Origin of the sequence: Alcanivorax sp. VBW004 (assembly GCF_009718865.1) — a bacterium.
Lineage (GTDB): Bacteria > Pseudomonadota > Gammaproteobacteria > Pseudomonadales > Alcanivoracaceae > Alcanivorax.
The window spans coordinates 2,147,192-2,262,534 of sequence record NZ_WNHC01000001.1 but is presented as its reverse complement, the minus strand read 5'-3'; the positions used below and the strand labels follow the sequence as shown (position 1 = coordinate 2,262,534).

Below are 115,343 nucleotides of genomic sequence, written 5' to 3'. Positions count from 1 at the left end.
CCCCCACCACATCCGACGGGGTGTGCGGATCCACATCCAGAATCACCAGGGTACCATTATCACTGGCCGGCAAATTGAACATCTGCACACATTCCGCCAGCAGCGTCGGCAGATCAAAGCGCTCTTCGACCAACTCCAGTTTGCCGGCTTCAATTTTGGCAAAATCCAGCACGTCGTTGATCAGCGCCGTCAGGGTTCGGCCGGCGCTATCAATCAGGCTGATATATTCCTGCTGCCGTGGCGACGGGTCGGTCTCGCGCAACAATTCCGCCAGACCGATCACACCGTTCAGTGGCGTCCGGATTTCGTGGCTCATGCGGGCCAGGAACAGACCCTTCGCCTGGCTCTCGGCACGGGCATTGATCGCCCGGGAATTGGCCCGGTAAACCCACAACGCCAGCCCCAGCACCAGCACATACAACAACACGATCCCCAGCATCATCCAGACCGTGGCCCTGGCCTTCTCCTGGCGAGCATTGCTGAGCAACTGGTCCGCCAGTGAAATCAACGTGGCAGACAGCCCGTCCAGTGATTTCATGGCATTGCGGCTGCGATCGTAGGCACCTTCCCAGGACACCTGAATCCGTGGTGCCAGAATCAACTCACGTTCGGACCACTCCAGAAACGACAGCAAGCCGCCCTGCACCAACCGCCACTGCTGCTGCAACTCAATGGCACCGGTACGGGCTACCAGCGCCTTGATTTCGCTGTCGATGATGCTCATCTGATGCTGCAATCGCTGCCAGGCATTCTCCAGACGCCGGGCATCATTGTCCCCCAGATAACCACCACGCAGGCTCACATACAGGGCCAGCGCCCGAATCAGGCCAATGTCTTCCTGGGCCTGACGAAATGAGCCCAGCGGCAGGGACAGCACCTCATTGGGTTCCAGCCCCTCTCCAATGGACAGATCCGACACAAACAGCACCGTGGACAAGGCATTGCTCAACCGCTGGGTAATCTGGTTGACGTTATCGAAGGGGCCGACCACATCCTCCAGGGGAATACCGGTTTTCACCGTCAGGTCGCGCCAGGCTTCGCTCAGCAAGCCGCCCTGATCATTCAGCCCCGGAATATCCCGTTGGCGGACAAGCTGCAGGAAGGCCAGCAAACGGCTACCGGCACGGGAGCGGCTGAGCTCAAAACGGGAGACAATTTCCGGCTCCTGGGTATGAATTGCCGCCGGGGCCAGATCGCGCATGTCATTTAGCGGCGGGAACGCGGCCAGCCCCTCATCGAACAGGCGCACGTCTTCACGCATGGTATCGTAGGTATCGAGCATACCCAGGCGGTGTTGAATCAGAAGCACCAATGCGATGGCGAACGGCACGGTGATTAGCGCAAACAGCAACAGCATGGCCGCACTGGTTCGCAGGCCCACAACCGGCAAACCCGGCGCTGACTGCGATCTGTCTGGCGACACATTATGTGATGGCTTTTCCATCCGCCTGCCCTGAAAACGGTTATGCTCGTAGTTTGCCATTACTTAGGCTTTGCCACATCTCTGAACACAACGGCATATCCTTACAACAAGATGTTTACCTTGCCCTATGCTGCGACCCATGAATGTAAAAGCTTGCTATCTCTTGCCTGCCTTCACACTGGTGCTTCTACTAGCGGGCTGTGCCGGCAAGCCCGTGGAGGAAACCCCGGATACACCGCTAAACGTGCAAAAGCTGGACAAGGCCAGCCTGAAAGCCACGGGTTCGGAAAATCAGGCCCGCGCACTGCCCGATCGCCAGGCGCAGCTTGGGCTCTATCAGGCGCCCAAGACCCTGGCCGGCCTGCAATTCGATGGAGAGATCAGTTCCGAACACGCGCGCACCCTGCGTTACCGGGATCCGGATGGCAAGGAGCAGCTTTCGCTCACCCTGTCCGGCTTGCCCACGGGCTGGGATACCATGAAACCCGAGCGCGCCGTGGCCGGTTACTACAGCGAGCTGCGCCAGCGCCGGGTCGACAAGGCGCTCAGTGACAGCGCCAACGCGCTCAGCATCATCAGCGAGCGACTGGTCGACCTGGAAGGCAACCCCAGCGCCCAGTCACAAATGCGCTGGATAGAACCCAACCGCCCGATTCAGAACCAGGCATTACTGGTCACCCTGATCAACGACGACTTCATTCGCATCAGCAACGCCAGTTATCGGCAGAAAACCGTCTGGCTGCTACAACAGGCAAAGCGTGTACTGGCAGAATTCAAGGCGGCCCAGAGCGTGCCGGCCCCGTAATCACAACGTGTTACCCTAGGCGCTCTGCGAAGCCGCCAACCACACAGGTTCCATGATCTCTGCCCTGCCCACTGCCCCGATCTCCACCCGATTAAAGGGGCCGTCTTTGCCATGACCGAAACCGCAGCCCCTGTCTGCCCGCATGCCATCGTCATCGGCGCCGGGCTGGCCGGATCCACCACAGCCCGCGCCCTGGCCGAACGGAACTGGCGAGTGACCGTTGTGGACCCCCGGGGCATTGCCGCCGGCGCGTCCGGCAATCTGGCCGGCGTGGTGTATAGCACCGCCAGCCCGCACCTGACACCACAGAACCGTTTCTACCAAGTGAGCTACCGTCATGCGTTACGCTGGCTGCACTATTACAGCTTTCCCGCCAGCGATCAGGACGGCCAGCTCAACGGGGTCATCCAGCACTTTGTAAACGACAAACAACGGGACAAATTCACCGCGGCCATGGACAGCGGCGCCTGGCCTGCCGACCTGCTGCGCCCGGCGCCGGCCAGCAATGGCGTGGAACTGGTGGGCGGCGGCTACCTGCGCCCGGATCGCTGGTGCCAGCACCTGCTTGATCACCCGGGCATCACCCTGCTTCGTGAATCCGTGACCTCACTACACGAAGGCACGCCCGCCAGCGTCATGCTGGACAATGGCAGCCAACTGTACGCCAACGCCGTGGTGGTCTGCGCCGCCGGGGCCAGCCAGCAGCTATCGGGCCTGGCCTGGCTACCGCTTAAACACATTCGCGGCCAGGTCAGTTATTGCCAGGCCACCGAGGCCTCCCGGCAATGGCAGCAGGCCCAATGCCATGGCGGCTACCTGACGCCGGCACTGGATGATCTGCATTGCGTAGGCGCCACCTTCAATCTGCACGACAACCAACCCGGCCCCACCGATGCAGACGACGCTGACAACCTGGCACAACTGAAACACTACCTGCCCGAACACTGGCAGGCGCTAGGCGGGGAAACCATTGTCATCCAGGACCGGCGCGTGGCCTTTCGTTGCCAGAGCCTCGACTTTGTTCCTCTGTGCGGCCCGTTGCCCGTGGCCACCGACAACCCGCATCGCGCGGCCACCGGCCTGTACCTGAACCTGGCCCACGGCAGCCGGGGTATTACTGGCACACCGCTATGTGCCGACCTGCTGGCCGATTTGATAACCGGGCAAGCACTGCCCGTAGACTCACAATTGGTTGACGCCCTGGACCCATCCCGGTTTATTGTTCGCAAACGCAAAAAACAACCTGAGTGGAAACCATGCAATTAATCAGCTTGCCCATTACCGCCCTGTACGCCGCCCTGTGCGGTTTTCTTGTCGTCGCCCTGGCCGCTAACGTGGTTCGCTACCGTCTGGGAAAAAAGGTGTCCCTGGGTGACGGTGGCCACAAAGACGTAAACCGCGCGATCCGTGCCCACGGCAACACGGTGGAATACATTCCGCTGGCGCTGATCCTGATGGCATTGCTGGAAATCAATGGCGGCGGCAATAGCGCCCTGCACGTTTACGGCATCCTGCTGCTGGCCGGGCGCGTGTCCTACGCCTATGGCATGCTGGTGCCCCGCAGCAGCGCCAACCTGCCCCGCCAGCTCGGCATCCTCACATCCTGGATTGTCATTGTCGGCACCGGCATCCAGTTGCTGTTGGTATAGGCTGGAAGCGTGACGCTCCACGCCAGATGCCTGGCGCTAAAGACGAAAGAGAAAACAGAAATTCAGGGTTTTGCACGTCATCGAATGCTTCCCTGACAATATTCACTTTTTTATAGAACTGGATATATGCCCATCATCGTTCCCTGGAAAGACCTGCCACCGGATACCCTTCACAACCTGATTGAAGAATTCGTGACGCGAGACGGCACCGACTACGGCGACACGGAAATTTCCACCGCCACCAAGGTGGAGCAGGTACGCGAACAGTTGAAAAAGGAACAGGTCTTTGTGGTCTTCGATGAGACCACCGAGAGTGTTTCCGTGCTGGGCAAGGAGCAACTCGCGGAAATAGAAAACGGCCTGTAACACCGGCCTCGTTTCCTTGACGAATGGTTGGGTTACGCCGCAACGCGGCGTAACCCAACTGGCAACGCGCTTCAGAAGGTGAAACCCACCCCCAGACTGAACGCATAGACATTCATGTCAGCGTTGAACTCCGCATCCCCCACTTCAGCATACTGGTACTGCGGCAAACCCGGCGCCCGGATGAAAGTTCTTTCCACCGTGGCCGAAACATCTTTCACGCTGATGTATTTAAAATCCGCCGCCAACCACCAGTAGTCCGTCATCCGCCAATCCACCCCCACCTGGCCAACCCAGCCAAACTTGTTCTCGATTTCCAATTCCGGCTCGCCCACTTCAGTAAGAATGGGGTTAGTCACGTGGCTGTCGTAGGTGAATAAATACACCACTCCCAACCCGGCATAAGGGCGGAAATTTCGCTCGTTACGAAAGCGTTTCACCAACGTCACCATGGGCGGCGCTACCTTGGTTTCCGCCACTTTTTCCCCCAAGGCTGGAACACCGGTGGGAATCCCGTTGGCTTCGGTCACCAGGGGCACATCGGCAATGCGCCCCTTGGCTTTTAGCTCAAGAGTCGGCGGCATGGCCGCCATCGTTTCTACTGACCAACCCCCCCCCCAGGCTCCCCATCGCAGTTTATAGCCAATCGTTGCCGCCGGAATCATCAGCGGGTCACTAAAGGCATCGCCTTCCTGTTCGCCTGATTCCACCGCCACTTCCGCAATTTCCGACAGGTTGCTCAAGGTGATCGAGTTGGTCTTCACATCCGGGCTCATATAGAGAGCCCCGAGACGAAAATAAAGCCGGTCCTCACCAAACAGTTTTTGCGTGAACTTCACCCCGGGATAGTCCGGTCCGTAAAGATCCTGAGCGGCGCTGGCGTTGCCTCCCAGCAGTGTTAATACGGCAGCAAGGTAAACCCGTTTTTTATTGGTCATTGTTATTTTCATGATTACCGATCTCCCGCGTTTTCCTGGCCAGCCGAGGTAAAGCGCGCGTGGGCCGGATTGTTGACCACCCGGATGCGGAAGTCGTCCTTGGCAATGCCCAGCTCCAGTGAGCCAACACCCTCTTCCGGCAGCACCCCGCCAATAATCAGATCAAGCAGGTCACCCAATACCGGGATAAGGGCCCCCAGGTCGATACTCAGATTCAGAGAGGCAGCAATGGCAGACGCATTACTCGATTCCAGCGTAATCTGGCCATTGCGCAGGAATTTCACCGGTCCGTTCAGATAGGCAGACACCGGCAGGCTTCTCACGTTGGCGTCAGCCACATTCGGAATGGCTGCCCCGCCGGGGATCAGCGCCGAGAAAAGTCGCACATCCGGTGCATCCAGCCAGGCATCCAGACGGGTAATAAAAACCGGGTCGTCAATTTCCTCACCGGTGTCCGGGTCGATGGCGTTGATGACAAAACCCCGCAACGGCTGCGGCGGCATGTCGTCATAGGGCCGGAAACGCAACACCAGCGCTCCCGTTTCCAATGGCAGAGGTATCAAATCGCCCAACACGGGAATGGCCAGGTTTGCGTTGGCAACCAGCGACGTCCCCATGACATGCTGGGCATTAATTTCCACCGGAATAGCCGTGTCCCCCACCGTCTGGATGCAATAAATATCTCCATCGGCATCTTCCTCGGTGGCACACCAGCGACCATTCCCTTCATCCACCAGACCGATGTAACTCAGGTCCAGCGGCACCTTGGGCAGAAACGCCATGGGCAGCGCCGCATTGGTAAAGATCTGGTCGCCCTCATCAAGATTGGCGCCGCCGATCAAACCGCCGGTGCTTTTGATAAAGCCCCGGGCATGGTTTTTTTCTGCGCCCGGCTCGTCAACATCCTGAACACCGTTACCGTTTACGTCCGTGTATTTGCGAGTCAGCACCGTGGCATAGGCCGCCCCCACATCCGGCGTCGCGGTAAAATCAATCAGAATGGGTGGGCCACCTTCGCAGGGCATGTTGGACAGAGGGCCACAGGTGCCCATGCCATTGAGCGGATCCGTATTGATACCCAGATTGTCGAATCGGTCATGACTACGGAATACGTCCTCCCCATTGTCACCACCGTTGATCACCAGCCTGTATGCCCTGCCCGGCACCAGGGTGTTGGGCGGCGGTACCGCACGCAGACGCAGGCTGTTACGGCGGGCTGACAGCGGAATAGATGCCCAACCGCTCTCCGTTGCTTCAGCCAGACACATGGCTCCGCCTTCACAGGACTCACCATCAGCCGCAATGGTGCCGAAGGTCATGGACGCCAGCTCCATGGGCATATTGAAGCTCACCTCAATGGGGCGGCTGACGTCGTAAAAGAAGGGATAGTAAAGTGAGTCGTCGGCCAGGCCGCCCACGCAGCGCCCCGCCATTTCCAGCGTATTACCCTGGGCATCCTGGCGCTCGACACCACGGTCTTCCAGCGCACAGCCGATACCCGGGTACAACCCCAGCACCACCGGCGGCAGCACCGGAGCATCGTTGTTGGCCGCGTAGCTGGCGGTATCAAAAACAATCTGCCCGCTACCGTCGGTGGCGTCACCGGGCACAAACTCCAGGTAAGAAGGATCGAAGATATCCATGTCTTTCAGGTTATCGCCCAGATCCAGGTTATAGCGTTCACCCGCCGCCAATTCATCGAGCGGCGTGATCACCAGATTGGAGCCACTGCTGCGCACCTGAATCGGCACCGGCTCGCTGCTGGCCTGGCGGAACAGCTGAACCCCTTCCATGCCCTCGTCACTCACCGGCTCGTTGAATACCACGATGATATTGTTGCTCGGCTCTACCTGGGTTTGGGTATGTTCGGGAAAGGAGCCGGTAACCTGCAGCGGATCACGGTTGAGCTGTTCAAATTCGAATGCCGAATCCGCACGCACCCCCAACGCAAAGTCCGCACTCACTTTGGCTGCACCACTAAGGATATCCAGCTCCAAAGTACGGAAGACTTCGAAAGTCAGGGCCCCATCCTTTACGTCCACCACCCCGACTGCCTGCACATGCATCAGGTTCTGGTTAACCGACGCGTTGCCTCGTGGCTCCACCGCATGCATGGCGAGATCGAAATTCATGTGGACATACATCGGCGCAAAATCGTCATCGGGCTGAAAGCCCTCGGGCCGATAGGGATTGGTGGTCAGATAACCGGTGACGTCAGTGACAAAGGTGCCGATCAGGTCACCGGTGAACATGGGCGTGCGCACTTCACCGCCCAGCAGGATTGGATCGATACCGGTAATACGCAGCTGCTGACCGGCGCGGGCCACCACCGGCACGGCTTGCACATGCTCATCCGGGCGCCCCATCCAGCCTTCCAGCACCAGCGGCTTGGCATCCACCTGGGTAAGGCCCAGGGCCTCGGTGACCAGGTTGAACTGGTTGAGCGGCAGCCCGTGCAGGCGTGACATTTCCGGGTACCCCGGATCACCCAGCGCAGGCTGGGCTTTCATCAACTGCTTGATCGGCGGATTGAGATCGGCCACATCATCCTTGGATAACCGGGGCGTCAGTTCATAAACCACCGTCTCCAGCACGTCCTCATCAAAATCCTGCAGCCCCTCCAGCGTCAGCGTGTAGGTATCACCGCCGATCAGATCGGTTTTCGGGTCGAGAGTAATGTAATGACGCTCGCTCAGAATGTGCGCATCCACCAGCTCCCCGGATTCCTGATGCACCAGTTGTACCGTGTCACCATAGCGTACGGTGGTTTGCACCAGCGGCTCGGTAAAGGTGATGCGTACCGGCGAAAAATCCATGAACGGAAAACGTTCAGCCCCTTCAGGCTCAGGCAGATAGACCCCGGGGCTTTCCTGATTGATAGCCAACACCTCGGGCACCTGATCAGGCACTGGGTGGTACTGGCGAGTGCGAAAGGTGATCAGCGGACCGTCCTGGCCCAGGTTTACCACTCCCGGGGCAATCTCGGGTGACACCCAAAGGCGGTATTGCTCACCGGCACGCAGGTTTTCCATGGAAAACGTCAAGGTCCGATTCCGGTTCGACACCTCGGCACTGGCCAGGTCAACCAGATTCCCTTTGCTGTCCGCCAGGCAAAGCGCACCAACAAAGTTGTCACCGTCGGGCTGGCAATCTTCCCTGGCCGCAGCCTCATCAATACCGTTGGAAAACGTCAGCAGCAGCTTGCTTCCCAGAGGCAAGTCCACCATGCCACTGGAGGGGTAAGCGTAAATGAGGGCATTGCCAGGGTCCGGCGGCACGAACACATCCGGTTCTTCTTCACAGGCTTGCAGCAATGGCAACAGCAGCAGGCAGGCGATGGCGGGGAGTTTTATTATACGCATCATGTCACCCTTTTCTTGTTTTCGGACTACATAGTCACGGATGCATGCGACAGCGCGCCAGTGCCTGCGCGTTAGCGTTTGTAATTTAAAAATCTACAAAAATCAGGCTTTTATCTACTTTTACGGTATACGGGGACATTTCCTGTGTATCCGTCTCAAGCACTCACCCCTTCTTTTACAGGCTCGTCCTCCGGCCGATCTTCATTGAGCGCTTTTGCGTTGATCAATTTATTGCTTAACAAAAAGGTGACAAAAAAAACCGCAACATGACGATAAGTATCATGTTGCGGCCTGATTGACATGATTCGCTTCAGTGGCAGATCGTCATGCCTGCCGGATGCGCAGCGTTACCAGCACAGTGCGCAGATGGGGAACGGGCACATTCAGGCGGTCCGCTATGGCGACCACGTTGCCAAGAATCGCATCCAGCTCGATGGGCCTGTCGTTCAGATAATCCAGCGCCATGGAGTTTTTATACGCGCCCATGGCCCGGGTTCCTGACAGGTTCTTCTCGATAATGCCGTCCGGCATGGGGTAGCCATCGGCCTGGGCCACCGCGATCACCTCTTCCATCAAGGTGCGAATCAACGCTTCACCGCCTGGCGCATCGAGCATGGTCAAGGTATCGGCCCCGTTGGCCAGCACGCTCAACGGATTGAACGGAGTATTCCAGACGCACTTGCGCCAGCGTTCACCCACCACCGCATCCGTCTCGTTGATATCGATGCCCCCCTCGCGGAACAAGCCCGCCAACTGCGCGCAATGATGATCAAAGCCCGTGGGGAAATTGCCCATGACCAGCTGCCCATAGGCCTGGTGATTAACGGTGCCCGGGCCAGTGCGACTCACCGCAATAAACGCCAGACAGCTCACCAGAGGATTGCGCGGGAAGGCATCCGCCAGCTCACGCTCGATATCCAGACCATTCTCAATCAACACCAGCCCGGTATGCTCGCCCAGCCAGGGGCGCACCAGTTCAGCCCGGTCCACGCCCGGCAGCACCTTGACGCACAACAACACATAATCCGGAAACCTCGATGGGGTATCGCCGGGTTGATAGACCTGATCCGGTGTCCACGACAGCTCTCCCAGAGGGCTGGTAAAGCGAAAGCCGTCGGCCTTGACTGCGTCATAATCCGACCGCAGCACCACGCTCACGGTACAACCCGCCCGCTTCAGAATCGCGCCATAAAAACTGCCGATAGCACCGGCGCCAATTACCAGAATGTCCGGCTTGTCATTCCCGGTCTTGTTCATGTTCGTTGTTCTCCCAAATGTCGCATGCCCTGCTGCATGCTGCGCAGCGGCAACAGTGCCGCCACAAAGATGGCCAGCAACAGCAGAAATGCCATATCAAAACCCGCCTCGAACGATTGCGCCGCCGACGCATCCGGCCGAGTCTGGGCAAAGGATTCACTGAAAAACTGAATACACAGGGCGCACAGGTTCACACCCAGTGCGCCACCAATCTGGCGACCAAAATTAAAAATGCCCGAGCCCTGGGGGATCAGCGCCGGCGGCAACAGCCCCAGAGCCCCGGTGGACGATGGCGGCATCATCAGCCCCAACCCCACCCGGCCCAGCAAGGTCCACCACACCAGCCACACCGCTGACGTGCCCAGGTTGGCACCGGCCATCAGCACCATGTTGAAGATAAACAACACCAGCCCCGCTGCCATGATCCGCGTTTCCGGGAAACGGTCGGTCAGGTGGCCCGCTACCGGAAAGGTAAAGGCCATGGCCAGGCCCGCCGGCATCAACATCAGCCCCGCGCTGGCCGCGCTCTCGCCCAGCACTTGCTGAAAATACAATGGAGTGATGTAGGTGGAAGCGAACACCCCGGCACCAATCACCATGGACATGAGGAAACTGCCAGTGAAGCCCCGGTAGCGAAACACCCGCAGATCCATTAACGGATGCTGCAGACGGGTTTGCCAATAAACAAAAAACGCGGACAGCCCCAGGCCACCGAAAAACGCCAGCAACAGCAGTGGGTCTATCCAGTCGCGGCGATGCCCATTGGCCAGTGCCCACAGCAAGGCTGTGATGCCCAGCGCCAGCGAGATCAGCCCCACCCTGTCCAGTGCAACCGGGTCCGCCTCGGCTTCACGCCGTGGCAGGTAGCGGGCTGCCATGACCATCCCCACGACACAGGCCGGCAACACCACCAGGAACACGGCTCTCCAGGACAACGTATCCACCAGCACCCCGCCAATGGCCGGAGCAATGGCCGGGCCCAGGACAACACCCAGCCCATAGATACCCATGGCCTGACCGCGACGATTGAGAGGGAACACCTGGAAGATGGTAATCATGGCCAGCGGCTGGATCAGCCCGGCCAGCAGGCCCTGCCCTACCCGGGCCGCCACCAGCAAGGGGAAATGTTCACTGGCAGCGCCAATAATGGACACCACCACGAACAGGCCCATGGCCAGCAAATAAGCACCACGGGCCCCAAATCGTTGGGTACACCAGGCATTGAGCAGCATGCCCACTGTCATTGCTGCCAGGAAACCGGTCGCCAGCCAGTGCACTTGATCCTGCGCCAGCTGGAACTCGATCATGATGGTGGGAATAGCCACATTGATAATGGTGGACGCCAGCACCACGGACATGGTGCCCAGCATCACCGTTATCGTTGCAAGCCAGCGGTAGCGCGGGCCATGCAGAGCAAAAAGCGCCTGGACCTGCGCCTCCACTGTTGCCATTACCGGGAGGTATCTTCGCTGACCCGTACCAGCAGCTTGCCCCGGTTACGCCCTTGCAGCAGCCCCTGGAAGGCATCCACGGTGTTTTCCAGCCCTTCAACCACATCTTCCTGGTACTGGATTTTGCCGGCCTGCATCCAGGTGCTCATGTCGCGGACGAAATCTTTCATCAGGTGAGCATAATCGAACTGGATAAAGCCCTTGATCAATACCCGTTTCACCAGCAGCTTGGTCAGAAACGCGGGCAACTGATCCGGCCCCTGGGGCGCTTCGGTATCGTTGTAATGAGCAATGCGACCACACAGGGGAATACGGGCGAAGTCGTTCACCAGCTTCATCACCGCATCAAACACCTTGCCACCCACGTTCTCGAAGTAAACATCAATGCCATTGGGGCAGGCGGCTTTCAGCTGAGCTTCGAAGTCGTCGTCCTTGTAGTTCACACAGGCATCAAAGCCATAGGTGTCCACCACGTGCTGGCACTTGTCCGGTGCACCGGCAACGCCGACCACGCGGCAGCCTTTGATCTTGGCGATCTGCCCAACAATCTGACCCACCGCGCCGCTGGCCGCAGACACCACCACGGTTTCGCCTTCTTTGGGCTGACCAATTTCCAGCAGCCCCGCATAGGCGGTAAAGCCCGGCATACCCAGCACGCCCAGCGCCGTGCTGATCGGCACCTGTTTCGGGTCCAGCTTGCGCAGCATTTCCTTGCCCTGCACGGAGTATTCCTGCCAGCCACCGAAGCCCAGCACGTAGTCACCGGCTTCATAGCCTTCCAGGCGCGATTCCACAATCTGGCCGACGGTGCCGCCCTGCATCACATCACCCAGCTCCACGCTGGCCGCATAGGACTTGGCCGGGCTCATGCGCCCACGCATGTACGGGTCCAGGGACAGGTAGATGGTCTTGATCAGGACCTGGCCCTCTTTTGGCGAAGGCATCGCGCCTTCTTTCAAAGGCAGATGTTCAGGCTGGGGCATCCCCTTGGGGTACTCGGATAAAATAATCTGGCGATTCACACTCATGCTTTCTCTCCCGTAAAACGCAAAACAGTAAAAGTCAGTCCACACACTGGGGGAAGGCAGGCCCGCTTCAAATAGCGCATTGCGTGGATTGTCGTTTCAGGCCGCCCCTGTGTCGTTAGCGACCGCCACCACAACCAAAAAGGGCGGCCGAAGCCGCCCTTTTTCGTCTACTTATGCTGCATCGTCATCCACATCCAGCAAGCTTTCCAGCTGCTGCATGTGGTAACCCAGATCACCCAGCTGGTGATCAATGAGCACAATCCGCTTGGCGTAATGGGCCACTGCGGTTTCTTCCATCATGCCCATGCCGCCATGCAACTGGATGGCTTCTTCCGCCACCTTGCGACCGGACTTGCCGATAATCGCCTTGGCGGCGGCCACACGCTTGGCGCAAACCTGGGCCGGAGCGTCCAGAGAACAGGCCGCAAAGATGGTCATGGAGCGAGCCTTTTCCAGCTCCATACGCATTTCCACCATGCGATGCTGCAGCGCCTGGAACTTGCCAATGGCCACACCAAACTGCTGGCGTTCCTTGATATAGGCCAACGTCTGATCACAGGCCACTTCCATGGCACCGGTGGCTTCTGCGCACAGGGCAACAATGCCCAGCGCCAGGGATGCTTCCAGCGCATCGATGGCCTTGCCTTCCTCGCCCAGCAATTCCGCCGCCGCATTATTAAAGGTGATTTCCGCCGCGCGCAGCCCGTCGATGGTTTCGTAACCGCGACGGCTGACACCGTCGGCGTTGGCATCCACGATAAACGCAGACAAACCATCACGGTCCGTGCCATTACCGCCGGTACGGGCAATCACCACCAGCTGGTCGGCGCTGTCACCGTGGAGCACCACGGCCTTGTTACCCGTCAGGCTGTAGCCATCACCGCTTTTCTCTGCGGTGGCTGCCACGTGGGTGTGGTCGTAACGGCCTTCCGGCTCGTAAGCCGCCAGTGCCAGACGCAACTCACCACCAACAATCGCACTGATCAGTTTTTCTTTCTGCGCATCACTGCCCAGTGAATTGATCAGGGTCCCGCTCAATACCACTGTGGCCAGATAGGGTTCCAGCACCAGGCCGCGGCCAAAGCCTTCGGCCACGACCATCAGTTCCGGGCCGCCGCCGTTGAAGCCACCAAAGTCTTCGGAGAACGGCACGCCCAACAGGCCAAGCTCGGCAAACTGCTGCCACATTTCAGCGGAATACCCCAGCTCACTGGTGCGGGCTTTTTCGCGTACGTCGAAGGGATAACCATCGCGAACCAAGCGGCCCACGGTTTCTTCGAGCATGCGCTGTTCGTCGCTCAGTTTAAAATCCATGCTCAATACTCCTTACAGACCGAGAATCATCTTGGCGATGATGTTCTTCTGAATTTCATTGGAACCGCCGAAGATCGACAGCTTGCGCATATTGAAGTACTTGGTGGATACCGTGTTGGCGAATGCCGGGCCAACCGGTTCACCGTCATAATCCGCCTCGAAACTTTCCGGCAGGAACGGCTGGGCGTAAGGGCCTGCGGCACGGCGGAACAGGTCGGTAATTTCCTGACGCAGTTCGGTACCCATGATTTTCAGGAAAGAACTTTCTGCACCGGGAACACCACCGGCCTGGGCCGCAGCCACAGTACGCAGGTTGGTCATTTCCAGCGCCATCAGCTCCATTTCCACATCGGCCAAACGGTTGCGGAACAGCGGATCGTCAATCAGCGGCTTACCGTTCTGCTGTACCTTGCGCGCCACCTCTTTCAGGTGCTTGAGGGCTGCCTTGGACTGGCCCACACCGGCGATACCGGTACGCTCGAAGGTCAGCAGGTACTTGGCACAGGTCCAGCCCTTGTTCTCTTCACCCACCAGGTTTTCTACCGGTACTTTCACTTCATCGAAGAACACTTCGTTGACTTCGTGCTCGCCGTCCAGGGTGATCAGCGGGCGCACCGTGATGCCCGGCGTTTTCATGTCGATCAGCAGGAAAGAAATGCCTTCCTGTTTTTTGGCGCTGGGGTCAGTGCGTACCAGACAGAAAATCCAGTCGGCATGCTGGCCCAGGGTAGTCCAGGTCTTCTGGCCGGTGACCACGTAATGATCGCCTTCGCGCACCGCCTTGGTTTTCAGGCCGGCCAGGTCAGAACCGGCGCCCGGCTCGGAGTAACCCTGGCACCACCACACATCACTGTTGAGGATGGGCGGCAGGTACTTCTGCTTTTGCTCTTCGGTACCGAACTTGATGATCACCGGCGCCACCATGTTCACACCGAACGGCAACACACTCGGGGCACCGTACTCTGCGCATTCTTCTTCAAAAATGTGCTTCTGAATCGGCGACCAGCCCGTGCCACCATGCTCTTTCGGCCAGTGCAGGGCCATCCAGCCCTGTTCATTGAGAATTTTCTGCCAGCGCACGGTGTCGTCTTTGCTCAGATGCTGGCCGTTCTTCACTTTGCTGGCGATTTCTTTCGGCAGCTTGGTATCCAGGAAGACGCGCACTTCATCACGAAACGCCAGTTCTTCCGGGGTAAAGTTAATATCCATGATTACCTCAGCTAATGCTTATTTGCTGTAGAAGCCCTTGCCCTGCTCTGCCAGATCGCTAAGCAGCTTGGCAGGCTTCCAGACATCCGAGCCGGTTTGTTGATAGATCTCGTTCACTTTTTCGAAGATGGCTTTTACACCCACCTGATCTGCCCAGAACAGCACGCCACCCCGGTACACCGGGAAGCCGTAGCCGTAGATCCAGATGACGTCCACATCCAGTGGACGGGCAGCGATACCTTCTTCCAGGATTTTGGCGCCTTCGTTCACCATCACGTACATGCAACGCTCCAGAATTTCCTGGTCGCTGATCTCACGCGGGGTGATGCCGTTATTGCTGCGGTATTGTTCAATAATGCCGTCCACAGCAGTTGAAGGTACAGGGGTACGATCGCCGTCTTTATAGTCAAATACGCCGGCCTGGGTTTTCTGGCCCAGACGCCCCGCTTCCACCAGCTCGTCAGTCCAGTTACGTGCCGGACCATTGGCCGGATCTTCCTTGCGCAGCTCTTCACGAATGCGGTAACCCACATCCATGCCCGCCAGGTCAGACATGGCGAACGGCCCCATGGGAAAGCCCAGGTCGAACAATACCTTGTCCACCTGCTGGGGGCTGGCGCCTTCATTGACCAACTGTACCGCTTCCGCCTGACGGCGATGCAACATACGGTTGCCCACAAAGCCGTGGCACACGCCGACCAGCACACCGACCTTACCAATCCGGCGGCTCAGGTCCATCACCGTGGCGATCACCTCATCAGAGGTTTTCTCACCGCGGACATTTTCCAGCAACTTCATGACATTGGCAGGGCTGAAGAAATGCATGCCCATGACATCTTCCGGACGCTGCGTGAAGCTGGCGATACGATCCACGTCCAGCGTGGATGTATTGGTGGCGAGAATGGCACCGGGCTTGCACACCCGATCCAGTTCGCTGAACACGGCTTCTTTCACATCCATGTTCTCGAACACGGCTTCAATCACCAGGTCCACATCACTCAAATCATCGTAGCTCAAGGTGGGCTGAATCAGCGCCATGCGCTGTTCCACCTGCTCATCGGTGATACGGCCTTTTTTGGCGGTGTTTTCGTAGTTCTTGCGAATCACCGCCACACCGCGCTCCAGCGCATCTTCCTTCACTTCCAGAAGGCGCACGGGAATGCCGGCATTGGCAAAGTTCATGGCGATACCGCCACCCATGGTTCCGGCACCGATCACCGCCACCTGATTGATCTCACGTTTGGGGGTGTTCTTGTCCAGGCCTGGTACCTTGGCCACTTCACGCTCGGCGAAGAACACGTGACGCTGGGCCGCCGATTCCGGGGACACCAGCAATTCGAAGAACAGCTCACGCTCGCGCTCCACGCCTTTGTCGAACGGCAACTCCACCGCCGCTTTCACCGCCTTGATGCAAGAGAATGGCGCCTTGAAACCGCGCTGTTTACGGGCGATGGATTGCTCGAACTGGTCGAACAAACCGTCCTGTGCATCCGGCACAGCCAGATCACGGAGTTTTCTCAAGGGGGCGTTATCGACCAGTAATTGACGGGTATACGCCAGCGCGCCGTCCAGCAGATCACCGCTGACCATCTCATCGACCAACCCCAGTGACAGGGCCTCTTTGGCTTTCACCGGGTTACCCCCGACGACCATTTCCAGCGCTTTTTGCGCGCCCACCAGGCGCGGTAAACGCTGGGTACCACCGGCACCGGGTAGCAACCCCAGCTTCACTTCCGGCAGGCCCAGCCGTGCGCTGTCCAGCGCCACCCGATAGTCACAGCCCAGCGCCACTTCAAGACCACCACCCAACGCAGTGCCGTGGATGGCCGCTACTACCAGCTTGTCGCTGGCTTCGTATTCGTCAATGACCGCCGGCAATGCCGGCTGCTGGGGGGGCTTGCCGAATTCACGGATATCGGCACCGGCCGGGAAGGTTTTGCCTTCACCGATCACCACCACCGCCCGAATCTGTTCATCTGCCAGCGCGTCACGCAGGCATTGCTGCAGGCCTTCACGTACGCCATGGCCCAGCGCATTGACCGGGGGATAATTGATGCGGATAACGCCAATGTCGCTATCGCGACTGAGGCTGACCGGGTTACTCATTACGACTCTCCTCAGGACGTCCTTTCCAGTCTGCATCGCCGGTACGGCGTAAAAGGCAGCGCCAGCCCTGTTAACGGGCCGCACTCGAAAGGATCAGATTCATACCAGTATAAGCAAAGACAAGCGGGTTTCAATTATTTCGGAATATAATTTCATTATTAGAAAAGGACCGAAAAACGGGGCGCCTGGCGCCCCGCTTTCGTGATAACGGCTTATTCAGCCAGCACTTCAGACATACGCTGCAATACCACTTCGCCATTTTTCACGGTCGCGATATTCGGATCAGCCATCATGCCGCCCTTGTCATCAATTGCCGTCACGCCGTAAGGGTTATTCTCCGGCTTCAGGCTCTTCAGCGCCGCGCTGAAAGCACCACGAATTGCCTCGGCATCTTCAACGGTACCGGCTTCCTGCATGGCCTGAACCACTGTGTGCAGAGCGAAGTAGTTATAGGCCACTTCAGTGGTAGGGTCCTTCTCCGCGTTCTGCTTGTGATACTTGGCCACAAACGCCTTGGCACCCGGCTCTTCATAAAGTGTCAGCGGCACCACGCCCACGGACCCTTCCAGCATTTTATAGCCACCGATGATCTTGGACATTTCACCCATCTTGGCCTGGTCCATAATCACGAAACCACCCTTGAAACCCAATTCACGGGCCTGTTTCGCCACCAGCGCAGTGGGCTCGGACGCACCACCAATGAACATCACATCCGGCTTCTCCGCCAGCACCTTGCTCACACCGGTGTAGAAATCAGCGGATTTGTTGTAGTCCATCGGGTTATCCGCCACCACTGTGCCGCCCATGGCTTCCCAGGTGGGAACAAAGGCTTTGGTCCAGTATTTGGCATAGTCGTGGGTGGCGTTGGCCACGGCCACTTTCTTGCCGTTTTCCTTCATGGCGATTTTGGTAAACGGCTTCATGTAACCGGTAAAGGTGGGCGGAATCCGTACGGTCAGCTCATTGCCTTTCTCCGTCACCGTGGGCACCGAGGTGTACGACATCACCACAAAACCATCGCGTTCGTTGAACGCTTGCAGCGCAAAGGTCCCGCCGGAGTGCGGAGTAAAAATCACCGGCGCATTGTACTGCTGCACCAACCGCTTGCCGTTCACCGCTGCCTGACTGGGCGAATACTTGTCATCCAGCGACACCAGGTTGATCTCGTAGGTCTCGCCACCCACGGTGAAACCACCCGCTTCGTTGATTTCCTTTGCAGCCATCTGCAAACCTTCCAGGGTGTTCTGGCCGTATAACGCCGCACCACCACTCAAAGGCCCGGTGAAACCGATATTGACCTCTTCTGCCGCCTGCGCGCCTGTGGCTGCCAGGGCGATTGCGCTGGCGCAGGCCAAGCGACGAAAGCGATTAACCAGAGTCTGTTTTCCGTTACCCATGAAACTCTCCCGTTGTTGTTTTGCTCAAACCGTGAGTCTTGTGTTGTAGCAATTGATTATGTTGTAGCGCACACGCTGCTACCGGATAACGATTACGCGCCGATATAGGCTTTGCGAATAGCTTCGTTACCCAGCATTGCGTCTTTATCACCCTCCATGACCAGGCGACCGTTTTCGATCACATAGGCACGGTGGGCAATCTTGAGTGCGGCGAACGCATTCTGCTCCGCCAGCAAAACCGTGGTGCCCTGCTCGTTGATGCCCTTGATGGTTTCAAACATCTGCTTGACCACCAGTGGCGCCAAACCCAACGAGGGCTCGTCCAGCAACAGCAGCTTGGGCCGGCCCATCATGGCGCGCCCGATGGCGACCATTTGCTGCTGGCCACCGCTGAGAGACCCAGCAGACTGATCCTTCTTTTCATCAAGAATCGGAAACAGTGCCAGCACGTCTTCCAGTGTCTTTTTAATGGCCGCCTTGTTGCGGCGATGTACATAGGCGCCCAGCATCAGGTTTTTCAATACCGACATTTCCGGGAACAGCTTGCGCCCTTCCGGGCACTGCACCACCCCATTCTGCACCAGCCCCGACGGCTTCAGGCCGGTGACATCGGTGCCATCCAGGGTGATGGTGCCCGCCGATGGCTTGATCAGGCCGCTGATGGTATTGAACAAGGTACTCTTGCCTGCGCCATTGGCGCCCAGCAGCACCACCAGTTCGCCCTGCGCCACCGACATGGAGACCTGCTCCAGCGCCTTGAAGCTGCCGTAACGGGCTTCCACGTTTTTAAGCTGCAGCATCTTCATCACTCCCCAGATAGGCTTCGATCACCAACGGATTGTTTTTGACTTCATCCGGCGTGCCTTCGGCAATTTTTTCGCCATGGTCGATCACCATGATCTTGTCCGCCAGGCTCATGATCATGTCCATCTTGTGTTCAATCAGGCAGACGGTGACACCGTGATCCACCATCTTGCGAATCAGGGCCGCCAGATTTTCAGTTTCTTCCGGGTTGATCCCGCCTGCAGGCTCATCCAGCAATACCAGCTCAGGATCTGTGGCCAGCGCTAGGGCAAACGCCACGCGCTTTTTTTCTTCCTGGCTGATATCCGCCGTAATGCGGTGACCGATGTGAGACAGGCCGACAAAATCCAGCACTTCCTGCGCCCGGGCACGACACTTTTTCTCTTCATCACGCAGGCGTTTGGAATTGATGATCACATCCCAAAGGCGGGACTGGGTGCGCAGACGGTGCCCCACAATCAGGTTGTCCAGCACCGTGGACTGATCGAACAGCATGGTGGTCTGGAAAGTGCGCGCAATGCCCAGCCGGGCAATGCGATCACAGGCCATGCCGGTAATGTCCATGCCCTGGTATTCGATACGCCCTTCGGTGGGCGCCATGGCACCGGCCACCAGATTGAAGAAGGTGCTCTTGCCTGCCCCATTGGGACCGATGATGGCGTTGATCTTGTTGGCTTCGAATTCGATGCTGACGTTATTGACCGCCGCCAGCCCACCGAAACGCTTGGTAAGGTTATGAATCTTAAGCATGGTTACCGGCCTCCTGCGTGGATGCTGCCGAGGACTTGTTGGACGACGTATTGCTGGCCGCCTTCTCTTTCGTTTGGCTGGCATCGTGCGCCGCCGCAAGGCGACGACCGCGCCAGGACAGGAAGGAACCCACTACCCCTTTCGGGAAGAAGATCACCAGCACCACCAGCATCGGCCCGAACACGATCATCCGGTACTCTTCCAGGAACTGCAGTGACTGGGTCAGCCAGGTAATTGCCAGGGTGCCCAGCAGCGGGCCCATCAGGGTGCCAATGCCACCGACCAACAGGTAGGTAATCATGTCGAAGGTGTGTGTCACCTCGGCTTCCGCCGGGCCGATGAAACGCACCATGCCGGCATACAGCGCACCCGCCACACTGGCGTAGGTTGTAGACAGCACAAACGCCAGCACCTTGTTACGCATCAGGTTGATCCCCAGCGACGCCGCCAGATCATCACTGATACGAATGGCCAGGAAGGTCCGCCCCAACAGGGAATGCGCGATCCGCGATGCCAGCCAGATGGACAGCACCATGAACGCCAACGCCAGGTAATAGAACGGGGTGGTCTCGGTGAAGTCCACCAGCCCGAAGCCACTCGGCGCAGGAATATTGATAATCCCCAGAGCACCGTGGGTCAGCTCTTCCCACTTATCCAGCAACAGATAAATGATAAAGCCCACGCACAGGGTGAAGATGGCGAAGTAGTGTTCTTTCAGGCGCAGGGAGATCACCCCCACCAGAAAACCGAGGATAGCGCCCACGGCCCCTGCCGCGATAAACGCCGGCCAGAAAGCCCAGCCATTATCCACAGTGAGAATCGCCAGGGTGTAGGCCCCGATGGCAAAGAAACCACCGTGGGCCAGATTCAACTGACCACACAGGCCGGTGATGATGTTCATGCCGTACACGGCAATGGCCCAGACAAACGCCAGTGCCATCACGTAGATCTGGTACTCGTTGCCCGCCACAAAGGGGAACAGCAACGCCGCCACGATCATTACGATCTTCATCGCCGGGGTCATGAAAAAATTGGAAATCTTGGTCAGGGCGTTCATCAGTGGACCCCCTTGCTGAACAGGCCAGTCGGCTTGATGGAGAGAATCACCACGAGCAGCGCAAACGCGATGATGTCCTTGTAATCGGTGGAGATATAAAAGCCACCGAACGCTTCGGCAAAGCCGATGATCAGGCCGCCAACAATGGCACCGGGAATGGAGCCCATGCCACCGAGGATGATGATCACAAACGCTTTCATGATCAGCAGATGCCCCATGGCCGGGTAGACCAGGTTGATCGGCGCAAACAGGGTCGCACCCACCGCGGCCAGCGCCCCGGAAATGGCAAAGGTCATCATCGCCACCCGGTTGGCATCAATGCCGACCAGAAAGGCGCCTTCACGATTCTGGGCCATGGCCACGATGGTGGAGCCAGTCATGGTTTTCCTCAGGAACAGATGCAGTACCGCCATCAGTGAAAACGCACCGGCAATAATCAGCACCCGCTGAGCCGGAATGGTCATGCCGGCAATATCCAGAATCTCGGTATAGGGGGTCGGCATGCGGCGGAACTCGGCGCCCCACTGCATCTGCACCAGCGCTTCCAGAAACAGCATGATGCCGATAGCCGCAATTTTGTCGTGAATCGGGGGCGCATCGCGTAACGGGTTGAACACCAGCCGTTCGCACAGAACCGCCAGCGCCGCCACCGCTACAGCAGCCAACAGCATGGCCACCCAGTAGTTCACACCGAAGTCGACCATGGTGATATACGAGACATAGGCGCCGACCATATACAGCGCCCCGTGAGCAAAATTCGGTACGTGCAGAATGCCATACACCAGCGTCAGCCCCAGGGCGACCAGCCCGTAGATGCTGCCCAGCGTCAGGCCATTGAGCACTTGTTGAAAGAACAGTTCCAAGGCAAAGCCTCCTGTTTGGGAGAAACCCGCCGGCGACATGCCGCCATTCCCTCGCGGTTACAGACCACGTAAGGCACCGGTTTCTCGTTTTGCGTTGTTATTCAGCTCCGCGGAGTAGCGCTTCCGCTTATTTGTTTATGCTGGAGCTGACTCGGCCTGCCCACCATTAGACAGGTCGCAAGGGAGCACCTGAATCCAGACGCTCCCGGGTGCAGTCATCTACGATGCCTGCTGTTCCTCATGGCCGGCCCACTCCTGCTCCTGCAGGGCCCGCCACATCACCTTGCCGGTGGGCGAACGGGGCAGTTCATCGCGGAACTCCACCACATGCGGCACCTTGTAGGCCGCCATTTCCTCTTTGCACCAATCGATGACGGCCTGCTCGGTGAGCGTGCCTTTCATGTCATCGCGCAGTACCACACAGGCTTTCACCGTTTCACCACGGCGTTCGTGCGGTGCGGAAATCACGCAGCTTTCCTGGATCGCCGGGTGGCGGTACATCAGGCTTTCCACCTCCGCCGGCCACACCTTGAAACCGGACGCATTGATCATGCGTTTGACCCGGTCGACGATGAAGAAGTAGCCCTCTTCGTCGATGTACCCCAGGTCTCCGGTGCGGAAGAAGCGTTTGCCATCCAGCTCCAGAAAAACCTTCTGTGTCTCCTGCGGACGTTTCCAGTAACCCTGAAACACCTGCGGGCCGTGGGTAATGATCTCACCCACTTCGCCCTGCGCCAGCTCTTTGCCGGTTTCCACATCAATGATGCGCGAATCGATATCAAACACCGGGATCCCCAGACACTGGGACTTGGGACGGTCGGTGGGATTGATGTGAGTGCCGGCAATGGTTTCGGACAGGCCGTAGCCTTCCATATAACGCAGGCCGGTAAGCTTGAAAAGTTTATCGGACACCGCCGCCGGCATGGCTGCCCCGCCGCCACCGATATTTTCCAGCGACGACAGCTCGTAGTTTTCCACTTCCGGATCGGACAGCAGATCGATGGCCATGGTGACAATGTTCACCCAGCGGCTCACCTTGTAGCGCTCGATCAGTTTGGCCGCCACCCGGCGGTCCCAACGGGTCATCAACACAATCAGCGAACCACCATAGATGGGCGAATTCATGGAGCCTTGCATGCCGGTCACATGGAAGTACGGCAGCGTGGCCAGGGTGACAGACTCGGTGGTGCCATGGCTCCACACCGCCCCCTGCACACAGGTAGCCATCACCGACGCATGGGTATGCATGCAACCCTTGGGTGCACCGGTGGTCCCCGAGCTATAGGGGAAGACCGCCAGATCATCCGGCCCGACCAGCAATTCGCTGGGTTGCCTGTCAGCGGCGATAACGTCCTTCCAGGCCAGGTGTGCCGGATCGGTCAGCGCAGCAGCAGGCGCTTCCACCTCCGGCGGCAGGGGCAGGTCCGTGTCACGGACGATGTAATCGCTGTAAGCCGCCACAATCAGGTGGCGCAGATTCACCTTGCCCACCACCGGCGCAATCGCCGCCAGCAACTCCTGACCGCAAATCGCCACCGAGGCTTCGGTATCCTCCAGATAGTGCTCCAGCTCCGCCGCCCGGTTCATGGGGTTCACCGGCACCACAATGGCGTTGGCCCGCAGGATCGCGTAGTAACTGATAATGAACTGGGGGGCGTTCTGCATGAACAGCAGCACCCGGTCGCCCTTTTCCACCCCCAGTGATTGCAGGTAGCCCGCCAGGGCATCCACCTGCTGCTTCAACTGGGCAAACGTGAGGGGGCTGTCGTAATAGTTGATCGCGTCCCGCTGTGGGTAACGCAGTGCAGACACCTCCAGATTGGTATAGAGGCTGGTCTGCGGCAGGCTCAGATGCTTGGGCATATTCTCTGGCCAGACCGCATGATGCCGATCAGACATGTCTTACTCTCCCGAACTGCAGCCCTTGCCGAGCTGCTTTTATTGTTGATGCCCGGAAAAAGCGGGCAAAACCGACAAGATCCGGCTAGCGCAGCCTGCTTATCGGTGAATACAAAGTGTTGACTCGCCGGTCAATCTGACACGGCCCACGGAGAGCGTCAATACTATTTTGGAACTACGTTTTGTTTTTTGAAAACAAATATAACAAAGGGGAAAAGCGGGAAGGCAGGGAGGAGGACCAAGAACATACCACCGGGTATGCCCAAGGCACACACCGGCTATCGGAAATTCGGACAAGTATTTTATTGGTGGGAAAGCGTGGCACCACGCCCCGTCAGGCCGGGGCTTCAGCCCCGCCGAGCAGGAAGGGGGAATGCTGCAGGCTGAACAGAAAGGTATCCACATAATCCGGCGCGGACTCCGCCAGATCAAAGCCCGACGGCTCCAGCAGCCAGTGCATAATCAGCCCGGTTAGCAGGCTGTGCAGCATGGTCACCGCACGACTAACGTCTAACCCGGCAGGCAACTGCCCTCTGGCCATGGCATTGCGGAACGTGGTGGCCAGCCCGTCAGACGCGTCATTGCACGCATCCTGCTGACGATGCAGCAGATCCAGGTTCTCACCACTGAATTCGCACTTCTGGAACATGATCTCGAATACCCGCCGCTGTGACGGATCCCGTGCCACTTGCTGCAACAAATAGACCATAAACTCGCGCAGACGGCCCAACGGATCCATTTCGTCATTCGCCTCCGCCCTTTGGGCCAGGGCCTCAAAGGGCAAGCGCCGACGGTCCGCCATGGCCACAAACACATCATGTTTGTTCTTGAAGTGCCAGTAAATTGCCCCTCGTGTCACGCCCGCCTCACTGGCAATATCATTCAATGAGGCGGACAACACACCCTTGCGGTGGAATACCTGCTCAGCCGCATCCAGAATCCGGGTACGGGTTTCCATCGCTTCTGCCTTGGTGCGCCTGACCATAGGAGGCTCCCAAATGGAATTAAGGTTTTTTTGTGCAAGTTGGCCTACAGGCCTATACATACATTGTCGAATGTATATACTGAACCTGATTCAATTTTCATGCAAGCGTCACTGGTCCGTCTGCACGGGACCGGCCTGTGGCGTGCTTTAGCGTGTTTCCAAGCACTGAGGTGATTATGCGCAGCGGTTTCATTCTCCCCCTGATGGCAGGCGCACTCGTCCTGCAACTTAGCGGCTGCGGCGATGCCGGCCAGCCCGGTCAACAACAACAGCAGGCCCCCAAAGCCGGTTTCGTCACGGTAAAAGCCGAAACCATCACCCTGAATCGGGAGTTACCCGGGCGAACCACTGCGCATCAGATTGCCGAAGTGCGGCCCCAGGTCAGCGGCGTCATCGAGAAGCGCTTGTTCGAGGAAGGCCAGGAAGTGGAAGCCGGCCAACCGCTGTACAAGATCGACTCGCGCACCTATCAGGCCGCCGTGGCCACAGCCAAGGCCGAGCTGGCACGCTCCCAGGCAACGTTGAAGTCCAACGACCTGCGCGCCAAGCGCTTCAAGAAATTGCTGGATTACAAAGCGGTGAGCCAGCAGGAGTACGACGAAGCGCAGGCCCAGCTGGATGAGAACAAGGCCGCTGTGGCAGCCGCTCGCGCCAACCTGCAAAGTGCCCAGATCAACCTGGACTACGCCACCATCGAAGCGCCCATCAGTGGCCGCATTGGTCGCTCCAGCGTCACCGCAGGTGCCCTGGTCACAGCGAATCAGGCCAACACGCTGGCCACCATTCGTCAGCTGGATCCGATCTACGTGGATCTGACCCAGTCCAGCAATGAGCTGCGCCAGCTTCGTCAGGCCATGCAAGCCGGCGAGCTGCAGCAAGTCAGCGAGGATGAAGCCCGCATCACCCTGATTCTGGAAGACGGTTCTCATTACCAGGAACCCGGCGTTCTGCAATTTTCCGAATTTGCCGTGGATGAGAGCACCGGTTCAGTGACATTGCGCGCCCTGTTCCCGAACCCGGAAAGCGATCTGCTGCCCGGTATGTTTGTGCGCGGTCGCCTGCCGGAAGGCCAGCGCGAGGACGCCATTCTGGTGCCCCAGAAAGGCATCACCCGCGATCCCACAGGCCAGGCCTATGCCATGCTGATCGACAGCAATGATCAAGTGAAAAGGGTGAAGGTCAGTACGGAGCGGGCGGTAGGCAGCCAATGGCTGATTGCCAGCGGCCTGAAACATGGTGACCGCCTGATTGTTGACGGCCTGCAGCGTATTCAGCCCGGCGCCCCGGTCACTCCGGTAGACACCGAGAATGGCGACAACACAGGCGAAGCCGCCCAGCAAGCACAGCCCCAGTCCCCCGCCGAGAGCACCGGCGAGGCACAAAGCGCAGCGCAATAACGCGCAACGACGAGAAACGGGATTCCCATGGCCAGATTTTTTATTGACCGTCCAATTTTCGCCTGGGTTATCGCCATCATCATGATGATGGCCGGTGCCCTGGCCATTTACACCCTGCCCATTGAGCAGTACCCCACCGTTGCGCCACCACAGGTGTCCATTGCCGGTAACTACCCCGGCGCCTCGGCGAAAACCGTGGAAGACTCGGTCACCCAGGTGATCGAGCAGCAAATGAACGGGATCGACAACCTGCTGTACATGAGCTCCAGCAGTGACTCCTTCGGTAACGCCGCGGTGAACCTGACCTTCGCCCCCGGCACCGACCCGGATATCGCCCAGGTACAGGTGCAGAACAAACTGCAACTGGCGACCCCGCTGCTGCCCCAGGAAGTACAGCAGCAGGGCATGCAGGTCACCAAATCCTCTGACTCCTTCCTCATGGTGGCGGCCTTCACCTCCGAGGATGGCAGCCTGTCACGGGCAGACCTGGCCGATTATATTGCCTCCAACGTCCAGGACCCGGTCAGCCGCGTACCGGGCGTGGGCCAGATCCAGTTGTTCGGCTCCCCCTACGCCATGCGTATCTGGCTGGACCCGAACAAACTGAACAAGTTTGATCTGACTCCCCAGGACATCACCCAGACCATCCAGGTGCAGAACAATCAGGTGGCCAGTGGCCAGCTGGGCGGCGCGCCGGCCGTGGAAGGCCAGCAACTGAACGCCACCATCATTGCCCAGACCCGTCTGGAGGATGTGGACCAGTTCAAGAACATCCTGCTGAAAGTGAACCCGGATGGCTCTCAAGTCTTCCTGAAAGACGTGGCCCGGGTGGAACTGGCGGCCCAGAACTACGATGTGCAGGGCCGCTATAACGGCCAGCCCGCCGCCGGCCTGGCCATCAACCTGGCCACCGGCGCCAATGCCCTGGACACCGCCGAGGCCCTGCGTGCCCGTCTGGCAGAGCTGGAACCCTACTTCCCCGACAAGATGGAAATGGTGTTCCCCTACGACACCACGCCCTTCGTGAGCATCTCCATCGAGGAAGTGGTGCACACCCTGTTCGAGGCCATCATCCTGGTCTTCCTGGTGATGTACCTGTTCCTGCAGAACTTCCGCGCCACCCTGATCCCCACCCTGGCGGTGCCGGTGGTATTGCTGGGCACCTTCGCCGTGCTGGCTGCCTTCGGCTTCTCCATCAACACCCTGACCATGTTCGGCATGGTGCTGGCCATTGGCCTGCTGGTGGATGACGCCATCGTGGTGGTGGAAAACGTGGAACGGGTGATGCACGAGGAAGGCCTCCCGCCCAAGGAGGCCACCCGCAAATCCATGGGCCAGATCACTGGCGCCCTGGTGGGTATTGCCCTGGTGCTGTCGGCGGTATTCATTCCCATGGCCTTCTTCCCCGGGTCCACCGGTGCCATTTACCGCCAGTTCTCCATCACCATCGTGTCGGCCATGGTGCTGTCCGTGCTGGTGGCCATGATCCTGACCCCGGCATTGTGTGCCACCATGCTCAAGGCCAAGGACAGCGAGCACCAGACCGATCACGGCTTCTTTGGCTGGTTCAACCGCACCTTCGACCGTGGCACTCGCCGTTACCAGGGCAGCGTGGAAAAGATCCTCGGCCGCCGGGGGCGTTACCTGTTCATCTATGTGGTCATCGTCGGCGTGCTCGGCTTCAGCTTTATGCGGTTGCCGTCCAGTTTCCTGCCGGAAGAAGATCAAGGGATCCTGTTCACCCTGGTGACCCTGCCCGCCGGTTCCACTCAGGAACAGACCGTAGACGTGCTGAAAAAGATGGAGGACTACTATCTCAACGAAGAGTCCTCTGCCGTGGATGGCCTGTTCACCGTGGCCGGTTTCAGTTTCACCGGCCAGGGCCAGAACGCCGGCATGGCGTTCGTGAACCTGAAAGACTGGTCGGAACGGGACCTGTCCGTGGACGGTGCCAATAATGTAGTTGGCCGCGCCATGGGCTACTTCTCGACCATCCGTGAAGCCATGATGTTTGCCCTGAATCCGCCTTCGATTCCCGAACTGGGCAATGCCAGCGGCTTCGATTTCCAGCTGCTGGACCAGTCCGGCCAGGGCCATGAGGCCTTGATTCAGGCGCGTAACCAGATGCTCGGCATGGCCGCCCAGGATCCGCGCCTGGCCGGTGTGCGCCCCAACGGCCTGGAAGACAGCCCGCAATACCAGATCGACATTGACCAGCAGAAAGCCAAGGCGCTGGGCCTGTCCATCAGTGACATCAACAACACCCTGCAGATTGCCTGGGGCTCCAGCTACGTGAACAACTTCGTGGACCGGGGCCGGGTGAAACGGGTGTATGTACAAGCCGATGCGCCCTACCGGATGCTGCCCGAAAACGTCAACGACTGGTTCGTGCGTAATAACCAGGGCGAAATGGTGCCCTTCTCGACCTTCGCCACCGGCCACTGGACCTATGGCTCGCCCAAGCTGGAGCGTTACAACGGCGTATCCTCGGTGAACATCCAGGGCAACGCGGCACCCGGCTACAGTACCGGTGACGCCATGGATGCCATGGAAGAACTGTCTGCCAAGCTGCCCGCCGGCTTCGGTTTCGAATGGACCGGCATGTCTTATCAGGAGCGTCAGTCCGGTGACCAGGCCCCGGCCTTGTACATCATCTCCCTGCTGGTGGTATTCCTCTGTCTGGCCGCCCTGTACGAAAGCTGGTCCATCCCGTTCGCGGTCATGCTGGTGGTGCCACTGGGTATTTTGGGTGCGGTACTGGCTGCCACCTTCCGTGACCTGAACAACGACGTCTTCTTCCAGGTGGGGCTGTTGACCACCATCGGGCTCTCGGCAAAAAACGCCATTCTGATTGCGGAATTCGCGCTGGAGCTGGAGCAGAAAGGCGAGCACTTGCTCAAGGCCACACTGGAAGCGGTACGCATGCGGCTACGCCCGATTTTGATGACCTCACTGGCCTTCATGCTCGGTGTAACCCCGCTGATGATCAGTACCGGCGCCGGCGCCGGCGCCCGAAACGCCATCGGCACCGGGGTATTCGGCGGCATGCTCACCGCCACCGTCCTCGCCATCTTCTTCATTCCGTTGTTCTACGTGGCGGTGCGCAAATTGTCCGGCGTGCCCCTCGACGGCAAGAAGAAAGGCAAAGAGTAAGTCCAAGCGGAGTAACCCTGATGACCCGTAACCCTCTGACGCTCGCCCTTCTGGGCGGGCTGATGCTGGGTGGCTGCACCCTGGCCCCCAGCTACGAACAACCGGCCTCCCCGGTACCCGCCCAGCTGGGCGAAACCACCGCTGACGGCACCGCCGAATTGACACTGCCGGGCTGGTCCACGCTGTACCAAAGCGCCGAGTTACAACAACTCATCCAGAGCGCACTGGATAACAACCGGGATTTGCGCCTGGCCGTTCTGGATGTGGCCGCCCTGCGCGCCCAGTACCAGATCCAGCGCGCCGACCTGTACCCGAACCTGTCCGTGGATGGCAGCGGCACTCGCCAGCGCCTGCCCGGCGACCTGTCATCCACCGGCAGCTCCACCCTTTCTGATCAATACGGTGTTCAGGTTGGCGTCACCGCCTGGGAACTGGACTTGTTCGGACGCGTACGCAGCCTCAAGGATGCGTCTCTGGAAACTTACCTGGCCAGTGAAGAGGCCCAGCGCAGCACCCAGCTGGCACTGGTGGCCCAGGTGGCGCAAAGCTACCTGACCCTGGTCAGCGACCGTCAGAATCTGGCGATCAGCCGTGAAACGGTCGCCGCACAAGAGGATTCTCTGGCACTGATCCAGCGGCGCTTCGAAAGCGGGCTGGGCACAGAACTGGATGTACGACAGGCACAGATTGCCCTGCAAGGCGCCCGCGCCAACCAGGCCAGCTTTGAGCGCCAGGTCAGCCAGGATTACAACGCCCTGGCCGTATTGGTTGGCGGGCCCCTGCCCGCACTGGAATCGGTGAACCTGAACAGCGACACCCTCTCCCTGGTGGCGCCGGTACCGGAAGGGCTATCATCCAGCCTCCTGACCCAGCGACCGGACGTGCAGCAGGCGGAGCATCAGCTACGCGCTGCCAATGCCAGCATCGGTGCCGCGCGAGCCGCCTTCTTCCCGAGCATTCAGCTCACCGGCGCCTATGGCAGCATGAGCAGCGAATTGTCTGGCCTGTTCGACAGCGGCTCCAAAGCCTGGTCGTTCAGCCCCAGTATTTCCCTGCCGATATTCTCTGGCGGCCGCAACAAGGCCAATCTGGATCTGGCTGAAGTGCGTCAGGATCAGGCCGTAGCCACGTATGAAAAAGCCATTCAGACCGCCTTCCAGGAAGTGGCCAACGCCCTGCAGGCCCGCGATACCCTGGCCCGCCAGCAGCAGGCCCAACAGGCACTGGTCACCGCCACCGAGCAGTCCCTGACGCTCTCGCAGCAACGCTACGAGCAAGGTGCAGATGACTACCTTGCGGTGCTGGACGCCCAGCGCACCCTGCTCTCCGCCCGCCAGCAACTGGTGACGCTGAAGCTGCAGCAGCTGACCAATGAAACAGAACTGTATCGCGCACTCGGCGGCGGCTGGGAGGCACAGCAGCCCACCCACATGGCCAGCCGTTAGTATGTTTTGAAAAATACAGACAAATGTCGGATTACGCCGCTACGCGGCTAATCCGACCTGCAAAACAAAAGGGACAGAGGCCTCTCAAGGCTGCAAACGGCAAGAGATAACGCGGAAGGACATTACTCGCTGCGTAAACGGAAGGTTGCCTCACCGAGCGCCAGCAGCGTGTCCTTTTCATCGAACACTTCCATGGTGCTGTTATAGATCCGGGTGCCTCCGGCACGGCGGATACCCACCGCGCGGATCAAGCCTTCACTGGCCTGCCCGGTAAACGTGGTGGTCATGGACAGGGTAACCGCCTTGCGAATGTGCGTAGGGTCCGGGCTCCAGGTCCCGGCACAGGCCCCGGCCACATCCATCAGGGTAGCCAGCACCCCACCATGAATGACGCCGCCCAGATTCAAATGCCGCGTTTCGATCTGCAACCCCAGCACGGCCCTGCCCTCTTCCCATTCCAGGAAATGAAACCCCACCAGGGAGGGAAAACCCATATCAAAACGGGTATTGGCATCAGCCAGGGAAAACCCTTTGGAGGGCGGAACTGCACTCATACTCTCGCACTCATTGTTAGGGAACCTCTGAATAACTCCTTGCATGCTCAGCGTGACCTGAAGCGTGCAGCTGTTGTGTCTTGTCTCGATGGTCAGGGTGGCTCCCTTTCCGAGAGACAAGGCGCAGCAGATGGGCGCTCCAGGCCGCGCCCTTCGGGTCTTTCAGGCTGGCCCGCACTCGTTGTTGCGCTTTTTTGATGGATGGACATATCTCGATCCCAGTTAGGGGACACCTTCAAAAGCGCGCCCTCTGTGCCCCCGAATGGGGTATAGATTGCGAACCAGCCTGAAAGACTGAGTACGCAAGGAGTTATTCAGAGGTTCCTTAGTTTTACCTGTGGCCCGGTACCACTGCTCAGCGGTTTAGGCGCGGCCCTGTACCATCTGCGCGACCTGCCCGACCACGTCTTTCAGCCGTGGCCCCAGATTCTCCAGCAGCGTTCTGCGGCTCAAGCGCAGTGATGACCCCCCGCAGTTGAACGGCACCACCTGGGCGCCACCATCCAGAATCAACGGCACCGCCACGCCGCTCACGTCGCGGTTCCATTCTCCGTCAGAGGTACAGAAGCCGTATTGTTCATATTCGTCATAGGCACTCTGCAGGCTGCGCTCCAGCGCCGGCCAGGCCGCCGGGTCCTGCTGGCGAATCTGCTCGTAGTACATTTCCCGCTCGACTTCCGGCGTGGCCGCCAGGAACGCCCGGCCCAATGCCGAGGTGGCCATGGGCACCCGCGAACCGATATCCAGCCGCAACACCAGTGGGCCATTGCCCTGGCAAACCTGGATATACGTCACCTGAGCGCCATCCGGCGCGCCAATGGCGACCATGCAATCGGTGGAATCCGCCAGCTCCTGCATGTAAGGCCGCGCCAGATCCCGCACCCCCTCACTGGCCAGATAGCGGTAGCCCAGGTCCAGTACGCCCGGCCCCAGCCGGTATTTTTCCAGCTGCGGCACATAACGCAGGTAGCCCAGCTGTGTCAGGGTCGCGGTCATCCGCGATACGGTGGGGCGGGGAATGCTGGTCCGCTTGGCCAGCTCCGCATTGCCAAGGTATTCATCCGAAGGCCCAAAGCAACGAAGAATATCCAGCCCCCTTGCCAGGGCCGTGACGAAATTACGGTCTTTATCATTGGCGCCGAGATCGGCAACAGCTCTACGCATTCTTCTCGTTCCTGTATCAGGCTTCGGGTTGGCTGAAACCGGTTGTTCCGGCTAACCGGACATCGATTCCATTTATAGTTATGTATTAGGCTCGCAAATATAACAAAAAGCGTTTCGCCTGCCTAAGACACCGCTTGCCCGCGGCTCAAACCGGCCATGGCCCGACGTCCCTCTCTCAAGCACAATGGGGGCGCGGGCACGGCAGGAACATTTACCATGTCACGCTTCAGCCATGGCGGTCAATATTTTAAAATTACGTTTCATTATTGTAATGTTGACCCACCACACACAATGGAAGACCGATAAAAGGACGATTCCATGGATACGCTGCAGCAGTTCTACATCAACGGCAGCTGGGTTTCTCCCGCGCCGGGAGCCACCACCCACGCCGTTATCAACCCCGCCAATGAAGAACAGATTGCCACCTTGCCGCTGGCACAGGCTGCCGATATTGATGCGGCAATCGACGCCGCCCACCAGGCCTTCCCCACCTGGTCCGCTCTGTCACTGGAAGAGCGACTGGGCTATATGGAAAAAATGCTCGAAGCCTATCAGGCCCACCTGCCGGAAATGGCCGAGGCCATCAGCCAGGAGATGGGGGCCCCCATCTCCCTGGCCAGCAAGGTGCAGGCCCCCATGGGCCTTGCCCATTTGAAAACTGCTCTGGGCATCGCCCGGGAGTTCCCGTTTGAAGAAACCGCGGGCCAATCACTGATCCGCCGGGAGGCGGCCGGTGTCTGCGCCCTGATCACGCCCTGGAACTGGCCCATGAACCAGGTCATGTGCAAGGTCGCGCCCGCCATGGCCGCCGGTTGCACAATGGTGCTCAAGCCCAGCGAATTCGCCCCGCTGTCTGCTAATTTGCTGGCACGGATTATCGACGAAGCGGGAGTCCCCGCCGGGGTCTTCAATATGGTGTATGGCGATGGCGCGGCCGTAGGCCCCTTGCTGTCCAGCGACCCGCGCATTGATGTGGTGTCTCTCACCGGCTCCACCCGCGCCGGGGAATCGGTAAGCCGGGAAGCGGCCAGCACCATTAAACGCGTGTCGCTGGAGCTGGGCGGCAAGTCCGCCAATATCCTGCTGCCAGGCTGCGATCTGGAGCAGGCTGTTACCCACGGAGTGCGCTCCATGATGACCAACACCGGACAGAGCTGTAATGCCCCGTCACGGATGCTGGTGCCGGCGGATCAACTGGCCGAGGCCGAACGCATTGCAACGCAGGTCTGCGACCAGGTCGTGGTCGGCGACCCCGCAGATAACGCCACCGTGATGGGCCCCATCGCCAATGGCCGCCAATACCAGCGCGTGCAGGCCATGATTGAGAAAGGCCAGGAAGAAGGCGCCAAACTGGTTGCCGGCGGCCCCGGCAAGCCCGACGGTATCACCAAGGGTTACTTCGCCCGCCCCACGGTATTCAGTGAGGTGAACAATCAGATGACCATCGCCCGGGAAGAAATTTTCGGTCCGGTGCTGGTGATGATCCCCTACGACACCGTGGACAATGCCGTCGCGATTGCCAACGACTCCGAATATGGCCTGTCCGGCTATGTCTTCGGGGATGATGCCCAGGCCCGCCAGGTGGCCACACGCCTGCGTACCGGCAACGTCCATATCAATGGGGCCGGCCCGGATGTACAGGCCGCCTTTGGGGGCTACAAACAATCCGGGATTGGCCGGGAATGGGGCCGCTTCGGCTTTGAAGAGTTCCTGGAAACCAAATCCCTGTTCCTGCCGGGGTAATGCCTTCCCTGTCATAACCCGACACAAAATCCCTCATTTTGTGTACTGGCACTAGCGCCCCGCCCGGGGCGCCAAAGTGCCATTTACCTGATCTGCTGTAACCCCGACCATCGTTACATCAGCAAATGTCACAGTGTGACATTCAGCGGCGCCCCTGCCGCCAGAGATCAGGAGGACACCATGACAACAACAGCATCCACCACCATTGCGTCCGGCCAGGCAAAGGCCCAGAAAGTCCCGTTGGGCGCCACCGTCAATATTCCGCCCCGTCGTCTCGACTTCCAGTTCGATGACAAGACCACGGCGCGTTACTTCTATGACAACGACCCCTTCCTGAGCGCATTCTGGCTGAGCCTGTCTGCCCTGTTTCCGGAAGGCGAAGCCTTTTTCGTGGATTCCGTGCGCCATTACCGTAAAGACATCACCGACGGCAAATTGAAAGCGCAAGTGGCCGGCTTTATTGGTCAGGAAGCCATGCACAGCAAAGAGCATGAAGCCTGGAACGAAATGGGCGTGAAATTCGGCTACCCCACTGACAAGCTGGACAAGTCATTGGGCAAACTGCTGGGCCTGGTGCAAAAACGCACCCCCAAGATCTTCCAGCTGGCCGCCACCGTGTGTCTCGAGCATTACACTGCGATCATTGCCGAACAACTGCTGCGCGAAAGTGAGCATCAGGAAAAAATCCTCGATGAAGCCACCGCAAAACTGTGGCTATGGCACGCTCTGGAAGAAAACGAACACAAAACCGTCGCCTATGATGTCTATGAAAAGGTCAGCGGTAGTTACGCTATTCGTGCGGGAGCCATGATCCCCACCACCGTGATTTTCTTTGCCGTACTGGCCGTGTTCCAGGCCCGCATGCTGGCCTCAGACGGCCGCCTGCTGCAGCTGAAAAACAACTGGCAGGGCATGAAATTCCTGTTCGGCCGCAAGGGATTGTTCACCAAGCTGGCGCCCCAGTATCTGGATTTCTTCAAGCGGGACTTCCATCCCTCGCAGCACGACACCGATGCCCTGTTGGACCAATGGCGCGAGAAACTGTTCGGCGCCGATGGCATGCTCACCGAGCAACATGCCCAGGCCAGCCAGCGCAAGGGCAAAAAAGCCCACTGATGTAGGCGTTGCCGCACTCTCTCAAAGGGCCGCTCAATGCGGCCCTTTTTTTGGTTTCAGAATACGTTGAGGAAAAAGAAGCGACAGAAAAGACAGGGATTTCTCAGCGGATCTATTGAGGACAAGCGCGTAAGCACATAGCGTAGCGCTAACCGCCAGCCATAAAGTCCGTAGATACCCTATGCTTTTTTTCCATCGACTCACACTGGGGCTCGTGACCGTTCAGTTACCGCTGGCGGCCCTGTCGGAACCCATCGAACTCGACAGCATCCGGGTTGAGGGAACCCGAATGGAACGCAGCCTGCTGAACACCCCCGCTGCCGTCAGCGTGGTAGATACCCGCAAGGCCCAACAGGGCCAGCAGCACCTCCAACTCGATGAAAGCCTTGCCCGGGTGCCCGGTCTTTATCTGCAAAACCGGTACAACTTTGCCCAGAACCAGCGCTTGTCCATCCGCGGGTTTGGTGCCCGCGCCCCTTTCGGTGTACGCGGGCTTCGCATCCGTGTTGACGGCTTCCCCGAGACACTGCCAGATGGCCAGTCACAAGTAGACAGCATTGACCTGGATTCTCTCTACCGGGCAACCGTATTACGCGGCCCATCATCGGTGCTTTACGGCAACGCAACCGGCGGCGTTATCGACCTCGAATCCCTGTCAGGAAAAACCATCACCGGCAACGGTGAGCTGAAGCTGTCTGGCGGTGAAGACGGTTACCGAAAAGCGCACCTGAAAAGCGGCGGCAGAAAAGACAACGCGCATTACTACCTCGGCGTTACCGGTCTCAATTACGAGGGCTACCGGGAACAAAGCGCCGTGGAAAAATATCTCGTTAACAGCCGCATCGGCTGGGAACTGGATAACGAACAAGACATTGACCTGTTCCTGACGGCACTGGACACCCCTTATGGCCAAGATCCCAGCGGCCTGACACGCCGTCAGGCCCACGCAGACAGAACGCAGGCAACAACCCTGGCAGAGCAACTCGATGCGGGCCAGAAAGTGGATCAGCAACGGCTGGGGGTTCGTTACCGTCATGCCGCCCTCGGTGGGGGCCTGCTGCAAACACAGGCATTCATCAGCCAGCGGGATTTTAATCAGCAACTTCCCTTTCCCGGCAGCAGCCTGATTGATTACCAGCGGCTCTTCTATGGAATCGGGGTGGAATACAGCCACGACCTGGACCTGTTCGGGCTGCGACACCGTTACCTGATCGGCGTCGATATGGATCGCCAGCATGATGACCGGGGACGCCGCAGCGTCAGTGCCAACGGCGCCGTTACCGGCATCACTGCAAACGAAAACCAGATCGCCACCAGCAACGGACTTTTTCTGCAGATAGACAGCTTCATTACGGACAGCCTGACACTGTCTCTCGGCGCCAGGGCCGACCGCATTGAATTCCGGATAGACGACGATCTTCTCAGCGATGGTGACAACAGTGGCAATCAGCAATTCAATGAAGGAAGCTTCAGTGCCGGCATTGCCTGGCACGCCCACCCCGCCCACACCCTGTACGCATCTGTCAGCTCCGCGTTTGAAACTCCCACGTTTACTGAGCTGGCGAACCCCGCCGGCGTGGGCGGATTCAATCCAGACCTGAAACCCCAAGAAGCGTTGAACAAGGAAATAGGCTTGCGCGGCAGCCTGCGCACTGACCTGCTCTATGAGCTGACGCTATTCAGCGTCGATGTGAAAGATGAAATCACGCCATACGAACTCGGCGGCCGCACTTTCTATGAAAATGCCGCCCGCACTCGCCGCGAAGGCATGGAGTTGGCGCTTGAACATTTCACCCACGACACGCTCACCACCACACTGGCCTGGACCTGGGCTCACTACCGTTTCGAGCGTTTCGTCGATCAACAACAGGGCCAGGATGTGAGCGATAACCACATGCCTGGTCTGCCACAACACATTGTCTTTGCCGAAGCCGCCTGGCGCCCGGGTAACGGTATCTTCATTATCGGCGATGCGCGCTTTGCCAGCGCGGTTTATGCGGAAAACACCAATGAGACTCGCATCGGCAGCCATACCGTGGTCAACGCCCGCATTGGAAAACGCTGGCATTTCAATCGTCGGGAGCTGGAATTACACGCCGGCATCAACAATCTTTTCGACCGTGACTACTACAGCAATATTCGCATCAACGCGAACAGCGACAGGCCCGATCCTGCCGACCGCGGCTACTTTGAACCTGCGCCCGGGCGCACTCTCTATGCTGGCATGACGATTGGATGGTGAGAAAAAAAGGCGGGATTATTCGACCACCACAAAAGCCCCGCAGAGCGAGGCTTTTGTGGTGCAAAGACCGATCAGAATGCAGACACCCCACCGTCCACAGCAATGGTCTGACCATTCATGTAGCTATTGGCTGGTGACAGCAGCATTAACATGGCTGTCACGATTTCCGCAGGCTGCCCCAGGCGCTTCATCGGACACCCGGATGCCAGCATGGCATGCATCTGCTCTCTATCCTGCGACAGCTCACCCTCATCCAGCATTGGTGTATGGGTGTAGAACGGGCAAATCGCATTGACCCGAATATTGCGCTTGGCGTATTCCACCGCTGCGGTGCGTGTGAGGCCAATCACCGCATGCTTGGCCGCCGAGTAGGCACCAATCTTTGGCGCGCCACCCAATCCCGCCATGGAACTCACGTTGACGATACTGCCACCGCCTGCCTTCATGGCATTAATCTGGTGCTTCATGCCGAACATGACACCTTTCACGTTCACATTGATCTGCTGATCCAGCACTTCTTCGGTCAGCTCCGCGAACGGAATAAAACCGTGGGCAATACCCGCATTGTTCACCGCCAGATCCAGGTGACCAAACTGGGACAACGCCGTATCCACCATGGCCTTGCAGTCGGCTTCGCTGGAGACATCACAGCGCAACGCAGCGACTTTCACACCCTGCCCCGCCAGCGCATCGGCCAGCGGATTCAGCGCATCCATATTAATATCGCCCAGCACCAACGCGGCCCCGCGCTTGCCCAGCTCTTCTGCCAGCAACTTGCCAAACCCGCTGGCGGCACCGGTAATCAGTGCCGTCTTGCCGGTAAAATCGAGAATCGGATCCATTGTGTTCTCCTTCGTCGAACCGCGGCGAGGCAAACTCACTCTCCGCTTTAACATCCATCACTTGCTACAAAGCCGCTGCAGGAGCGCCGTTAAGGGCGCGAACGAAGGTGGCAAAACGCTAAGCAGCAGTACGCTAAAAATCCATCCCGCCCTGCCATACCGAGAACGCCCTTCGGGCTTCGCGCGGTTCGTCCCCTGGAAGGGAACTCCTACAGCGGTTTGATAGCAACGTTAGTGTTAAATGGTAAAGCCACCATCAACCACAACACACTCACCGGTCACGAAGCTGGATGCATCGGAAACCAGGTAAAGGACTGTGCCGGCCATTTCCTTTGGCTCCGCATGGCGGCGCATGGGAATCTGGCTGAGGGCTTGTTTGTAGATGTCTTCGTTGGTGAACAGGGCACCGGCAAACTTGGTTTTGGTCAGGCCCGGCAGCAAGGCATTCACACGCACGTTGAACTGTGCGCATTCCTTGGCGAAAGACTTGGTCATGCTGATAACAGCCGCCTTGGAAATGGAATAGACCCCCTGACCTTCACCGGGAGTCAAACCGTTCACTGAAGCGGTATTCACGATGGCACCACCGCCGTGTTCACGCATCAACTTGGCCCCTTCCACCGACATGTAGAAATAGCCGCGCAGATTCACGTCGACAGTCTTGTCGAAGGCATCTACCGGGGTATCCAGGATATGGCCAAAGAACGGATTGGCGGCAGCGTTATTCACAAGGATGTCCAGCTTGCCGTGCACGTCACGGATATGGGAAAACACTGCTTCAATCTGTGCCAGTTCACCCACATGGCAAGCAAAGGCTTCCGCGCTGCCACCGTCAGCCTTGATGGCATCAGCAACCGCCTGACAGCCATCAATCTTGCGGCTGGACACAATCACATGAGCGCCCTGCTCTGCCAGCAGACGGGCAATTTCTTCGCCAATACCCCGGCTTGCACCGGTGACCAGGGCAATCTTGCCCTCAAGGTTAAAAAGCTTGGTACTCATTACGACTCTCCCGATTAAAATTGACGCAACACGCGTCAGGCAACACGCGACAACACGGATCAGGCCCGGAGCAAACGTCCAATCCTGATGCCGCGCTGTAAGTTCTGTTTTTGATTTACCGTGTTACCTGTTGCGTGCAGCGTGAAGCGGCCTTTTACGCCCCTTCGTTGATGATCTGCATGGCCATGGTAGCCAACGGCTCGACCAGGGCCCCCACTTCGGCAGCCTGCTTGTTGGAGGCATTGCCGTCTTCAGCCCGTTTCGCCACACCCTGACAGATGGCCGCAAGACGGAAGAAGCTGAACGCCAGGTAAAATTCCCAGTTATCGATATGGGAAATACCCCGGCGTTCGCAATACATGGCCACGTATTCTTTCTCGGTGGGGATACCCAGCGCGGTGCGATCCTTGCCCTGCAGGCCGGCCATCTTGGCGCCACGCTGTGGCATTCGCATGCCCATGCACTGATACGCCAGGTCCGCCAGCGGGTGGCCCAGGGTGGACAACTCCCAGTCCAGCACCGCAATGACTTGCGGTTTTTCCGGATGCCACATCATGTTGTCCAGGCGGTAATCACCGTGCACCAGCGATACCTGGCCATCGTCTTCCGGCTGATTGGCCTGCAGCCATTCAATCAGCGAATCCATGGCTGGAATTCCCTGCAACTTGGAGGCTTCGTACTGCTGGGTCCAGCGGCCGAGCTGGCGCTCAAAATAATTGCCCGGCTTACCGTAATCCGTCAGGCCAACGGCCTCCAGATCCACACTGTGCATGGCCGCCAGCACCCGGTTCATCTCCGAGTACATTTCACCACGCACCGCATTCGCCGCTTCGCCCTCACCCATTTCAGGCAGCCCGGCACTCCACAGGATGCGCCCTTCGCAGAACTCCATCACATAAAACATGGAGCCGATAACATCACGGTCTTCGCACAGGTGCAGCACATTGGGCACCGGTACATCGATGTCCTTCAATGCGGCCATAACACGAAATTCGCGATCCACCGCATGGGCGGACTTGAGCAGTTTGCCCGGCGGCTGACGACGCAGCACATAGGCGCCGGAGGCGGCAGTGATCTTGAAGGTGGGGTTGGACTGACCACCCTCGAACTTGTCCGCTTCGATGGGGCCTTTGAAGCCGTCGATATGCTGCTCTAGGTATTCAGCCAGTTTCTGTGTATCCAGTGTATCCACCTGGGACATGGAGCTCTCCTGTTCTTCTCTGTTCTGCTGCGCTAATAGCAAAGCCCGGAGCGCTGTTAACGCTCCGGGCCAGCACCTGAAATCAGGCGAATTGTTTGGCCATGTTCCGGCCCAGCTGCATCATGTGCACCTGATCCGGGCCATCGGCCAGACGCAGGGTGCGCGCATAGCTGAAGAAGTGAACCAGCGGCGTATCCTGGCTCAGGCCCACGGCACCGTGGATCTGAATCGCCCGATCGATGACATTTAACGCCATATTGGGCGCAATCACCTTGATCATAGCAATCAAATCCTTGGCGTCTTTGTTACCCGCGCGATCCATGGCGTCTGCCGCTTTCAGCGTCAGCAGCCGGGCCTGCTCGATTTCACAGTAGGATTTGGCGATATCTTCGCGCACGGAACCCTGCTTGCTCATGGGCGCACCAAACACTTCACGCTGGTTGACCCGCTTGCACATCAGCTCGAACGCTTCCTGGGCAGCACCAATCAGGCGCATGCAGTGGTGAATCCGGCCCGGACCAAGACGACCTTGAGCGATTTCGAAACCCCGGCCTTCACCCAGAATCATGTTGGCCTTGGGAACACGCACGTTGTCGAAAATCACTTCCGCATGGCCTTCCGGAGCATCGTTGTAACCAAACACCTGCATCGGGCGGACGATGTTCACCCCCGGCGTATTGGTGGGCACCAGAATCTGGGATTGTTGCTGGTGGCGGTTGGGGTTGTCCGGGCTGCTCTTGCCCATGACGATCATGATTTCACAGGTCTTGCGCATGGCCCCGCTGATGTAGAACTTGCGGCCATTGATGACGTAGTCATCACCGTCTTCGGTGATACGCGTCTCAATGTTGGTGGCATCGGAAGACGCCACTTCCGGCTCGGTCATGGCAAAGGCACTGCGAATCCGGCCTTCCAGCAGCGGCTGCAGCCACTCTTTCTTCTGGGCTTCGTTGCCGTATTTGGCCAGCACTTCCATATTCCCGGTATCCGGTGCGGCACAGTTGAACGCCTCGGAAGCGATGCGGCAGCGACCCATTTCTTCCGCCAGCGGGGCATATTCCAGATTGCTCAGGCCGGCGCTGTACTCCCCGTATTCCTTGGGCAGGAACAGGTTCCACAGGCCCTTGGCTTTGGCCTTTTCCTTCAGCTCATCCATGATCGGCGGAGTTTCCCACGGGCTTTTTTCCAGCTGCTCGTGGTACAACCCTTCCACCGGGCGAATTTCGGTGTTGATGAAATCGCGCACCTGGGCGATCAATGTCTGCATTTTTTCTGTGTACTGAAAATCCATGAAGCTCTCCCATTGAAAAATGCGGCACGCAGCACACCTCACGCTACAGGCAAAGGCGCCATCAAGGGTGCTGAATGTCTTTCTTTAATAATAAGTAATCGCCTCGAAGCGGTCCGGACGGTCCAGATGCGGCACGTTATTGAAACTCGCCATGCGCACCACCTTCTGATTGAAAAAGCCGTGGCTCACACTGCTGTTGCGAATCTGCAGATTCAGCTCTACCACCGCATCATCCGACGCCCCCAGTACATGCTTGATAAACATGGCCATGGCTCCGCCGGAGCTGACAATCAGCACCCGGTCCTTGCCGCTGTACTGTTGCTGGATGTGATCGCGAGCGCCGGCAACCCGGTCGGAAAAGCCCTGCCAGGTTTCCGGTAGATCGCCAGTGAGTGTATCCATGCGCCAGTGTTTCATGGCGGTTTTCAGAGCCTTATAGAACGCCGCCACCGGAGCCCCTTCACCGGGCACCTGATCCGGATGCTGCGTCAGATAGGCATCCACCAGCGACTGGAAATCGAATTCGTTAAGCCCCGGCTGAATGTCTTCGGGCAAGGCCACGCCCAGGCCTTCGCAAATGCCGGCCCCGGTTTCCCGGTGACGCACCAGGTCACCGCACACCAGGGCATCAAAGCCCATATCCCGTTCGGCAAAATACTCGCCCAGCCAGCGTGCCTGCTGGTGACCCAGTTCGGAAAGGCGATCGTAATTATCGGTACCGAACGACGCTTGCCCGTGGCGGACAAGATAGAACTGGGTCATGCGCGAATCCTCGTGATCTGAAAAGCGATTGGACCAGACTAGATCAGGGTCTTTAGTTAGTGAAATTGATATTTTGCATCCCGCTCAATAAATTCTATGCATTCCGCAATAACTATTATTCGGAACACTGTTCCGATATCGTCCATGGTTTTCCCTTTCCGGAGATTCGCCATGACGGACCTGACACTCACCAGCGGATTTATTCAAACCCGTGAGCACAACGCCGTGCTGCACGTCACCCTGGATCGCGCTGACAAGCTCAACGCGCTCACCGTCGCCATGTATCAGGACCTCACCGCAGCGGTCCAACACCTGGCAGAACAGGATGACCTGAATGCACTACTTATTACTGCCAAAGGGCGCAGCTACTGCGCGGGCAACGATATCCAGGACTTCCTGCAGGCGGACCCGGCCAGCCGCGACGACGGCAAACTGAGCCCGGCGATGGTGCTCATCCATGCCCTGATGGCTCTGGATAAACCCGTCATCATGGCGGTACAGGGCAACGCCACCGGCATCGGCACCACCATGTTGCTGCACGCCGACCTGGTCATTGCCGCCGATGACGCCCGCTTCCACACCGCCTTTATCAACCTGGGCCTGGTGCCCGAAGCCGGCTCCAGCCTGATTCTTCCCGCCCTGATTGGTCGCCAGAACGCCAACCGTTTGTTGCTCGCGGGGGATACCTTCAGCGCGGAGGAAGCCGAGCGGATGGGACTGATTGCTTATCGGGTGGGCGTGGCCGAGCTGGAGACCAAAGCGCAGGCACTGGCGGATAAACTGGCCGCAAAAACCCCGGCCGCCATCGCCATGACCAAACAGCTGACGCGCCTGAGTGACGCCGCCATCAAGACGCAGATAGAAAAAGAAAGTGTGATGTTTGCCGAGCGCATGTTCAGTGACGACACGCGGGCGATGTTCGCCGGGTTCCTGAAGAAATAAAGCTCATGACGCCATTGAGGGAATGGCAATGGTTTGAGAGTGTTGCCTGATCAATTCACTGCGGGGGGCGCCAGGCGCCTAACGCCCGGTGCCTGAAGCAAACAGCCGAAAAACCTAACTGCTTCTAGCGTCTGGCGTCTGGCTTGATGTCACTTCATCACCCCACGCAGCGACACCTGCACCACTTCGTTGATCAACTCGGTGAGTTGTGCCGGCGTATCGCCCTCGCGGGGGTGGTACCACTGAATCACCGAGTTCATCGCTCCGAACACCGGCTTGATGGACACCCGGGGGCGAACTGCCTGCATGGTGCCATTGCCAATGCCTTCTTCCAGAACGGCCATAAACAATTCTTCACAGCGATTGCGCCGGGCCTGGAGGCGTTCCAGCTGGGCACGCTGCTCCGCTGTGGTGCTACTACGCAATAACATCTGCACCGCTTCCGAGACCGTGCGCTGATAAGGCTGAGTCAGAATGAGGGTGCGCACATAGCTTTCCGCCATGGCGGTAAAACGTTCCGGGGCGGGTAACCCGGATTCAGCAATCGGGGTCAGACCGTCAAACAGCGCATCCATGGCACGGTGGTGAATCTCGAAAAAGAGCTCTGCCTTGGAGCTAAAATAGTGATACACCATGCCCTTGGTGGCAGACAGGCGACGGGCAATATCATCAATACTGGTCGCATTGAATCCCCGCTCCATGAAACACAGCGCGGCCGCGTCGAGAATCGCTTCACGCGGTTCGTTTACCAATGCCTCATTCGGATTCGCCATACTCGTGTCTCCCGTCCTTTCATCCTTGCCTTTTGCCCCCTTCACCCTTCCGCCACGGTGATTTAAAGGAGCCCTGCAACCGCCTTTCTTTGTGTCTGCTCGCTCTTGGGACGGTTTGCGACTGGAGTCTGACATAACTTGATAGAGCCACCATTGACCACACAGGCAAGCCATGACGGATTTCTCGCCCTCCATGGCGCTTTTCACCCTTTACGGCTGATTACGCCGCTCGCATACTGATTCTTTTTAAAACAACATTTTGAAAAGCAGGTCTCGGTAGCCATTATCCGGGCCACCAACGGGAGAGCACCATGAGCAAACAGCAAACCAGCATCGAAGAGCTGCAGGCAAACGTTGGCAAGAACGTTGGCGAATCTCAGTGGCGCACCGTCGACCAACAGCGCATCGACGGCTTTGCCGAGTTGACTGAAGATCCCCAGTGGATCCACACCGACCCGGAACGAGCCGCCAAGGAAAGCCCCTTCGGCGCCACCATCGCCCACGGCTTTTTGTCCCTGTCACTGCTGTCTGCCATGGCCATTGATGTACTGCCCACCATCAAGGGGCAGGTCATGGGCATCAACTACGGTTTCGACAAGGTTCGCTTCATGAACCCGGTCCGCGAAGGCAGCAAAATCCGAGGCTCGTTCACCCTGCTGGAAGTCAAACAGCGCTCCGACAATGAATGGCAACTTCGCCACGGGGTGCAGGTCGAGATCGAAGGGCAGGAAAAACCCGCCTTGATTGCGGAATGGTTGAGCCTGGCAATCGTCAAATAACAGTCGCGAACGACGAGCTGCGAGTAACGAGTAGCGAAAACCAAAGCCCGGGTTCGGCCTTGCTTTCGCTTCTCGTAACTCGGTACTCGCAACTTATCTTCAGGAGTAAAGAAGCATGACAATTCGTTTTGATGATCAGGTGGCCATTGTCACCGGCGCGGGCAACGGCCTGGGCAAATCCCACGCCCTGGAACTGGCTAAACTCGGCGCCAAGGTGGTGGTCAATGATTTCGGGGGGGCCCGCGATGGTAGCGGTGGCTCCAGTGAAGCCGCCGAACAGGTGGTTGCTGAAATCAAGGCCGCCGGTGGCGACGCCATTGCCAATGGCGCGGATGTGTCCAACGTGACCCAGGTTGAGGCCATGGTCAAAGAGGTCATGGATACCTGGGGCCGTATCGACGTGCTGATCAACAACGCCGGCATTCTGCGCGACAAGAGCTTCGTCAAGATGACCCAGGACGACTGGGACAAGGTGGTGGCCGTCCATCTCACCGGCTCACAAATCTGCAGCAAGGCCGTTTGGCCAATCATGCGTGAGCAAGGCTATGGCCGCATCGTGATGACCACCTCCACCTCGGGCCTGTACGGCAACTTCGGCCAGGCAAATTACGGCGCCGCCAAGACCGCTGTCGCCGGGTTGATGAACACCCTGTGCCTGGAAGGTGAAAAGTACAACATCAAGGTGAACTGCATCGCCCCTACCGCCGCCACTCGCATGACCGAAGACCTGATGCCCCCGGAAGTGCTCGCCATGCTGGAGCCGAAGGAAATCACCCCGGCCGTGCTCTTCCTGGCAAGTACGGAAGCGCCCACCCACCGCATTTTGCTGGCCGGTGCCGGTTGCTACGCCATGGTACGTCTGATGGAAAGCGAAGGCGTTTACCTGAGTGACGAAGAGCGTAATGTGGATGGCGTAGCCGCCCACTTTGAACAAATCGGCAACATGGACAACGCCAGCGAAATGATGGCCGGCGGCGACCACGTAACCAAGATTCTGACCATGGCCGCCAAAGCCAAGGGCATCAAGCTGGGTTAAAGAACCGTAGCGAGAGGCGAGTACCGAGTTTCGAAGCACAAAACCGGGCTGCTAACATGTTCTGGTTTCGCCTTTCGAAACTCGGTACTCGTCACTCGCTTCTCACATATTTCAGGCTGCTGCACCCTCCCCTCACAGCAGCCCTTATCTGGACCAGGAGAGAGCAATGACCAGAGAAGCCGTAATCGTATCCACCGCCCGTACCCCCATTGGCAAGGCCTACCGCGGTGCCTTCAACGACACCCAGGCTCAGGCACTGGGTGGTCACGCCATCAAACATGCCGTGGAGCGCGCAGGCATTGATCCTTCCTCCATTCAGGACGTGATCATGGGTGCCGCGCTGCAGCAAGGCAGCACCGGTGGCAACGTGGCCCGCCAGGCGGCCCTGCGCGCCGGCCTGCCCACCAGCGTATCCGGCATGAGCATGGACCGTCAGTGCGCCTCCGGCCTGATGGCCATCGCCACCGCCGCCAAGGAAATCATCGTCGACAACATGGACGTGGCCGTGGCCGGTGGCCTGGAGTCCATCTCCCTGGTGCAGAACGACAAGATGAACACCTTCCGCGCTGCCGATCCGTGGTTGAAAGAAAACCGCCCGGACATCTACATGTCCATGCTGGAAACCGCCGAAATTGTCGCAGACCGTTATAACGTGTCCCGTGACAGCCAGGACGAATATGCCTTCCAGTCACAAATGCGCACCGCTGCCGCCCAGGAAGCCGGCAAGTTTGATGACGAAATCGCCCCCATGACCAGCGTCATGAAAGTGATGAACAAAGAGACCAAGGAAATTTCCGACGTGGAAGTCACCCTGGACAAAGATGAAGGCAACCGCCCGCAGACCACCCTGGAAGGCCTGCAGTCCCTGCAGCCCGTATTCAAGGGTGGCCAACAGGTACAGGAAGGCGGCTTTATTACCGCTGGTAACGCCTCCCAGTTGTCTGACGGCGCCAGCGCCTGCGTACTGATGGACAGCAAGGAAGCCGAGCGCCTGGGCCTGCAACCGCTGGGCGCCTATCGCGGCATGGCCGTCGCTGGCTGTGATCCCGACGAAATGGGTATTGGCCCGGTGTATGCGGTGCCCAAACTGCTCAAGCGTTTCGGCCTCACCGTTGATGACATCGGCCTCTGGGAGCTGAACGAAGCCTTTGCCAGCCAGTGTCTCTACAGCCGTGACAAGCTCGGCATCGATCCGGAAAAATACAACGTCAACGGCGGCGCGATTTCCATTGGCCATCCCTACGGCATGTCCGGTGCCCGCATGACCGGCCACGCACTTATCGAAGGCAAGCGCCGCGGTGTGAAGTATGTGGTCGTGACCATGTGTATCGGTGGCGGCATGGGTGCTGCAGGTCTGTTCGAAGTGTTCTAAACGGAATCGCGCTGATTCTGTTTCCCCTTGGGGGCACCGCCTGGTGCCCCTTTTTTTGCTGCATCACGCATTAGGGAACCTCTCGCACTGTGCAGGACGCGCAACGCCGAATGCCAGACGCGACAACCACACAAACAGGAAATAAAACCCTGCTACAGCGCCGCTGCAAGCGCTCCTCTTGAGGGACGAACCTGGCGAAGCGAGGGGATTTCCAGCAGGCTGACTTCTTTCGCAGATAACGTCGGACGCCTGCCTGATAACCGCTGCCCAACCCTTCCTGCGATGCCTGTGGATCAGCCCTGGCCACCGCAAGCTTGCAAAGTCATCACACGGTACTTCGACGATAAAATTCATCGCGTAGCCATGCCTCCTGAGACCATCGGCAATCTCATTGCGACACGAACCAGCGCCCCCTCCCAACAGAGAACCACCTCACAATCATTAGAAAATGTGTCTACCGGCAAAAAAAATCACCAAAAACGAAACATTCTTTTGCTTGTTACCTGAGGTAACGAACAAGGTTCAAAAGTAAACTTTATATATTCCAGTGTTTCCTTTTCTCGGTTTACACGCAGATATCCTGGTACGCTTGCCCCAAAAAAAGCCAGATCCACCCTCATGACACTCCCCTCCAGCCTCTTTTTGCCCCCTTTGTCGTCTTGACCACATACCAAGCGGTATGTATGAATTGAGCGTGACTTGCCGGTTTTCGGAATCATTGTTCAAAAAAAGAATTTCGTAATCTTCCAAGTCAGGAATTTAACGCCCGATGGGACCGGGCGAGTTTCAGCAGTGCGCTACAACAACGTTCACAACAACAAACGGAATGTCTGCCCGGTTCATCCCCGGTGCAGTGGGAGAGCAAAATAATGCGAAGCAAAGCAATCGCTGTCGGCTACAGCAGCGTCCTGGCCCTGGGCCTGCTGTCAGCTGCCGCCCCGGCCATGGCCGGCGGTGAATACAAGTTCAACGATGACTTCAGTGCCAAATGGAACCTGAAGGCCTCCGTGGGCGCCATCTCCCGGATGGAATCTGCCAGCAAGGAAAACCTGTTCGCCGGTGACACCCCCGGCGGCACCTCAGGCTCTGCGGTCTCCGATGACGGTAACCTGAACTATGACGGTGGCGAAGTGGTTTCCTCCGTGGTCAAGGCCATCGGTGACTTCAACCTGCAGTACAAGAACTACGGCCTCTTCGTACAGGCCAAGACCTGGTACGACTACACCCAGAAGGAAGGCTATGTTCCCCATGGCAACTACCCCAATGAATTCCAGGGGGGAAAGCTGAGCGACGACGGCTTCCATCGCAATTCCCAGTTCCAGGGCGCAACGTTCCAGCAGGTCTTTGCCCACGGCACCTTCCAGGTGAACGAACAACCCCTGAAAGTGGCAGCAGGTCGTAAACTGCTCCTGTGGGGCCGTAGCCTTTATTCACGCGGCTCCTTCAGCTCACTGAATGCGGTCGACCTGGCCGCATTGCACCGCCCCGGGTCGGAATACACGGAATTTCTGACGCCCTCTGGCATGGTCACCGTGGATTACAACTTCACTGACCGCCTGAGCATGAAGTCCTTCTATCAGTATGAGTGGCGTGCGGCGAATCTGGACGGTTGCGGGACCTTTTTCTCTACCCTGGACAACACCGCACTGGGCTGTGATGCCACCTTTTCCAGCTCCGCCGTCATCCCGAACCAGGATGCCTACAACGCCGGTGCCTACATTCCCCGCAGGGATGAAAATGAACCCAAGGACGGCGGCCAGTACGGCCTGAAGTTTGACTACGCGTTCCCGGAATCCAAGGCCAAGATCGGCACCTACTTCTTCAATTATCACAGCCGACTGCCTTACTACTCGGTGACCAAGGAAGACAGCCCGCTTCCCCAGGGCATCACCGCAGGCAACGATATCGCCTACTTCTATGAATACCCGGAAGACATTCAGGTATTCGGCCTCACCGCCGACAAGACCTTTGAAGGCGTGGGCAACCTGGCGCTGAACCTGAGCTACCTGCCGGACATGCCGATCCAGATCAATACCCCGGACATGACCACGGCTCGCGTACTGGAAGCCAACGGCGTTCCCGCTGCGGCAGCTTCAGGGTTCGCGACCATCCCGCAGGGCACCATCGACTACGTCTACAACTCCGGCAGCGAAGTGCACGGCTTTGAGGAGTTTGACATTCAGCGTGCCGAGCTGGCCTTCACCACCATCATCCCCAAGTTGATGGGCGCGCAGAAAACCGTCGTTTCCATGCAGGTGGGCTCGGAATTTATTCCTGATCTACCCAAGCAGGACCAGATGCGCTTCCGTCGCCACACCAACTTTGGTGTCGGCGAACTGGGAGAAGACGGTTATGTCACCGACTTCAGCTGGGGCTATCAGCTGAGCCTGACCTCCACCTACGCCAACGCCATCGGCGCGGTCTCATTGACCCCTGGCCTGACCTTCCAGCACGGTGTTGAGGGTTACTCCAGCGACGACGCCATGCATGAAGACGAGCGTACCGTCGGCGTAAGCCTGGGCATGGCCTACAAACAACTCAGCGCCAACCTGTCCTATACAACCTATAACGACGAAGAGTACAGCGTGGTCGAAGACCGGGATTACCTGTCCCTGAGCACCACCTACAACTTCTAAACGGATAGTGAAACAGCCGGCCACGGCCGGCTTTTCTCAAGAGGATGGAAACCATGAAAAAATTGCAATTTACCCTGGTGGCCCTGTTCGCTGTACTGCTTACTGCCTGTGCCAGCGGCTATCACGACACCAAAGTCATCAGCGCCGAAACCGGCTCCCAGCCTGCACCAAAGGGCCCGTACCAATCCCTGGTGGTTGGCGTGCTGGTCGATCATGAACTGCGTGAACATCTGGAAGATGCCATTGTGGCCAAGTTTGCGGCCATGGGCGTAAAAGCCACCGCAGCTTACACCGTTTATGGCGACAAGGGCGTCGAAGGCAAAAGCCTGGACTACCTGGCCAAGCGCATGAGAGATAACGGTTTTGACAGTGCTCTGGCGATCCATCTGGAAGACCTGACCACGGAAACCACTGAGGTCAAAGGCGATCCAGGCGTGGCCATTCCGGCCAGCGCCGGCATGACCATGACCCCGCAGGTTTACAGCCCGGACTTCTTTATCAACGAAGATATCTACACCGCTCGCCTGGAGCTGTGGGACGTGGAGCAAAAGGCCATCGTCTGGACCGGCAAGACCGTCAGCTTCAACACCGGCGGCTTCAAGGGGCTGGAAAAAGGCGCGGACCACTATGCCAAAACCATTACCGACGCCATTGAGGATGCCAACATCTTCTGATTCTGTTTTCTCCGTCTTGTCTTAAATGTGGATTGTCTCCACCTTCCTCGCCCACTTCGGTGGGCGTTTTTTTTGTCGCTCTGCGACCGCAACATGCTTCACGCTGCATGCATCACGCTAAATCGTCCTGCTGCGCGTGATTGCGGTGGCCACGAAAGCACTACTACCCGCATCCAGAAATAGCCACCGGCTATCGTGCAGTATGACTCCAGCCTCTTGCACCATCCCCGCGCTGCCGCTACTCTTTGACCTTCAATGAAGCGAATTCAAGAGACATGACCATGCACGCAGCACAGCTCAACACACGTACCCTGACTGGCCCAATGGCCGGTATGGCGGTGTCTGCTGCGTCTTATTACGGGTATTGGTTTAGCCGCTCGCGCGCCTGATCAGTACTCAGGCGCGCCCGTTAAGGGACGCCTGCCGAACACATGAAACCCCGGCCGGTAACCCGCCCGGGGTTTTTTATTGCCCAGACAAACAGACAAATGCAACACAGGGACAACACCATGTATCGCTATCGACCGAACCGCCTGACCACCCGATTTAGTCGCTGGCTACGCCAGCGCACCGCCACACAACGATCGACGAATCACGCGCGACGATAACGCGCCGCAGTATTAAGGGAAGATCATGCAACAGGTAAACAGCCAACAGACAGAGAACACCGACAGCCCAATCCACGACCATCAGGCCTCGCCGCGACGCAGCCTGCCGCTGCCCTCGCCCACGGTACTGCGTCAGCGCCTGCCGGTGGATGCCGCACTCGCCGCGCAAATTGAGCACCAGCGCCAGACCATTCGCAACATTCTCAATGGCGAAGACTCCCGCCTGCTGGTGATCACCGGGCCCTGCTCCCTCCACGACCCCCAATCCGCCCTGGAATACGGCCACCGCCTGGCGGAGCTGGCTACGCAGCTGGACGACAAAATCTTCATCGTCATGCGCGCCTACGTGGAAAAGCCCCGTACCACTGTGGGCTGGAAAGGCATGCTCTACGACCCGCATCTGGATGGCAGCAATGACATTGCCACCGGGTTGAATGTGTCTCGCCACCTGCTGCTGGATCTGGCCCGGCTGGGTTTGCCACTCGCCACCGAGCTACTGCACCCCATGGCCGCCGATTACCTGGGCGACCTGCTGAGTTGGGCGGCCATCGGCGCACGCACCACGGAATCGCAGATTCACCGGGAAATGGTCAGTGGCCTGCCCCTGCCAGTGGGGTTCAAGAATGGTACCGATGGCAGCATCGGCGTGGCCTGCGACGCCATGGGCGCGGCCATCCACCCACACACGCATCTGGGCATGGATGAGCACGGTCACAGCGCCCTGCTGCAAACCGCCGGCAATCCGGATACCCACCTGGTGCTCCGCGGCGGCCACGACGGCCCCAACTACGATGCCGCCAGCGTGCAACGCGCCGCCGACGCACTGGAGGCCAAGGGCTGCAACCCGCGACTGATCGTGGACTGCAGCCACGCCAACAGCGGCAAAGACCCGCTGCGCCAGCCAGCGGTGTTACAGGATCTGCTACAGCAGCGTACTCAGGGGCAAACGGCTATCGCCGGGGTGATGCTGGAAAGCCATCTCCACGATGGCAGGCAAGGCCAGGAGAAACCGCTTCAATACGGCCTTTCTATCACCGATGGCTGCCTGGGATGGGACAAAACCCGGTCAGAATTGTGTGCGATTAAGTAAGATGAAACAGGATAAGGCAACCCACACTCCTCCCATTGCGGGAGGGGTGTGACGTGAACGTTGCAAGCACCGCTTGCGCTGCCATACTTTAACGATTCTCAGGGCCGACGACTCCGCAAGGAACCCCACATGCTCAATAACCTGACTCTCGATCAACTGATCACCGCTTTCGTGGTATTCCTTTGCGTCATCGCCACGGTGGCCTTCGTCGTCTATCTGAAAAATCGCTCAGGTAACGAATAGTTTAGGGTCACGAATACAACAGTGATCCCGTCCCCATCTTGATTACGTTGCCACCAATGCGGCAGCGCACTTCCTTGCCCGGGCGCTTGTCGAATTCTGCATGCAAAATGCTCTTGCGCGTCTCATGGCTGCCCCGGTCCACAGACAGGGTATGCGTACCCGGCGCGGCCTCACCCTGCTCTGCCAGGTAAGCAATAAACTCGGGCATCACCGCCCCGATGGGAGGGAAAGCATCACGCGGCAATGTCGGGTTGAGCAAACGGCCATGGAATTCCGTGAAGCCGGTAATGGTCCCCGGTGCAAACAGGAACAGCTCCGAGGTATACACATCACCGAACAGGTCCGACCAACGATCCGGGTTGAGACTCGCGGCCAGTACGTGCTCAGGTTTGGTAAACGGCACAATCAGCGTGGGCTTGTCCACACTCACCACCATCGGCTTGTACTTGCTGAAAGAGATGTGTTTCTCATCAATATTCAGCGCCGCCGCCAGACGAGGAATTTCCGGGGTGTAACGGTCAATGGTCGGTGTCAGCACCCGGGCAAACTGAATCGCACCGGGGGCACTGTCCCCCTTATCAATAAAGCTCTCAATCCATTGCTCGTTTTGCTTGAGCAGAAACGAAGCGAACTCGCCCTCGTCTTTTGTCATCCCCATTTCATAGGCCACATAAGACGCAGCCAGAATGGTATGGGCACCGAATAATTGTCTGCCTTTGCTATTGAACACCGTCACTGGCGAGGCGCTGTTGCCCGGCTCGATAAACACCGTTTCGGTTTGCTGAAACTCCCCGGCAATGGCCGTTTTACTGGCATCACTACTGTTAGCCGCATCCAGGGTAACCACCGGTACCTGAGTGCCCTGAAAGGGTGCACCCGCGAATACATCAAGCAACGAATAATCGAGAGCCATCATCCTCACCTTTTTTATAATCGTCTCCCTCGACTATGCCGCAAGGGGATAAGAATGCAATCACAGAAAGGGGAAAAAAGACAAAGGGAAAGGGGGTATCGCGTAGGTCGATTTACCCAAGGGCACAGAGAGCCTAAAGGCGTAATCCGACATTGGATTTTTACCACAATCAGCGAGGCCAGATGTCGGGTTACGGCTACGCCTAACACGACCTACAAGCGGGAGCCGATGGAGCAGTCGTTATTAGCTGTAGGTTGAATTAGGCCAAAGACCGTAATCCAACACTCAACAGGATCGTTACAATGAAGCGAAGAGTCAGGCAATAGCCCCTTCACGGGCCCATTCACAACGTACCCGCAGGGGGGCATCAGAGGGTTCGTGGTACACATCGGCGCTGTCCCACACGAAGGTATGAAACCCGGACAATTCGGTTTCCAGATGCACCACCGCATTCACCCAGTACATGTTCTTGAGCAAGGATTCGAACTTGGCGATCCAGTGTTCCCACTCGTACTCCACCGCCCGGTAAGACATGCCGAAATGAATCACCTGGGTCTGGAAGGTGCCGCCCATCAAGTCATCGCCGGGCACGGAAAACATCTCCCGGCACAGGAACGGCCACTCATCCGCCTGCGGCAATTGCCGAATGGCTTTACGGTTCTGAAAACAGCTCGTCTTGCGCTCCTGCAAATTGCCAAATGGCAAATGCTTTATGCAACCGTAAACGATGGATTCGTTATCCAAAAAACACCCCGAAAAGCAGGAGAAAGTTCAAAGTTGAAAGTTTCAACGCGAGAAATATTCTCCTAAAAATAACAAGTTTACCGCCGCGATTCACCGTATTGTTGAACACCAACCAATAAAGAGTGAACCAGGAGACATTCTCCGCTGCGGGATCGTCTCTGCATTAACGCGCAGGCCCCTTCCCTTTTCAACTTTCAATTTTTTTATCGTCCGCATCCCTGCATTTGCTGCTGGTACCGGTTGGCCATGGATGCCGTGCGTTGGGCCGCGCCTTTCATCCACTTGTTGTTTTTCCAGGTACCGCGGGCATAACCGCCGTGGCCGGCGTAGTAATTGAGATAAAGGTTATAGGTGTCGTTCCTGGCCACGCCGTTTTTTTTGTAGCTCTGGTAGTGATACCAGCCAACAAACTGCACCGCATCCTTGAAGTCATCCCGGTCCGCGCCACGGCGACCGGTGGCGTCCTTGTACCAATCCCAGGTGCCATCCAGCGCCTGGGGATACCCGTAGGCCGACGACGGGCGTTTCCAGGGAATAAAGCCCAGCAGCTTGGTGCGCGGCGGTTTCGCCTTGGCGTTGAACCCGGATTCCTTATAGATGGTCGCCATCAGCACGGGCACCGGCACCCCGTACTCTTTTTCCGCACTCTTGGCGTATTTGTACCAGTTGTTGAACCAGCCACCCCGCTGATCGAACACCGCGCAGACATTATCCGTGTTGGTCGGTGTGCCAGCACAGCCACTCAGGGTCAGTACTGCCAAAAGCAGGGTTAGCCAGATTTTCATAACGCTCCCGGATCAATGCCGTGCTGGGTCAACATGGACAGTAGCGCAGCTTCGTCGCATACCTCAACGCCCAACGATTCCGCTTTCGCCAGTTTGGAACCCGCCGACGCGCCCGCCACCACCGTACTGGTGTTTTTGGACACCGACCCCGCCACTTTTGCTCCCAACTGCTGCAAGGCCTGTTTGGCCTGGTCACGGGTAAGCTGCTCCAGGGTGCCGGTAAGCACCCAGGTTTGCCCTTCGAGAGGCCGACTTTCGGCCTGGGCCGGGGCGCGGGCAGCCAGGGCGGCAACCTGATCCTCTGCATCCTGCAAGCGGGCTTGCCAACCGTTCTCCGCCAGCGCCCTGGCCAGTTGTGTCATAACCCCGGAGCGCACGCCCTTGGGCTCGTCGCCCGCGCCTTCAGCCGCCGCAGCGCTCAATTCAGCCACGGTGCGGAAGTGCCCGCCGAGGGTTTCCAGCGACTTGTCACCAATGCCCTCAAGATTCATGCCCAATCGCTTGGCGGATTTAAGCAACTGCGCCAGCGTCAGGCTGTTCACAAAGGCTGCCGAGGGCACGCCGCTGGCCTGCGGGTTCACCCCTTCCGCCAACAAGCCGTCGATCACCGCCTCGTTATCCGCTTCCGCAAAGAAGGCGCCAATGGCCTTGGCCACTTCCATCCCCACATCCGGCACCGCCAGCAATAGCAGCAAGGGGGCGCGGCGAATGCCCTCCAGATCACCAAAACAGTCCGCCAGATTCTTGGCGGTCTCTTCACCGATCTGCAAAATGCCCAGCGCAAACAGGAAACGGCCCAGCCCCACGGTTTTGGACGTCTCCAGTGCGGCAATCAGATTATCCGCGGATTTCTCGCCCATGCGCTCAAGGCCCGCCACCTGTTCGGCTTTCAAGCGGTACAGGTCGGCAACGGTGGCAATCAGCTCCTGATCCACCAGCGCATCCACCAGCTTGTCACCCAGCCCATCGATATCCATGGCGCGGCGGGACGCAAAATGCTTGATGGCTTCACGCTGTTGGGCCCCACAGATCAGCCCGCCGGTACAGCGAGCCACCACCTGATCGTCGCCGCGCAGAATGTCGCTACCACACACCGGGCAGGACGGCGGCAAGGCAATATCCCGGGCGTCCGCCGGGCGGCGCTCGGGCAGCGCCCGCACCACCTTGGGAATCACATCCCCGGCCCGGTACACCACCACGGTGTCACCAATACGGATATCCAGCCGCTGAATTTCATCGATATTGTGCAGGGTGGCGTTGCTGACAATGACCCCACCCACGTGCACCGGCTCCAATCGCGCCACCGGCGTCAGTGCACCGGTGCGGCCCACCTGCCAGTCCACGCCGTTAAGAACGGTGAGCTCTTCCATTGGTGGGTACTTCAGGGCTGCTGCCCAGACGGGTTCTCGTGCTCGAAACCCTGCTGTCTTTTGAAGCTCGACATCATTAACTTTGAAAACCACTCCATCAATATCGTAATAGAGCTTTTCTCGCTTATCTCCAATCTCATCAAAATACTTAATACACTCATTAAGGCCATGAGCAAGCCGTACCTCATCGGCAACTTTGAAACCCCATCGCCCCAAATAGGTCAATCGAGTTCTTTGTTTATCAGGAAGTTCTCCGCCATCAAAATAACCTACGCCATAGGTATTAAATTCCAATGGTCTTTTGGCCGCCACTTTTGAATCAAGCTGCCGAATACTTCCCGCTGCTAGATTTCTGGGGTTAGCAAAAACTTTGCTGCCTTGACTCTGCAGCTCATTATTCAACTTATTGAACTTGTGTTTTGTTATGCAAACTTCGCCTCGCACCTCAAGAAGCTTTGGCCACCCCCCGCCCCTCAGTTTAAGCGGTACTGACCGCACAGTTCGAACATTGCGAGTTACATCTTCTCCAGTATGCCCATCACCACGTGTTGCGGCCCTGACAAGCTCACCATCTTCATAAAGTAAACTTATAGCAAGTCCATCGAACTTAAGCTCACAGCAATATTCAATTTCAAAGTAATCATTATCAAAAAGGTCAACCTTACCCGTCTCCTCAATAAACAAAGATGAGAGACGTTTATCAAAAGCAACCATCTGCTCACTTGACGTCAGTGTCTGCAGACTCAGCATTGGCTCTTTATGAACAACTGCCTCAAACTTATCTAAAGGTTCGCCTCCGACCCGAGAAGTTGGAGAATTCGGTTGCCACAAGGAAGAGTGATCACGCTCAATCTCTTGCAGTTCTACAAAAGCTCTATCGTACTCTGCATCTGGAACCTTGGGGTTGTCCAAGACGTAGTAATGGTAGGCCCAATCATTTAAGAGCTCGTGCAGCTCTTCGACTCGTTGGACTACTTTATGGGGAGGTTGGCTCACGGGACGGTGATTTCCTGTGTTTTAATCTTCTTTAGGAAGCGGTTTGAGGCGCGAACCCGGTGTTGTTTTTATACCGCTTCGCGCCTCAAGTGGCGCTCCTACAATGTACAGTGTGTCGAAGCAGGCACCGGGCGCATCGAACTGCACCCGGCAGGGTTCCGGTTTAAGCATGCAGCTTGTTGCGTGATGCGTGCAGCGGCCCGTTACGCGCTGGGTACCCGCTGGCGACGCTCGAATTCCTGCACGCGCTGGCGCAGGTGTTCCATGGTCTGCGGGGTCAGCACGCTGTGCTGTTCATCCTTGAGTTCACCGTCCAGCTCAGCGGCCAGGCGCTGACAAATGGACAGCATCTTGTCCAGAGCGCCAATAGCATCCGTCGGCCCCGGCAATTTCAGGAAGAAAGTGACACCGGCAAAGGTCTTGTCTTCCATGGTATCCAGATCGAAGGTACCCGGCTCCACCGCGTTGGCCATGGAGAATTGCAGCTCATCGGCACCCTGCACGCTCACATGCCGGTGGAAAATATTCATGCGGCCGTAGCGCAGGCCCGCTTCCAGCAACATGCGCAACAGCGCACTGCCTTCGAACGGCGCGCCACGGTGGGCAATCAGGTGTACCACAATCACTTCCAGCACGGGCTGGGGCTCACGGGGCGCCTTGGGTGCCGGCCGAGCTTCTACCCGCGCTTCCTGGCGAGGCGCCTGACGCGGTGAAACCCGAGGGGCCGGTTCGGGCTCGGGTTTCGGCTCAGGCGGCTTTTCCGCTACCGGTTGTGTCGGCGCCGGGGCGGGCTCGACATCAGGCTCCGCCGTGCGCTCTGGCTGGGGCTCTGGTTCCTGCTCACCGTCGAACAGGCTTTGCTGTTCTGCAGTACGCGCTTCAGCAGCCGCTTCATCGGGTTCCATCACCATGGGCGGACGCTCATCCTGCTCTGCGTCCTCCATGGCCCGACGGATCACCCGAGCAGAACCAATCAGCTCCGGGTTGTAACCGCTACTTTCTTCTTCCTCCGCCTGATCGCGATAGCGCGGGTCGATGCGCATACGCAACCGCCCGTGCCGCTCCCGGATCATCCGCCGCACGCCGTCGGCCAGAATCAGCAGAATCAGAATAACCAGAATACCAATCAATGTTTCCAGGTTCAGGCCCATTGCCTCTTCTTCCTTGCTTGTGCTGAAGTGCCGCTGTTACAGCGGCACCGATTCCTCACATCGCCGCCATTTCGGCCGCTTCTTCCACATCCACCGATACCAGACGGGATACACCGGGTTCATGCATGGTGACCCCCATCAGGGTAGCAGCCATCTCCATCGCAATCTTGTTATGAGTGATGTAGATAAATTGCACTTTTGCAGACATTTCCGACACCAGGTTACAGAAACGCCCCACGTTGGCGTCATCCAGCGGCGCGTCCACCTCATCGAGCAGGCAGAATGGCGCCGGGTTAAGCTGGAAGATACTGAATACCAGTGACAAGGCGGTGAGCGCTTTTTCCCCACCGGAAAGCAGGTGAATGGTGCTGTTTCGCTTGCCGGGTGGCCGCGCCATGATGGTGACACCGGTGTCGAGCAGGTCGTCGCCGGTGAGTTCCAGGTACGCATGACCACCGCCGAAGACCTTCGGGAACAGCTCCTGCAGACCACGGTTGATGCGGTCGAAGTATTCCTTGAAGCGCGCCCGGGTTTCCCGGTCGATCTTGCGGATGGCGTTCTCCAGGGTACCGAGTGCGTCTTCCAGGTCTTCGTTCTGGCTGTCCAGGTAATTCTTGCGCTCGGACTGCTGCTGATACTCGTCAATGGCCGCCAGGTTGATCTGCCCCAGGCGGGAGATCCGCTGGCCGATCATGTCCATTTCCTGGGCCCACTGCTGCTCATCCGCCTCGTCCGGCAGGTTTTGCAGCACGGTATCCAGATCAAAATTCTGTTCAGAAAGCTGTTCGGCCACGGTCTGCCGGCGGGTACTCAGGTCCTGCCACTGCATGCGCTTCTGGTCCATGGTGCTGCGCACTTCCTGAGCCTGACGCTCAAACTGGCCACGCTGCCCTTCCAGGTTACGCATTTCATGGTCCACCGTTTCCAGCTCACGGCGGGCTTCGGTGAGCTTGTGCTCGGCTTCCAGACGCACTTCCAGCTTTTCTTCCAGCTGCATCTGCAGTTCCGTACCCGGCTCGTCGCCCTCATTGGTCTGCTCTTCCAGCAGTGCCTTGCGCTCCGCCATCATCTGCACCTGGGTCTCCAGGCGGCTCAGGTTCTGGCGCAGCGAGTCTGCCTGGGTGCGGGCACCCTGCACTTCCATGGCCAACTGGTGGGACTGATCGCGGTCGTGGCGCGCTTTCTGGCGGGACTCGTCCAGCCGCAGGCGCAGCTCATCCCGGCGGGATAGCAAGGCTTCGCGCTCACCGCTGTCGGTTTCCATGGCGTCCAGCGCTTCCGCCAGCACCGCCCGGGCCTCTTTCAGGTGTTCCTGTTCCTGTTCCAGCTGCTCGTTGGTCTCGTCCATTTCCCGGCTGAGACGCTCACGGCGCATGGTGATCTGCTCCAGGCGCACCTGCCGGGCGCTGACCTGGGCATTGATCTCGCCCAGCTCACGGTTGATCCGGCTCGCCTGACGCTGCACCTCTTCGCGCTCTTCTTCCAGCTCGGAAATCTGTTCGCGGGTGCTTTCCAGCTGTTCTTTCAGGCTATCCACGGTGGCCTGGAGGGTATCAATCTCGCCTTCCAGGGTCTCCAGCTCACGGCGGCGCTCCAGAATACCGGCTTCCTGATCTTCCTCTTTGGCCACTTTCAGCCAGTCCGGGCCCAGCCAGATACCGTCACGGGTCACCACGGATTCGTGGGCGTCCAGCTGGCCACGCAGGGTCAAGGCCGCATCCAGATTATCGGCCACGTACACCCCGGCCAACAGACCTTCCGGAGCCTGCCCCTGAACGTGTTCACGCAGTAGCGTGGATTTGCTGCCCGCCGCCGTCGTGGCGCTGGGGCTAACCAGCGCCACACGGCCATGGGAAAGGTCATCCAGCCACTCGTCCAGCTGATCAAAGCCGCTGACGGCGACGGCCTGAATGCTGTCGCCCAGCACCGCTTCCAGGGCTTTTTCCCAGCCTTCCGCCACTTGCAGCTGGTCGGCCAGGCGCGGTTCGTCATCCAGTTCATGCCGGGTCAACCAGTCGCTGACCGCGCCATCGTCGCCCATGGCCGCTTTCTGCAGGGCTTCCAGGGAGGTCCGACGGCCCTTCAGGCTTTGCAGCTTCTCGCGGGCCTCATCCAGCTGCCGGCCCCGGTCGCCGTTATCACGGCGAAGCTGATTGATCTCTTCCTGCAGGGACTCGCTGCGCAGTTCGTTTTCTTCCGACTGCCCGCGATATTGCTCCACCTGCTCTTCCAGCTCGCGCATTTCCTGGGCCAGCGGGCCAGCATCCAGGGATTCCTGCTCTTTCTTCAGACGGTCGATACGGTCGCGCAGCCGCTCCTGGGACTTGTCCAGATGCTGAATGCGGGACTGCTCCACCTCGGCCTGACGGCGGGATTCCCCGGATTTGCCGTTGAATTCTTCCCACGCCTGCTGCCAGTTCTGCATGGTCTCTTCGGCCAGTGCCAGCGCTTCGCTGGACGCTTCCTGCTGCTCGGAGACCATTTCCAGTTCCGGCTCGCGCTCGGCCAGAATGGCATCCAGTTCCGCCACTTTCTCGCTGTCGATGCGCAGGTGCTCGTCGCCTTCTTTCCAGCTGGCGCGTACCTGGTCCAGCTCCTCGTACAGCTGCTGCTTGCGCTCGCGCTGATGTTGGATGCTCTGCTCCAGGCGTGCCACTTCCGCCCCCAGAGCGTAAAAATGCTGCTGGACTTCGTTGAAGCGCTCCTGCACTTCGTGGTGCTTCTCGCGCAGGCGCTCCACTTCCGCGTCCACGTGGCGCTGCTCTGCCACTTTCGCTTCCATGGACACGTCCAGCTCGCCGATCACGTGATCCAGCTGCTTGACCTGAACATCCAGCCCTTTCCAGCGCAACGCCTTGAGCTGCGCGCCTTTCAGGCGTTCTTCCTCTTTGTACTGCTTGTATTTCTCTGCCGCGTTGGCCTGGCGGCTCAGGCGCTCGATCTGACGCTCCAGCTCTTCGCGGATGTCGGTCAGCCGCTCCAGGTTTTCACGGGTGCGACGAATACGGTTCTCGGTCTCGCGGCGGCGGGCCTTGTACTTGGAGATCCCTGCCGCTTCCTCGATATACACCCGCAGCTCTTCCGGCTTGGCTTCAATCAGCCGGGAAATCATGCCCTGCTCAATAATGGCGTAGCTACGCGGCCCCAGGCCGGTGCCCAGGAAGATGTCGGAAATGTCCTTGCGGCGGCACTTGGTGCCGTTGAGGAAATAGTTGGACTGGCCGTCGCGGGTGACCTGGCGCTTCACGGAAATTTCGTTGAACTTGCCGTATTCGCCAGTAACGGTGGCATCGGAGTTATCGAAGATCAGCTCAATGGACGCCTGGGCCACCGGCTTGCGGGCATTGGAGCCATTGAAGATAACGTCCGCCATGGACTCGCCGCGCAAGTGCTTGGCGGAGGATTCCCCCATCACCCAGCGTACCGCGTCAATGATATTGGACTTCCCACACCCGTTGGGCCCCACCACGGCGGTGAGGTTTTCCGGGAAATTGGTGGTGGTAGGGTCCACAAAGGATTTGAACCCGGCCAGTTTTATTGATTTCAGTCGCATAGTGTCTGCTTAACTCGGGCCAACAGGCCAAAAATTGGGCAAAAACAAAGGTTTTCGCCGCCCCTTGAAGCGATTACGGCGCGCCTGGGCACTAAAAGGGCTAAGTCTAGCGACAACCGCAGTCGAATTCATCAGCCGAGATACCGATAAAAGCCACGGCACGCTTCATCGTGCACGCAGCACACCGCAAACCCGGACACGTTTTACCGCATTTGATGTTTTCAGGGCATATGCCAGCCTTCGCGGTCGAAGGACCGCTCTCGCAAAGGAGATTGACCGCAGGCGTCCCAATTATTCGCTGCGCTCACCCTTTCGGGGCCGCCTTTACAGGCATTCCTTCGCTCGGTGAGGGACGAACCGCAAATGCCCGCAGGGCACCGGCAACGGCAAAACGCCCCGACATCTCTCGCTTTCCCTTGCAGCTTGAGGCTTGTCGCTTGCAACTTGCCTGCACACTGTGCAGCACGGGGCACGACAGGTAACATTCTCCACAGCCTGTCTTCGCGTCAGCGCGTGCTGCATGATCCGTGAAGCGTCTCTTGATACAAGGATTACCCGTGTCCCAGATAGCCGATGCCATTGCCTACCTGTCCCGCAGCCTGAAACTGGCCCGCACCCCGGAACTGCGGCGCTATGTGATCATCCCTCTGATCTTCAACATCCTGGTCTTTGGCGGCCTGTACTGGCTCAGCGGCAGCTGGATTGCCGGCTGGATCACCGCCGCCACCGCGGACTGGGCGTTGACCGGCTTCTGGAGCTTTCTCAATGGCGCTCTGCACTTCCTGGTCGATGCGGCAGTCATACTGGTGTGGATTCTGCTGTTGGGCCTGTTCGCCAGTGTGTTTTCTATTGGCGTACAGCTGATTGCCGCGCCCTTCATGGGCTTTCTGGCGGAAAAAGTGGATATCCAGGTCACCGGCCACCCCATGAACGACGAATCCATCCCCGCCATGATCGTGCGCACCTTCAAGCGCGAGCTGCGCAAAACCTGGTACTGGCTGTGGCGTGCCGTGCTGATTCTGTTTGTGGTGGGGGTGGTTTACTTCATCCCGGTGATCAATGTGTTCGCCTCGGCCATCTGGTTTCTGTGGTCAGGCTGGCTGCTGGGCATGCAGTACATCGATTTCGGCGCCGACAACCGCCAGGTGCCTTTTGAGGTGATGCTGGAGCGGCTGAAAGAAAAACGCTGGCTGGTGCTCACCTTCGGCGCCATCGTCATGGCCCTGACCATGATCCCGTTGGTGAACCTGTTCATCATGCCGGTAGCGGTGATTGCCGGAACGCTGATCTGGGTAGAACAGCTAAGTGGAGAATTAATAGTTAATAATGAATAATTAATAACGTCGCGAGACGGTTTTTCATGTTCGGAAACGCATGAGGCCGCGGCCAGAGTCTGGGCGCGGCCTCATTGCTTTTACAATACGGTTACCGCTGCTCGCGCAGCTATTAATTATTCATTATTAACTATTAATTACTCTCTACCTACCGCATAAAGCCCAGCTCCCGGAGCTGGTGAATCTTGTCCCGAGTGGCTGCGGCATCCTCGAATTCCAGGTTCTTGGCGTGCTCCAGCATCTTGGCTTCCAGCACCTTGATTTCCTTGGCCACCTGCGCCGGGGAGCGGGCATCCAGGTAATCGGCGGCGGATTCCGCCACCTTCTTCTCGCCCTTGTACTTGCGATCGAAACGGCTGCCGCCGCTGTCATCCATGATGTCGCGGATTTTCTTGTTGAGCCCCTGCGGGGTAATGCCGTTGGCCTTGTTGAACGCTTCCTGCTTCTCGCGGCGGCGGTCCGTCTCGCCGATGGCCCGCTCCATGGAGCCGGTCATTTTGTCCGCGTAGAGAATCGCCCGCCCTTCCACATTCCGGGCGGCGCGGCCGATGGTCTGGATCAATGAGCGATCGGAGCGCAGGAACCCTTCCTTGTCCGCATCCAGAATCGCTACCAGCGCCACTTCCGGCATATCCAGGCCTTCACGCAGCAGGTTGATCCCCACCAGTACATCGAACTTGCCCAGACGCAAATCGCGGATAATTTCCACCCGTTCCACCGTATCGATATCGGAATGCAGGTAACGCACACGGATGCCGTGCTCATTGAGGTATTCGGTAAGATCTTCCGCCATACGCTTGGTGAGCGTGGTCACCAGCACCCGCTGCTCTTTGGCAATGCACTCCTTGGCTTCCCCCAGCAGATCGTCCACCTGGGTGGTCGCCGGGCGGATCTCGATCTTCGGGTCCACCAGGCCGGTGGGCCGCACCACCTGTTCCACCACCTGCCCCGCGTATTTCTGCTCGTAGGGCCCGGGGGTGGCGGAGACAAACACCATTTGCGGCGCCAGTTGCTCCCATTCCTCGAATTTCAGCGGTCGGTTATCCATGGCCGAGGGCAAGCGGAACCCGAAGCTCACCAGGGTTTCCTTGCGGGAGCGGTCGCCCTTGTACATGGCGCCCAGCTGCGGAATGGTCACGTGGGACTCATCGGCAATCAGCAGCGCATTGTCCGGCAGGTAGTCAAACAGGGTCGGCGGCGCATCGCCGGGCGCGCGGCCAGAAAACAATCGGGAGTAGTTTTCCACGCCGTTGCAGTAACCCAGCTCCTGCAACATCTCGATGTCGAACCGGGTGCGCTGCTCCAGCCGCTGGGCTTCCACCAGCTTGTTTTGCTCCTTTAGCTCCGCCAGCCGTTCGGTGAGTTCTTCCTTGATCATCTCCACCGCCTTGAGCACCGTTTCCCGGGGCGTCACGTAATGGCTCTTGGGGTAGATGGTGGTGCGCCCGATACGCCGGATCACCTCGCCGGTGAGCGGATCAAAGATGCTGATGGACTCCACTTCGTCATCGAACAACTCGATGCGCACCGCTTCCTTTTCCTCTTCCGCCGGGAAGATATCGATCACATCCCCACGCACCCGGTAGGTGGCGCGACGAAAATCCATTTCGTTGCGGGTGTACTGCAGTTCGGCCAGGCGCCGCAGCAGCTCACGCTGGTCAATATGATCGCCCCGCACCAGATGCAGCACCATGGCGTGATAACTGGCCGGGTCACCCAGACCGTAGATAGCCGATACCGTGGCCACGATAATGGTATCCGGACGCTCCAGGATGGCCTTGGTGGCAGACAAGCGCATCTGCTCGATCTGTTCGTTCACCGAAGCATCTTTCTCAATGAAGGTATCGGAGCTGGGAACGTAAGCTTCCGGCTGGTAGTAGTCGTAGTAGGAAACGAAGTACTCCACCGCATTTTCCGGGAAAAACTCACGAAACTCCCCATACAACTGCGCCGCCAACGTCTTGTTGGGCGCCATGATGATGGTCGGCCGGCCAGTCTGCTCGATCACGTTCGCCATGGTGAAGGTCTTGCCCGAGCCCGTGACACCGAGCAGCGTCTGGTGGCCCAGGCCGTCATCAATGCCCTCAATCAGCTGGACAATGGCCTTGGGCTGGTCCCCGGCAGGCTGGTAATCGGAATGGAGCTTGAAGAGGCTTTCGGGCATGGGGTCTTCCTGATGGCTACCCTTCCAAGCCAGGAAGGAAGCAAAATCATGGTTTAAAAAATCGAGACGTAGTGTAACAGAGCCGGCATGGCAAAGGCGTGATGGCTCAGACTCTCCTGTGGGAGCACCAACTTGGTGGCCGAACCACTGGGCTTCGAGTAACGAGAAGCGAGTTTCGAAAGGCAAAACCTGGGGCTTCTGAGGGGTGGTGCTCGCAACTCGAAACTCGTCACTCGCCTCTAACACCCTATTCCACCGGCCAGCTGGCTCGCCTACAAAAAACCACTCTCCCCTCCGTCCCCCACAGGAAATACGGGACATTCCCTGCCTGATCCGGTAAAATGCACGCCCCTTTCTGGGTCGATTGCTGCGCCAAAAGCGCGGCCCAACGACTCTCTAGATGAACGAGGAGTGCATGTCCGATATCAGCCTTTCCGACCGCGTACAACGCATCAAGCCGTCTCCCACTCTTGCCATCACCGCCAAAGCCGGTGAATTGCGCGCGCAGGGCAAAGACATTATTGGGCTGGGTGCCGGTGAGCCGGATTTCGATACGCCGGATCATATCAAAGACGCCGCCATTGAAGCGATCAAGGCCGGCAAAACCAAGTATACCCCGGTGGACGGCACTCCCGGCCTGAAGAAAGCCATTATCGACAAGTTCCAGCGCGATAACGGCCTGTCCTATGAGCCCGGCCAGGTGCTGGTCTCCAGCGGTGGCAAGCAGAGCTTCTTCAACATGGCACTGGCCCTGCTGAATGACGGCGACGAAGCCATCATTCCGGCCCCCTACTGGGTGAGCTACCCGGATATGGTGCTGGTTGCCGGCGGCGTACCGAAGATCCTCGAAACGGACGTGAACAGCCGCTTCAAGATCACCCCGGAACAGCTGGAAGCGGCGATTACGCCGAAAACCCGCCTGTTCGTGATCAACAGCCCCTCCAATCCCTCCGGCATGGCCTATTCCTTGGAAGAACTGGCCGCTCTGGGCGAGGTACTGAAGAAGCACCCGAACATCATCGTCGCCACCGACGACATGTACGAGCATATCCTGTGGACCGGCAAGCCGTTCATCAACATCGTCAATGCCACCCCGGAGCTGTACGACCGCACCGTGGTCATGAACGGCGTCTCCAAGGCCTACTCCATGACCGGCTGGCGCATCGGCTACGCGGCAGGCCCGCAAAAGCTGATTGCTGCCATGAAAAAGGTGCAGTCCCAGTCCACCTCCAACCCGGCCTCCATCAGCCAGGCTGCCGCTGAAGCCGCACTGGCCGGCGATCAGGGCTGCGTGGACGAGATGGTCAAAGCGTTCAAGGAACGTCACGACTACCTCACCGCCGCACTGGATGCCCTGCCTGGCGTGAAATGTGCCCAGGGTGACGGCACTTTCTATGCCTTCCCGGACTTCTCCGAAGCCATTGCCAACATGGATGGCGTGGAATCCGACACCGACCTGGCCACCCTGCTGCTGGAAACGGCTGAAGTCGCGCTGGTGCCCGGTTCCGCCTTCGGCGCCCCCGGCTGCATGCGCCTGTCCTTCGCCGTCGGCATGGACACCCTGAAAGAAGCCATCCGCCGGATTGAGCAGGCATTGGCTAAATAAGCAACAAACGCACCCCCGGGGTGTTGACGACCCCGGGAGGCGTCACTAATATACGCGCCTCAAGACATTCCGCCTTAGCTCAGTTGGTAGAGCAAATGACTGTTAATCATTGGGTCGCTGGTTCGAGCCCAGCAGGCGGAGCCAAATAGAAAGGGCCTACCCATCGGGTAGGCCCTTTTTTTGTAACAATTACGCCCCCCCCCTTACCCAGTGGAAGCCCATGCCGGCATAGCGGAGCCGCCATCAAACGACGTATAAACTCCCGTCAAACTGCAACCCCGCCCCCCATGAAAAAACCTTCCCGCTCCAACCCCGGCCCTACGAATTGTGGATAGCTTTCAGCATGGTAGAATATCCCTCTCGCCTGATTGTTGCCTATAACACGGAGACAGGCTTTGACACTGCCCCCCCATAATGAGCTAAGCATGCACCAGGATCCCAGCGCCATCTCGCCATCACGCCACAATCGCTGGTATGAGCGAATCCTTCTGAATCCGGTGATTGGCCATTTGCTGGCATTGGCAGCCATCATTCCCTGTGCGCAGTTCATCAGCTACCAAGCTTGGATCCAGAATGACAACCAGGCAATTACCTTGGGGCTGCTTGCGGCTTGTTACATCATCAGCATTTATCTGGGCAGGAATATTGCCAAGTTCGCAGGGGGCAAGGCGGTATCGCATATGCTGGGCACCTGCCTGGTTGCAGTGGCACTGGTCATCGCCTTGGTATTACTCCTCAGAATCGAATACGCACGCACATCACTGTTTTTGGGTGTCGTCATTCTGCTGGCGACCCAAGTGCTGGCCGTGATTATCAACCGCCGCTTTCGCAGTCTGAAACTGGCCTTCATCCCCTCAGAAGCCATTGAACAACTGCTGCCCCGAAATGCCAGGAACCTTGAGTTTCGGGTGCTGGAAACGCCGTCACTTGGTGACACACGCTTTGATGGCATTGTTGTCGATATGGATGCGGATCTAGAAGACGAATGGATCCGATTCATCAGTCACTGCAACATCTCCGGCATGCCCGTATTCAATGCCCGCAAGGTCACGGAAACACTGGATGGAAAGGTCAACCTTACCACCCTGCAGAGCACCGACCTGGCAAACCTGCAGCCGCAGCCGGTCTACCTGGCCGCCAAACGCGCCTTTGATATCCTGATGACGCTGCTGGTAGCCCCACTGCTGCTTCCGGTGTGCCTAATCGTGGCCGGCCTGGTTCGCCTCGATTCCCCCGGCCCGGCCCTGTTTGTCCAGCACCGCATCGGTAAAGGCAACCGCGTATTTCGCATGTATAAATTCCGCTCCATGCGTCCCCATGATGACGACAACCTTGTCCCACAGTTTGCAGATCAGGATGCACATCGAATCACACGACTTGGCGCCTTCATTCGTAAATTTCGCATTGACGAATTACCGCAGTTCTTCAATGTACTGAAAGGCGACATGAGCCTGATCGGCCCACGCCCCGAACAACCCGGCTTTGTGGAAAAATTCGAGGACGAAGTCCCCTATTACAGTTACCGCCATATCGTTCGCCCCGGCATCACCGGCTGGGCGCAGGTGAACCATGGCTACGCCACCAACACTGAAAGCACTCGAGAAAAAGTGGAGCACGACTTCTACTACATCAAGAATCTGTCCCCGACGCTGGATTTCCTGGTCACCATGCGCACCCTCAAAACCATCGCCACCGGTTTTGGTGCCATGTGATGGCAAAAACCATACCAAGAATCAGCATCATCATTCCCATCTTCCAACACTGGGAACTCACCGTTGTTCTTTTTGATGCCCTGCGCGCACAAACCCTGAGCAAAGAGCTCTGGGAGTGCTTTATTGTTGATAACGGCTCCGATCAGGTGCCCGATCAAAGCGAACTGCCCGATTTTGTGACGTTACTGGAGTGCCCGACACCAGGCTCCTATGCAGCACGTAACAAGGGCCTGCAACACGCGCAGGGAGAGTTGCTGGTATTTACCGATGCAGACTGCAAGCCACAGCAAGAGTGGCTGGAATTGCTCTGGCGGGCCTATCAGGAACAGGAGCAACCACAACTAATCGCTGGTGCTGTCACCGTAAAACGCTTCCACAATGGCAAGCCCAATCCGATTGAAGTCTATGACATGGCGATGGGGCTTCCTCAGGCTCGTTATGTTCGACGAGGCTATGCCGTTACCGCGAACCTTTCTATTCCACGCCAAGTATTTGATACGATAGGCACGTTTGATGAGCAGCGCTTCTCCGGGGGTGACGCGGAATTTTGTCAAAGGGCTGCAGTCGAGGGCTTTCCTTTGGCCTACTTGCCTGCCGCCGAAGTCCTGCACCCAGCCAGGGACAGCTGGCAGGAACTTATTACCAAACTGAAACGCCAGAAAGGCGGCCAAGTTCGTTCCGGCCCGGCACCCCGGCGGGCAAAGTTCATCCTCAAAACACTAATCCCTCCCGTTTGGCTTTTCTGGTATGCCTTGCGTAACCCAAAAATCACCGCAAGACAAAAAGCCACGGTACTACGCGTACAGACACTGCTTTGGCTCATCGAACTTGCAGAAACAGTCAGACTGTTGGCTAACGGCAAGCTGGAAAGACGATAAGCCATGCAAGAGCCTCTCGTTTCCGTGATTACACCGTGCTTCAACGCTTCCCTCACCCTGCCCAAGACCGTGGAGTCGATCCTCGCCCAGACTTTCACCGACTGGGAACTGATGCTGGTGGACGACTGCTCACCGGATGATACGTGCGACAAAGCCCAAGCTTATTGTGATGCGGACACTCGCATTCATCTAATCCGACAACTGGAAAATGGCGGCGCTGCAATTGCCCGAAATGCAGGTATCGAGCGTGCCAAAGGGCGCTACATTGCTTTCCTCGATGCTGATGACAGCTGGCACCCGAATAAACTGGAGCGCCAATTAGAGTTGATGCAAAGCAACAACTGGCCGCTATCATTTACCAGCTATGCCCGAGTTGATGAGAACGGCAACCTGATAAGCCTTGTCGGTGTCCCGGAGACCATCACCTACAGAGAGCTGCTCAAAACCAATGTCATCGGCTGCTCCACCGCGATGTACGATACGGCCGTCGTTGGCAAGGTATTCATGCCTGATATGCGCAAGCGACAAGACTTCGGACTTTGGCTGAAAATTCTCAAGCTCACGTCAAAAGGATTTGGAATCAACAGCGAGCCGTTAACGACGTATCGAGTCATGGGCAACTCGCTATCGTCAAACAAGGGAAAAACTGCCGGTTATAACTGGCAGCTTTATCGAAAGGAAGAAGGGTTATCACTAGTCCTCGCCAGCTACTACTTTGCTAACTACGCACTTCGAGGAGTACTTAGAAGCAAGCTTCCTGCTCTGGCAAGATGGCTGGGCTGGCTTCATTCCCCGGAAGTGAAATAAATCCATCTGAGAAGTAGAAGAGTGAATTATCCCTTGTAGCCGTCAGGGTTTCTCTCTTGCCAATGCCAATGATCCCTGCACATTTCATCCACGCCGCGAGTCGCTTGCCAATTGAGGGCGGCCTGGGCATGCGACGGGTCAGCAAAACACTGCGCAACATCTCCTGCACGGCGGCCCACAATGTCATAAGGCACATCCCTGCCTGACGTATTGGCAAACGCCGAAATCATCTCCAAAACACTGTAGCCACGTCCAGTACCAAGATTCGTGGTAAACATTCCGGGGCTTGATTCCAGCGCCTGCAGTGCAGCCAGGTGGCCAGCGGCTAGATCCATGACATGAATATAATCTCGCACCCCTGTGCCATCCGAAGTCGGGTAATCGCCACCAAACACTCTCAATTTTTCACGCTTTCCAACCGCAACCTGGGCAATAAAAGGCATCAGGTTGCTGGGAATACCGTTGGGATCTTCGCCAATTTCTCCGCTCTCGTGGGCTCCCACTGGATTGAAATAGCGTAGTATCGCCAGCCCCCAGTTGCTATCAGATCGATAAAGGTCACGTAACATATCCTCGATATGCAATTTGCTTGCCCCATACGGGTTAGTGGAGCTCAAGGGAAAGTCTTCACGAATAGGTACAGAGGCTGGGTCACCATAAACAGTGGCAGAAGAACTGAACACCAGTCGCTTTACACCAGCACGCTCCATAGCCTCCAGCAAACGAATGGAGCCAACCACATTACAGTCATAATAACGCAGCGGCTGGTCAACAGACTCACCCACCGCTTTCAGGCCTGCGAAGTGGATCACCGCAGTGATTTTGTGCTCACCAAATAGTTGATCTAGGCAAACGTTATCGCGGATATCACCTTTGATGAAAGTCAGCTCACGGCCAGCCAGCTTCTGCACCCGCAGCAGGCTTTCCTCACTGCTGTTGGAAAGGTTATCCAGCACGACAACATCATTCCCAGCCTCAAGCAATAACAAGACAGTATGAGAACCGATATATCCAGCCCCACCAGTAACAAGCACTTTCTTCATTGATGTCATCCTGATCTGATATACGCCCTAGAGCCGGGGACATTTTACCACAGGAGTTTACCTGCAAGCGGAACCCCACTTTCAAGCACCGTCCAGGTTACTCAGCGACTTGGCTGATCGCTTGCGGGCAAGCTCCTACAGTTTTCAACCAACTGCCGACATGGCTTTGGCCACATTATCTTCAAACAGGCTGCGAATTCGGGCCAAAGCGCCCTTATTATCCGCTTCAAACCGCAGCACCAGCTTTGGCGAGGTATTCGACGCCCGACACAGACCCCAGCCATCCGCATAATCCATGCGAATACCGTCAATCACCCGACGCTCCCCCTCTCCAAATTCTGCCTGATTTTGAAGATACGCCACAATGGCGAACTTATTTTCTTCCGTAACATTAATATTGATTTCTGGCGTAGTGCACAGTGCGGGATAACGGCTGAAGAGTGCACCCGCATCGCCCTCAGATCGACTGATAATTGCCAGAATCCGGGCGGCAGCCACCAGCGCATCATCAAAGCCATACCAATCTTCCGCAAAGAAAATATGGCCGCTCATCTCACCAGCCAGCAAGGCCCCGGTTTCCTTCATCCGTGCCTTGATAAGGGAATGGCCAGTCTGCCACATTTCCGGCTCACCGCCAGCGTGACGAATCACATCGAACAGCGACCCCGTGCATTTCACATCAAAGATCACCTTCGCACCGGGGTTACGGCTCACCATGTCCTCGGCTAGGGCCATCAATAGAATATCCGGGTAGACCACCTCGCCTGCCGGCGTAACCACCCCTACCCGGTCTCCATCACCGTCAAACGCCAACCCCAGATCTGCTTTTTCTGACTTCACGGCGGCAATCAGGTCAACCAGATTTTTCATATCACCCGGATCCGGGTGGTGATTGGGGAAGGTGCCATCTACCTCGGTGAAAAGTGGCACCACTTCACACCCCAGGGCAGCAAGGGCTTGAGGAGCCTGCACGCCGGTAATGCCATTACCGCAATCCACTACTACCTTCATCGGGCGCGTCAGCGAGTGAGCGGCCAGAAACGCCTGTTGATACGCTTCCAGCACATCACACCCCCGATAGCTCCCCCGCTGCTCTGACGTCTCCAGGTCACCCTCAATAATCCGCTTACGCAACGCCTGGATACGGTCACCTGACAAGGTAGTGCCATCAATCACGATCTTGAACCCGTTGTAATTGCCGGGGTTATGGCTTCCAGTCAGCATTACACCGGAATTGAGCCCCTCGAGATGGTATGTCGCGAAGTAGAGGCCCGGGGTGGGCACCATACCCACATCCACCACATCGCAGCCTGTAGCCCTTATACCGTCACTCAGCGCCTTTACCAGCGCCGGCCCCGACAATCGGCCATCCCGCGCAACCGCAATAGCAGTTTGCCCGTGTGACAGTACTTCCGAGCCGATGCTTCGTCCGATCAGATATGCCCATTCATCGGTCAGCGTGTCTTCGTAAATACCGCGGATGTCATAGGCTCGGAAAATTGAGGCGGGAATGGGGGTACTCATTAGGGAAATCATCCTGATAACTGGCCGAATGCTTAAGGCGCCATCATACGTGAAATGCGTTGGAATCGCAGGCCGCAGAGACTCATGCCTCATGCCAGTCCTATGGTGGCCCCACAAATGCTGAACACTCGACAAAGGCGCCGCCAAAGATACTCAGCCTGGCAGTTTGGCTTCAGCCAATGAACGCCCCTGAGCGTCCTTTTCGGATAGCCGCACAGGCCCTTCCTGAGGCCAACGAATAGCTAGTTCGGGATCAGCCCAGTGGATACACTTCTCCGAAGCCGAGGAATAGAATTCGGTGCACTTATACTGGATCTCTGCGACATCACTGAGCACAAGAAAGCCATGAGCAAAGCCCGGAGGAATCCAGATTTGGGCTTTGTTGTCACCAGACAGATAGGTCCCGACCCACTGAAAACGGGTGGGCGCCCCCATCCGCAGATCAACAGCCACATCAAAAACCTCTCCCCGGCTACAACGCACCAGTTTCCCCTGAGGTTGATCAAGCTGGTAATGCAACCCACGCAGCGTGTGCCTGACCGAAAGGCTATGATTATCCTGAACAAAATCTGCCGATATCCCGGCCTCTGCAAACGCACGAGCATTCCAGCTTTCCATGAAAAAACCACGTGAGTCGCCAAAGACCTCAGGCTGGATCAGTTTGACATCAGGAATGCGGGTAGCAGTGATCAGCATGTAAGCTCATCCTCATTAAGGTGCACCGGGCACCCAAAAGGGGTTGCTGGCCAGGGCGCGGCCGGAGAAGACATACACTCTCAATCTTTCCAGGAAAGTCATTGCTGCTTTCTGGAAACGTGCCGGGCCAGGGCCAAAGTGGAAGCATCCAGACCAGCTGTCGAGCTCGGGTCAGCCAGCACCTCAAGCATATCGGTGGCGATCACCTTACCCATCTCTACCCCCCACTGATCAAAGGGATTAATCCCCCAGATAACAGCCTGTACAAACACCTTGTGTTCATACATGGCAAGCAACGCTCCCAACACACGAGGAGAAAGCTCATCCAGGACCAGAGTGGTACTAGGCTGATTACCGTGATAACGCTTATAGGATGGCAACGCCAGCGAGGGATCCAGGGCTTTCTCACCCAATGCCAGCAAACGAGACTGAGCCAGGCAATTGGCATTCGACAAGGCATGCTGACTTTCCAGCTCACACGCAGACGCGGAATGCACGGACTCAGTGTAGCGTTTGGCGGTCATCAGAAACTCGCAGGCAATAGTCTGGGTTCCCTGATGCAGCAGCTGGAAAAAAGCATGCTGGGCATTTGTGCCCACCTCGCCCCAGATCACCGGGCAGGTGTCATAATCCAGCGGCTTCCCGGAGCGGGAAACGCTCTTGCCGTTGGACTCCATCTCAAGCTGCTCAAGATAGGCAGGCAGGTGCTTGAGACGCCCGTCGTAAGGCAGCACGGCCCGAGCCCTGATGTCGAGGAAATTAATATTCCAGACATCCACCAGCGCCAGCATGACCGGAATATTGGTCTCCCAGGGTCGGGTACGGCAATGCTCATCCATCTCATGGGCGCCGGCCAGCATCTCCCTGAATCCTGCCATGCCTACCGTCAGCGCAATCGGCAAACCGATGGCAGACCAGAGCGAGTAACGCCCCCCCACCCAGTCCCAGAAAAGCAGCTGGTTGTCCGGCGTGATGCCCCACTCGACCATACGCTCGGCATTGGCGGAAATGCCGATGAAATGACAGCGTAATAATGCCCCATCGTCGCAATCCAGTCCCAGCCCCCGAGCCAGCCACTGCCTTGCAGTCCGGGCATTATGCAGTGTGTCGACGGTAGTAAAGGATTTTGAGGACACCAGGAACAGAGTTGTCCTCGGATTCAGCTCCTGCAGTATCTGGGAAACCTGACTGCCATCCATCGAGGAAGCGAAGTGAATACGGGGGCGACACAATTCTTCAGGAGGAAGACAAGACTGCAAGGCAAAGGCAGCCATCAAGGGGCCTAGATCCGATCCCCCCACGCCCACATTAACCACATCCGTGATGGCATCACCCAGCACGCCCCGCCAATGGCCCTTGAGGATACGATCCGCCATACCCTCCATGGCACCCAGCTGCTCATGCACGCCCGGCGCCTTGTCCACAGGCTCACGCAGGCACCAGTGCTTGGCGGCGCGGCCCTCGGTACAGTTCACCTCGGCACCAGCAAACAACGCATCCATCCAGTGTCTTAGCTGGCGCTCATCAGCAAGCTTAACCAGCAGATCCCGGCTCTCGTCAGTAAGGCGCTGCTTGCTGAAATCCGCCAGCAACCCAGCGTCTTCGAGGCTGAAACGACCAAAACGGCCCTGATCCGACGCGAAAAGATCTGCCAGATGCAGGAATTTTTCCTGTTCGGCACGCTGTGCCAGCTGTGACCAGATCGTACTGATAGTGAGAACGTCCTGTTCCGGAACCATGATTAACGCCCTATCCCTCTATACACTAGCCCCTGTTCACTGACAAAGGCAGGCTCATAAATATTGCGGCCATCCAGGATCAACGGCTCGCGCATGGCGCGTTTCAGCCGCTGCCAGTCCGGGCTCCAGTAAGGCTTCCACTCCGTGATCAACATCAGCGCATCTGCCCCTTGAACAGCTTCATACGGGTCGTCGCACAGGGTCAGCGCACCCCGCCCCTGGGCCCAGCTTTCCAGATCCGGCAGCGCCTTGGGATCATGGGCCGTGACCTCTACCCCCTGAGCCCACAGAGCTTCAATCACTTTCAACGCAGGCGCATTGTCTACGCGATGGGTGCCGGGCTTGAACGCCACCCCCCACAGCGCCACCTTCTTTCCTGCCACATTGCCCTGATGGAACTGCCAGAACTTGCGGAACAGCACTTCCTTCTGGCGCTCATTGGTCTGCAGCACACGCTCAAGCAGACCCGGCTCCGCGGCCCGCTCATTCAATGCGTCCACCAGCGCCAGCACGTTGCTGCTCAGGCCCGGGCCACCAAAACCGCAGCCTGGATACAGGTAGGCCTCGCCAATGCGCGGGTCGGCCCCCATGGCCACTCGCACCACATCAATATCGACACCCAACGATTCGGACAAGCTGGCCATGTCATTCATATAGCTGATACGGGTAGCCAGGATCCCACTGATGGCCAGCTTGGCGAACTCCGCCTCTCGCAGGCTCATCACCTGAATCACGTCCTTGCGACGGTTGAAGGGACGCAACAGCTCCCGCACCAATGCCTCACCCTCGCCGTCGTCACAGCCCAGCAAAATGCTGTCCGGGCGAGTAAACGTCTGGAAGGCATTCCCTTCCTGAATCAAATCAGGCAGAGCGACCAAGACAGCATCGGGATCAATCTGTTTGGCGATGTCGCGCAGCAACTCGGCAGAGCCCACCGGCCCCACGGTCTGGTTAACAATCACCCCACATCCATGGGAGTGCACCAGACTCTTTATCAATTCCTCGGCCACACCGCGTTGGCCCGGTTGCAAGGCCAGGAAAACAGCACTTGCCCCCTCCGGCGGCACATCCTCCCAGAAACACGTCGTCAGACGGCCGCTTTCCAGTTGGTCCGCAAAAAGGCGATCCAGCCCCTGCTCACGAAACAGCGGACCTCCTTGGGCAAGTCGCTCGCGAGACGCGGGCTCCACCACACACCAGTTAACCTGATGCCCCGTCTGCGCCATGGCCGTGGCCGTCACCTGAGCACACAAGGTGTCGCCGTATACCGTTATATGCATACTTTCCTTCCGTTTTGCTGCCCTGTAGGAGCCCACGCCCCTACGCGGGAGCGACCTACAGGCGAAACCCCAAGCACTTCGCCTGCAAACAGCAGCAGCCTTCTACAAATCCAGTTCCCTGCCCACAAGCGCCGGTCATGCCTTTGACTTCCCTTTCAACTTTAAACTTTAAACTTTCAACTCGCTCCTGCTTCGCCTAACTCCGCCGCCATCATTGCTCGCACCTGCTCGCCCAGCTCCGGGTGCCGGGCCGCATAATGGAAAACAGCCTGCAAATAGCCGGCCTTGTTACCACAGTCAAACGTTCGGCCGCGCATGGCATAGGCTTCCACCGGCGCACGTTGCATCAAAGTCGCAATGGCATCAGTCAGCTGAATCTCATTACCTGCACCCGGCGGGGTTTCGGCCAGAATCGCCATGATCTCCCCCGGCAGAACATACCGCCCCACTACGGACAAACGAGATGGCGCATCCTCAACAGCGGGCTTCTCGACCACCGCCGTCATGGCAGAAGATTCACCGGGTAACGGCACCCCACCTTTCAGTGCCACAATGCCATACTGATCCACACGCTCCGCAGGCACCTCTTCTACCATGATCTGCGCCGCACCACTGGTACCATAAGCCGCCACCATCAAGCCCAAGTCTTCAGCCTCACCCTCGCAGTCCACCAGCACATCCGGCAGCAGCACCGCGAACGGCTCATACCCCACCACCGGCGCCGCACAGGCCACAGCGTGCCCCAAGCCCAACGCACGGTGCTGGCGCACCGAAATCACACTCACATCATCAGGCAGGATATCGCGCACCTCGGCCAGCAGCGCGTCCTTGCCTTTCTCGGCCAATTGCTGCTCCAGCTCAAACTGGGTGTCGAAGTAGTCCTCAATCGCCGTCTTGGCAGAATGAGATACTAGGATAATTTCCTTGATGCCGGCTCTAACCGCTTCCTTGACCACATACTCAATGGCAGGGCGGTCGACAATAGGCAGCATCTCCTTGGGAATCGACTTTGACGCCGGCAACATCCGCGAACCGAATCCCGCCACCGGTAACACCGCTTTTCTAACCATTACTCCCTCTTTTCAAGAGCTGTCTGCCTAGCCACAATATTAACAGCCCAATAATCGAGCCAACCGCATTGCCAGCCACATCACTCCAAGTGGTTGAGCGGTATGGAATCCAAAGCTGAACCAGTTCAATCAGGCCACCCAGCAGCATCACCAAGACAAACACCCAAGAGGGAGATGCCCAACTCCAACCTAACAATAGTGCTATCAAGGCACAAAAGAATACGTGGGCATAGGCATCAATACCGCCCAGTGACAGGGCTTTGCTTACTGTCTCTCTCATCTCACCCGGCAACATCGCACCACACATAAACAACAGGGTGATGACAGCCAGCAGGAAAACTCGCCAGACTCTACCCATAACGCATCACTCAGTCGCTGCCAAACAGATCCCGGGTGTAAACCTTCTCAGCACAGGGAGCCAGCTCCTCAACCATCCGGTTGGATACAATCACATCACAACCGGATGTAAATGTGTCAAAATTCCGGATAACCTCCGAATTGAAAAAGGAATCTTCTGCTAACGCTGGTTCGTACACCACCACTTCAACTCCTTTGGCCTTGAGGCGCTTCATCACCCCCTGAATGGACGAGGCCCGAAAGTTATCCGATCCAGCCTTCATCACCAGTCGATAAATCCCTACTCGCTTGGGCCCCCTTCGCAAGATATCTTCAGCAACGAAATCCTTACGGGTACGGTTGGCATCCACGATCGCCTGGATCATGTTGTTGGGCACATCAGAATAATTAGCCAGCAGCTGCTTGGTGTCTTTCGGAAGGCAGTAGCCACCGTACCCAAATGAAGGATTGTTGTAGTGGTCACCAATGCGCGGATCCAGACAGACCCCATCGATTATCTGCCGGGTATCAAGACCATGGGAAGCCGCATAGCTGTCCAGTTCGTTGAAGTAGGCCACGCGCATGGCCAGGTAGGTATTGGCGAATAGTTTGATAGCCTCAGCTTCAGTGGAATTGGCAAAAAGCGTTGGCACATCGTCAATGATTGCCCCTTGCGAAAGCAGACCGGCAAAGGTTTTTGCCAGGTCGCAATGCCCACCGACAATGATTCGCGAAGGGTACAGGTTGTCGTAAAGGGCCTTTCCCTCCCGAAGAAACTCGGGGGAAAACAGAATGTTCTCTCCCCCGAACTGCTGTCGGAGAGAGGCGGTATAGCCCACCGGCACGGTAGATTTGATAATAATGGTCGCGGAAGGATTGATCTCAAGCACATCACCGATCACCGCCTCGACCGTGCGCGTGTTGAAATAGTTGGTTTGCGGGTCGTAATCGGTCGGCGTCGCCACTACCACGAAGTCAGCGCCCTCAAAGGCTTCCTGCTTGTCTGTCGTCGCTTGCAGATCCAGCGCTTTGCCCGCCAGATACTCCTCGATCAGTGCGTCCTCAATGGGCGAAATTCCGTTCCGGATCTTCTCCACCTTGGCCGCATCAATATCCAGCGCAACCACCGTATTGTGCTGGGCCAGCAACACCGCATTGGAAAGCCCCACATAACCGGTTCCGGCTACCGCAATCTTCATTCTCGACCCCAACAGTCAGACTACAGCCCGGCCATCCAAGCCGGACAAGAAAAAGCAGCCCAGTATACAACCCAAGCGCCCCAACCAACACCGTCTCAACTGCAATCTAACGACCGCAGCACAAAGGGAACAGGCAAGCTGCCCTGTGGAAAATTTCGCTTGCAAAATCAATGGCTAATAATCGCTGCTTTACTGCGGAAGCTTACTGCAAGGAATTTCATCGAAGCCGCCCCTCACCACTTACAGATAAACTTCAGCAGTCATCCTGACCTATCGCTTGATGCATCAAGAACTCAAACAATCGCAGCGATCAGTTGCTTCACACAGGCTTCAATATCGTTTTCAGCGGTATTCACCACCAGCTCCGGCTTAGCCGGGGCTTCGTAAGGGCTATCGATACCGGTGAATTCCTTGATAATGCCCTGGCGCGCTTTCTGGTACAGGCCTTTGGGGTCGCGCTTCTCGCACTCTTCCAGTGGCGCGTCCACAAACACTTCCACGAACTCGCCATCTTCGAACAACTCACGGGCGGCATCACGGTCCGCCCGGAACGGGCTGATGAAGGCGGTGACAACAATAAGGCCTGCATCCACCATCAGCTTGGCCACTTCAGACACCCGGCGGATGTTCTCGGTGCGGTCTTCATCGCTCATGCCCAAGTTCTTGTTCAGGCCGTGGCGCACGTTATCGCCGTCCAGCAAATAAGTGTGCTGGCCCTGCTCGGTCAGTGCCACTTCCAGCGCATTCGCCAGTGTAGATTTACCGGAACCGGACAGACCCGTCAGCCAGATACACTTCGGCTTCTGGCCCTTAACCTTCGCGCGGTCTGCCTTGGACACATTAGACTCATGCCATACGACATGGGCCTTGGATTCGTTTGCTTTTTCCTGGTATGGGGATTTCTCAGACATGCGATATTCCTTAGTTTCAAGTTGCGAGTTACGAGCCGCGAGTTACGAAAAGCAACTTCAACACTCATCCAATTGCCGCCTGATGCCATGAATCAGCGCACCAAGCATTCTGGAAAGTTGATCCGTCTCCGAAAGCCATTGGCCTGCAATGTCTTCATCGATGTAATCAATTTCAGTTCCAATATGTATCTGGGTTCTTAGTTCGCCGACCGAACCTTTTGCATAACTCCAGAACCTCCCTCTATCTTTGAGAGATAGCCGTTCATAGCCTCCGCAATATTGCTGGGCACAGACAGGGCAGACCTTGTTATCTGGTCCTTGAAGCCAAAATCACGACACTCACGAAAGTGCCGATACATTTGAATACATAGGGACGTTGACCGGCGCCATACTTCCATTTCTTCGAACCGCATCCTTACTCCTTACCAGGACATCCTTGTCCAAGCATTAGTATTTCGAAACTCGCAACTCGAATCTCGAAACTTTCAAAATCCCCAAACCATCGGAATAACCGTCAGGCTAATCACCGCCACCACCACACTCATCGGAAACCCGATCTTCAGATAATCACTGAACGTGTAGCCACCTGGGCCCATGACCATCAAGTTGGTCTGGTAACCCAGCGGGGTCATAAAGCTGGCAGAGGCGGCGAACATGACCGCGACGATGAAGGGCATGGGGCTAACGCCCAGTTGTTCCGCCACACCGATGGCGATGGGAAAAACCAATACGGCAGCGGCATTGTTGGTGATCATTTCGGTGAACACGGCTGTGAGCAGGTAAATAATCACTAGCGCCATAAAGGGCGACAAACCGCCGTCCGGGATCACCTGTTCCACAATCCAGGCGGCCGCGCCGCTGGACTCCATGGCTTTGCCTAACGCAAAAGAGGCGCCGATCACCACCAACACCGGCAAGTTCACACTCACGTTCATCCGCGAGCGGTTCACGGTGACACAACGCAGCGCGATCATCAGCCCGGCTGCGAACATGGCCGCCTCCAGGGTCGAGGCCAGCCCCAACACATTCGCCATCACCATGGCCACCAACACTGCCACTGCCTGCGGCGCACGGCGAAAGTCCGGGGGCGTGGAATCCTTCAACGGGCTCACCAGCATGAAATCGCGACGATACTGGTACTGCTCGACAAACTGCTGACTGGTTTCCAGCAGCAGGGTATCCCCCACCTTCAAACACTGCTCGCCCACCTTGCCGGGCACACGCTTCCCATTGCGGCTGATACTCAAAATCGCTGCCTGATAACGGGTGCGAAACCCCGTTTCCTTCACAGAACGACCAATACCCGGAAATTCCGGGCTCAGTACCACTTCCACAAGATGGCGTTGGTGGTTATTCAGGCCCAGCTTGTGCGCACCACCATGGGCGGCCTGTAAACCGTTAATGCGTTGCAGCTCCCGCGCGCACTCCGGCACCCCGACAAACGCCAGTAAATCGCCTTCCTGCAGCGTCATTTCCGGACCAACCGCCGTAAACAGGCGTTCATCACGCTGAATATCGGTCAAAAAGCCATAGGTCAGGTTCCGCAGCCCCCCGTCCTGGATAGTACGCCCTGCCAGCGGGCTGCCTTTCGCGACCAGCATCTCGACGTGGTACTCACGGGCATCTTCCCACTGCGACGCCATACTGGCCCGGTTCGGCAACAAAAAGCGGCTGATTAACAACATGAATGCCGCACCACCCAGCAACACCGGCACACCCACCCAGGCCACATCGAAAATGCCGAATGCCGGCAGGCCTTTTTCCTGTACCAAACCGTCCACCACCAGATTGGTGCTCGTGCCGATAAGCGTACAGGTGCCGCCGAGAATAGCCGCATAACTCAGCGGTAACAGCAGTTTGGAGGCAGACAACCGTAAGCGTTGCGCCCATTCCTGCACCGCAGGAATCATCATGGCCACAACGGTGGTGTTATTGAGAAAGGCACTCAGAATGGAAGCGGGCGCGATCAAACGGAACTGACTGGAAAGTACCGACTTGGGCTGCCCTAGCAACCGGTGCGCCACCCAATAAATGGCCCCGGTATCCCGCAAGGCGGCTGCCACCACGTACAGCGCAGCAATAGTCATCAGGCCCGGGTTGGCAAAACCAGAGAGAGCCTCTCCTGGAGAAATAATGCCTGTGATCAACACCAGAACAAGTGCTGCCATCATGGTCATATCCGCAGGCACACGGTTACTGACCAGTGCCCCCAGCACAGCCAACACAATCAGCAGTGTTATCAGTATGTCCACGGTCATTCGGTCAACCACACAAGCCAAGACGCCACGTGAGAAATCCCGCAGCAAAAGGGCATTTTACAGGGCAAAGGGAATATAAAAAGGGAGGGCTTAGTCAAATTTACTATAAGCAAAAAACAACACCCACAGAATAATGTCGGATTACGGCTACGCCTAATTCGACCTACGGAACTCACCATCAAGGGGTTTGCATCGCGGTGGAACCACCGCTCCCACAACGTGTAGTTTGGTAGGTCGGGTTAGCCTAAAGGCGTAACCCGACAATCAGGCAAGACTATTCTGCCATGCTCGCCGTTTTCGCCACCATCGCCGGCAATTCGCGGCTTGGGGCGCTTTGCGGCGACTCGATACTCGCCCCACCGGGCTCGTAGCCATTCACATAGCTGCGCAGCAAGGCGCGCAGGGCATCCTGGTCAGCGCGAGCCAATCCCTTGCGGAACGCCTCCAGAGCAAAATAAATTTCATCCCATTCAAGCTTTTCTTCATGGGCCTGCATAATCATCTCGTGCTCGGTTCGCGTACTGCAGTCACCAATCAGCAGCTCTTCATAGAGCTTCTCACCCGGACGCAGACCGGAAAAGGCAATATCGATATCGCCGTCCGGATTATTGTCATCCCGCACGGACATACCCATCAAATGCACCATGGTGCGGGCCAAGTCCACAATCCGCACCGGCTCACCCATATCCAGCACAAACACCTCGCCGCCCCGGGCCATGGCGCCGGCCTGAATCACCAGCTGGGAAGCTTCCGGAATAGTCATGAAATAACGAATTACATCCGGATGGGTCACCGTCACCGGCCCGCCCTTCTGAATCTGATCACGGAACAGGGGCACCACGGAGCCGGAAGACCCCAGCACGTTGCCAAAACGGACCATGGAAAACACCGTTTCCGAGCCCCGCGCGGCAATGGCCTGAAGCACCAGTTCAGCAAAACGCTTGGTGGCCCCCATCACATTGGTAGGGCGCACCGCCTTGTCGGTAGACACCAGGATAAAATGCTTCACATGGGCCGCTTCCGCGCCTAAGGCTGCTTCCAGCGTCCCCAGAATATTATTGCGCACACCTGCAGCTGGATTCGCCTCCACAATCGGCACATGCTTGTAAGCCGCCGCGTGGTACACAGTGTCGACTCGGTTTTCACGGCACAGGCGCTCCATCAGTCCACGATTCACCACCGAGCCCAACACCGCCTCAACCTCGATATCTCTGCCCAGGCTAGTCAGTGCTGCCCGCAATTCCTTCTCAATGGCATACAGGCCAAACTCGCTTTGATCCAGCAGCACCAATCGGGAGGGATTCAGTTTGAGGATTTGACGACACAGCTCACTACCAATGGAACCCGCAGCCCCAGTCACCAAAACATGCTTACCGCTGATACAGCGCGACAGTAAATCCGTACGGGGCGGCACCGCATCACGGCCCAGCAAGTCATCAATGGAGACTTCCTTGATTTCCTCAAGGCGCGCCTTGCCGCTGGCAATATCAGCAAACGAAGGCACCGTTTGCACATGCACATTCAGCGTTTCCAGCCAACGCACCACCGCCATACGCGTGGCACGGCTTTCAGAAGGCAGTGCCAAAAGCACAGTCCGGATCACACCTCGCTCAACGGCCTTTTCAAGCTTGCGGCGACTGACTACCGGCACGCCGCAAAGCAGCGTACCCTGTTTGCCTGGCGCATCATCCACAATCATCAGCGGGTGTAACTCCGCCGTGGAAAGCAGGCCAGACACCAACTGAGCGCCAGCACCGCCGGCACCAAAAACAGCCACTGACTCACTGGCAATACGCTTACCCAAAACGTTGTAAAGAAAGCGGCGCATCATGAAACGGCTGCCGCCCAGGTAGAGCACCAACAACGCCCAGAAGATGATAAAGACAGAACGGGGCGTCGACGCCGACACCATATAGGAGGAAGCAGCCAGCAATACCACGGAAAACGTCACGCCAGCCAAAATAGACCACGCCACCTCTGCACCGAGGTAACGCACAATCGAGCGGTAAAAGCCAAAGGCGTACAAGGCAGGCAATAGCACCATGGGCCCGGCCACAAGCAACCAGAGGTCAGCAACGTCTGGCGTTGCCGAATTCAGGCGCAGCCCATAAGCCAGCCACAGCAGCAAAGGCGCCGCCAGCGCATCCGCACTCAGCATAATCAAGCGCTTAGCCGCACGAGACAGTGATACCATCTGATGCACGGGGGAATACAGATACTTGTTCGTCATAACAGGTCCATCCATGCGACCACAGGGGCGACTAATACGGCAAAGTCCCTCTTAGCCATACGTCTGTGACTTTCGTCACACTAATTAGCCGGAGGAGCATTATAGGCCGTTCCTCAGGATATCCAACGGGTAAAAAGCACTAATTTAGGTGCAATCTAGTCATAAACCGTGACAATTAAGCGACAAATGGCAACCACAGTCAGTGACGCTGCCTCGTAATCGTGAATCTTTTTCAATCTGTTGCAAACGAACGCTCCGCGGCAACCCGGTAGGTCGAATTAGTCTGAAGGACGTAATCCGACACTCATTCATCCATAGACCAAGCCAAGCACAGCTATGACAGACGCACTCACTTGCCAAGTCCCTTGTCGGATTACGCCTTCAGGCTAATTCGACCTACAAACCACACCATCTACTCGTAAGTCGTGTTTACCCAAGGGCACAGAGAGGCCGAAGGCCGTAACCCGGCATCGCCCTGACACTCAGCCGCCTGTTTGAGCAGGCACCAACAGGCCACCATTAGGCCCAGGAAACCAGACAATCCCCGGGCGTCCCGCAACATGGACTGGCTGAGTCCAAACCCGACAAAGGCCACCACAATCAGCACACCACACAGCGCAAAAGCCTGCACCTCACTGTTCCCCGCCTTTGCGCCCTGCCGCCAATAGCGCCAGAAAAGCCATAGCGGCACCCCATACAATCCCAGCAATGACAACAACCCCAACAAACCGCGGCGCGCCAAGGTATCAATCATGTCGCTATGCAACTGATCATGAAGACTCACCCCTTGTGTAAAACGACCTTCAGCGACCCACTCATCCCGGCGCACCTCAAGCCTGCCCTCGCCCCAACCAAGCAACGGCTTTGCCTTGATCAGGAGCCAACCGGCCTCCCACATCTCCAAACGTATCCCCAGCGAGGAGTCCCGCTCTCCATCAACGTACTCCTCAAGATCTCCCACTCCCTGGCTGACACGATTCGATACCGACACCTGCGGCAATAGCGCGATCATCAACAGTGAAGACAACAAAAGCACAGACCAGACAGCAATGCCCTTGCGGGGCAGCATAAATGACGCAGCCCAACACAAAATCAGCGCCAATACAGGAAACACCACCCAGCCCCCTCGTGTACCGGATAACACCGAAGCCAGAAGCCCCGCGAACACGCCCAATACACACAGGACCCGTTTGCAGCCCGAGTATTCATGCCCAAATAATGCACGCGGATATACGAGTAGCACCAGTGAGAGCGTCGCCAGTAATAACGCAAGGTTCCCAAACGGGATCGGGTTCATCCCATTGTGTGCGCGCCCACCACCAAGCCAGAGAGACTCATAAGCAGCAATTCCGCCGGCCAACAGCGCGCCAACCAGCACCCCAAACCACCACGCTGTGGCTGTCGGTGGCACGCATCGCCATACCAGCAAAACCAGACCCGCCAGCAGTGGCCACACCGGCAGCCAGACACCCTGCCGCCCTTCTCCCACCGGCCACTGTCCAGTACGCCAGACGTCGCCTAGCCACACTGCAGAAAACAAGACCAGAACCGCCAGTATCAGGTAGTCATCAACAGCAAATGCCCCACTAAAACGCCGCCCCGAAAACAGCAGGCACAGCACTGCTGACGCCCCAGCGATGAGGGGAAGCACCGCATACGTAAAGTGGAACACCAGCAGAAAAGCCAGAAAAGAAAAAAGCAGAAAGCTCGCCGAGAACCGGCACAATCGAATCAAACACCCACCTCATCGGTAGGTCGAATTAGTCCGAAGGACGTAATCCGACATTCATCCATCCATAGATCGAACCAGGCATAGCCATGACCCGCTGCACTCACCTGCCAAGTTCATTGTCGGATTACGCCTTTAGGCTAATTCGACCTACAAACCACAAACACAAAGCAATCGCGCGTAGGTCGTGTTAGGCCGAAGGCCGTAACCCGACATCCGAACTCATCACCTTGCGCAACACCTCACAGGTCATATCAATCTCAACCTCAGTCAACGTCGGGTGCACCAAAAACATCAACGAACTTTCACCCAAGGCCTTGGCAACCGGCAACCGCTCCTGCGGCCCCAACCGAAGATCCGTAAACGCTTTTTCCCGATATACCTCCGAACAGGACCCTGAAAAACACGGCCCCCCTTCTGCGACAACGGCATTCATAATCCGGTCACGCACATCGGCTACAGGCTCATTAACAACAGCCTCATCCACAAACACATAACACTTGTAACCCGCATGGCCGATGCCTTCTGGCACCTCCGGCACACGCAACCCAGGCAGCGAGGCCGCCGTTTCCCAGATTGCACGGCAATTAGCCTGGCGTGCAGCGGTCCATTCGGGCATACGCTGCAACTGAATCCGACCAATAGCGGACTGCATTTCCGTCAACCGAAAATTAGTGCCTATCGACTCATGCAACCAACGGAAGCCGGGCGGATGCTCACGCTCATAAACGGCGTTCCAGCTTTTTCCGTGGTCTTTGAAGCTCCACATCTGGGACCACAAACCACGGTCATTGACCGTAACCATGCCACCTTCTCCACCGGTGGACATGATCTTGTCCTGGCAGAACGACCAGCAACCCACATGCCCCAGGCCGCCCACCGGTTTACCTTTATAGGTAGCACCGTGTGCTTGGGCACAGTCTTCGATCACGAACAAATCATGCTGCTCGGCCAATGCCATGAAACCATCCATGTCACAGGGCCAACCCGCCAGATGCACGCAAACGACCGCTTTGGTGTTCGGGGTAATCACGGCAGCGACAGTTTCAGGGGTAATGTTCTGGGTTTCCGGGTCCACATCAGCAAACACCGGCGTCGCCCCGGCATTAATTACGGAAGTAGCAGACGCAAGAAACGTCCGCGGCGTTACCACCACTTCGTCTCCTGCGCCAATACCTAAGCCCTGCAAGGCGAGATCCAGCGCCAAGGTGCCGTTGGCCACCGCGATGGCATACTCGGTACCGGCAAAGGCGGCGAATTCTCGCTCGAATTCACGCCCCTCCTGGCCCGTCCAGTAATTCACCTTATTGGAAAAGAGTACGCGAGACACCGCATCGGACTCTTCCTGGGTAAAGGAAGGCCAGGGCGAAAAAGGGCCATTAAGCATGGAAAACCTCAGAAAAATTATTGCGGGCGAGCAGGCGTACCCACCACCGTCAAACCATCTTGAATATCAGATACTACCGTGGCACCGGCGCCCACAGTCACAGCATTACCGATAGCAATGCATTGCTTAACCTGGCAACCGATCCCCAGCCATGAACCCTCACCTACAGTAACCTCACCGCCCAGTGCAACGGCTGGGCAGACATGGCTGTAATCGCCGATCACACAATCATGGTCAAGACTGGCGCAGGTATTGATAATAGCGCCACGTCCAACCCGCGCATCAACATTGATGACCGCACCCGCTACCACCAACACCCCCTCACCAATATCCGCAAAAGGGCTAATCACCGCAGAGGGATCCGTAAGGGTTGTCAACGCAAGGGAATCGGCAACCAGCCTTTCACTCCAGGTTCTACGATGCAGTGCATTGCCGATGGCAACAAAAAAAGCATCACAAACATGGCGGGATGCATTCTCAGGCACATCCACCACATCCCAGCGGCCAATGGAATAGGCACCCTTAGCAGCAACCCCATCAAAGAACACCACCTCTTCCCAGCCACAGCGCAACGCCGTATCCGCCACCACCTTGCCGTGGCCTCCGGCACCAATGATGCCAAGACGACGCTTCATTGATCTCTCCCGGTAAAGCGAGTCATGGTTGCTTCACCATCCTGGTTAATGTCATCCCGCTTCACCACCTTCCACACCGTCAGAAACAGGATCTTGATATCAAGCCACAAAGTACGGTTGTCCACATACCACACATCCAGTTCGAACTTCTCATTCCAAGAAAGGGCATTACGGCCATTGATCTGTGCCCAGCCAGTAATACCGGGGCGCACCTCATGGCGGCGACCCTGGCGCTCGGAATAGAGAGGCAGATAGTCCATCAGCAAAGGACGCGGCCCCACCAGGCTCATATCCCCCTTGAGGACATTCCACAGTTCCGGCAACTCATCCAGACTGCTGGAACGAAGGAACTGCCCAAACCCGGTAAGCCGGTCTACGTCCGGTAGTAGCTCACCATTGGAGCCGCAGTCATCGGTCATGGTACGGAACTTGGCCATCTCAAACGCCTGCCCAGCTTTACCTGGGCGAGTCTGCCGAAACAGCACCGGGCTACCCAGCTTGATTCTGACAAGCAAGGACAAAAACACAATGACTGGGGCCAGCAACAGCAAACCCGTCATGGCGCCTAAAATATCCATCAACCGCTTCATGTCAGCTCCATTTTCATGTCAGCTTCATTTCCCTGAGCATCACCGCGTTTACCTTGTGTACGTCGTACTTTTCTTCAGCGATAGTCCTTGAACGCGCCCCCATCAAAGCCACTGGCTCAGGCTGTTCTATCAGCCTGATCATGGCCTCAGCCAGCGAGTTAACGTCCTGCACCGGCACAAGATAGCCATTATCGCCATCCACCACGGTTTCACGGCACCCAGGGGCATCGGTAGTGATGACTGCCCGCCCCATGGCCATGGCCTCCAGCACGGTGCGAGGCGTCCCTTCACGATAGGAAGGCAACACATACACACCGCTTTCTGCAATTGCCGGACGAACATCCGCAAGCTTACCAAGGAACTCGAGGGTTCCTGCCGCTATCCAGCTATCCAGTTCCTGCTGACGAATCGCATCCGGATTATCATCAATCCAGCCCACCAGCCGGAACACCGCTTCAGGATACTGTGCTTTTACCAAGGCAGCAGCTTGTGCGTACTCGCGAACCCCCTTGTCTCCAAGCAGCCTAGCAATGAGAAGGAATGCCGGCGCCTCTGGCAAAGGCAACACTGCATATTCCGCCACATCGACACCTGATCCATTCACCACACGGGAAGGAATTGCCGGCTTCAATAGTTTCAACTGTCTGAACAAAGACTCATCATCCGGGTTCTGGAAAAACACCAGACGATTTCGAGACAAGGAAAACCTATACAGCTGCTGAATCAACACCCGCAGTACCTTACGCAAGCCTGTCGCCTCACCAGTAAAGGCATATCCCAAGCCGGTAATCAGAGCAAAACGGTTGGTTACCCCCGCCATCCAGGCAGCCAGGGAACCATAGATCACAGGCTTGATGGTATAGCTCAGTACATAGTCAACACGGATCTGGCGCATCAGTTTGCGCAGAGCAAACAAGGCAGAAAGATCCTTGAGCGGATTCATACCCGTCCGCTGGAGAGGAATATCGTAGGCCTGTACACCCAGTGCACTCAGCCGTGTAGCAATATCGGAATGGGGGTCAAGGCCAGGAACGGCCACATGCACGTGACAACCCGCAGCCAGCAAGGCCTCAATCAACGGCCCACGAAACTTGATAAGAGAGTCGGGAAAGCTGGCGACCAACAAGAAAACCGGCTTTGTCATCGCTTGGTCTCCTCCAAACTGGCCGACTCCGATTCAACAGGCAGCCGAGACCGACCCATCACCGAAATCAACAAAAAAATCAGCATCGGCGCAAACATCCACTTCTGACGCAGCGCAATGCCCAGGTTTGCGGTGGTCATCGCCAGAATCAGCCAGGCACCCAGCGAGTAAATCCACAAGAACATGCGGTTGTGGGCCAACAAGTGTGCAGGCAAAGGCTTCCTGATCAGCGCCCAGCCCCCAGCGACAAACAGGAAAAGCAGAATGGTATTATCCAGCGCTGCAGCCAGAGAAAAAAGGTTACGCACTTCGATCAGCGTGGGCCTGAACAGGTAGGTGAACATCTGAACGGGGGGGCTCATCCCGGAAATATCAACAGCACCGCCACCTTTCAGGTTATGGCCCTGCCGCCCTTCAATGTATTCCATGACATCACCGGCATCGGCGTCAGCGCCGACCCCAGCGTAACTCAGACCAATGGGAACAAGCGAGATCGCTAAAACCAAAGCACATGAACCCAGAACCACCCTCTGCTGTAGTGGAATGCCTTTTTGAAACACGAAAGAACCGGCGAGGCCAAGACCGAGCATTCCAGCCATATGCGGCCGAACGATGAGCATCACACACATGGCAGCGCCCAGTAATACCCACCGACGCCTCAAATTCAATGCGGCCCAAAGTGCCAATCCCATTGCGAAAAACGACAACGCATCCTTGCCCAACGCAGAAGACCAGAAGCTCACCGAAGGCAAAAATACAATACCCGTAGCTAATAGCCGCAAATTACGCGACTTATGCCACGTCACATCTCGCAAAGCCGCATCGAAAGCGATCAAGCCAATCGCCCCAAATATCTGAAATACCAGAAAGCAACCTAGCAATGAAAAATTAAAGCCCTGGGTCAAAAAAGAGGCCAGAAACCGTATTGCCGCGGTTCCAAACGAAAACCCCAGATCAGGAGCAAAACTATAATGGAAATACCCAATCGCATCGCCACCGTAATTGATGATGTAGAGAAAAGAGACTACCGAAAACAAGGAGTGCCAAAAATAGATGAGCAAAATTCGAGAAGACGAACAGCTAAAAGCGCGTCTCAGGGCGAGACAAATAATAGCCCCTAAGATGAGGACCAATAGAGATGAAACAAGCTGAATGGCAGAAGAGCCGAGATCACCCACAGAACAACCTCATGCTCGAACCAATTGATCGTAAAGAGCCAAATGCCTTTCAGCAGAATGCTGGATACTATATTTACTGCAGTAACGAGAAGCATTATCCCCATAAAAGCAACGAGATGCATGAGATTCAATCAAAGAGCGTAAGGCGTGCGCATATTCCTGCGGGGTCGACTCATCGACTACCACGCCACTCTGACATGAGTGAATCACTTCTGAGCACCCCCCAACATTCGTAACAATGGAAGGCAGGCCAGCCGCAGTCGCCTCCAGAAGGGAGATCGGCAATCCTTCCCACGAGGACGACATGGCAAAAATATCAGCCCCTGCCAATAGTTCTTTTACATTCGAGATGTTGCCCAGAAAGGAAACTTTACGGACCAGCCCAAGATCATCAACCTTTTTCAACAAACAGTACTTACTTTCACCTTCGCCAGCGATGGAAACCGAAAATTCGATGTCCCCTAACAACGCAGCAGCCTCAAGAAAAAGGTCGTAATTCTTCTGTTCACATAAAGTACCAACCATTGCGACATGTGGAACCACCTCTCGCCTGGCAACCACGGGCAATATCCGGTCAAAATCGACGCCATTATCGATCCGCTGAACCGACCTGCCAGAAACTGATCGCAACAGGTTAGCGCAAGCTTGTGAAATACCGATATAGGCCGTAACCCTGAAGTCGAAAATCCGATACAACCACGCAGGTACTTTCAGAAGGATATTATGATGCGTATAGACAACAGGCACAGAAGAAACAAAAAATGCAAACAGCAACGAGTAATAAAGGTGGCAATGCAGCAGATCCGGCGAGTAATCACTTACAATTTTTTTGAGATGCAGCCCTGATTTAAAAGGGCTCCGCCTTGAGCCCGGCGGCATAAACGAATAGGCAACTCCTGCTGAGTCAACTTCTTTAAGGTAGCGTTGCTCATAATCAGGATCACGACCAATCTCCTCAGCGCGACTCAGAAACACTAAATGAACATCATGCCCTTCCCGAACCATCGCCTTGCACAGGTCCTTGACGTAAACTTCAGCGCCTCCGGCTGCAGGCGCAGCAATAAAATGCATCAATCTCATGTCAAAACCCTGCAGGTTTAAAATTCATATCCAAAGAGATCAATATCATCTCTATAAACGGAACGCACTGTTTCGATCATTTCATTACTGACATAGGCATCACGATAATTTGTATCCAGGGTAGCGGTTGAGTTTGCCATCTTCACCTCAAGAGTCCGTCCAAGACGCGCCTCAACAAAACTGACCGTCTCAGTCAGTCGCTCAACATAGCCCAAATGACCAACCATGATCTTCATATTATGATCACAAACAAATAAATATTGTGGCTGAAAAATAAAGTCACAATTTGAAAGGTCTCTTGAAGGAAGCCAATCACAAACAAAACGCTCAAAGTTGGAAAATTCAGGAATCTGATACTGCTCAGGCTTGTGAACCCCCATTGATTCAGTTCGACCAATACGAGCAAAGCGATAGGCGGAGAGCGCCCTATCCCAGGGGTTCCTCACCAAAGAAAACGTAAAACAATCCGAAAACAAGGAAGGAAAACGGGACTGTATCTGCGTTGCTGAATAATGCCCTAAAGTTCTGCCGTATAGAGCAGTGTTGACACTGGTTCCGGCCGCTTTAGGAACATGAACGAAAACACACTTCATGCTCTCCCAATAAGAGTACCTGCGATACAAATTAATCCTACTTCTGAAATGACTTAACATACTTAACCAAGTCCATATATTTCTTCAATACAGCACTCGCTCTAAAATCATTCAAGTGACTAATGAGCTCATTTCTGGAAAATAACAAAGGATTTGAAAGCGATTCCTGAATAGCAGCAGAAAGTGATTCCGCATCCCCGACCGGCACAAGACGACCAAACCTCTCATTAGCTAAAATCTCTCTAGGGCCGGATGGACAATCGGTAGATACGACTGGAATTCCAGCCGTCAGCGCCTCCACAAGAACATTTCCAAAACCTTCCCAATTAGAAGAAAAAACAAAAACCGAGTAATTTAATAACCTCAACTGCAAGTCATCAACAAACCCCTTAAATTTAACACTTTTTCTCAAACCAATATTATTTCTATACAATTCCAGACTCTCTCTCAGCTCACCTTCTCCGAAAACATCCAAGACAAACTTGTTTGGCCATTTTTGATCAAGGATCTTAAGTGCATCGAGCATCAAATAATAATTTTTTGCCTCAGTTAAACGACCAGCAGCAACCAACCTTACTTGATTTGAGCTCTCGCTCCTAGTATGACCATTAAAGACTTCAACTTCATCACTAAGGACAGGATTCCAAATCGTGGCGACCTTTTCACGTTCAACACCATAGTAATCGATCAACGCAGACGCAGCCCCGCTTGAAACAGCAACAACTGAAGACGAATTACGGCAGGCCAACTTATGCAGAAACCTAATTACTCGAAATTTAAAATCGCAAACCAGCCTAGCATCACGCGCCTTAACGTTTGTGTGGACAGTCGGAATAAAAACAGAAGATTTTTTATAAAAAATCCACGCCAGAAAAGCAACAATATTAGGAACGTCTGTAAAGCTTATCAGCAGATCGACGTCTCTGAATTTCAGCAGCCGCCTTATTGATAAAACCTGATTTATAAGCCCCCCTCTGTCCGAAAAAAGCCTTACTACAGAGCTCTCCAAGCTATAACAATCATCTGTTTTATGCCGAGTAAAAAAAATAACCGAATGCCCATCTTTAGCAAAACCATTCGCCAAATTAACAGCCACACGCTCTGCCCCACCACCATTTAAACTTGAGCACACAAAAACAATATTCATATAAATGCCGGAACCCCAGCCAGGTAAAAATTCATGAAGTGGTTTCTTTGAGCAGCGCCGCCTCAAACTCAACAACCTGATTATCTATGCTATACTTTCTCGTTCTATTTCGAATATCTCGTTCACTTTCAGCAAACTCAAGACTAGAAAGAATGGCTGCATCTATTGCTGAACACCAAGCATCTGAATCCTCAGAACTGATAATGAATCGATCATCATAATCAACCGTCTCAGGCAATCCACCTTTATCAGAAACCAAGACAATACATCCATACGCTAAAGCCTCGACAGCAACCCTGCCAAAAGCTTCATCAACCTGAGAAGGAACCAAAAATATATCAGCGGCTCCATATATGCCATCCGGATCAGTCCAGCCCATGTAGCTAACATTTCCAGGCAACTCATTAAGGCTAATTGATTTATCCCATTTTCCGTAAACAGAGAAACTCAATTCAGGAAACCTGTCTGCAATTTTCAAAAGGATGCCGCAACCCTTTTCCCTCGAAAGCCCAACCATATGCACATTGCTTATTTGATTTACTATTCTCTTACTGACAGGGATATCTACGGATGGATATACCACATAGCCATTACCATTTATGCAAGGTGAAATGGTAGCCCTCATATATTCACTATTATAAATATAAAAATCAGCCGGCTTATTTACTACCTGATAATTCCCAATGAATAACGCTGCAACCCATCTCTTTATGCTGCGACTTTCAAAATCTCTTTCAATAAGAAATTTGAAATTCTCAAACGCTCTAACAATCAGACCGATTCTGACGCTACAAGTAGCACCTACATCCCTAGCACAAGCGAGAGCCGTTGGCCCACAGACAACAACATCGGGATCAATTTCTTTAGCCCGAAAAAAACTTTCTTTTTTCAAAAAAAAGTTTCGGAAAACAATAGCCAAAAATCTATTCTTAAAACCTTTCGTTTTATATACTTTAACACCGGAACTAACACCCTGAATGTCAGTTCTGCAAGTCACTACCGAAACATCCCAACCTCTAGCTACTAATGCCTCAAGCAGCAACCTATTTGAAATTTCACCACCCCCAACAGGGTGTGGGTAGTACGCAGAATGGTAAGAAGGGAAAAGTGCCAATAATTTACGCTTTGTCATCAACATTCCCTGTCTGATTAATTAAAACCCATATCATGAAAACAACCTGAAAACCACATATAACAGAACCATTAGCATTTTAATGCCAGCATTAAATTTAGTCATTAACATTACTGAATGTATAATCATTTGCAAAAAAACGCCTGCAGAAACGCCCTCATGACAACAACCCCACATAGGTGGCATGCATCCTTTTCACCGGTCATTGAGAAAAGAACAACCAATCAAAAACCTAACTTTTCAGAAAAGCTTTTGGTTTGATGATCAATAAATTGTTTATTCTTATTATAATAACCACCGTAGTCTTTCACCTGCTTACCTCTACTCTGGTACTGCTTATCGACAATCCCAGATATATCTTGTTTCACTTTCAAGCCTAATTTATGAAACAGAATTTCGACCAATGCTTGCTTGTCTTTAATAAAGTCTTCATACCGAATCATCAAAAAATCATCTTCTGCATTAAAATAAATATCGGCGGACAGTTTCCAACGATATCCCAAAGCATCGATGTAATTTTCGTGACAACAACCCAACCAGGAAGTATCAAAATTAACCCTCCAGCTGGCGACAGCCATAGCTTTGGATAATTTGGCAGATCAATGTCTTCAACATCTCCCGGGACATCGAGCCGAGCCAAAATGCTTCTTATATTATCTTTAGGCTCACGAAAAATAATGACAAAGCGAGCCTTCGGGAAAACCCTTTTGAGCTCATCATAGTAAAACGCGAATAATTAATTTTGGCATTTCTTTAACAACCTAAAGTTTAAAAGTTCCCTTGCGCAAAAAAATGAATTTATCGGCTTACCTTCCAATGCACTGCTTTACCGAACCACCTAAGGATATACGAGAGCCTAGCCTCATCGCATTAAAAACACTATAAGTTGAGCACGATTTTGGTAAGCAATTCATTACAACCAAAAAATAAAATAGTCCTTATAGATAAAGACAACCTCCATCGCTTAATGTCAAATACACAAGAGCACTCTATGTGCAGTGAGGGATAATAAAGCTGCCCTCAACACTTTCAAGCATAGTTTTAGTACATATTTACCCGATAACAACATTCGCCCCATACAGGCAACCAAGTCGTTAAAGCGATACGCTAGACCTACTTTCCAATAAACTTTTTAAGCTGTTGCACACCGGACCGCCCCAATAAAGTGAGGACCACCTTCTTTAATACCCGAATCATAGTCAATCTAACAATCAGCTCCTTTATCAACTCCACGCCAGATGACTTTTTAAAAGCACTAGCCTTGAATTTAGAAAGAAAAATTCTGGAAACATCCTCTTCACCCACCCTTTTAAAATAACGATACATCCAAAACCACGTATTCATTTGCGTATCAAGCTTATCTTCGTTATCTAATGATGACCACACTCCGCCACCATGAACTCTATAGGCCGCTGGCTGTATCTCAGCGTGATAGTGGCTACTTCCATACTGCCCTAAAATAGCCGTAAAGAACGTGTCTCCATTACGAACCATGTTCCTTTCAGGTGCAAATTCCGAAATCACATTTCTATAGACCCAGGACATGGTTAATATCCAAGCCTTTCCTTCAGACAACTCTCTTCCTGACCAATCTCGCTTTTGGGTGTTTGGCAACTTCGATGGGCTTAGTATGATGCCAGCATCATCCATGATAAATGCATCATGTCCTGTAATGACGCATTCGGGATGTCTATCCAAATAATCGACTTGTTTTTGGAGCTTTTGAGGATCAGACCAAAAATCATCCCCTTCGCAAATTGCGAGATATGGGGCACCCGATAATCCCTGAAAGAAACCAAGTGCCCGACGACCTTTGGAATATTGATTCTCTTCCTGAAATATCACCTTAACGATATTGGGGTAGTCTTTTTGGTACTTTTTGATGATTTCTTGGCTGCCGTCTGTGGAAGCATCGTCATGCACGATTATTTCAAACCGGAAATCAGTTTTTTGGTTTAAAAAACTATTCAACGCGTCTGCAATAAATTCGGCATGATTGTATACGATGCAGCAGATTGTCAGTGTAGGGCGTTTAATATCGCCTCTCCACCCCGCAGCAATTTCTTCCTCCGCCCTAGGCTTTGGCGGCTTAGGCGCCAAAACCCCGTTTATTAAATGTTCCACTGCCATAAAAACCCTATTTTCCGAAAACCTAGGCACGCTGTAGTAGCTTGGAAACCTGACTCCATAACATCAAGGCCCCTTCCGCACGTACAGCAAAGCTGACAACTATGTATGACCCTGCACCCACAAATCCAGAGAGGATCAGTGTAACCGCCGAGTGTGTTTGTAAATGTCCCGCCAGCCACCATGCAACTGCGCCGCCAAGCAGCGCAGCGCAGATAGGTTTGATCACGTCCTTAACCTGCTCGCCCAACGAATACCCCACCAGTTTGGCTGAAAAGTAGGTGTTGGGAACCAGCGCCAAGAAGGTGCCGATTACCTGGGAGACTACGATGCCTAACACACCATAGGGTATAGCCAGAAACAGCATGGTTAAGTTAACCGTTTTCTTTACCAAGCCCACTTTAAAGACGAGGTCGGAGCGCCCTTTTACTTTGAGCAAATTTATATTCAAGGCATGGAGGGGAAAGACTATTCCCACGATACACAGCAGTTGGAGGTATGGCACCGCACCTTGCCACCTTTCATCAAAGGCCAGGCTGATTAGTGGCGATGCCAGGGCTGCCAGCAGAATCATTATAGGCGCCATGATGAACATCATCAGCTGCATGACCTGGCGGTATTTGTATTTCAGTGTGGTATTGTCGTCTTGTAAGGTTGCGAGCGCCGGAAAGGTCGCTTGCTGAACTGCGCCGGTTAACTGTTGCGAAATTAGATTGCTGATTTTTTTTGCAAAAAAATACAGGCCCGTTAACTCCGCACTGAAGAAGCGGCCAATCACGAGGATATACGAGTTCTGAAAAGCTACCGAGAGCAGGCCTTCGGCAAGCAAGTTTCGGCCAAAGGCGAACAGCCTTGAAAATGATTCTATTGAAAATTGCCACCCGGGTCTCCAGTAGCTAGCCCCCCAAAGAATCACTGCTGATACGGCGGCCTGGCTGAGCATTTGCACAACCAGGCTCCATACGCCCCAGCCTTGATACGCCGCTGTTACCGCCAAGACACCAGACACCACAGCGGCGGTCGTGTTGGCCTTCATTTGGGTTTTGAAGTCCATTTTACGGCTGAGCACAGCGACTTGAACTATCTTCGCTGCATTGATGAAAACCACCAATCCCATCACCTGCACTACCGCAGCCAGCTCGGGCTGGCTATAAAATTGTGCAATATAGGGCGCACTGACAAAGATAGCGGCATAGGCTGCCACGCTAAGCCCAAGGTTGGTAAGAAAAACGGTGTTTAAATCGGCATCCGATACGCTCTTGCTGCGAATCAGCGCAGCGCCTAGGCCTGAATTGACAAAGGCGTTGGCTAGCTCAAACACCACCGTGGCCATGGCAATTAAACCGAAGGCATCGGGCGCCAGTATGCGCGCCAGGAATAGCAAAAAAATGGTGCTGGCTCCGCGCGTTAGAAACATGCTTGCCAGGTTCCACAACACGCCTGCACCGATTTTTTGGTTCATTGACTGCATTTAATACTGCCCTGCATTACGTTTTATTTTCCCAAGGGAAGTCATCATAAGGCGAATCAACCCCAAGAAATTCGACAAATTTTTGATAAGCCCCCTGCTCAGCTATATTGATCACCAGAAGGTCGCTGGGACGATCTTTAAAATACTCCATGACTTCACGATTGTAGCGCTCGTAATGGGCGATCATGACATCTTTGTTGTAAGGATCTTCGTCTGTTGTGCCATGCACACGGATGACGTTGTACATGAAGCCTGGCCGAACATATTGGGCTGCTTTCAGGTCTTCTACAGTAGGTATACGGCCGTCTTTACCAAACTTCTTGGCATGAAAACGCGTGATGGAACGGTACCACTGCTCCGGGTTGTCCCTGACGGTGAGAATGAACTTGCTACCGGGGTAGGCTTGATCAAGCCGTTTGTACAGTTCCGGGTAGCTGAACGGCACATCTTGGAACACTTGGGCCGATTTGCAGTAGTTGATAATTGGCTGGAAGTTGCTTTCAAAATAGTACTTACCGGTAAGAATTTCCGCTTTAAGCTGATTCCCGATAGGGTAGCCAAGGGCACCGAAGGCAGCTTTCAAGGAAGTAGTGCCGGTTTTGTTTCTGCCGATGCAGAAGCACTTAACCTTGCCTGCAGCCTTCCGCTGGTTCCGGACTTCCATTGTTAACCGACCCACCCGATCGGTCATTTTGCGTAATACAGTCTTACTCATTCTTTAATTCCCTAAACTGTTTCATGGCCCGCTTTGACTCTTCCTGACTGTGGCCCTTCAACCGCCTCGCGATTTCAACAAAGTAGAACTCCGGCCGGCGGAAAAAATCTCATACCGATCTTCTGATCTTCTGATCTTCTGATCTTCTGATCTTCTGATCTTCTGATCTTCTGATCTTCTGATCTGGTAAATAGGCAACACCCTGATCAACAGAGCTGTTAATAGCCGCAATCTGCCCAATTATAGTATAGACTCCAACGGATCAAGATATTTTATTTCTAGGTACTATTGAACATTAAATGAATATCATATGTTGATATCACCGCATTGACGCTTTCGGGCTTAAAGAACAAACTGAATGTTGAAGTTCAGAGTGCGGCAAGCCCTAAACTCCCCCCAGGCGTGGCACCTGCATTCTGCGAACAGAGGCATATTTTTCACCAACCAACAAAACCCAAAATACCTGCACGCTTTTTTATTTGATTTTTCCGGTCATTTTATTCCTTACAAAGCGCTACTGCCTTTGGAACCAAGTCTTTAAAACCAGCTATGCCTGGAGTGCTCGAATAGCAGCTTTCTGGCGCGTCGTTTCCAGACGCCCATGAGACTAACGCCCTTGGAATATTTGCCCCGGCAAGATGGTGGAATGGATAGTCACCCGTGAATCTCGGGTTAACATCGATCGCTCGATAGGTTCCATCGTCCTCTAGAAAATCCACACCCCAAATACCTAGGTGGCCAGTCATGTTGCTAAACTTCTTCGCGATTTCTTCGTGAGGTGCTCTGGGTATACTAACTGCCCAATCACTTTCTCCTGAACGCATAGTTTTCACCTCACAGGCAAAATGTGCGCGATACTCACCATTGAGATCATTAACGATACCAACACAAACCTCGCGACCGCTGACTGCCTCTTGCACCAAAACCATTGCATCTTCAGGTAAAGGAATATACTGATTACTACCTGAAGCAAGAGCCTGATCAGCTGCCGCACTATAGGCTGCTTTTAGCTCAGCTACGTTCTGACATTTGGCTAACCCCAACGAGCCAAAGCCAGCTCTTGCTTTCACCATAAGAGGAAAACGTATCTCACCGTTGCGGATAGCTTCCAGAACCCCCTTCATACTTACCATTGTTTTGGGAACCGGTATCTCATGATGCTCAAGCAATCTAGTACACTCATATTTATCTAAAGATATACGCCCCCACTCTGCTGTGGGCAATGTGTGCGCAATGCAGGCATCCGCTAGCCACTGCTGATTCTGACTCAGCATATAAACGTCCAGGTCATGCAGTGAACATAAAAGACCAATTTCATATTTTTTACAAACATCAGCAAGGAACGAAATATATTCGGGGTGATTAGCAGGAGGCGTTATTACTGGAATATCAGCGGCAACCATGCCTGCTGCGTTACCAAACATATTTGCACCAACCACTTGCCCTTTTCCTTTCAATGCCTCTTTAAAGTAATCGACCAGATAACTGCGGCGCCCAACGCTTGTCAACAATACATTCACCCTGCAGCCTCCCCTCTCAGGTTACCACCAAGCTTCTCGTATTCGTTTTGGAGAATGGTTAACTCTTCCTCGCTCAGCCGCTTGGTGTTACCGGACTTATAACGCTCATCCACTCCGGATAAATCTTTAATCAGCTCAGGCATTGAGAAACGATCTGCAAGTTTGGCCAAAAAAATCCGCGGGCTTTCACACACATCTTCGTAAGAAGCCATTATCCAGCGATCTTCAGGCAGAGCCTTAAGCTGGTTGTAAATGGCCTGTTCACTGAAGAGAACCTGGCCCGCAACTTGCGCAGGAGGCTCCTGATCTTTCAAAAAACTGTACTCTTTCGGCTTTACTGACCACCAAACCTTATTGCTACCGTAATACTTGATTCTCGCTTGGCTGACCGATTGCATGAGGTAAAGGGGATCCCTTTGCACATAAACAATTTTTAACTCAGGCATTTTTTCTGCAAAGTAGGCTAAATTGTATTGAAGCATCATAATCTTGGACATAAACGGTTTACCGTATACCGCTTGAATACTGCCAACCTCTCGTCGTAAGTTCTCAATCTCCACCTCTTCTAACTCCCCCTCAGTAAGATGGCCGGGGTCGTGGTGTGGGAAGAAACGGCGCCAAAAATGAAAAAATTCATTGATACCCAGGGCACCGCGAGTTTTTCCCACGTTCGAGGAAAACTCATTGCTTGATCTCAGGTCAGCAAACTCCTGTCCCAGATCATACTCAGGGTTCATTAATAGTTGCTGGATCAAAGCCCCAATATGTGGGGCGTAGGCAAACCGTGACAAAAGGTTACTTGGATACGAAACTGCCCCCGTGGCGGCTAGAAGTTGAGTCATAAAAGTGGTGCCAGACCGCGGGCAGCCTACGATACCGATTAAAGGATGAGACGGAAACACACTGTAATCGTTAACCGACTGCTGCACTGGTGCTAACAACATACGCAGCTGAGAAATCAAACGATCCAACTTTTCATTAGGACGAAAGTCTTTGGACCGCTTATTCGCATGCTTGAGAATATGAGATTCCATGATTACCTTTACCAACTGAAGCTTTTCAGATAACTGTGTACTGACTGCTTGTCGCGAAGTTTTATCCAGCCTTTTTCGCCCTGTTCAAAAATTGGCGGATTGGTGCGGATAAAGTCCGGACTACTAACCACCGAATAAGCGCCAACGTTTTCCGCAACTAAAATATCGCCGCATGCTAACGGCTTCTCGAAATCACGGTGGATAATGTCATGCTCAAGACAGGTATAGCCGGCGATATCAATAGAGCCACCTTCACGCTCACCATCTGTGACACTTGGACACATAATGACGCTTGTGGGCAAATTAAAACCATTAGGCACGATCTTAATGTGGTGCTGTGCACCACTAGTCACCGCAAACCACTTGGAACCAATTTTCTTTAAATGCTCTACCCGGAAGGCATAATCAAATACATTACCGAGCAGCCCGACGCCAGGCTCTAAAATAAGTTCCGGCCCCTGATTCCCGTAACGTTGATGCAAGGGCCCACAGATGGCAACGGCGTACTCATCAAAGGTAGGCGGTGGCGTTACAAACTGACTGCGCAATTCATCAGACATTGGGCCACACAAGCCGCCACCTATATCTATAAACTGCGGGCCTTGGGGACCAAAAAAACGATCAGCGATTTCAATGAGCCTAACGATTCTCCGATTATAAGAAGTCGCAGATCTGTCAAAGGAAGTATGGCAGTGGAGCCCTTCTAGGCTGATGTTTTTGTAAGCACTAAGCAGTTCCCAAGCTTTATTTAGTTCACCGCTATTTTCACTGAGTCCAAACCTTGATTCTCGATCTTTCCAGTTGAAATCTAGATTACAACGAAGCCCCAGTCTGATTACTCCAGAAAACTCTGATGCAATACTGGCAATTTGCCTAGCTTCACTAAGGCTATCGACGTTTACTAGAGATCCTAAAGCGAAGGCTCTATTTAATTCTGCATTTGTCTTGGTTGGACCGTTAAATAAGACTTGCTCCCCAGGAACCCCAAGTATTTCCGCTATTTCAAATTCGCTACCGGAAACCACCTCAGCATATAGCCCCTGCTCATTCGCTTCGACACACAACTTGGGCAGGTCGTTTGTCTTGTACGAATATCCGATGCGGATGTTTTTATAGCGCCCATTGAATGCAGCTTTGAGAGCATTAATATTTGACCTAAAACGGTCCATATGCGCGATAAATATCACGCCTTCATTTTCATCCAAAAGTCGGGAAAGCTGGTTCCAGTTATACTCAGTCATGCGACCGTCCACCAAGAGAGTCAGAAATGATATCCGTTATTTGTGCTAGGTTTATTTCTGTGAGTTCAGAAAAAATCGGAAGACACAATATCCGGCTGGCTATATCCTTTGACACTGACTGGTCTGCTTTGGCCTCAAAGCACTCAACCGAATTCAGTGAGGGGTAAAAATATCTTCTGGCCAGCACACCATTCTCTTTGAGAGCGGCAGCCACATGCACGGCTTGTTTTTCACTGTTGAAAACTATGGGGAAATAAGCGTAGTTGTAGCTAAGCGCATGGCCTTTGGCTTGGAGTTGTACAGCGTTACCTAGTGCTTCCTGGTACCGCTGCCAAACGTCTGCCCGCGCAGTCAGGTTTTCTGCCATCTCATCCAGCACACACAGCCCCATTGCTGCTTGTAACTCGTTCATTTTTGCGTTGATGCCAACTTCGCCAATACTCTCAGGGCCAGTGATGCCGAAGTTAATCATTTTCTTCGCACGTTCCAGATCTTCCTTGCGTCTAAAGATAATGGCCCCGCCCTCTCCAGTATGAAATAGCTTTGTGGCGTGGAAGCTGAGGGTTGAGGCATCACCGTGCTTGAGGAGACTTTCGCCTTTATATTGGACGGCAAACGCATGGGAGGCATCGTAGATGACTTTCAGGCCATGGCGTCTGGCTATCTCATCGATGGCTTCTACGTCGCAGGCATTGCCAAAAACATGTACTGGCACAATGGCTTTGGTATTTGACGTTATCGCTTGCTCAATATTTTCCGGGCTTATGCACCAGGTATTCGGATCGATGTCCGCAAAGACCGGCTGTACTCCATCCCATTTCAGAGAACTGGCGGTCGCGATGAAGGTGAATGGCGTGGTGATGGCTTCTTGCTGCTCGCCATTTTCGTTACCACTTACCCCTAACGCACGGTATGCGACCTGAAGCGCCAAGGTACCGTTTGCCACCAGAAGCAGGTTCTCAACACCCAAATACTCTTCCAGACGAGCAGTAAGTTCTTGCACCAGTGGGCCGTTGTTCGTCAGCCAAGCTCGCTCATAAATACCGTCAAGGTACTTATCCAGCTTTTCACGGCTTGGCAGGTACGGTTTTACGACGGGTATCACTGTGGCCCCCTGATGATATCCAGCAGGTATTGACCATAACCATTTTTCGAGAGAGCCTCACCTGACGCTTGAACTTGTTCAGTACTGAGCCAGCCGTTTCGCCACGCGATTTCTTCCAGGCAGGCAATCTTGTAGCCCTGACGGCGCTCGATGGTTTCTACGAACTGCGCCGCTTCCAGAAGGCTCTCATGGGTGCCCGTATCCAGCCAGGCGAACCCCCTGCCCAGCTGCTCGACCGTGAGATCACCCCGCTCTAGGTAGGCCTGGTTTATACTGGTAATTTCCAGCTCCCCTCGATCAGAGGGTTTCACGGACTTGGCGATTTCAATAACATCGTTGTCGTAGAAGTATAGGCCTGTCACTGCGTAATTGGACTTCGGGCTTGCCGGTTTTTCCTCTATGGAGATAGCGCGTTTATTTTCATCAAAGGCGACGACGCCAAAACGCTCCGGATCTTTTACCTGATAACCGAAAACTGTCGCGCCGCTAGTGATAGCCGCTGCTGTCTTGAGTTTAGGGCTGAAGTTCGGGCCATAGAAAATGTTGTCGCCCAGAACAAGGCACACGCTGTCTTGCCCAATAAAATTCTCGCCTAAAATAAAGGCTTGGGCGAGACCATCTGGGCTTGGCTGGACCTTGTAGCTAATGGCTACCCCAAATTGCTGGCCGTCGCCCAGCAGGCGCTGGTAACTGGCCAGATCGTTCGGTGTGGTTATGATGAGTACATCCCGTATTCCTGCGAGCATCAACACAGATAACGGGTAATAAATCATTGGTTTGTCATAGATCGGCAGAAGCTGCTTCGATACGCCCATGGTTATGGGATAAAGCCGCGTGCCCGATCCGCCTGCCAGAATAATGCCTTTCATCTTTATTCTCCTGTACCCAGTCGTTCGCGCCGGTAGCTGCCATCCTGCACCCGATGGCACCATTCGCTATTGTCCAGATACCACTGAACAGTCTTGCGGATACCGGTTTCGAAGGTTTCTCGTGGAGCCCAGCCCAGCTCTCGCTCGATCTTGCTGGCGTCGATGGCGTAGCGCAGGTCGTGGCCGGGGCGATCCTGGACGTGGGTAATCAAGTCCCGGTACATGCTGATGCCTTCTGGTTTTTCCGGCACCAGCTCTTCGAGCAGATCGCAGAGGGAGTGGACCACTTCGATATTCTGCTTTTCGTTATGGCCCCCAATATTGTAGGTCTCCCCTATTTTCCCTTCGGTGGCGACTTTATAGAGAGCACGGGCATGGTCTTCCACGTACAGCCAGTCACGCACCTGAGTGCCCTGACCGTAGACGGGCAACGGTTTCCCGTCCAAAGCATTGAGAATCATCAAAGGGATGAGCTTTTCCGGGAAATGAAAAGGACCGTAATTATTGGAGCAGTTGGTGATCAGCGTCGGGAAGCCATAGGTACGGCGCCAAGCGCGCACCAGATGGTCGGAGCTGGCCTTGCTGGCCGAATAAGGTGAGCTGGGCGCATAGGGGGTGATTTCAGTAAACAGGTCTTCCGGGCCGTCCAGATCGCCGTACACTTCATCGGTGGAGATGTGGTGGAAGCGGAAGGCCTGCTGAGCGTTGTCGTCCAGGGTATTCCAGTATTGGCGTGCCGCTTCCAGCAAGGTGTAAGTCCCGATGATGTTCGTTTCCATGAAAGCGGCGGGGCCATCGATGGAACGATCCACATGGCTTTCTGCCGCAAGGTGCATGATGGCATCGGGTTTGTGGTCCTGTAATACCTGATCTAGGGTATTTCGATCGCAAATATCCATCTGTTCGAAGGCGTAGCGAGCGCTATCACTCACACTCGCCAGACTTTCCAAATTGCCGGCATAGGTGAGCTTGTCCACATTAACGACGCTGTCGTCTGTGTTATCGATGATGTGGCGGATAACGGCAGAGCCGATAAAGCCGGCGCCGCCGGTGACCAGGATTTTCATGCGTCGCTCCCGCCTTTCAGGGTGTTTTCATACCAAGGCATGGCCTTGCCGATGCCATCGTAAATTCTGTAGGCAGGCTCATAGCCCAAGAGTTCCTTCGCCTTGCTGATATCCGCCTGGGAGTGGCGAACGTCGCCGGTGCGGAAATCACGGTAAGCAGGATCGTTTTCATAGTTCACACCGCACTCTTTAAGGCCTGTTTTCAGAGAATCGAACAGGATGTTGAGGGTGGTTCTGTCGCCCAAGGCCACGTTAAAGACGTGGTTTTTGGCTTCTGCCTCTGCGGTGGCGGCCAGCAGGTTGATCTGCACCACATTCTCGATGAAACAAAAATCCCGACTGGTTTCGCCATCACCATTAATGAAGACGTCCTCTCCCTGGATCATGGCAGCGGTCCATTTGGGGATCACGGCGGCGTAGGCGCCATTTGGGTCCTGACGCTTACCGAACACGTTGAAGTAGCGAAGGCCGATGGTGTTGAAACCGTAGGTGCGGGCGAACACGTCGGCATAGAGTTCGTTGACGTATTTGGTGACCGCGTAAGGGGACAGCGGCTTGCCGATCTTGTCTTCTACTTTGGGCAGGCCGGGGTGATCACCGTAGGTGGAACTGGAAGCGGCATAGGTGAAGCTGGTCACGTTTTCGTCTTTGGCAGCCACCAGCATGTTCAGGAATCCGTCGATGTTGGCTTGGTTGGTGGTGATGGGGTCTTCGATTGAGCGCGGAACAGACCCCAAGGCAGCCTGGTGAAGAACATAATGCACACCGGTTACCGCTTTATGGCAGTCATCCAGGTTGCGAATATCGCCTTCGATGAAGGTGAAGCGAGCCCATTGGTCTGCGATGACCGTTTGTTGTACTTCATCCAGATTGTGCTGGTGGCCGGTGGCAAAGTTGTCTAGCCCGATTACGGTTTGATCGAGGCCGAGCAGAGTTTCGAGCAAGTTGGAGCCGATGAAACCCGCCACACCGGTGATGAGCCAGGTTTTAGGGTTGGCTTTGAGGTCTTGTTGTACCTGTTCGTAGCGGGTTGTCATGGTGTTGCCTGTCTCGTTTATTCGTTTGGTGGAGCCAATCAAGCTGTGAGCTGCTAGCTACGAGCTTCGAGGAAAATCAAAAGCCCTGTTCGCGATGCAAGCATGGATTATTCGCTCCGCTCACCCCTCCGGGGCATTCGCCTTTCAAGCGAGGCGCCTACATCTTCTGTGGGAGCTTCGCCTGGAGGCAGGCTCCTACGGGTGTTGTTTTTTCCTCGCAGCTCACAGCTAGCTGCTGCCTTCACAATCTAAGGTCTACGTCTTCCTTCGGGAAGATGTATTTCAGGTCGTAGAGCACATGTTCGGGCTTGCCGAGGGTGCGAATATTGTCAGCGCCCATGGCTTTAAACTGGTTATGGCCTACAGCGAGGATGATGGCGTCGTATGTGCCCTGCTCAGGTTGCTCCACTGGGCTGATTCTGTATTCGTGTTCCGACTCTTTCGGGTTGATCCAGGGATCGTGGACATCTACCTGTATGTTGTACTCCTGCAGTTCCTTGATCACATCCACTACCCGGGTGTTGCGAAGGTCCGGGCAGTTTTCCTTGAAGGTGAGCCCCAAGACCAGAACACGGGCGCCGTTAACCTGAATGCAACGGTTAAGCATGGCTTTCACCAGTTCGCTGGCCACATGGCTGCCCATACCGTCATTAATGCGGCGGCCGGAGAGGATAATTTCCGGGTGGTAGCCGATGGCCTGAGCCTTATGGGTTAGGTAGTACGGGTCTACGCCAATGCAGTGGCCACCTACCAGGCCTGGACGGAATGGCAGAAAATTCCATTTAGTGCCTGCCGCCTGAAGCACTTCTTCGGTATCAATGCCCATGCGGCTGAAGATCATGGAGAGTTCGTTGATCAGGGCGATGTTCAGATCACGCTGTGTGTTCTCAATGACCTTGGCGGCTTCGGCTACGCGGATGCTCGACGCCTTGTGGGTACCGGCAGTGATAACGGAACCGTAGAGTTGATCGATCAGTTCGGCGATTTCGGGGGTAGAGCCGGAAGTCACCTTGGTTATGGTGGTGACACGGTGTTCCTTGTCGCCCGGGTTGATCCGTTCCGGGCTGTAACCGGCAAAGAAATCCTGGTTGAACGTAAGCCCGGAGACCGTTTCCAGTACTGGGACACAGTCCTCTTCGGTGGCGCCGGGGTAGACGGTGGATTCATAAATGACGATGTCGCCCTTCTTGAGGGTCTTACCGATTGTTTCGGAAGCCTTGATCAGCGGGGTAAGGTCCGGGCGCTTGTGCTCATCGATGGGGGTGGGAACAGTGACAATGTAGACGTTGCAGTCGTTTAGGGCTGACGGATCATTGCTGAAGCTGAGGCGTTCCGCACTGGCCAGCTCTTCATCATCCACTTCCAATGTGGCGTCATGGCCGTTGTTGAGAGCATCAATGCGGACTTGATTGATATCAAACCCGATAACAGGCCGGCCCTTGCCAAACTCGACCGCCAGTGGCAACCCAACGTAGCCCAACCCAATTACTGCCAGCTTGATGCCATTCAGTTCCATTCTTTTTCCATTCCTTTGTGCGCTGTTTGCTTGGCTTTCTTTACGGTTATCGCCACTTTCAGGCCTCGAGAGGCATTTTACGGTTAACCTTCCTGCGCTCCGACTCTTTAAAACAGCAAAAGCCTCTGTAGGAGCGGTGATTCCACCGCGATGCCTTATTTCACGGTGGAAGTTTCGCGGTGGAACCACCGCTCCTACAGAGGCGGGTCGCCCCTTGTAAGGAAGACCTTACGTTTCGCTTGCGAGCACGCTCCTACAAAACAACTTCAGTCGCTGCTCTTTCCGTACTCGTAAGCGTAGTACCCATATTCATTAGACGCACGACGTTCCATGCAATTAAGGATAGCGCCTTTTATTTCCACTTTGTTCTGGGCAAAACGCGTTAATGCTGCATCAACCTCTTTCACGGAATTTACCCCAAACCGGGTTACCAACAAGCTACTGCCAGCCAGCTGACCGACAATCGCGGCGTCCGTGACAGCCAAAATAGGCGGGGTATCGATCAAAACCAAATCATAATTATCGCTGACCGACTTCATTAATGTAGCGAACCGACTGTGCATGAGAAGCTCTGAAGGATTTGGTGGCGCCTTACCCCGTGATATAAAGTCCAGATTATCAATGCCCGAGGGCTGAACAATGCCCTGGCTCTCGCTTTGGCCAGAAAGGTAATCGGACAAGCCCACTGCATTGGTTGTCTGAAAGTAACGATGCAGATGGCCTTTTCGCATATCCCCATCGATAACCAATACGCGCTGCCCGGTTTGCGCCAACACCGCACCCAAATTCGCAGATAGAAACGTTTTACCGACATCTGGACTCGGCCCTGTAATCATCAATACCTTGTTTTCTGCATCCATCATGGCGAAATGAAGGCTGGTTCTTAGGCTGCGCAGAGCCTCGATTGCCAAATCGTTAGGATCTTCAATGGCCAACAAAGGAATAGGAGGAAGCGCTCCCTTGCTGGCCCTACGGTATTTCAAACCAAGCAGACTTTCCGACTTCTTTTGTTTCTCTGATAGCGGAACAGTGGCGTACACCGCTACCCCTTGCTCTTCCAGTTTTTCCGGCGACTCAATGCCTTTGTTGAGCACAGCGCGCAACAATACATATCCAGCCGCAATCATGGCCCCTAACACAACGGCGATAACGACTATCAGTGACTTTTTCGGCTTAATTGGCGAAGGCTGAATGAGCGCCCTATCGATAATGCGTACACTACCAACAGTGCCGGCTTTAAGAATGCGCAACTCCTGGACCTTGTTAAGGAGCCCCACATAAATCTGCTGTGTGACCTCCACATCTCTCATTAAGCGGAGAATTTCTTGCTGAGTTTCCGGCAACCCTTTGACCTGAGCATCAAGATTTTTCTTTTCTTCAATCAATGATGCCCGCTGCCTCATCAGAGTCTGATAAGCCGGATGTTCCTTGGTAAACCGAGTGGCAACTTCGCTCTCACGAATTTTCATTTCGTTAATCTTTGCTTCAATGCTGACCACTCGCTCCAGTACTGACTGAGTTTCCATGCTTAAGTCAACCGATTCGCTTTTAAGGCGATAGGCATTGAGCTTTTCTTCAGCCTCGTTGAGTTTCTCCTTGATTTTAGGAAGCTGCTCGCCGAGAAATTCCAGGCTATTTTCTGCCTGGGCTGAACGGCGCTCCACGTTCTGTAGCAAATAGGTCTGACTAATCGCATCCAGCACTGCTTTTATTCGCGCTTTGTTCGGACCGGTCATCGTCATACTAAGCATGCCGGTTTTACCCATTTCCTCAATTTCAAGCGAACCACGCAGACGGTTAGTGGCGACAATTTCGGGTTGTTTTGCCAGAATTAAAGGTTCACCACCATATTGCCAACGTGAGATATCCAACTGGATATCTCCACCTTCATTCATTAACGTTTCACCCGCTGGGGCTTTTGCAACCCGTTTTTCGCCCATATACAGAGCGGGCATACCCTCTTCTTCTGCCAACAAAAACGAACGCCCACGGAGCCGCTCAGGCACCTGAAAACGCTCGATAGTGACAAACGTTTCGCTATCGCGATAGCCTGCAAAAAGGGGATGCTGTTCAGTTGGCGCTGCTTTATCCGGCCCCTGAAAACGCCCGATATAAGGAAGGCGCTCAGGCGCAATCGTGATGTCCATTTTCAGTTGCTCAATCACATCACCAAGAACCATACGCGACCGCAAAATTTCAATTTCCGCTGACGCTGACGCTTCTTGCTCAAAAATCTGATTAAGCTCTGACAGCCCAGGTACGCCACTGCTTTTCTGCTCAATTTGAAGCAGCGTATCCCCTTTATAGATAGGCGTAGCAACAACGCCATAGGCCGTCCCCAGCCCCAACGCAAACAATGCAGTGCCGAGAATCAACCATTTGTTATCCAGCAACAGACTGAATAAATAGCCAAAATCAATATCATCATCCATAGCGCTGTTCTGGCGCTGAGTATGCATGCTGTTATCTGTCATTCTAATTTGCTCTGTTCGTTGTCATGCAAGGCTTTCTAAGCCGCCTTGATTCCGAGAGTTTCTAAATGGCATTGCCAGCAGGGTGGCTCTTAGAGTTTTTCTGCCCATGCCCGGGTAGCTTTTTCCATCATGGGGTAGACTCGTTCAAAGGCATCTCGCCCACGCTTGTAAGGGTCTGGAATGTCATTTTTTCCATTCCACTGCGTCAGTAAGAACGTTTTACCGCTGGCTTCGGGAAAGCGCTTGCTGATACGCTCTTTCTGTCGGCTTTCCATTACCAAAATCAAATCACTGTCTTGGCACAGCTCAGCGGTGAGCTTCTTTGCAATATGAGGGCCACAGGCCAAGCCATTGCTCTCAGCTACATTCCTTGCCGTTGGCTCCATATCCTGCCCTTCCAGCCCGACTAGCCCCGCTGAGGTTATGCTTTTTTCCGGCTTCAGGCTTTGCAGCATGGCGGCCACGGTGGGGCTGCGGCAGATGTTGCCGTCACACACCACCAGGATCCGGTCGAACATGGTTAATCCCTCAGAGCTTCTTCTGTTCGGCTACCCAAATACAAGGCGCTCACCGAGGGCAAAATCAGACTAAGCACGCGGTTCCACCTGGCGAGAGGCGCCGCAGTAACATAAACGATATCCCGTTCCTGCAACGTAAAACTGTCCGCCAGCACCAAAGCCGCGGCATCCTTTGCGTTCAGCTGGTAAATATCAATACCATGATCCGCTGCCACCGGAGCCTTACGGAAAACGAAGACGCCGGACGCATCCGACTGGCGCTGATTCAGCCCGCCATTCTCTGCCAAGGCCTCCGCCAGCGTTATGCCATTGCGCCCCATCCGCAAAGAAGTAGCTTTACCCACTTCCCCCAGAACGAACACCTTGGCATCTGTCACCGGGTTTACGTTGATAACATCATTGGGCTGCAACAGAACGTTTTGGCTGGTATTGCCATACTGATAGATATCACGCAATGAAAGACGGTAGTCCTTACCGTTACGGGTAAGAACCACGCTACTCCAATCGGCAGCCTCAGTGAGACCTCCGGCCTCACCGATAGCATCAATCAGGCGAGTGGGCACGTTTGTTACAGGAAACAGGCCGGGCTCATCAACTTCACCGGTGACATAGATTTTCTTGTGCCGAAAGGCCGCGACCGACACATCGACTTGCGGATCTTCGATATATTTAGAAAGGCGCTGGGTAAGCATGTCGCGGATTTCGGTCACTCGTTGACCCTGGACGCTTACGATACCCACATATGGATAGAAAATCGTTCCATCATTATGCACCCAGTTACCCGATTCTGCTGAGCTGCGCAGAGACCCCGCCGGAATAGTCAGCTCGGGGTGATCCCAGACGGTAATTTGCAGCACATCCCCTGGTCCCACTAGATAGTGGTAATCCTCATCGGACAGATCAATCGCTTCTGGGACGCCCTTGTCGACAGGGTGTATATCCTGTTTTTTCAAAATGGCGGTCCCAATAGAATGCACTTCCACCACATCGGGCAAGGGCTCACCTTCAGGAGAGTCATCTTCATCCAGAAACCAGCCAGGCGTGGGTGAATGGTAGGACCCGGGGACAACAGTGCAGCCTGCCAGCGTGGCAAGCAGGCCGACAGCCAGAAATTTCCCGAAAGGATTCATAGATACCTGCATAAACTCTGTTACCAATTCACGTGGCGGGTCCACTGAAGGCCGGCGGTGAACCGCTCCCGCTCTTCATAGGTCACTACGGGTTCATCCGTAGCAGAAAGCAGCCAGTTCAGGCGGCCGCCGAATAAGGGGTGGCCGATGCGCAATTCAGCCAGGGTGATGTCCTGTTCTTCAACGGCCTGAAGGATAGCGTCGCCATCTTCCGTGACCACCGCGCGTATCCCGCCCTCTTCGTTCAGGGTCGCTTGCGACAGGCTCAGCGCCACCGACACGTCGTGGCGGAAAAACTGCTGAATGCCGAGGGTGACGGCCTGGGCGTCGCCTTCCCAGGTACTGGCCATGTTGCGGCCATGGTAGCGGAAACCGCTTTGATAAGTGCTGTGCTCATACATGACATTGTGGCGGCGGTCACTAAACCAGCTGCCGGCAACGGTGTCGGTGGCTTCCACAAAGAAGCGCTGGGAGCCCTTGCCCCAGCCGGTGACCACATCCACGCCAGCCAAAGACGATAGCTTCGAGGGCAAGCCCCCCGCTTCGTCTTCACCCATGAATTGTCCATAGATACCGAGGGGAACGTCACCCGGGTTCAAAGACAGACGGAAATCCACTCCCCCAATTTGGTTACTGGGGTCCTGCCCTTCTTCCAGGCCGGATGTTTCACCGTTATCGCGACCAATAACCGCATTCCAAAAGTCATCCAGGCCCTGCGGACGCCCTTCCCCACCCCATTGCGCCAGGCGCGACAGGCCGATTTGCAGGGAATCCAGTGGCTTGAAGACAAAGCGGGCACCCAGCAGGCGGGCATCCGGGATAGCGCGGTCCTGCTCCAATTGCCCGGCAATCAGTTGCAGGTCCCAGGGGCCGATCCAGCTGAGCCAGGGGCTTTCCGGTGCCAGCGGCATTTGCCGGGATAGCCATAGCCCGGGAACCGGGCGAGCATTATTGGACAGGGCCAACGAGCTTTGCCAGCCCGGGCCCCACCAGCGATCGACAGCACCGACGCCCAGCTGCCAGTTGCCGATGATGCCGGCCAGGTAGGTATCATCCAAGCGCACATACTGGTTGTCGCGCTCGCCATCCACATAGCCCACCGCCAGCTGCCCGGCCCAACGATCACCCATGCCGTAAAGTGTCACCTGGCTGGTGAATTCGTCTTCTACCTGGGTATCGAAGCTGGTGTAGAGCGGCTCCTGGTTGGCGCCACCCAGTTCAATGGAAACACCACGGGTGCTTTGCTGGGCCTGCTGTAGGGCTTTTTCGAGGAAGGCGGCATGCTGGTTTTCACAACGTTTGGCTTCCGCTTCCGGGAGGCTGTGACGGGCAAGGCGGTAGCTTTTCATCAGCGCGGCCCAGCTGATCGGCCAGCTGAGGGTAACGCCATCCAGGCAACCCTGGGACTGGAGCGCTTCGATATGATGGCGCGCGGATAGATCGCCGGCTGGCACCCAGGGCGAAGCGGCCTGTGCGCTGGTGGCGCACACAAAGGCCAAGCCCCCGAGGCACCAACGGGTGAGCTGTAAAGAAAACTGCACTAAGGACATCCTATCCAGCTGTTCTAACATCGAGGGGCGGATTATGCGTACTTTTTTTTGTCATCCATATGACAAGCAGCGGCATTTTACAGTTTGTTTACTGCAATGCGAATGGGTTTCAGCACTAACTCTACGTAATTCATACGTATTGGTGACGCAGGCCTCTTTATACCTAGGGACAGGATGAGGGAGGGATCGGCGAGATTGTCAGACAATTCAGGGAATGATTTCCAATGGAGAGCGAAGAGGTGTCGGTTTACGGCCTTCGGCCTAAACCGACCTACGACCCCGCCTTGGCAATACTTACCGTAGGTCGGCTTAGCCTTAAGGCGTAAGCCG

General features: G+C 55.7%; 90 protein-coding genes, 1 tRNA gene and 1 pseudogene (1 of these 92 cut by a window edge). 23 read left to right on the top strand and 69 right to left on the bottom strand.

Annotation, left to right across the window (positions count from 1 at the left end; all coding sequences use genetic code 11):
• Positions 1 to 1,444, bottom strand: partial view of an ATP-binding protein gene (locus F1529_RS10335; protein WP_155134458.1) — the 5' portion only. The gene continues 1,160 nt to the left of window position 1, outside the view; the window shows 1,444 of its 2,604 coding nt (coding positions 1-1,444); it begins with the start codon at positions 1,442 to 1,444; the stop codon falls past the left edge of the window.
• A gap of 118 nt (positions 1,445 to 1,562) precedes the next feature.
• Here F1529_RS10335 and F1529_RS10330 point away from each other — a divergent pair, with 118 nt between their 5' ends.
• The 4 genes from F1529_RS10330 (at position 1,563) to F1529_RS10315 (ending at position 4,243) form a co-directional block, all read left to right on the top strand.
• Positions 1,563 to 2,228 (top strand): hypothetical protein, encoded by a 666-nt coding sequence (locus F1529_RS10330; RefSeq protein ID WP_230457764.1) that lies wholly within the window; start codon positions 1,563 to 1,565, stop codon positions 2,226 to 2,228.
• A gap of 111 nt (positions 2,229 to 2,339) precedes the next feature.
• Positions 2,340 to 3,494 (top strand): FAD-dependent 5-carboxymethylaminomethyl-2-thiouridine(34) oxidoreductase MnmC, encoded by a 1,155-nt coding sequence (gene mnmC, locus F1529_RS10325; RefSeq protein ID WP_155134452.1) that lies wholly within the window; start codon positions 2,340 to 2,342, stop codon positions 3,492 to 3,494.
• A complete protein-coding gene (locus tag F1529_RS10320) occupies positions 3,485 to 3,877 on the top strand; it encodes an MAPEG family protein (RefSeq protein ID WP_007148439.1) in 393 nt (130 codons plus the stop codon). Before mnmC ends, F1529_RS10320 begins: the two co-directional genes overlap by 10 nt.
• A gap of 126 nt (positions 3,878 to 4,003) precedes the next feature.
• Positions 4,004 to 4,243: a YheU family protein gene (locus F1529_RS10315; protein ID WP_155134449.1), complete on the top strand. Its 240-nt coding sequence runs from the start codon at positions 4,004 to 4,006 to the stop codon at positions 4,241 to 4,243.
• A 71-nt stretch (positions 4,244 to 4,314) separates the two neighbouring features.
• On the opposite strand, the gene F1529_RS10310 is transcribed toward F1529_RS10315, so the two are convergent.
• From F1529_RS10310 to F1529_RS10240, 15 genes are all read right to left on the bottom strand, one after another.
• The gene (locus tag F1529_RS10310) at positions 4,315 to 5,178 is read right to left on the bottom strand and encodes an OmpW family protein (RefSeq protein ID WP_230457763.1); all 864 of its coding nucleotides are present in this window, start codon (positions 5,176 to 5,178) and stop codon (positions 4,315 to 4,317) included.
• A 14-nt stretch (positions 5,179 to 5,192) separates the two neighbouring features.
• A complete protein-coding gene (locus F1529_RS10305) occupies positions 5,193 to 8,543 on the bottom strand; it encodes an Ig-like domain-containing protein (protein ID WP_155134443.1) in 3,351 nt (1,116 codons plus the stop codon).
• A gap of 321 nt (positions 8,544 to 8,864) precedes the next feature.
• Complete coding sequence (locus F1529_RS10300; RefSeq protein ID WP_155134440.1) at positions 8,865 to 9,797, bottom strand: ketopantoate reductase family protein; 933 nt, start codon at positions 9,795 to 9,797, stop codon at positions 8,865 to 8,867.
• On the bottom strand, positions 9,794 to 11,248 hold the full coding sequence (locus tag F1529_RS10295) for a DHA2 family efflux MFS transporter permease subunit (RefSeq protein WP_155134437.1): 1,455 nt from the start codon (positions 11,246 to 11,248) through the stop codon (positions 9,794 to 9,796). The genes F1529_RS10300 and F1529_RS10295 overlap by 4 nt, the downstream gene beginning before the upstream one ends.
• Positions 11,248 to 12,276 (bottom strand): NADP-dependent oxidoreductase, encoded by a 1,029-nt coding sequence (locus F1529_RS10290; protein ID WP_007151132.1) that lies wholly within the window; start codon positions 12,274 to 12,276, stop codon positions 11,248 to 11,250. Before F1529_RS10290 ends, F1529_RS10295 begins: the two co-directional genes overlap by 1 nt.
• Before the next feature lie 171 nt (positions 12,277 to 12,447).
• Positions 12,448 to 13,590 carry an acyl-CoA dehydrogenase family protein gene (locus F1529_RS10285; protein WP_155134434.1) on the bottom strand — a complete coding sequence of 381 codons (1,143 nt, stop codon included), beginning with the start codon at positions 13,588 to 13,590 and terminating at the stop codon, positions 12,448 to 12,450.
• Positions 13,591 to 13,602: 12 nt separating this feature from the next.
• Complete coding sequence (locus tag F1529_RS10280) at positions 13,603 to 14,799, bottom strand: acyl-CoA dehydrogenase family protein (protein ID WP_155134431.1); 1,197 nt, start codon at positions 14,797 to 14,799, stop codon at positions 13,603 to 13,605.
• Positions 14,800 to 14,817: 18 nt separating this feature from the next.
• Complete coding sequence (locus tag F1529_RS10275; protein ID WP_155134428.1) at positions 14,818 to 16,905, bottom strand: 3-hydroxyacyl-CoA dehydrogenase NAD-binding domain-containing protein; 2,088 nt, start codon at positions 16,903 to 16,905, stop codon at positions 14,818 to 14,820.
• A gap of 212 nt (positions 16,906 to 17,117) precedes the next feature.
• Complete coding sequence (locus F1529_RS10270) at positions 17,118 to 18,302, bottom strand: ABC transporter substrate-binding protein (protein ID WP_155134425.1); 1,185 nt, start codon at positions 18,300 to 18,302, stop codon at positions 17,118 to 17,120.
• Positions 18,303 to 18,394: 92 nt separating this feature from the next.
• Positions 18,395 to 19,102, bottom strand: a complete 708-nt coding sequence (locus F1529_RS10265; RefSeq protein ID WP_155134422.1) for an ABC transporter ATP-binding protein — start codon at positions 19,100 to 19,102, stop codon at positions 18,395 to 18,397.
• On the bottom strand, positions 19,089 to 19,856 hold the full coding sequence (locus tag F1529_RS10260; protein ID WP_007149647.1) for an ABC transporter ATP-binding protein: 768 nt from the start codon (positions 19,854 to 19,856) through the stop codon (positions 19,089 to 19,091). The genes F1529_RS10265 and F1529_RS10260 overlap by 14 nt, the downstream gene beginning before the upstream one ends.
• The gene (locus F1529_RS10255) at positions 19,849 to 20,913 is read right to left on the bottom strand and encodes a branched-chain amino acid ABC transporter permease (RefSeq protein ID WP_155134419.1); all 1,065 of its coding nucleotides are present in this window, start codon (positions 20,911 to 20,913) and stop codon (positions 19,849 to 19,851) included. Before F1529_RS10255 ends, F1529_RS10260 begins: the two co-directional genes overlap by 8 nt.
• Positions 20,913 to 21,776, bottom strand: coding sequence for a branched-chain amino acid ABC transporter permease (locus tag F1529_RS10250; protein WP_155134416.1), 864 nt, complete (start codon positions 21,774 to 21,776; stop codon positions 20,913 to 20,915). The genes F1529_RS10255 and F1529_RS10250 overlap by 1 nt, the downstream gene beginning before the upstream one ends.
• Positions 21,777 to 21,995: 219 nt before the next feature.
• Positions 21,996 to 23,675, bottom strand: coding sequence for a long-chain fatty acid--CoA ligase (locus F1529_RS10245; RefSeq protein ID WP_155134413.1), 1,680 nt, complete (start codon positions 23,673 to 23,675; stop codon positions 21,996 to 21,998).
• A 334-nt stretch (positions 23,676 to 24,009) separates the two neighbouring features.
• Positions 24,010 to 24,660 carry a TetR family transcriptional regulator gene (locus tag F1529_RS10240; protein ID WP_007149019.1) on the bottom strand — a complete coding sequence of 217 codons (651 nt, stop codon included), beginning with the start codon at positions 24,658 to 24,660 and terminating at the stop codon, positions 24,010 to 24,012.
• 176 nt (positions 24,661 to 24,836) lie between these two features.
• Between F1529_RS10240 and F1529_RS10235 the strand changes: the two genes are divergently transcribed.
• Genes F1529_RS10235 through F1529_RS10225 form a run of 3 tightly spaced genes read left to right on the top strand, consistent with a single transcriptional unit; the run spans position 24,837 to position 30,655 of the window.
• Positions 24,837 to 26,057, top strand: a complete 1,221-nt coding sequence (locus F1529_RS10235) for an efflux RND transporter periplasmic adaptor subunit (protein ID WP_155134410.1) — start codon at positions 24,837 to 24,839, stop codon at positions 26,055 to 26,057.
• A 27-nt stretch (positions 26,058 to 26,084) separates the two neighbouring features.
• On the top strand, positions 26,085 to 29,210 hold the full coding sequence (locus F1529_RS10230) for an efflux RND transporter permease subunit (protein WP_155134407.1): 3,126 nt from the start codon (positions 26,085 to 26,087) through the stop codon (positions 29,208 to 29,210).
• Between the two features lie 20 nt (positions 29,211 to 29,230).
• The gene (locus F1529_RS10225) at positions 29,231 to 30,655 is read left to right on the top strand and encodes an efflux transporter outer membrane subunit (RefSeq protein WP_155134404.1); all 1,425 of its coding nucleotides are present in this window, start codon (positions 29,231 to 29,233) and stop codon (positions 30,653 to 30,655) included.
• Positions 30,656 to 30,777: 122 nt separating this feature from the next.
• On the opposite strand, the gene F1529_RS10220 is transcribed toward F1529_RS10225, so the two are convergent.
• Both F1529_RS10220 and F1529_RS10215 read right to left on the bottom strand, forming a co-directional pair.
• A complete protein-coding gene (locus F1529_RS10220) occupies positions 30,778 to 31,209 on the bottom strand; it encodes a PaaI family thioesterase (RefSeq protein WP_196220394.1) in 432 nt (143 codons plus the stop codon).
• A gap of 363 nt (positions 31,210 to 31,572) precedes the next feature.
• On the bottom strand, positions 31,573 to 32,373 hold the full coding sequence (locus tag F1529_RS10215; protein ID WP_007148720.1) for an IclR family transcriptional regulator: 801 nt from the start codon (positions 32,371 to 32,373) through the stop codon (positions 31,573 to 31,575).
• 318 nt (positions 32,374 to 32,691) lie between these two features.
• On the opposite strand from F1529_RS10215, the gene F1529_RS10210 reads away from it, so the two are divergent.
• The 3 genes from F1529_RS10210 (at position 32,692) to F1529_RS10200 (ending at position 37,474) form a co-directional block, all read left to right on the top strand.
• Positions 32,692 to 34,116: an aldehyde dehydrogenase family protein gene (locus tag F1529_RS10210; RefSeq protein WP_155134401.1), complete on the top strand. Its 1,425-nt coding sequence runs from the start codon at positions 32,692 to 32,694 to the stop codon at positions 34,114 to 34,116.
• A 180-nt stretch (positions 34,117 to 34,296) separates the two neighbouring features.
• The gene (locus F1529_RS10205) at positions 34,297 to 35,232 is read left to right on the top strand and encodes a metal-dependent hydrolase (protein WP_155134398.1); all 936 of its coding nucleotides are present in this window, start codon (positions 34,297 to 34,299) and stop codon (positions 35,230 to 35,232) included.
• Positions 35,233 to 35,413: 181 nt separating this feature from the next.
• Entirely contained in the window at positions 35,414 to 37,474 is a 2,061-nt protein-coding gene (locus F1529_RS10200; RefSeq protein ID WP_155134395.1) for a TonB-dependent receptor, read from the top strand.
• 71 nt (positions 37,475 to 37,545) lie between these two features.
• Here the strand turns inward: F1529_RS10200 and F1529_RS10195 are convergent, their stop codons facing one another.
• The 5 genes from F1529_RS10195 to F1529_RS10175 all read right to left on the bottom strand — a co-directional run bounded on the left by F1529_RS10195 (position 37,546) and on the right by F1529_RS10175 (position 42,572).
• Positions 37,546 to 38,316, bottom strand: coding sequence for an SDR family NAD(P)-dependent oxidoreductase (locus F1529_RS10195; protein ID WP_155134392.1), 771 nt, complete (start codon positions 38,314 to 38,316; stop codon positions 37,546 to 37,548).
• Between the two features lie 237 nt (positions 38,317 to 38,553).
• Complete coding sequence (locus F1529_RS10190) at positions 38,554 to 39,318, bottom strand: SDR family oxidoreductase (RefSeq protein ID WP_155134389.1); 765 nt, start codon at positions 39,316 to 39,318, stop codon at positions 38,554 to 38,556.
• 154 nt (positions 39,319 to 39,472) lie between these two features.
• Positions 39,473 to 40,519 carry a phosphotransferase family protein gene (locus tag F1529_RS10185; protein ID WP_155134386.1) on the bottom strand — a complete coding sequence of 349 codons (1,047 nt, stop codon included), beginning with the start codon at positions 40,517 to 40,519 and terminating at the stop codon, positions 39,473 to 39,475.
• A gap of 82 nt (positions 40,520 to 40,601) precedes the next feature.
• Positions 40,602 to 41,810, bottom strand: a complete 1,209-nt coding sequence (locus F1529_RS10180; protein ID WP_007150816.1) for an acyl-CoA dehydrogenase family protein — start codon at positions 41,808 to 41,810, stop codon at positions 40,602 to 40,604.
• An 84-nt stretch (positions 41,811 to 41,894) separates the two neighbouring features.
• On the bottom strand, positions 41,895 to 42,572 hold the full coding sequence (locus F1529_RS10175; protein ID WP_007150389.1) for a histidine phosphatase family protein: 678 nt from the start codon (positions 42,570 to 42,572) through the stop codon (positions 41,895 to 41,897).
• A 171-nt stretch (positions 42,573 to 42,743) separates the two neighbouring features.
• Between F1529_RS10175 and F1529_RS10170 the strand changes: the two genes are divergently transcribed.
• On the top strand, positions 42,744 to 43,514 hold the full coding sequence (locus F1529_RS10170; RefSeq protein WP_230457762.1) for an enoyl-CoA hydratase/isomerase family protein: 771 nt from the start codon (positions 42,744 to 42,746) through the stop codon (positions 43,512 to 43,514).
• A gap of 149 nt (positions 43,515 to 43,663) precedes the next feature.
• On the opposite strand, the gene F1529_RS10165 is transcribed toward F1529_RS10170, so the two are convergent.
• On the bottom strand, positions 43,664 to 44,287 hold the full coding sequence (locus F1529_RS10165; protein WP_155134380.1) for a TetR/AcrR family transcriptional regulator: 624 nt from the start codon (positions 44,285 to 44,287) through the stop codon (positions 43,664 to 43,666).
• A 311-nt stretch (positions 44,288 to 44,598) separates the two neighbouring features.
• Between F1529_RS10165 and F1529_RS10160 the strand changes: the two genes are divergently transcribed.
• From F1529_RS10160 to F1529_RS10135, 6 genes are all read left to right on the top strand, one after another.
• The gene (locus tag F1529_RS10160; protein WP_007150247.1) at positions 44,599 to 45,066 is read left to right on the top strand and encodes a MaoC family dehydratase; all 468 of its coding nucleotides are present in this window, start codon (positions 44,599 to 44,601) and stop codon (positions 45,064 to 45,066) included.
• Positions 45,067 to 45,181: 115 nt separating this feature from the next.
• Complete coding sequence (locus tag F1529_RS10155; RefSeq protein ID WP_155134377.1) at positions 45,182 to 46,102, top strand: SDR family oxidoreductase; 921 nt, start codon at positions 45,182 to 45,184, stop codon at positions 46,100 to 46,102.
• Positions 46,103 to 46,268: 166 nt separating this feature from the next.
• Positions 46,269 to 47,474: an acetyl-CoA C-acyltransferase gene (locus F1529_RS10150; RefSeq protein WP_007150936.1), complete on the top strand. Its 1,206-nt coding sequence runs from the start codon at positions 46,269 to 46,271 to the stop codon at positions 47,472 to 47,474.
• An 869-nt stretch (positions 47,475 to 48,343) separates the two neighbouring features.
• On the top strand, positions 48,344 to 50,110 hold the full coding sequence (locus tag F1529_RS10145; RefSeq protein ID WP_230457761.1) for a DUF1302 domain-containing protein: 1,767 nt from the start codon (positions 48,344 to 48,346) through the stop codon (positions 50,108 to 50,110).
• A 53-nt stretch (positions 50,111 to 50,163) separates the two neighbouring features.
• Complete coding sequence (locus tag F1529_RS10140) at positions 50,164 to 50,784, top strand: hypothetical protein (RefSeq protein ID WP_230457760.1); 621 nt, start codon at positions 50,164 to 50,166, stop codon at positions 50,782 to 50,784.
• Between the two features lie 633 nt (positions 50,785 to 51,417).
• Positions 51,418 to 52,482, top strand: coding sequence for a 3-deoxy-7-phosphoheptulonate synthase (locus F1529_RS10135; protein WP_155134371.1), 1,065 nt, complete (start codon positions 51,418 to 51,420; stop codon positions 52,480 to 52,482).
• A 250-nt stretch (positions 52,483 to 52,732) separates the two neighbouring features.
• Here F1529_RS10135 and F1529_RS10130 read toward each other — a convergent pair whose 3' ends face one another.
• From F1529_RS10130 to smc, 6 genes are all read right to left on the bottom strand, one after another.
• Entirely contained in the window at positions 52,733 to 53,638 is a 906-nt protein-coding gene (locus tag F1529_RS10130; RefSeq protein ID WP_230457759.1) for a PhzF family phenazine biosynthesis protein, read from the bottom strand.
• A 315-nt stretch (positions 53,639 to 53,953) separates the two neighbouring features.
• Positions 53,954 to 54,382 (bottom strand): hypothetical protein, encoded by a 429-nt coding sequence (locus F1529_RS10125; RefSeq protein ID WP_007148883.1) that lies wholly within the window; start codon positions 54,380 to 54,382, stop codon positions 53,954 to 53,956.
• Between the two features lie 203 nt (positions 54,383 to 54,585).
• Positions 54,586 to 55,167, bottom strand: a complete 582-nt coding sequence (locus tag F1529_RS10120; RefSeq protein ID WP_155134368.1) for a transglycosylase SLT domain-containing protein — start codon at positions 55,165 to 55,167, stop codon at positions 54,586 to 54,588.
• On the bottom strand, positions 55,164 to 57,533 hold the full coding sequence (gene ligA, locus F1529_RS10115; RefSeq protein ID WP_370457002.1) for an NAD-dependent DNA ligase LigA: 2,370 nt from the start codon (positions 57,531 to 57,533) through the stop codon (positions 55,164 to 55,166). The genes F1529_RS10120 and ligA overlap by 4 nt, the downstream gene beginning before the upstream one ends.
• Before the next feature lie 203 nt (positions 57,534 to 57,736).
• Positions 57,737 to 58,684: a cell division protein ZipA gene (gene zipA / locus F1529_RS10110; protein ID WP_155134365.1), complete on the bottom strand. Its 948-nt coding sequence runs from the start codon at positions 58,682 to 58,684 to the stop codon at positions 57,737 to 57,739.
• 55 nt (positions 58,685 to 58,739) lie between these two features.
• A complete protein-coding gene (gene smc, locus F1529_RS10105; RefSeq protein WP_155134362.1) occupies positions 58,740 to 62,237 on the bottom strand; it encodes a chromosome segregation protein SMC in 3,498 nt (1,165 codons plus the stop codon).
• A 557-nt stretch (positions 62,238 to 62,794) separates the two neighbouring features.
• On the opposite strand from smc, the gene cysZ reads away from it, so the two are divergent.
• The gene (gene cysZ / locus F1529_RS10100) at positions 62,795 to 63,571 is read left to right on the top strand and encodes a sulfate transporter CysZ (RefSeq protein ID WP_290518646.1); all 777 of its coding nucleotides are present in this window, start codon (positions 62,795 to 62,797) and stop codon (positions 63,569 to 63,571) included.
• A gap of 148 nt (positions 63,572 to 63,719) precedes the next feature.
• On the opposite strand, the gene uvrB is transcribed toward cysZ, so the two are convergent.
• Positions 63,720 to 65,735 (bottom strand): excinuclease ABC subunit UvrB, encoded by a 2,016-nt coding sequence (gene uvrB / locus F1529_RS10095; protein WP_155134359.1) that lies wholly within the window; start codon positions 65,733 to 65,735, stop codon positions 63,720 to 63,722.
• Between the two features lie 415 nt (positions 65,736 to 66,150).
• On the opposite strand from uvrB, the gene F1529_RS10090 reads away from it, so the two are divergent.
• From F1529_RS10090 to F1529_RS10070, 5 genes are all read left to right on the top strand, one after another.
• Positions 66,151 to 67,341, top strand: coding sequence for a pyridoxal phosphate-dependent aminotransferase (locus F1529_RS10090; protein ID WP_007148312.1), 1,191 nt, complete (start codon positions 66,151 to 66,153; stop codon positions 67,339 to 67,341).
• A gap of 68 nt (positions 67,342 to 67,409) precedes the next feature.
• Positions 67,410 to 67,485: transfer RNA gene (locus F1529_RS10085), tRNA-Asn, on the top strand.
• 281 nt (positions 67,486 to 67,766) lie between these two features.
• A complete protein-coding gene (locus F1529_RS10080) occupies positions 67,767 to 69,053 on the top strand; it encodes an exopolysaccharide biosynthesis polyprenyl glycosylphosphotransferase (protein ID WP_155134356.1) in 1,287 nt (428 codons plus the stop codon).
• A complete protein-coding gene (locus F1529_RS10075; protein ID WP_155134353.1) occupies positions 69,053 to 69,931 on the top strand; it encodes a glycosyltransferase family 2 protein in 879 nt (292 codons plus the stop codon). The genes F1529_RS10080 and F1529_RS10075 overlap by 1 nt, the downstream gene beginning before the upstream one ends.
• Positions 69,932 to 69,934: 3 nt before the next feature.
• Complete coding sequence (locus F1529_RS10070) at positions 69,935 to 70,738, top strand: glycosyltransferase family 2 protein (protein ID WP_155134350.1); 804 nt, start codon at positions 69,935 to 69,937, stop codon at positions 70,736 to 70,738.
• Positions 70,739 to 70,764: 26 nt separating this feature from the next.
• Here the strand turns inward: F1529_RS10070 and galE are convergent, their stop codons facing one another.
• The 38 genes and pseudogenes from galE to F1529_RS09880 form a co-directional block, all read right to left on the bottom strand.
• Complete coding sequence (gene galE, locus F1529_RS10065; protein ID WP_155134347.1) at positions 70,765 to 71,781, bottom strand: UDP-glucose 4-epimerase GalE; 1,017 nt, start codon at positions 71,779 to 71,781, stop codon at positions 70,765 to 70,767.
• 144 nt (positions 71,782 to 71,925) lie between these two features.
• Entirely contained in the window at positions 71,926 to 73,305 is a 1,380-nt protein-coding gene (locus F1529_RS10060) for a phosphomannomutase/phosphoglucomutase (protein WP_155134344.1), read from the bottom strand.
• Positions 73,306 to 73,458: 153 nt separating this feature from the next.
• On the bottom strand, positions 73,459 to 74,001 hold the full coding sequence (gene rfbC / locus F1529_RS10055) for a dTDP-4-dehydrorhamnose 3,5-epimerase (protein ID WP_155134341.1): 543 nt from the start codon (positions 73,999 to 74,001) through the stop codon (positions 73,459 to 73,461).
• A 98-nt stretch (positions 74,002 to 74,099) separates the two neighbouring features.
• Positions 74,100 to 75,740: a glucose-6-phosphate isomerase gene (gene pgi, locus F1529_RS10050; protein ID WP_155134338.1), complete on the bottom strand. Its 1,641-nt coding sequence runs from the start codon at positions 75,738 to 75,740 to the stop codon at positions 74,100 to 74,102.
• A gap of 2 nt (positions 75,741 to 75,742) precedes the next feature.
• Complete coding sequence (locus F1529_RS10045; RefSeq protein ID WP_155134335.1) at positions 75,743 to 77,020, bottom strand: UDP-glucose/GDP-mannose dehydrogenase family protein; 1,278 nt, start codon at positions 77,018 to 77,020, stop codon at positions 75,743 to 75,745.
• Between the two features lie 176 nt (positions 77,021 to 77,196).
• Positions 77,197 to 78,090: a UTP--glucose-1-phosphate uridylyltransferase gene (locus F1529_RS10040; protein ID WP_155134331.1), complete on the bottom strand. Its 894-nt coding sequence runs from the start codon at positions 78,088 to 78,090 to the stop codon at positions 77,197 to 77,199.
• Positions 78,083 to 78,448, bottom strand: coding sequence for a VanZ family protein (locus F1529_RS10035; RefSeq protein ID WP_155134328.1), 366 nt, complete (start codon positions 78,446 to 78,448; stop codon positions 78,083 to 78,085). The genes F1529_RS10040 and F1529_RS10035 overlap by 8 nt, the downstream gene beginning before the upstream one ends.
• Positions 78,449 to 78,458: 10 nt before the next feature.
• Positions 78,459 to 79,625, bottom strand: a complete 1,167-nt coding sequence (locus F1529_RS10030) for a nucleotide sugar dehydrogenase (RefSeq protein ID WP_155134325.1) — start codon at positions 79,623 to 79,625, stop codon at positions 78,459 to 78,461.
• Positions 79,626 to 79,918: 293 nt separating this feature from the next.
• Complete coding sequence (gene cysC, locus F1529_RS10025) at positions 79,919 to 80,536, bottom strand: adenylyl-sulfate kinase (protein WP_155134322.1); 618 nt, start codon at positions 80,534 to 80,536, stop codon at positions 79,919 to 79,921.
• 57 nt (positions 80,537 to 80,593) lie between these two features.
• A pseudogene (locus F1529_RS10020) lies at positions 80,594 to 80,934 on the bottom strand (four helix bundle protein).
• A gap of 87 nt (positions 80,935 to 81,021) precedes the next feature.
• Positions 81,022 to 82,794: an SLC13 family permease gene (locus tag F1529_RS10015; protein ID WP_155134319.1), complete on the bottom strand. Its 1,773-nt coding sequence runs from the start codon at positions 82,792 to 82,794 to the stop codon at positions 81,022 to 81,024.
• Between the two features lie 274 nt (positions 82,795 to 83,068).
• Complete coding sequence (locus F1529_RS10010) at positions 83,069 to 85,024, bottom strand: nucleoside-diphosphate sugar epimerase/dehydratase (RefSeq protein WP_230457758.1); 1,956 nt, start codon at positions 85,022 to 85,024, stop codon at positions 83,069 to 83,071.
• 412 nt (positions 85,025 to 85,436) lie between these two features.
• Positions 85,437 to 86,759, bottom strand: a complete 1,323-nt coding sequence (locus tag F1529_RS10005; protein ID WP_155134316.1) for an O-antigen ligase — start codon at positions 86,757 to 86,759, stop codon at positions 85,437 to 85,439.
• A gap of 184 nt (positions 86,760 to 86,943) precedes the next feature.
• Complete coding sequence (locus F1529_RS10000) at positions 86,944 to 88,140, bottom strand: DegT/DnrJ/EryC1/StrS aminotransferase family protein (protein ID WP_155134313.1); 1,197 nt, start codon at positions 88,138 to 88,140, stop codon at positions 86,944 to 86,946.
• Between the two features lie 17 nt (positions 88,141 to 88,157).
• Complete coding sequence (locus F1529_RS09995) at positions 88,158 to 88,775, bottom strand: acetyltransferase (protein WP_155134310.1); 618 nt, start codon at positions 88,773 to 88,775, stop codon at positions 88,158 to 88,160.
• Positions 88,772 to 89,365, bottom strand: coding sequence for a sugar transferase (locus F1529_RS09990; RefSeq protein ID WP_155134307.1), 594 nt, complete (start codon positions 89,363 to 89,365; stop codon positions 88,772 to 88,774). Before F1529_RS09990 ends, F1529_RS09995 begins: the two co-directional genes overlap by 4 nt.
• Positions 89,366 to 89,378: 13 nt before the next feature.
• On the bottom strand, positions 89,379 to 90,509 hold the full coding sequence (locus F1529_RS09985; RefSeq protein ID WP_155134304.1) for a glycosyltransferase family 4 protein: 1,131 nt from the start codon (positions 90,507 to 90,509) through the stop codon (positions 89,379 to 89,381).
• A complete protein-coding gene (locus F1529_RS09980) occupies positions 90,506 to 91,687 on the bottom strand; it encodes a hypothetical protein (protein ID WP_370457001.1) in 1,182 nt (393 codons plus the stop codon). The genes F1529_RS09985 and F1529_RS09980 overlap by 4 nt, the downstream gene beginning before the upstream one ends.
• A gap of 9 nt (positions 91,688 to 91,696) precedes the next feature.
• Positions 91,697 to 92,767, bottom strand: coding sequence for a glycosyltransferase family 4 protein (locus tag F1529_RS09975; RefSeq protein WP_155134301.1), 1,071 nt, complete (start codon positions 92,765 to 92,767; stop codon positions 91,697 to 91,699).
• Between the two features lie 17 nt (positions 92,768 to 92,784).
• Complete coding sequence (locus F1529_RS09970) at positions 92,785 to 93,360, bottom strand: sulfotransferase family 2 domain-containing protein (RefSeq protein ID WP_196220393.1); 576 nt, start codon at positions 93,358 to 93,360, stop codon at positions 92,785 to 92,787.
• A gap of 37 nt (positions 93,361 to 93,397) precedes the next feature.
• The gene (locus F1529_RS09965) at positions 93,398 to 94,507 is read right to left on the bottom strand and encodes a glycosyltransferase (protein ID WP_155134295.1); all 1,110 of its coding nucleotides are present in this window, start codon (positions 94,505 to 94,507) and stop codon (positions 93,398 to 93,400) included.
• Positions 94,508 to 94,538: 31 nt separating this feature from the next.
• Positions 94,539 to 95,639 (bottom strand): glycosyltransferase family 4 protein, encoded by a 1,101-nt coding sequence (locus tag F1529_RS09960; protein ID WP_196220392.1) that lies wholly within the window; start codon positions 95,637 to 95,639, stop codon positions 94,539 to 94,541.
• A 224-nt stretch (positions 95,640 to 95,863) separates the two neighbouring features.
• Positions 95,864 to 96,217 (bottom strand): hypothetical protein, encoded by a 354-nt coding sequence (locus tag F1529_RS09955; RefSeq protein WP_155134289.1) that lies wholly within the window; start codon positions 96,215 to 96,217, stop codon positions 95,864 to 95,866.
• 535 nt (positions 96,218 to 96,752) lie between these two features.
• On the bottom strand, positions 96,753 to 97,769 hold the full coding sequence (locus F1529_RS09950) for a glycosyltransferase (protein ID WP_155134286.1): 1,017 nt from the start codon (positions 97,767 to 97,769) through the stop codon (positions 96,753 to 96,755).
• Positions 97,770 to 97,791: 22 nt separating this feature from the next.
• A complete protein-coding gene (locus tag F1529_RS09945) occupies positions 97,792 to 99,237 on the bottom strand; it encodes a lipopolysaccharide biosynthesis protein (protein WP_155134283.1) in 1,446 nt (481 codons plus the stop codon).
• Positions 99,238 to 99,253: 16 nt separating this feature from the next.
• Positions 99,254 to 99,952 (bottom strand): sulfotransferase, encoded by a 699-nt coding sequence (locus F1529_RS09940; protein ID WP_230457757.1) that lies wholly within the window; start codon positions 99,950 to 99,952, stop codon positions 99,254 to 99,256.
• Positions 99,953 to 100,449: 497 nt separating this feature from the next.
• A complete protein-coding gene (locus F1529_RS09935) occupies positions 100,450 to 101,472 on the bottom strand; it encodes an ATP-grasp domain-containing protein (protein ID WP_155134280.1) in 1,023 nt (340 codons plus the stop codon).
• A complete protein-coding gene (locus tag F1529_RS09930; RefSeq protein WP_155134277.1) occupies positions 101,469 to 102,506 on the bottom strand; it encodes a sulfotransferase in 1,038 nt (345 codons plus the stop codon). Before F1529_RS09930 ends, F1529_RS09935 begins: the two co-directional genes overlap by 4 nt.
• Before the next feature lie 8 nt (positions 102,507 to 102,514).
• The gene (locus F1529_RS09925) at positions 102,515 to 103,747 is read right to left on the bottom strand and encodes a hypothetical protein (RefSeq protein WP_155134274.1); all 1,233 of its coding nucleotides are present in this window, start codon (positions 103,745 to 103,747) and stop codon (positions 102,515 to 102,517) included.
• Positions 103,740 to 104,852 carry a DegT/DnrJ/EryC1/StrS family aminotransferase gene (locus F1529_RS09920; protein WP_370457000.1) on the bottom strand — a complete coding sequence of 371 codons (1,113 nt, stop codon included), beginning with the start codon at positions 104,850 to 104,852 and terminating at the stop codon, positions 103,740 to 103,742. The genes F1529_RS09925 and F1529_RS09920 overlap by 8 nt, the downstream gene beginning before the upstream one ends.
• Complete coding sequence (gene rfbA, locus F1529_RS09915; RefSeq protein ID WP_155134271.1) at positions 104,849 to 105,721, bottom strand: glucose-1-phosphate thymidylyltransferase RfbA; 873 nt, start codon at positions 105,719 to 105,721, stop codon at positions 104,849 to 104,851. Before rfbA ends, F1529_RS09920 begins: the two co-directional genes overlap by 4 nt.
• A 2-nt stretch (positions 105,722 to 105,723) precedes the next feature.
• Positions 105,724 to 106,788: a dTDP-glucose 4,6-dehydratase gene (rfbB, locus tag F1529_RS09910; protein ID WP_155134268.1), complete on the bottom strand. Its 1,065-nt coding sequence runs from the start codon at positions 106,786 to 106,788 to the stop codon at positions 105,724 to 105,726.
• Positions 106,785 to 107,825 carry an NAD-dependent epimerase/dehydratase family protein gene (locus F1529_RS09905; RefSeq protein ID WP_155134265.1) on the bottom strand — a complete coding sequence of 347 codons (1,041 nt, stop codon included), beginning with the start codon at positions 107,823 to 107,825 and terminating at the stop codon, positions 106,785 to 106,787. The genes rfbB and F1529_RS09905 overlap by 4 nt, the downstream gene beginning before the upstream one ends.
• Before the next feature lie 241 nt (positions 107,826 to 108,066).
• The gene (gene tviB, locus F1529_RS09900) at positions 108,067 to 109,341 is read right to left on the bottom strand and encodes a Vi polysaccharide biosynthesis UDP-N-acetylglucosamine C-6 dehydrogenase TviB (RefSeq protein ID WP_155134262.1); all 1,275 of its coding nucleotides are present in this window, start codon (positions 109,339 to 109,341) and stop codon (positions 108,067 to 108,069) included.
• A gap of 266 nt (positions 109,342 to 109,607) precedes the next feature.
• A complete protein-coding gene (locus tag F1529_RS09895) occupies positions 109,608 to 111,815 on the bottom strand; it encodes a polysaccharide biosynthesis tyrosine autokinase (RefSeq protein ID WP_230457756.1) in 2,208 nt (735 codons plus the stop codon).
• A gap of 89 nt (positions 111,816 to 111,904) precedes the next feature.
• Positions 111,905 to 112,333, bottom strand: a complete 429-nt coding sequence (locus F1529_RS09890; protein ID WP_155134259.1) for a low molecular weight protein-tyrosine-phosphatase — start codon at positions 112,331 to 112,333, stop codon at positions 111,905 to 111,907.
• A gap of 2 nt (positions 112,334 to 112,335) precedes the next feature.
• Positions 112,336 to 113,475 (bottom strand): polysaccharide export protein, encoded by a 1,140-nt coding sequence (locus tag F1529_RS09885; RefSeq protein ID WP_230457755.1) that lies wholly within the window; start codon positions 113,473 to 113,475, stop codon positions 112,336 to 112,338.
• Between the two features lie 8 nt (positions 113,476 to 113,483).
• A complete protein-coding gene (locus tag F1529_RS09880; protein WP_196220391.1) occupies positions 113,484 to 115,013 on the bottom strand; it encodes a capsule assembly Wzi family protein in 1,530 nt (509 codons plus the stop codon).
• Between the last annotated feature and the right edge of the window lie 330 nt (positions 115,014 to 115,343).

Bases quoted from the DNA above. Each gene is read 5' to 3' on its own strand.
- F1529_RS10145 (WP_230457761.1), top strand. From the start codon at position 48,344: ATGCGAAGCAAAGCAATCGCTGTCGGCTACAGCAGCGTCCTGGCCCTG.
- F1529_RS10255 (WP_155134419.1), bottom strand. From the start codon at position 20,913: ATGAACGCCCTGACCAAGATTTCCAATTTTTTCATGACCCCGGCGATG.
- F1529_RS10260 (WP_007149647.1), bottom strand. From the start codon at position 19,856: ATGCTTAAGATTCATAACCTTACCAAGCGTTTCGGTGGGCTGGCGGCG.
- F1529_RS10305 (WP_155134443.1), bottom strand. From the start codon at position 8,543: ATGATGCGTATAATAAAACTCCCCGCCATCGCCTGCCTGCTGCTGTTG.
- F1529_RS10130 (WP_230457759.1), bottom strand. From the start codon at position 53,638: ATGGCTCTCGATTATTCGTTGCTTGATGTATTCGCGGGTGCACCCTTT.
- F1529_RS10185 (WP_155134386.1), bottom strand. From the start codon at position 40,519: ATGTCCCAGGTGGATACACTGGATACACAGAAACTGGCTGAATACCTA.
- pgi (WP_155134338.1), bottom strand. From the start codon at position 75,740: ATGGTTCCGGAACAGGACGTTCTCACTATCAGTACGATCTGGTCACAG.
- F1529_RS10295 (WP_155134437.1), bottom strand. From the start codon at position 11,248: ATGGCAACAGTGGAGGCGCAGGTCCAGGCGCTTTTTGCTCTGCATGGC.
- F1529_RS09995 (WP_155134310.1), bottom strand. From the start codon at position 88,775: ATGAAGCGTCGTCTTGGCATCATTGGTGCCGGAGGCCACGGCAAGGTG.
- zipA (WP_155134365.1), bottom strand. From the start codon at position 58,684: ATGGGCCTGAACCTGGAAACATTGATTGGTATTCTGGTTATTCTGATT.
- F1529_RS09945 (WP_155134283.1), bottom strand. From the start codon at position 99,237: ATGCAGTCAATGAACCAAAAAATCGGTGCAGGCGTGTTGTGGAACCTG.
- F1529_RS09960 (WP_196220392.1), bottom strand. From the start codon at position 95,639: ATGACAAAGCGTAAATTATTGGCACTTTTCCCTTCTTACCATTCTGCG.
- F1529_RS09965 (WP_155134295.1), bottom strand. From the start codon at position 94,507: ATGAATATTGTTTTTGTGTGCTCAAGTTTAAATGGTGGTGGGGCAGAG.
- F1529_RS10300 (WP_155134440.1), bottom strand. From the start codon at position 9,797: ATGAACAAGACCGGGAATGACAAGCCGGACATTCTGGTAATTGGCGCC.
- F1529_RS10140 (WP_230457760.1), top strand. From the start codon at position 50,164: ATGAAAAAATTGCAATTTACCCTGGTGGCCCTGTTCGCTGTACTGCTT.
- F1529_RS09940 (WP_230457757.1), bottom strand. From the start codon at position 99,952: ATGAGTAAGACTGTATTACGCAAAATGACCGATCGGGTGGGTCGGTTA.
- F1529_RS09975 (WP_155134301.1), bottom strand. From the start codon at position 92,767: ATGAGATTGATGCATTTTATTGCTGCGCCTGCAGCCGGAGGCGCTGAA.
- F1529_RS10090 (WP_007148312.1), top strand. From the start codon at position 66,151: ATGTCCGATATCAGCCTTTCCGACCGCGTACAACGCATCAAGCCGTCT.
- rfbA (WP_155134271.1), bottom strand. From the start codon at position 105,721: ATGAAAGGCATTATTCTGGCAGGCGGATCGGGCACGCGGCTTTATCCC.
- F1529_RS10270 (WP_155134425.1), bottom strand. From the start codon at position 18,302: ATGGGTAACGGAAAACAGACTCTGGTTAATCGCTTTCGTCGCTTGGCC.
- F1529_RS10275 (WP_155134428.1), bottom strand. From the start codon at position 16,905: ATGAGTAACCCGGTCAGCCTCAGTCGCGATAGCGACATTGGCGTTATC.
- galE (WP_155134347.1), bottom strand. From the start codon at position 71,781: ATGAAGAAAGTGCTTGTTACTGGTGGGGCTGGATATATCGGTTCTCAT.
- F1529_RS10135 (WP_155134371.1), top strand. From the start codon at position 51,418: ATGCAACAGGTAAACAGCCAACAGACAGAGAACACCGACAGCCCAATC.
- rfbC (WP_155134341.1), bottom strand. From the start codon at position 74,001: ATGCTGATCACTGCTACCCGCATTCCTGATGTCAAACTGATCCAGCCT.
- F1529_RS10210 (WP_155134401.1), top strand. From the start codon at position 32,692: ATGGATACGCTGCAGCAGTTCTACATCAACGGCAGCTGGGTTTCTCCC.
- F1529_RS10200 (WP_155134395.1), top strand. From the start codon at position 35,414: ATGCTTTTTTTCCATCGACTCACACTGGGGCTCGTGACCGTTCAGTTA.
- F1529_RS10235 (WP_155134410.1), top strand. From the start codon at position 24,837: ATGCGCAGCGGTTTCATTCTCCCCCTGATGGCAGGCGCACTCGTCCTG.
- F1529_RS10035 (WP_155134328.1), bottom strand. From the start codon at position 78,448: ATGGGTAGAGTCTGGCGAGTTTTCCTGCTGGCTGTCATCACCCTGTTG.
- F1529_RS10170 (WP_230457762.1), top strand. From the start codon at position 42,744: ATGACGGACCTGACACTCACCAGCGGATTTATTCAAACCCGTGAGCAC.
- F1529_RS10070 (WP_155134350.1), top strand. From the start codon at position 69,935: ATGCAAGAGCCTCTCGTTTCCGTGATTACACCGTGCTTCAACGCTTCC.
- F1529_RS09955 (WP_155134289.1), bottom strand. From the start codon at position 96,217: ATGGCTGTCGCCAGCTGGAGGGTTAATTTTGATACTTCCTGGTTGGGT.
- F1529_RS10080 (WP_155134356.1), top strand. From the start codon at position 67,767: ATGCACCAGGATCCCAGCGCCATCTCGCCATCACGCCACAATCGCTGG.
- F1529_RS10315 (WP_155134449.1), top strand. From the start codon at position 4,004: ATGCCCATCATCGTTCCCTGGAAAGACCTGCCACCGGATACCCTTCAC.
- uvrB (WP_155134359.1), bottom strand. From the start codon at position 65,735: ATGCCCGAAAGCCTCTTCAAGCTCCATTCCGATTACCAGCCTGCCGGG.
- F1529_RS10245 (WP_155134413.1), bottom strand. From the start codon at position 23,675: ATGTCTGATCGGCATCATGCGGTCTGGCCAGAGAATATGCCCAAGCAT.
- F1529_RS09950 (WP_155134286.1), bottom strand. From the start codon at position 97,769: ATGGCAGTGGAACATTTAATAAACGGGGTTTTGGCGCCTAAGCCGCCA.
- F1529_RS10220 (WP_196220394.1), bottom strand. From the start codon at position 31,209: ATGAGTGCAGTTCCGCCCTCCAAAGGGTTTTCCCTGGCTGATGCCAAT.
- F1529_RS09925 (WP_155134274.1), bottom strand. From the start codon at position 103,747: ATGACTGAGTATAACTGGAACCAGCTTTCCCGACTTTTGGATGAAAAT.
- F1529_RS10230 (WP_155134407.1), top strand. From the start codon at position 26,085: ATGGCCAGATTTTTTATTGACCGTCCAATTTTCGCCTGGGTTATCGCC.
- F1529_RS10240 (WP_007149019.1), bottom strand. From the start codon at position 24,660: ATGGTCAGGCGCACCAAGGCAGAAGCGATGGAAACCCGTACCCGGATT.
- F1529_RS10150 (WP_007150936.1), top strand. From the start codon at position 46,269: ATGACCAGAGAAGCCGTAATCGTATCCACCGCCCGTACCCCCATTGGC.
- F1529_RS10195 (WP_155134392.1), bottom strand. From the start codon at position 38,316: ATGGATCCGATTCTCGATTTTACCGGCAAGACGGCACTGATTACCGGT.
- F1529_RS10010 (WP_230457758.1), bottom strand. From the start codon at position 85,024: ATGACGAACAAGTATCTGTATTCCCCCGTGCATCAGATGGTATCACTG.
- F1529_RS10205 (WP_155134398.1), top strand. From the start codon at position 34,297: ATGACAACAACAGCATCCACCACCATTGCGTCCGGCCAGGCAAAGGCC.
- F1529_RS10075 (WP_155134353.1), top strand. From the start codon at position 69,053: ATGGCAAAAACCATACCAAGAATCAGCATCATCATTCCCATCTTCCAA.
- rfbB (WP_155134268.1), bottom strand. From the start codon at position 106,788: ATGAAAATCCTGGTCACCGGCGGCGCCGGCTTTATCGGCTCTGCCGTT.
- mnmC (WP_155134452.1), top strand. From the start codon at position 2,340: ATGACCGAAACCGCAGCCCCTGTCTGCCCGCATGCCATCGTCATCGGC.
- smc (WP_155134362.1), bottom strand. From the start codon at position 62,237: ATGCGACTGAAATCAATAAAACTGGCCGGGTTCAAATCCTTTGTGGAC.
- F1529_RS10290 (WP_007151132.1), bottom strand. From the start codon at position 12,276: ATGAGTGTGAATCGCCAGATTATTTTATCCGAGTACCCCAAGGGGATG.
- F1529_RS10310 (WP_230457763.1), bottom strand. From the start codon at position 5,178: ATGACCAATAAAAAACGGGTTTACCTTGCTGCCGTATTAACACTGCTG.
- F1529_RS09880 (WP_196220391.1), bottom strand. From the start codon at position 115,013: ATGTCCTTAGTGCAGTTTTCTTTACAGCTCACCCGTTGGTGCCTCGGG.
- F1529_RS09890 (WP_155134259.1), bottom strand. From the start codon at position 112,333: ATGTTCGACCGGATCCTGGTGGTGTGTGACGGCAACATCTGCCGCAGC.
- F1529_RS10000 (WP_155134313.1), bottom strand. From the start codon at position 88,140: ATGCTTAATGGCCCTTTTTCGCCCTGGCCTTCCTTTACCCAGGAAGAG.
- F1529_RS10180 (WP_007150816.1), bottom strand. From the start codon at position 41,810: ATGGATTTTCAGTACACAGAAAAAATGCAGACATTGATCGCCCAGGTG.
- F1529_RS09885 (WP_230457755.1), bottom strand. From the start codon at position 113,475: ATGCAGGTATCTATGAATCCTTTCGGGAAATTTCTGGCTGTCGGCCTG.
- F1529_RS10155 (WP_155134377.1), top strand. From the start codon at position 45,182: ATGACAATTCGTTTTGATGATCAGGTGGCCATTGTCACCGGCGCGGGC.
- F1529_RS10040 (WP_155134331.1), bottom strand. From the start codon at position 78,090: ATGGTTAGAAAAGCGGTGTTACCGGTGGCGGGATTCGGTTCGCGGATG.
- F1529_RS09930 (WP_155134277.1), bottom strand. From the start codon at position 102,506: ATGGAATCTCATATTCTCAAGCATGCGAATAAGCGGTCCAAAGACTTT.
- F1529_RS10160 (WP_007150247.1), top strand. From the start codon at position 44,599: ATGAGCAAACAGCAAACCAGCATCGAAGAGCTGCAGGCAAACGTTGGC.
- cysC (WP_155134322.1), bottom strand. From the start codon at position 80,536: ATGTCTGAGAAATCCCCATACCAGGAAAAAGCAAACGAATCCAAGGCC.
- F1529_RS10030 (WP_155134325.1), bottom strand. From the start codon at position 79,625: ATGAAGATTGCGGTAGCCGGAACCGGTTATGTGGGGCTTTCCAATGCG.
- F1529_RS10175 (WP_007150389.1), bottom strand. From the start codon at position 42,572: ATGACCCAGTTCTATCTTGTCCGCCACGGGCAAGCGTCGTTCGGTACC.
- F1529_RS09905 (WP_155134265.1), bottom strand. From the start codon at position 107,825: ATGACAACCCGCTACGAACAGGTACAACAAGACCTCAAAGCCAACCCT.
- tviB (WP_155134262.1), bottom strand. From the start codon at position 109,341: ATGGAACTGAATGGCATCAAGCTGGCAGTAATTGGGTTGGGCTACGTT.
- F1529_RS09970 (WP_196220393.1), bottom strand. From the start codon at position 93,360: ATGAAGTGTGTTTTCGTTCATGTTCCTAAAGCGGCCGGAACCAGTGTC.
- F1529_RS10045 (WP_155134335.1), bottom strand. From the start codon at position 77,020: ATGCATATAACGGTATACGGCGACACCTTGTGTGCTCAGGTGACGGCC.
- F1529_RS10190 (WP_155134389.1), bottom strand. From the start codon at position 39,318: ATGAGTACCAAGCTTTTTAACCTTGAGGGCAAGATTGCCCTGGTCACC.
- F1529_RS09895 (WP_230457756.1), bottom strand. From the start codon at position 111,815: ATGACAGATAACAGCATGCATACTCAGCGCCAGAACAGCGCTATGGAT.
- F1529_RS10265 (WP_155134422.1), bottom strand. From the start codon at position 19,102: ATGCTGCAGCTTAAAAACGTGGAAGCCCGTTACGGCAGCTTCAAGGCG.
- F1529_RS10120 (WP_155134368.1), bottom strand. From the start codon at position 55,167: ATGAAAATCTGGCTAACCCTGCTTTTGGCAGTACTGACCCTGAGTGGC.
- F1529_RS10285 (WP_155134434.1), bottom strand. From the start codon at position 13,590: ATGGATTTTAAACTGAGCGACGAACAGCGCATGCTCGAAGAAACCGTG.
- F1529_RS10280 (WP_155134431.1), bottom strand. From the start codon at position 14,799: ATGGATATTAACTTTACCCCGGAAGAACTGGCGTTTCGTGATGAAGTG.
- F1529_RS10165 (WP_155134380.1), bottom strand. From the start codon at position 44,287: ATGGCGAATCCGAATGAGGCATTGGTAAACGAACCGCGTGAAGCGATT.
- F1529_RS10060 (WP_155134344.1), bottom strand. From the start codon at position 73,305: ATGAGTACCCCCATTCCCGCCTCAATTTTCCGAGCCTATGACATCCGC.
- F1529_RS09985 (WP_155134304.1), bottom strand. From the start codon at position 90,509: ATGACAAAGCCGGTTTTCTTGTTGGTCGCCAGCTTTCCCGACTCTCTT.
- F1529_RS10320 (WP_007148439.1), top strand. From the start codon at position 3,485: ATGCAATTAATCAGCTTGCCCATTACCGCCCTGTACGCCGCCCTGTGC.
- F1529_RS10215 (WP_007148720.1), bottom strand. From the start codon at position 32,373: ATGCGTAGAGCTGTTGCCGATCTCGGCGCCAATGATAAAGACCGTAAT.
- F1529_RS10015 (WP_155134319.1), bottom strand. From the start codon at position 82,794: ATGACCGTGGACATACTGATAACACTGCTGATTGTGTTGGCTGTGCTG.
- F1529_RS09990 (WP_155134307.1), bottom strand. From the start codon at position 89,365: ATGAAGCGGTTGATGGATATTTTAGGCGCCATGACGGGTTTGCTGTTG.
- F1529_RS10225 (WP_155134404.1), top strand. From the start codon at position 29,231: ATGACCCGTAACCCTCTGACGCTCGCCCTTCTGGGCGGGCTGATGCTG.
- F1529_RS10330 (WP_230457764.1), top strand. From the start codon at position 1,563: ATGAATGTAAAAGCTTGCTATCTCTTGCCTGCCTTCACACTGGTGCTT.